General features: G+C 49.1%; 121 protein-coding genes, 1 tRNA gene and 7 pseudogenes (1 of these 129 running past the window's edge). 59 read left to right on the plus strand and 70 right to left on the minus strand.

Annotation, left to right across the window (positions count from 1 at the left end; all coding sequences use genetic code 11):
• The 5 genes and pseudogenes from GKO28_RS09475 to GKO28_RS09500 form a co-directional block, all read left to right on the plus strand.
• Nucleotides 1-64, plus strand: the final stretch of a protein-coding gene (locus GKO28_RS09475; RefSeq protein ID WP_182076092.1) for a hypothetical protein. It extends 311 nt beyond the left edge of the window; the window shows 64 of its 375 coding nt (coding positions 312-375); its start codon lies beyond the left edge, outside the window; its stop codon occupies nt 62-64.
• A 94-nt stretch (nt 65-158) separates the two neighbouring features.
• Nucleotides 159-446 (plus strand): PepSY domain-containing protein, encoded by a 288-nt coding sequence (locus GKO28_RS21400; RefSeq protein WP_203564069.1) that lies wholly within the window; start codon nt 159-161, stop codon nt 444-446.
• 28 nt (nt 447-474) lie between these two features.
• A pseudogene (locus GKO28_RS19725) lies at nt 475-1,498 on the plus strand (PepSY-associated TM helix domain-containing protein).
• Nucleotides 1,499-1,633: 135 nt separating this feature from the next.
• A complete protein-coding gene (locus GKO28_RS09495; protein ID WP_203564072.1) occupies nt 1,634-1,921 on the plus strand; it encodes a DUF1269 domain-containing protein in 288 nt (95 codons plus the stop codon).
• Nucleotides 1,848-2,138 carry a DUF1269 domain-containing protein gene (locus tag GKO28_RS09500; protein WP_203564073.1) on the plus strand — a complete coding sequence of 97 codons (291 nt, stop codon included), beginning with the start codon at nt 1,848-1,850 and terminating at the stop codon, nt 2,136-2,138. The genes GKO28_RS09495 and GKO28_RS09500 overlap by 74 nt, the downstream gene beginning before the upstream one ends.
• 125 nt (nt 2,139-2,263) lie before the next feature.
• Here GKO28_RS09500 and GKO28_RS21405 read toward each other — a convergent pair whose 3' ends face one another.
• Nucleotides 2,264-4,288 carry a methyl-accepting chemotaxis protein gene (locus tag GKO28_RS21405; protein ID WP_182076093.1) on the minus strand — a complete coding sequence of 675 codons (2,025 nt, stop codon included), beginning with the start codon at nt 4,286-4,288 and terminating at the stop codon, nt 2,264-2,266.
• Nucleotides 4,200-4,664 carry an MCP four helix bundle domain-containing protein gene (locus GKO28_RS09510; protein WP_182076094.1) on the minus strand — a complete coding sequence of 155 codons (465 nt, stop codon included), beginning with the start codon at nt 4,662-4,664 and terminating at the stop codon, nt 4,200-4,202. Before GKO28_RS09510 ends, GKO28_RS21405 begins: the two co-directional genes overlap by 89 nt.
• A gap of 194 nt (nt 4,665-4,858) precedes the next feature.
• Between GKO28_RS09510 and GKO28_RS09515 the strand changes: the two genes are divergently transcribed.
• Nucleotides 4,859-5,224 (plus strand): nucleotide pyrophosphohydrolase, encoded by a 366-nt coding sequence (locus GKO28_RS09515; protein ID WP_182076095.1) that lies wholly within the window; start codon nt 4,859-4,861, stop codon nt 5,222-5,224.
• A gap of 2 nt (nt 5,225-5,226) precedes the next feature.
• On the opposite strand, the gene GKO28_RS09520 is transcribed toward GKO28_RS09515, so the two are convergent.
• From GKO28_RS09520 to GKO28_RS21415, 3 genes are all read right to left on the minus strand, one after another.
• Nucleotides 5,227-5,640 (minus strand): hypothetical protein, encoded by a 414-nt coding sequence (locus GKO28_RS09520; protein ID WP_182076096.1) that lies wholly within the window; start codon nt 5,638-5,640, stop codon nt 5,227-5,229.
• Between the two features lie 360 nt (nt 5,641-6,000).
• On the minus strand, nt 6,001-6,309 hold the full coding sequence (locus GKO28_RS21410) for a LysR substrate-binding domain-containing protein (RefSeq protein WP_282099266.1): 309 nt from the start codon (nt 6,307-6,309) through the stop codon (nt 6,001-6,003).
• Nucleotides 6,284-6,892 carry a LysR family transcriptional regulator gene (locus GKO28_RS21415; RefSeq protein ID WP_282099267.1) on the minus strand — a complete coding sequence of 203 codons (609 nt, stop codon included), beginning with the start codon at nt 6,890-6,892 and terminating at the stop codon, nt 6,284-6,286. The genes GKO28_RS21410 and GKO28_RS21415 overlap by 26 nt, the downstream gene beginning before the upstream one ends.
• Nucleotides 6,893-7,012: 120 nt before the next feature.
• Here GKO28_RS21415 and GKO28_RS09530 point away from each other — a divergent pair, with 120 nt between their 5' ends.
• The 3 genes from GKO28_RS09530 to GKO28_RS09540 all read left to right on the plus strand — a co-directional run bounded on the left by GKO28_RS09530 (nt 7,013) and on the right by GKO28_RS09540 (nt 9,099).
• Nucleotides 7,013-7,891, plus strand: coding sequence for an MBL fold metallo-hydrolase (locus tag GKO28_RS09530; RefSeq protein ID WP_182076097.1), 879 nt, complete (start codon nt 7,013-7,015; stop codon nt 7,889-7,891).
• Entirely contained in the window at nt 7,885-8,577 is a 693-nt protein-coding gene (locus GKO28_RS09535) for a DsbA family protein (protein ID WP_182076098.1), read from the plus strand. The genes GKO28_RS09530 and GKO28_RS09535 overlap by 7 nt, the downstream gene beginning before the upstream one ends.
• 117 nt (nt 8,578-8,694) lie before the next feature.
• The gene (locus GKO28_RS09540) at nt 8,695-9,099 is read left to right on the plus strand and encodes a hypothetical protein (protein ID WP_182076099.1); all 405 of its coding nucleotides are present in this window, start codon (nt 8,695-8,697) and stop codon (nt 9,097-9,099) included.
• 37 nt (nt 9,100-9,136) lie between these two features.
• Here the strand turns inward: GKO28_RS09540 and GKO28_RS09545 are convergent, their stop codons facing one another.
• The 10 genes from GKO28_RS09545 to GKO28_RS09590 all read right to left on the minus strand — a co-directional run bounded on the left by GKO28_RS09545 (nt 9,137) and on the right by GKO28_RS09590 (nt 16,509).
• Nucleotides 9,137-10,435, minus strand: a complete 1,299-nt coding sequence (locus GKO28_RS09545) for a histidine-type phosphatase (RefSeq protein WP_182076100.1) — start codon at nt 10,433-10,435, stop codon at nt 9,137-9,139.
• 56 nt (nt 10,436-10,491) lie between these two features.
• On the minus strand, nt 10,492-10,650 hold the full coding sequence (locus GKO28_RS09550; protein ID WP_182076101.1) for a hypothetical protein: 159 nt from the start codon (nt 10,648-10,650) through the stop codon (nt 10,492-10,494).
• A gap of 151 nt (nt 10,651-10,801) precedes the next feature.
• Nucleotides 10,802-11,080, minus strand: coding sequence for a nucleotidyltransferase family protein (locus GKO28_RS09555; RefSeq protein WP_182077447.1), 279 nt, complete (start codon nt 11,078-11,080; stop codon nt 10,802-10,804).
• A gap of 38 nt (nt 11,081-11,118) precedes the next feature.
• On the minus strand, nt 11,119-11,382 hold the full coding sequence (locus GKO28_RS09560) for a nucleotidyltransferase substrate binding protein (RefSeq protein WP_182076102.1): 264 nt from the start codon (nt 11,380-11,382) through the stop codon (nt 11,119-11,121).
• A gap of 14 nt (nt 11,383-11,396) precedes the next feature.
• On the minus strand, nt 11,397-11,540 hold the full coding sequence (locus tag GKO28_RS09565) for a hypothetical protein (RefSeq protein WP_182076103.1): 144 nt from the start codon (nt 11,538-11,540) through the stop codon (nt 11,397-11,399).
• A gap of 2 nt (nt 11,541-11,542) precedes the next feature.
• The gene (locus tag GKO28_RS09570) at nt 11,543-12,646 is read right to left on the minus strand and encodes a hypothetical protein (RefSeq protein WP_182076104.1); all 1,104 of its coding nucleotides are present in this window, start codon (nt 12,644-12,646) and stop codon (nt 11,543-11,545) included.
• A gap of 118 nt (nt 12,647-12,764) precedes the next feature.
• Nucleotides 12,765-13,148, minus strand: coding sequence for a hypothetical protein (locus tag GKO28_RS09575; protein WP_182076105.1), 384 nt, complete (start codon nt 13,146-13,148; stop codon nt 12,765-12,767).
• An 82-nt stretch (nt 13,149-13,230) separates the two neighbouring features.
• Nucleotides 13,231-14,874, minus strand: coding sequence for an NAD(P)/FAD-dependent oxidoreductase (locus GKO28_RS09580; protein WP_182076106.1), 1,644 nt, complete (start codon nt 14,872-14,874; stop codon nt 13,231-13,233).
• A 146-nt stretch (nt 14,875-15,020) separates the two neighbouring features.
• Entirely contained in the window at nt 15,021-15,668 is a 648-nt protein-coding gene (locus GKO28_RS09585; protein WP_203564074.1) for a thiol:disulfide interchange protein DsbA/DsbL, read from the minus strand.
• A gap of 118 nt (nt 15,669-15,786) precedes the next feature.
• A complete protein-coding gene (locus tag GKO28_RS09590) occupies nt 15,787-16,509 on the minus strand; it encodes an SPOR domain-containing protein (RefSeq protein ID WP_203564075.1) in 723 nt (240 codons plus the stop codon).
• 280 nt (nt 16,510-16,789) lie between these two features.
• On the opposite strand from GKO28_RS09590, the gene GKO28_RS09595 reads away from it, so the two are divergent.
• The 4 genes from GKO28_RS09595 (at nt 16,790) to GKO28_RS09610 (ending at nt 20,816) form a co-directional block, all read left to right on the plus strand.
• On the plus strand, nt 16,790-17,254 hold the full coding sequence (locus GKO28_RS09595) for a DUF1456 family protein (protein ID WP_182076108.1): 465 nt from the start codon (nt 16,790-16,792) through the stop codon (nt 17,252-17,254).
• A 150-nt stretch (nt 17,255-17,404) separates the two neighbouring features.
• Nucleotides 17,405-18,814: an argininosuccinate lyase gene (gene argH, locus GKO28_RS09600; protein WP_182076109.1), complete on the plus strand. Its 1,410-nt coding sequence runs from the start codon at nt 17,405-17,407 to the stop codon at nt 18,812-18,814.
• A gap of 183 nt (nt 18,815-18,997) precedes the next feature.
• A complete protein-coding gene (locus GKO28_RS09605; protein WP_182076110.1) occupies nt 18,998-19,465 on the plus strand; it encodes a GNAT family N-acetyltransferase in 468 nt (155 codons plus the stop codon).
• 322 nt (nt 19,466-19,787) lie between these two features.
• Nucleotides 19,788-20,816, plus strand: coding sequence for an oxidoreductase (locus GKO28_RS09610; RefSeq protein WP_247646457.1), 1,029 nt, complete (start codon nt 19,788-19,790; stop codon nt 20,814-20,816).
• Here GKO28_RS09610 and GKO28_RS09615 read toward each other — a convergent pair.
• The 4 genes from GKO28_RS09615 to GKO28_RS09630 form a co-directional block, all read right to left on the minus strand.
• Complete coding sequence (locus tag GKO28_RS09615) at nt 20,769-21,158, minus strand: hypothetical protein (RefSeq protein WP_203564076.1); 390 nt, start codon at nt 21,156-21,158, stop codon at nt 20,769-20,771. The genes GKO28_RS09610 and GKO28_RS09615 overlap by 48 nt on opposite strands.
• Before the next feature lie 94 nt (nt 21,159-21,252).
• Nucleotides 21,253-21,948: a patatin-like phospholipase family protein gene (locus tag GKO28_RS09620; RefSeq protein ID WP_203564077.1), complete on the minus strand. Its 696-nt coding sequence runs from the start codon at nt 21,946-21,948 to the stop codon at nt 21,253-21,255.
• A gap of 87 nt (nt 21,949-22,035) precedes the next feature.
• Nucleotides 22,036-22,821 carry a 3-hydroxybutyrate dehydrogenase gene (locus tag GKO28_RS09625; protein WP_182076112.1) on the minus strand — a complete coding sequence of 262 codons (786 nt, stop codon included), beginning with the start codon at nt 22,819-22,821 and terminating at the stop codon, nt 22,036-22,038.
• A 94-nt stretch (nt 22,822-22,915) separates the two neighbouring features.
• Nucleotides 22,916-23,722 (minus strand): copper homeostasis protein CutC, encoded by an 807-nt coding sequence (locus GKO28_RS09630; RefSeq protein ID WP_247646458.1) that lies wholly within the window; start codon nt 23,720-23,722, stop codon nt 22,916-22,918.
• A 253-nt stretch (nt 23,723-23,975) separates the two neighbouring features.
• On the opposite strand from GKO28_RS09630, the gene GKO28_RS09635 reads away from it, so the two are divergent.
• The 6 genes from GKO28_RS09635 to GKO28_RS09660 all read left to right on the plus strand — a co-directional run bounded on the left by GKO28_RS09635 (nt 23,976) and on the right by GKO28_RS09660 (nt 29,834).
• On the plus strand, nt 23,976-25,268 hold the full coding sequence (locus tag GKO28_RS09635; protein WP_203564310.1) for a tryptophan--tRNA ligase: 1,293 nt from the start codon (nt 23,976-23,978) through the stop codon (nt 25,266-25,268).
• Between the two features lie 273 nt (nt 25,269-25,541).
• Complete coding sequence (locus tag GKO28_RS09640) at nt 25,542-26,333, plus strand: hypothetical protein (RefSeq protein WP_182076115.1); 792 nt, start codon at nt 25,542-25,544, stop codon at nt 26,331-26,333.
• 953 nt (nt 26,334-27,286) lie between these two features.
• Nucleotides 27,287-27,469, plus strand: coding sequence for a hypothetical protein (locus tag GKO28_RS09645; RefSeq protein ID WP_182076116.1), 183 nt, complete (start codon nt 27,287-27,289; stop codon nt 27,467-27,469).
• 62 nt (nt 27,470-27,531) lie between these two features.
• Nucleotides 27,532-27,969: a hypothetical protein gene (locus GKO28_RS09650; RefSeq protein ID WP_203564078.1), complete on the plus strand. Its 438-nt coding sequence runs from the start codon at nt 27,532-27,534 to the stop codon at nt 27,967-27,969.
• Nucleotides 27,923-28,702, plus strand: a complete 780-nt coding sequence (locus GKO28_RS09655; protein WP_203564079.1) for a hypothetical protein — start codon at nt 27,923-27,925, stop codon at nt 28,700-28,702. The genes GKO28_RS09650 and GKO28_RS09655 overlap by 47 nt, the downstream gene beginning before the upstream one ends.
• A 19-nt stretch (nt 28,703-28,721) precedes the next feature.
• A complete protein-coding gene (locus tag GKO28_RS09660; protein ID WP_182076117.1) occupies nt 28,722-29,834 on the plus strand; it encodes an FUSC family protein in 1,113 nt (370 codons plus the stop codon).
• Nucleotides 29,835-29,893: 59 nt separating this feature from the next.
• Here the strand turns inward: GKO28_RS09660 and GKO28_RS09665 are convergent, their stop codons facing one another.
• The 6 genes from GKO28_RS09665 to mutM all read right to left on the minus strand — a co-directional run bounded on the left by GKO28_RS09665 (nt 29,894) and on the right by mutM (nt 34,614).
• Complete coding sequence (locus GKO28_RS09665) at nt 29,894-30,412, minus strand: hypothetical protein (RefSeq protein WP_182076118.1); 519 nt, start codon at nt 30,410-30,412, stop codon at nt 29,894-29,896.
• A 388-nt stretch (nt 30,413-30,800) separates the two neighbouring features.
• On the minus strand, nt 30,801-31,379 hold the full coding sequence (locus tag GKO28_RS09670; protein WP_182076119.1) for a hypothetical protein: 579 nt from the start codon (nt 31,377-31,379) through the stop codon (nt 30,801-30,803).
• Nucleotides 31,380-31,714: 335 nt separating this feature from the next.
• Nucleotides 31,715-32,431: a hypothetical protein gene (locus GKO28_RS19740; protein WP_247646459.1), complete on the minus strand. Its 717-nt coding sequence runs from the start codon at nt 32,429-32,431 to the stop codon at nt 31,715-31,717.
• Nucleotides 32,431-32,769: a hypothetical protein gene (locus tag GKO28_RS19745; RefSeq protein ID WP_247646460.1), complete on the minus strand. Its 339-nt coding sequence runs from the start codon at nt 32,767-32,769 to the stop codon at nt 32,431-32,433. The genes GKO28_RS19740 and GKO28_RS19745 overlap by 1 nt, the downstream gene beginning before the upstream one ends.
• Nucleotides 32,770-32,771: 2 nt before the next feature.
• Nucleotides 32,772-33,710, minus strand: coding sequence for a dynamin family protein (locus GKO28_RS19750; protein WP_247646461.1), 939 nt, complete (start codon nt 33,708-33,710; stop codon nt 32,772-32,774).
• Between the two features lie 88 nt (nt 33,711-33,798).
• Nucleotides 33,799-34,614 carry a bifunctional DNA-formamidopyrimidine glycosylase/DNA-(apurinic or apyrimidinic site) lyase gene (gene mutM / locus GKO28_RS09680; RefSeq protein ID WP_182076120.1) on the minus strand — a complete coding sequence of 272 codons (816 nt, stop codon included), beginning with the start codon at nt 34,612-34,614 and terminating at the stop codon, nt 33,799-33,801.
• A 158-nt stretch (nt 34,615-34,772) separates the two neighbouring features.
• On the opposite strand from mutM, the gene GKO28_RS09685 reads away from it, so the two are divergent.
• The 10 genes and pseudogenes from GKO28_RS09685 to GKO28_RS09725 all read left to right on the plus strand — a co-directional run bounded on the left by GKO28_RS09685 (nt 34,773) and on the right by GKO28_RS09725 (nt 41,608).
• Complete coding sequence (locus tag GKO28_RS09685) at nt 34,773-36,224, plus strand: tetratricopeptide repeat protein (protein ID WP_182076121.1); 1,452 nt, start codon at nt 34,773-34,775, stop codon at nt 36,222-36,224.
• Nucleotides 36,178-36,492: a M48 family metallopeptidase gene (locus GKO28_RS09690; RefSeq protein ID WP_182076122.1), complete on the plus strand. Its 315-nt coding sequence runs from the start codon at nt 36,178-36,180 to the stop codon at nt 36,490-36,492. Before GKO28_RS09685 ends, GKO28_RS09690 begins: the two co-directional genes overlap by 47 nt.
• The gene (lolB, locus tag GKO28_RS09695; RefSeq protein WP_182076123.1) at nt 36,493-37,068 is read left to right on the plus strand and encodes a lipoprotein insertase outer membrane protein LolB; all 576 of its coding nucleotides are present in this window, start codon (nt 36,493-36,495) and stop codon (nt 37,066-37,068) included.
• A complete protein-coding gene (gene ispE / locus GKO28_RS09700) occupies nt 37,065-37,925 on the plus strand; it encodes a 4-(cytidine 5'-diphospho)-2-C-methyl-D-erythritol kinase (RefSeq protein WP_247646462.1) in 861 nt (286 codons plus the stop codon). Before lolB ends, ispE begins: the two co-directional genes overlap by 4 nt.
• A gap of 20 nt (nt 37,926-37,945) precedes the next feature.
• Nucleotides 37,946-38,022, plus strand: a tRNA-Gln gene (locus GKO28_RS09705).
• Nucleotides 38,023-38,085: 63 nt separating this feature from the next.
• Nucleotides 38,086-39,037 (plus strand): annotated as a pseudogene (locus GKO28_RS09710) (ribose-phosphate pyrophosphokinase).
• Nucleotides 39,038-39,152: 115 nt separating this feature from the next.
• On the plus strand, nt 39,153-39,356 hold the full coding sequence (locus GKO28_RS21420) for a hypothetical protein (RefSeq protein WP_282099268.1): 204 nt from the start codon (nt 39,153-39,155) through the stop codon (nt 39,354-39,356).
• Nucleotides 39,295-39,732: a 50S ribosomal protein L25 gene (locus GKO28_RS09715; RefSeq protein WP_247646754.1), complete on the plus strand. Its 438-nt coding sequence runs from the start codon at nt 39,295-39,297 to the stop codon at nt 39,730-39,732. Before GKO28_RS21420 ends, GKO28_RS09715 begins: the two co-directional genes overlap by 62 nt.
• Before the next feature lie 122 nt (nt 39,733-39,854).
• Nucleotides 39,855-40,471, plus strand: a pseudogene (gene pth / locus GKO28_RS09720) (aminoacyl-tRNA hydrolase).
• Nucleotides 40,472-40,531: 60 nt separating this feature from the next.
• A complete protein-coding gene (locus GKO28_RS09725; protein ID WP_182076124.1) occupies nt 40,532-41,608 on the plus strand; it encodes a GTP-binding protein in 1,077 nt (358 codons plus the stop codon).
• Here GKO28_RS09725 and GKO28_RS09730 read toward each other — a convergent pair.
• From GKO28_RS09730 to GKO28_RS09750, 6 genes and pseudogenes are all read right to left on the minus strand, one after another.
• Nucleotides 41,586-42,119, minus strand: coding sequence for a hypothetical protein (locus GKO28_RS09730; RefSeq protein WP_182076125.1), 534 nt, complete (start codon nt 42,117-42,119; stop codon nt 41,586-41,588). The genes GKO28_RS09725 and GKO28_RS09730 overlap by 23 nt on opposite strands.
• 342 nt (nt 42,120-42,461) lie before the next feature.
• Nucleotides 42,462-42,680 (minus strand): hypothetical protein, encoded by a 219-nt coding sequence (locus tag GKO28_RS09735; protein ID WP_182076126.1) that lies wholly within the window; start codon nt 42,678-42,680, stop codon nt 42,462-42,464.
• A gap of 100 nt (nt 42,681-42,780) precedes the next feature.
• Nucleotides 42,781-43,909, minus strand: a pseudogene (gene ccsB / locus GKO28_RS09740) (c-type cytochrome biogenesis protein CcsB).
• A gap of 10 nt (nt 43,910-43,919) precedes the next feature.
• Entirely contained in the window at nt 43,920-45,725 is a 1,806-nt protein-coding gene (locus GKO28_RS09745) for a cytochrome c biogenesis protein ResB (protein ID WP_247646463.1), read from the minus strand.
• A complete protein-coding gene (locus GKO28_RS19755) occupies nt 45,719-45,952 on the minus strand; it encodes a cytochrome c biogenesis protein ResB (RefSeq protein ID WP_307838976.1) in 234 nt (77 codons plus the stop codon). Before GKO28_RS19755 ends, GKO28_RS09745 begins: the two co-directional genes overlap by 7 nt.
• Nucleotides 45,953-46,018: 66 nt before the next feature.
• Nucleotides 46,019-46,633 carry a cytochrome c gene (locus tag GKO28_RS09750; protein ID WP_182076127.1) on the minus strand — a complete coding sequence of 205 codons (615 nt, stop codon included), beginning with the start codon at nt 46,631-46,633 and terminating at the stop codon, nt 46,019-46,021.
• Between the two features lie 108 nt (nt 46,634-46,741).
• On the opposite strand from GKO28_RS09750, the gene yihA reads away from it, so the two are divergent.
• The 10 genes and pseudogenes from yihA to GKO28_RS09795 all read left to right on the plus strand — a co-directional run bounded on the left by yihA (nt 46,742) and on the right by GKO28_RS09795 (nt 56,947).
• Nucleotides 46,742-47,380: a ribosome biogenesis GTP-binding protein YihA/YsxC gene (gene yihA / locus GKO28_RS09755; RefSeq protein ID WP_182076128.1), complete on the plus strand. Its 639-nt coding sequence runs from the start codon at nt 46,742-46,744 to the stop codon at nt 47,378-47,380.
• Nucleotides 47,381-47,711: 331 nt separating this feature from the next.
• The gene (gene pilG / locus GKO28_RS09760; protein WP_173532918.1) at nt 47,712-48,095 is read left to right on the plus strand and encodes a twitching motility response regulator PilG; all 384 of its coding nucleotides are present in this window, start codon (nt 47,712-47,714) and stop codon (nt 48,093-48,095) included.
• A gap of 25 nt (nt 48,096-48,120) precedes the next feature.
• Nucleotides 48,121-48,483, plus strand: coding sequence for a PleD family two-component system response regulator (locus tag GKO28_RS09765; RefSeq protein WP_173532919.1), 363 nt, complete (start codon nt 48,121-48,123; stop codon nt 48,481-48,483).
• A 23-nt stretch (nt 48,484-48,506) separates the two neighbouring features.
• Nucleotides 48,507-49,034, plus strand: coding sequence for a chemotaxis protein CheW (locus tag GKO28_RS09770; RefSeq protein WP_182076129.1), 528 nt, complete (start codon nt 48,507-48,509; stop codon nt 49,032-49,034).
• A 38-nt stretch (nt 49,035-49,072) separates the two neighbouring features.
• Nucleotides 49,073-50,209 carry a type IV pili methyl-accepting chemotaxis transducer N-terminal domain-containing protein gene (locus GKO28_RS09775; RefSeq protein WP_182076130.1) on the plus strand — a complete coding sequence of 379 codons (1,137 nt, stop codon included), beginning with the start codon at nt 49,073-49,075 and terminating at the stop codon, nt 50,207-50,209.
• A gap of 83 nt (nt 50,210-50,292) precedes the next feature.
• On the plus strand, nt 50,293-51,258 hold the full coding sequence (locus GKO28_RS09780) for a methyl-accepting chemotaxis protein (RefSeq protein WP_247646465.1): 966 nt from the start codon (nt 50,293-50,295) through the stop codon (nt 51,256-51,258).
• Between the two features lie 46 nt (nt 51,259-51,304).
• Nucleotides 51,305-51,784, plus strand: a complete 480-nt coding sequence (locus tag GKO28_RS09785; RefSeq protein WP_182076131.1) for a hypothetical protein — start codon at nt 51,305-51,307, stop codon at nt 51,782-51,784.
• Nucleotides 51,781-54,018 carry an Hpt domain-containing protein gene (locus tag GKO28_RS09790; RefSeq protein ID WP_182076132.1) on the plus strand — a complete coding sequence of 746 codons (2,238 nt, stop codon included), beginning with the start codon at nt 51,781-51,783 and terminating at the stop codon, nt 54,016-54,018. The genes GKO28_RS09785 and GKO28_RS09790 overlap by 4 nt, the downstream gene beginning before the upstream one ends.
• Before the next feature lie 396 nt (nt 54,019-54,414).
• Nucleotides 54,415-54,531, plus strand: a pseudogene (locus GKO28_RS22780) (hypothetical protein); the annotation flags it as partial.
• Between the two features lie 133 nt (nt 54,532-54,664).
• Nucleotides 54,665-56,947, plus strand: coding sequence for a response regulator (locus GKO28_RS09795; RefSeq protein ID WP_374220762.1), 2,283 nt, complete (start codon nt 54,665-54,667; stop codon nt 56,945-56,947).
• Nucleotides 56,948-57,032: 85 nt separating this feature from the next.
• Here GKO28_RS09795 and GKO28_RS09800 read toward each other — a convergent pair whose 3' ends face one another.
• The 8 genes from GKO28_RS09800 to GKO28_RS09830 form a co-directional block, all read right to left on the minus strand.
• Nucleotides 57,033-57,806: a DUF4239 domain-containing protein gene (locus GKO28_RS09800; RefSeq protein WP_182076134.1), complete on the minus strand. Its 774-nt coding sequence runs from the start codon at nt 57,804-57,806 to the stop codon at nt 57,033-57,035.
• A gap of 72 nt (nt 57,807-57,878) precedes the next feature.
• Nucleotides 57,879-58,145 (minus strand): hypothetical protein, encoded by a 267-nt coding sequence (locus tag GKO28_RS09805; RefSeq protein WP_182076135.1) that lies wholly within the window; start codon nt 58,143-58,145, stop codon nt 57,879-57,881.
• Between the two features lie 23 nt (nt 58,146-58,168).
• The gene (locus GKO28_RS22785) at nt 58,169-58,261 is read right to left on the minus strand and encodes a hypothetical protein (RefSeq protein WP_374220721.1); all 93 of its coding nucleotides are present in this window, start codon (nt 58,259-58,261) and stop codon (nt 58,169-58,171) included.
• The gene (locus tag GKO28_RS19760; protein WP_247646466.1) at nt 58,251-59,279 is read right to left on the minus strand and encodes an adenosylcobinamide-GDP ribazoletransferase; all 1,029 of its coding nucleotides are present in this window, start codon (nt 59,277-59,279) and stop codon (nt 58,251-58,253) included. The genes GKO28_RS22785 and GKO28_RS19760 overlap by 11 nt, the downstream gene beginning before the upstream one ends.
• A complete protein-coding gene (locus GKO28_RS09820; protein WP_182076136.1) occupies nt 59,227-59,526 on the minus strand; it encodes a histidine phosphatase family protein in 300 nt (99 codons plus the stop codon). The genes GKO28_RS19760 and GKO28_RS09820 overlap by 53 nt, the downstream gene beginning before the upstream one ends.
• Nucleotides 59,526-60,200, minus strand: coding sequence for a nicotinate-nucleotide--dimethylbenzimidazole phosphoribosyltransferase (locus GKO28_RS21425; protein ID WP_307838977.1), 675 nt, complete (start codon nt 60,198-60,200; stop codon nt 59,526-59,528). Before GKO28_RS21425 ends, GKO28_RS09820 begins: the two co-directional genes overlap by 1 nt.
• A complete protein-coding gene (locus tag GKO28_RS21430; RefSeq protein ID WP_282099269.1) occupies nt 60,158-60,574 on the minus strand; it encodes a nicotinate-nucleotide--dimethylbenzimidazole phosphoribosyltransferase in 417 nt (138 codons plus the stop codon). Before GKO28_RS21430 ends, GKO28_RS21425 begins: the two co-directional genes overlap by 43 nt.
• A gap of 149 nt (nt 60,575-60,723) precedes the next feature.
• Nucleotides 60,724-61,341: a GGDEF domain-containing protein gene (locus GKO28_RS09830; RefSeq protein WP_182076137.1), complete on the minus strand. Its 618-nt coding sequence runs from the start codon at nt 61,339-61,341 to the stop codon at nt 60,724-60,726.
• A 219-nt stretch (nt 61,342-61,560) separates the two neighbouring features.
• On the opposite strand from GKO28_RS09830, the gene waaC reads away from it, so the two are divergent.
• From waaC to GKO28_RS09855, 5 genes are all read left to right on the plus strand, one after another.
• The gene (gene waaC / locus GKO28_RS09835) at nt 61,561-62,508 is read left to right on the plus strand and encodes a lipopolysaccharide heptosyltransferase I (protein WP_307839095.1); all 948 of its coding nucleotides are present in this window, start codon (nt 61,561-61,563) and stop codon (nt 62,506-62,508) included.
• Entirely contained in the window at nt 62,508-63,626 is a 1,119-nt protein-coding gene (locus GKO28_RS09840) for a 3-deoxy-D-manno-octulosonic acid transferase (protein ID WP_247646755.1), read from the plus strand. Before waaC ends, GKO28_RS09840 begins: the two co-directional genes overlap by 1 nt.
• A 29-nt stretch (nt 63,627-63,655) precedes the next feature.
• Complete coding sequence (locus GKO28_RS09845; protein ID WP_203564081.1) at nt 63,656-63,814, plus strand: hypothetical protein; 159 nt, start codon at nt 63,656-63,658, stop codon at nt 63,812-63,814.
• Between the two features lie 87 nt (nt 63,815-63,901).
• Entirely contained in the window at nt 63,902-64,606 is a 705-nt protein-coding gene (locus tag GKO28_RS09850; protein ID WP_182076139.1) for a disulfide bond formation protein B, read from the plus strand.
• Between the two features lie 13 nt (nt 64,607-64,619).
• Nucleotides 64,620-65,012 (plus strand): thioredoxin domain-containing protein, encoded by a 393-nt coding sequence (locus GKO28_RS09855; RefSeq protein ID WP_307839096.1) that lies wholly within the window; start codon nt 64,620-64,622, stop codon nt 65,010-65,012.
• 59 nt (nt 65,013-65,071) lie between these two features.
• Here GKO28_RS09855 and GKO28_RS09860 read toward each other — a convergent pair whose 3' ends face one another.
• The 4 genes from GKO28_RS09860 to hemB form a co-directional block, all read right to left on the minus strand.
• Nucleotides 65,072-65,509 carry a PliI family lysozyme inhibitor of I-type lysozyme gene (locus GKO28_RS09860; protein ID WP_182076140.1) on the minus strand — a complete coding sequence of 146 codons (438 nt, stop codon included), beginning with the start codon at nt 65,507-65,509 and terminating at the stop codon, nt 65,072-65,074.
• Nucleotides 65,510-65,549: 40 nt separating this feature from the next.
• Nucleotides 65,550-66,347: a sulfite exporter TauE/SafE family protein gene (locus GKO28_RS09865; RefSeq protein WP_182076141.1), complete on the minus strand. Its 798-nt coding sequence runs from the start codon at nt 66,345-66,347 to the stop codon at nt 65,550-65,552.
• Nucleotides 66,348-66,420: 73 nt separating this feature from the next.
• Nucleotides 66,421-67,365 (minus strand): ankyrin repeat domain-containing protein, encoded by a 945-nt coding sequence (locus GKO28_RS09870; protein ID WP_182076142.1) that lies wholly within the window; start codon nt 67,363-67,365, stop codon nt 66,421-66,423.
• Between the two features lie 103 nt (nt 67,366-67,468).
• Nucleotides 67,469-68,473: a porphobilinogen synthase gene (gene hemB / locus GKO28_RS09875; RefSeq protein WP_182076143.1), complete on the minus strand. Its 1,005-nt coding sequence runs from the start codon at nt 68,471-68,473 to the stop codon at nt 67,469-67,471.
• A gap of 1,328 nt (nt 68,474-69,801) precedes the next feature.
• Here hemB and GKO28_RS22790 point away from each other — a divergent pair.
• Together GKO28_RS22790 and GKO28_RS22795 are read left to right on the plus strand one after the other, a co-directional pair.
• Nucleotides 69,802-69,939, plus strand: a pseudogene (locus tag GKO28_RS22790) (mechanosensitive ion channel domain-containing protein); the annotation flags it as partial.
• Between the two features lie 78 nt (nt 69,940-70,017).
• On the plus strand, nt 70,018-70,362 hold the full coding sequence (locus tag GKO28_RS22795) for a hypothetical protein (RefSeq protein ID WP_374220763.1): 345 nt from the start codon (nt 70,018-70,020) through the stop codon (nt 70,360-70,362).
• An 86-nt stretch (nt 70,363-70,448) separates the two neighbouring features.
• Here GKO28_RS22795 and GKO28_RS09885 read toward each other — a convergent pair whose 3' ends face one another.
• Together GKO28_RS09885 and GKO28_RS09890 are read right to left on the minus strand one after the other, a co-directional pair.
• Nucleotides 70,449-72,242, minus strand: a complete 1,794-nt coding sequence (locus GKO28_RS09885; RefSeq protein WP_182076145.1) for an ATP-binding protein — start codon at nt 72,240-72,242, stop codon at nt 70,449-70,451.
• A 4-nt stretch (nt 72,243-72,246) separates the two neighbouring features.
• Nucleotides 72,247-72,741, minus strand: coding sequence for a molybdopterin-binding protein (locus tag GKO28_RS09890; RefSeq protein WP_182076146.1), 495 nt, complete (start codon nt 72,739-72,741; stop codon nt 72,247-72,249).
• Nucleotides 72,742-72,962: 221 nt separating this feature from the next.
• Between GKO28_RS09890 and GKO28_RS09895 the strand changes: the two genes are divergently transcribed.
• From GKO28_RS09895 to GKO28_RS09920, 6 genes are all read left to right on the plus strand, one after another.
• Nucleotides 72,963-73,550: a hypothetical protein gene (locus GKO28_RS09895; RefSeq protein WP_182076147.1), complete on the plus strand. Its 588-nt coding sequence runs from the start codon at nt 72,963-72,965 to the stop codon at nt 73,548-73,550.
• Nucleotides 73,551-73,561: 11 nt separating this feature from the next.
• Nucleotides 73,562-74,296: an MBL fold metallo-hydrolase gene (locus tag GKO28_RS09900; protein WP_182076148.1), complete on the plus strand. Its 735-nt coding sequence runs from the start codon at nt 73,562-73,564 to the stop codon at nt 74,294-74,296.
• Between the two features lie 111 nt (nt 74,297-74,407).
• Nucleotides 74,408-75,139, plus strand: coding sequence for a peptidylprolyl isomerase (locus tag GKO28_RS09905; RefSeq protein WP_173532939.1), 732 nt, complete (start codon nt 74,408-74,410; stop codon nt 75,137-75,139).
• A gap of 126 nt (nt 75,140-75,265) precedes the next feature.
• The gene (locus tag GKO28_RS09910) at nt 75,266-75,949 is read left to right on the plus strand and encodes a Crp/Fnr family transcriptional regulator (RefSeq protein WP_182076149.1); all 684 of its coding nucleotides are present in this window, start codon (nt 75,266-75,268) and stop codon (nt 75,947-75,949) included.
• Between the two features lie 317 nt (nt 75,950-76,266).
• Entirely contained in the window at nt 76,267-76,617 is a 351-nt protein-coding gene (locus tag GKO28_RS09915) for a YMGG-like glycine zipper-containing protein (protein ID WP_182076150.1), read from the plus strand.
• Nucleotides 76,618-76,642: 25 nt separating this feature from the next.
• Nucleotides 76,643-76,996 carry a hypothetical protein gene (locus GKO28_RS09920; protein WP_173532942.1) on the plus strand — a complete coding sequence of 118 codons (354 nt, stop codon included), beginning with the start codon at nt 76,643-76,645 and terminating at the stop codon, nt 76,994-76,996.
• 67 nt (nt 76,997-77,063) lie between these two features.
• Here GKO28_RS09920 and GKO28_RS19765 read toward each other — a convergent pair whose 3' ends face one another.
• Entirely contained in the window at nt 77,064-78,149 is a 1,086-nt protein-coding gene (locus GKO28_RS19765; protein ID WP_203564082.1) for a site-2 protease family protein, read from the minus strand.
• A gap of 320 nt (nt 78,150-78,469) precedes the next feature.
• On the opposite strand from GKO28_RS19765, the gene GKO28_RS09930 reads away from it, so the two are divergent.
• Nucleotides 78,470-79,777 (plus strand): erythromycin esterase family protein, encoded by a 1,308-nt coding sequence (locus GKO28_RS09930; protein WP_182076151.1) that lies wholly within the window; start codon nt 78,470-78,472, stop codon nt 79,775-79,777.
• Nucleotides 79,778-79,833: 56 nt separating this feature from the next.
• Here the strand turns inward: GKO28_RS09930 and GKO28_RS09935 are convergent, their stop codons facing one another.
• The 7 genes from GKO28_RS09935 to GKO28_RS09960 form a co-directional block, all read right to left on the minus strand.
• Nucleotides 79,834-80,322: an HAD family hydrolase gene (locus GKO28_RS09935; protein ID WP_182076152.1), complete on the minus strand. Its 489-nt coding sequence runs from the start codon at nt 80,320-80,322 to the stop codon at nt 79,834-79,836.
• 86 nt (nt 80,323-80,408) lie between these two features.
• Nucleotides 80,409-81,209 (minus strand): DUF4080 domain-containing protein, encoded by an 801-nt coding sequence (locus tag GKO28_RS19770; protein WP_247646467.1) that lies wholly within the window; start codon nt 81,207-81,209, stop codon nt 80,409-80,411.
• Nucleotides 81,210-81,258: 49 nt separating this feature from the next.
• Nucleotides 81,259-81,891: a radical SAM protein gene (locus GKO28_RS19775; protein WP_247646468.1), complete on the minus strand. Its 633-nt coding sequence runs from the start codon at nt 81,889-81,891 to the stop codon at nt 81,259-81,261.
• Between the two features lie 103 nt (nt 81,892-81,994).
• Nucleotides 81,995-82,831, minus strand: a complete 837-nt coding sequence (locus GKO28_RS22230) for an ATP-binding protein (RefSeq protein ID WP_307838978.1) — start codon at nt 82,829-82,831, stop codon at nt 81,995-81,997.
• 29 nt (nt 82,832-82,860) lie between these two features.
• Nucleotides 82,861-83,595 (minus strand): HAMP domain-containing sensor histidine kinase, encoded by a 735-nt coding sequence (locus GKO28_RS09950; protein WP_182076154.1) that lies wholly within the window; start codon nt 83,593-83,595, stop codon nt 82,861-82,863.
• Between the two features lie 346 nt (nt 83,596-83,941).
• Nucleotides 83,942-85,024 carry a cobalamin-independent methionine synthase II family protein gene (locus tag GKO28_RS09955; RefSeq protein ID WP_203564083.1) on the minus strand — a complete coding sequence of 361 codons (1,083 nt, stop codon included), beginning with the start codon at nt 85,022-85,024 and terminating at the stop codon, nt 83,942-83,944.
• Between the two features lie 167 nt (nt 85,025-85,191).
• The gene (locus GKO28_RS09960) at nt 85,192-86,085 is read right to left on the minus strand and encodes a LysR substrate-binding domain-containing protein (RefSeq protein WP_182076156.1); all 894 of its coding nucleotides are present in this window, start codon (nt 86,083-86,085) and stop codon (nt 85,192-85,194) included.
• 132 nt (nt 86,086-86,217) lie between these two features.
• Here GKO28_RS09960 and GKO28_RS09965 point away from each other — a divergent pair, with 132 nt between their 5' ends.
• Both GKO28_RS09965 and GKO28_RS09970 read left to right on the plus strand, forming a co-directional pair.
• Nucleotides 86,218-86,505 (plus strand): DUF2917 domain-containing protein, encoded by a 288-nt coding sequence (locus GKO28_RS09965; protein WP_182076157.1) that lies wholly within the window; start codon nt 86,218-86,220, stop codon nt 86,503-86,505.
• A gap of 160 nt (nt 86,506-86,665) precedes the next feature.
• A complete protein-coding gene (locus tag GKO28_RS09970) occupies nt 86,666-86,812 on the plus strand; it encodes a hypothetical protein (protein WP_182076158.1) in 147 nt (48 codons plus the stop codon).
• Here GKO28_RS09970 and GKO28_RS09975 read toward each other — a convergent pair.
• The 4 genes and pseudogenes from GKO28_RS09975 to GKO28_RS09990 form a co-directional block, all read right to left on the minus strand.
• Nucleotides 86,809-87,033: an RNA-binding S4 domain-containing protein gene (locus GKO28_RS09975; RefSeq protein WP_182076159.1), complete on the minus strand. Its 225-nt coding sequence runs from the start codon at nt 87,031-87,033 to the stop codon at nt 86,809-86,811. The genes GKO28_RS09970 and GKO28_RS09975 overlap by 4 nt on opposite strands.
• Nucleotides 87,034-87,176: 143 nt before the next feature.
• Nucleotides 87,177-87,962 carry a Maf family protein gene (locus GKO28_RS09980; protein ID WP_307838979.1) on the minus strand — a complete coding sequence of 262 codons (786 nt, stop codon included), beginning with the start codon at nt 87,960-87,962 and terminating at the stop codon, nt 87,177-87,179.
• 44 nt (nt 87,963-88,006) lie between these two features.
• Nucleotides 88,007-88,478 (minus strand): annotated as a pseudogene (gene rlmH / locus GKO28_RS09985) (23S rRNA (pseudouridine(1915)-N(3))-methyltransferase RlmH).
• Between the two features lie 102 nt (nt 88,479-88,580).
• A complete protein-coding gene (locus GKO28_RS09990) occupies nt 88,581-90,392 on the minus strand; it encodes a TolC family outer membrane protein (RefSeq protein ID WP_182076160.1) in 1,812 nt (603 codons plus the stop codon).
• A gap of 137 nt (nt 90,393-90,529) precedes the next feature.
• Here GKO28_RS09990 and GKO28_RS09995 point away from each other — a divergent pair, with 137 nt between their 5' ends.
• The 3 genes from GKO28_RS09995 (at nt 90,530) to GKO28_RS21445 (ending at nt 93,137) form a co-directional block, all read left to right on the plus strand.
• The gene (locus GKO28_RS09995; RefSeq protein ID WP_247646469.1) at nt 90,530-91,216 is read left to right on the plus strand and encodes a transglutaminase-like cysteine peptidase; all 687 of its coding nucleotides are present in this window, start codon (nt 90,530-90,532) and stop codon (nt 91,214-91,216) included.
• A gap of 63 nt (nt 91,217-91,279) precedes the next feature.
• Entirely contained in the window at nt 91,280-92,911 is a 1,632-nt protein-coding gene (locus GKO28_RS10000) for a LapD/MoxY N-terminal periplasmic domain-containing protein (RefSeq protein ID WP_182076161.1), read from the plus strand.
• Nucleotides 92,912-92,918: 7 nt separating this feature from the next.
• Complete coding sequence (locus tag GKO28_RS21445) at nt 92,919-93,137, plus strand: EAL domain-containing protein (RefSeq protein ID WP_182076162.1); 219 nt, start codon at nt 92,919-92,921, stop codon at nt 93,135-93,137.
• 234 nt (nt 93,138-93,371) lie between these two features.
• Here GKO28_RS21445 and GKO28_RS10010 read toward each other — a convergent pair whose 3' ends face one another.
• The gene (locus GKO28_RS10010; RefSeq protein ID WP_203564333.1) at nt 93,372-93,782 is read right to left on the minus strand and encodes a hypothetical protein; all 411 of its coding nucleotides are present in this window, start codon (nt 93,780-93,782) and stop codon (nt 93,372-93,374) included.
• Nucleotides 93,745-94,656, minus strand: coding sequence for a PLP-dependent aminotransferase family protein (locus tag GKO28_RS10015; RefSeq protein ID WP_203564084.1), 912 nt, complete (start codon nt 94,654-94,656; stop codon nt 93,745-93,747). Before GKO28_RS10015 ends, GKO28_RS10010 begins: the two co-directional genes overlap by 38 nt.
• Before the next feature lie 289 nt (nt 94,657-94,945).
• On the opposite strand from GKO28_RS10015, the gene GKO28_RS10020 reads away from it, so the two are divergent.
• Nucleotides 94,946-95,146 (plus strand): hypothetical protein, encoded by a 201-nt coding sequence (locus GKO28_RS10020; protein WP_182076163.1) that lies wholly within the window; start codon nt 94,946-94,948, stop codon nt 95,144-95,146.
• Between the two features lie 103 nt (nt 95,147-95,249).
• Here the strand turns inward: GKO28_RS10020 and GKO28_RS10025 are convergent, their stop codons facing one another.
• The 11 genes from GKO28_RS10025 to GKO28_RS19780 form a co-directional block, all read right to left on the minus strand.
• A complete protein-coding gene (locus tag GKO28_RS10025; protein WP_182076164.1) occupies nt 95,250-96,746 on the minus strand; it encodes a type I secretion C-terminal target domain-containing protein in 1,497 nt (498 codons plus the stop codon).
• Nucleotides 96,743-100,288, minus strand: a complete 3,546-nt coding sequence (locus tag GKO28_RS10030; RefSeq protein ID WP_182076165.1) for a tandem-95 repeat protein — start codon at nt 100,286-100,288, stop codon at nt 96,743-96,745. The genes GKO28_RS10025 and GKO28_RS10030 overlap by 4 nt, the downstream gene beginning before the upstream one ends.
• On the minus strand, nt 100,227-101,264 hold the full coding sequence (locus tag GKO28_RS10035; RefSeq protein ID WP_182076166.1) for a Calx-beta domain-containing protein: 1,038 nt from the start codon (nt 101,262-101,264) through the stop codon (nt 100,227-100,229). The genes GKO28_RS10030 and GKO28_RS10035 overlap by 62 nt, the downstream gene beginning before the upstream one ends.
• Entirely contained in the window at nt 101,257-101,505 is a 249-nt protein-coding gene (locus tag GKO28_RS10040) for a hypothetical protein (protein WP_203564085.1), read from the minus strand. The genes GKO28_RS10035 and GKO28_RS10040 overlap by 8 nt, the downstream gene beginning before the upstream one ends.
• Nucleotides 101,465-102,250 carry a Calx-beta domain-containing protein gene (locus GKO28_RS10045; protein ID WP_182076168.1) on the minus strand — a complete coding sequence of 262 codons (786 nt, stop codon included), beginning with the start codon at nt 102,248-102,250 and terminating at the stop codon, nt 101,465-101,467. The genes GKO28_RS10040 and GKO28_RS10045 overlap by 41 nt, the downstream gene beginning before the upstream one ends.
• Nucleotides 102,251-102,272: 22 nt before the next feature.
• Nucleotides 102,273-107,258, minus strand: a complete 4,986-nt coding sequence (locus tag GKO28_RS10050) for a Calx-beta domain-containing protein (protein ID WP_182076169.1) — start codon at nt 107,256-107,258, stop codon at nt 102,273-102,275.
• Nucleotides 107,144-109,078 (minus strand): retention module-containing protein, encoded by a 1,935-nt coding sequence (locus tag GKO28_RS10055; RefSeq protein WP_182076170.1) that lies wholly within the window; start codon nt 109,076-109,078, stop codon nt 107,144-107,146. Before GKO28_RS10055 ends, GKO28_RS10050 begins: the two co-directional genes overlap by 115 nt.
• 86 nt (nt 109,079-109,164) lie before the next feature.
• Nucleotides 109,165-109,755 carry a response regulator transcription factor gene (locus GKO28_RS10060; protein WP_182076171.1) on the minus strand — a complete coding sequence of 197 codons (591 nt, stop codon included), beginning with the start codon at nt 109,753-109,755 and terminating at the stop codon, nt 109,165-109,167.
• Between the two features lie 21 nt (nt 109,756-109,776).
• Nucleotides 109,777-111,165: an HlyD family type I secretion periplasmic adaptor subunit gene (locus GKO28_RS10065; RefSeq protein ID WP_247646470.1), complete on the minus strand. Its 1,389-nt coding sequence runs from the start codon at nt 111,163-111,165 to the stop codon at nt 109,777-109,779.
• Nucleotides 111,165-112,931, minus strand: coding sequence for a type I secretion system permease/ATPase (locus GKO28_RS10070; protein WP_247646471.1), 1,767 nt, complete (start codon nt 112,929-112,931; stop codon nt 111,165-111,167). Before GKO28_RS10070 ends, GKO28_RS10065 begins: the two co-directional genes overlap by 1 nt.
• Nucleotides 112,906-113,352, minus strand: coding sequence for a cysteine peptidase family C39 domain-containing protein (locus GKO28_RS19780; protein ID WP_247646472.1), 447 nt, complete (start codon nt 113,350-113,352; stop codon nt 112,906-112,908). Before GKO28_RS19780 ends, GKO28_RS10070 begins: the two co-directional genes overlap by 26 nt.
• Nucleotides 113,353-113,559 lie beyond the last annotated feature (207 nt).

Consider the following 113,559-nt stretch of genomic DNA (forward strand, 5'->3'; position numbering starts at 1 on the left):
CGTCGTTTCAGTTGATTTTTTACGCCCGCCAAGTCACGCCCCGCCGTCTGTTCTCTCGATTTAAAAACACACATTGATTTTAAATTTAGGCCGCTAGTGCGGTTGATTGGCCGTGCTCGCCGCACGTCCAATCAACCGCTCGCGGTCGGAGACTTGGTATGTCGAAAACAAAACCCTCACATTTTTATGCGGTAGTTTGGCGCTGGCATTTTTACGCCGGTTTATTGGTGATTCCGGTACTCATGCTGCTGGCGGTGACTGGCGCAATTTATCTGTTTAAACCGCAGCTTGATCCATTGTTATATCCGCAATTATTACGGCTTAGCCCGGCCAAACAAGCGGTGACGGCCGATGCCATGGTGGTGACGCTCACGCACAACTATCCGGCGATGCAGGTAACGAAATACACGCCGGCCGAACAAATCGATCGTAGCGCGCAAATTTAAAATTCAATTGGCCGATGGCGCTGAGCGCTTGGTATTTATTGACCCGTATCGCAATCAAATTTTAGGCGAACAAGATTTTGCTTGGACTTTACAAGGCATTGCGCTGCGTTTGCATGGTGAATTATTGATCGGGCCGTGGGGCGATGCGCTGATTGAGTTGGCCGCCAGTTGGAGTATTTTGCTGGTGCTGTCGGGCTGGTATTTATGGTGGCCGAGCAAGGCGGGGGTGTGTGGGGATTTTTTTACCTCGGCTTGGCGCTGGCAAGCGAGTTTTTTGGCGAGACTTACATGCGGTCGGCGGATTTTGGTGCTCGGGCGTACTGCTGTTTTTGCTGGTCACGGGTTTGCCGTGGACCGGGATTTGGGGTGAAAAATTTGCCGATGTTTGGCAGCGCTACCCCAGTGCCTTGTGGAATCAATTGCCAGAATCGACGCCGCTCACTCGCAGTTTAAATTCAACGGTGGATAAAGCCGTCCCTTGGGCGGTAGAGGCCGCACCCTTGCCGCATAGTGAGCACGCGGCGCATCAGTCGCAGCCATTGGCGACGACGGCATTGTCCTTAACGCAAATCCAAGGCATTGCCGGTAAGCTAAACATGCAAGCAGGTTTATCGATCAGCCCGCCCAAAGATGCCAAGGGCGTTTATACGCTGTCATTAGCGGTGGATGATCCAGTGCAGCAAAGAACGCTGCATTTAGATCAATACAGCGGCAAAGTGTTGGCGGACATTCGATTTGCTGACTATGGCTGGGTGCCCAAGGCGGTTGAATATGGGATTGCGATTCATGAAGGCAAGTATTTTGGCCTGCCGAACCAATTATTAATGCTGTCGGCCTGCGTGTTACTCCTCTTGATCTCACTCAGTGGCGTGGTGATGTGGTTAAAGCGTCGCCCTGTTGGTCAATTGGCTGCGCCCAAAACCCTGCAGAGCCTACTACACTGGAAAACTGGCAGTTTGATCTTGCTGGTGTTGGCTTTGTTATTGCCAATGGTATTTATCAGTGTTTTGCTGGTATTGACACTGGATTTTTTGCTGCTGCGCCGAGCGTAAAAAATACCAAACTAGGCTATTTCATTGGTTTGCGCATGGCTTTATCTTAATGGATTGAAAGTACTGTGCAATAATCAACAAAGTAAACTCTTAGTTTTATTGAAATTTAATTTTAATTTTCTGAAAGGAATTGAGATGAGTTCATTAGTGGTCGTGGGTTATGACAATATGTATAAAGCCGAAGAAGTTCGTTTGGCTTTGCGTAAATTACAAACTGAATATCTGATTGATTTAGAAGACGCCGTCGTCGCCACTAAAGACGCTGCTGGCAAAGTCAAATTGCATCAAAGCGCTAAATCTGACGGCCACAGGCGCAGTCAGCGGTGGTTTTTGGGGCGCTTTGATTGGCATGATTTTTTTAATGCCGATCGTTGGTATGGCGATTGGTGCATCAACCGGCGCTTTATCGGGTGCTTTAACTGATTTAGGGATTGACGATCAGTTTATGAAAGATCTGGCGGCCAATATGCAGCCAGAAAGCTCAACGCTGTTTGTTTTAGTGCGCAGCATGACGCCAGATAAAGTGCTCGAGCAATTGCGCGGCACCGGCGGGACTTTGCTGCAAACTTCCTTATCGCATGAAGATGAAGCCAAACTCCAAGCGGCACTCAGTGCTGCCAAGGTTGATCAAAGCGCCTAATTAGCGCACCGATTAGCCCAAGGCCGATGCGATGCATCGGCTTTTTTATGCGCGCAATTTATATGGCACGCGGTGACGACGTTTGGATTTGGCGCGAACAATATTCCAAGGAGGTAAACCAAACATCAATAGACCTTAGATGCGGATAGCACGGGTCGTGGTGTCAACGGATTAAGTTTAAAGACGCCGACCAATTGCGCCAGTTGATCAGCTTGTTCTTGTAATGCGGTGGCCGCGGCTGCGGCTTGTTCGACGAGGGCAGCATTTTGCTGAGTGACTTCGTCCATGTGGCCAACCGCTTGATTGACCTGACCGATACCGTCACTTTGTTCTTTGGATGCGATGGCGATGTCATGCATCAGGCGTGTGACGTGCTGAATACTGCGCTCGATTTCGGCCATGGTACTGCCTGCGGAGCTGACAATTTGGCTACCACGTTCGACTTCATTGACACTGCCGCTAATGAGTACTTTGATTTCTTTCGCCGCAATCGCCGAGCGTTGTGCCAGATGGCGCACCTCGGTGGCAACGACAGCAAAACCACGCCCTTGTTCGCCGGCTCGGGCGGCTTCTACTGCGGCGTTGAGTGCCAAAATATTGGTTTGAAACGCAATGCCATCAATCACGCTAATAATGTCGACAATTTTGCCGGATGAGGTATTGATCGATGCCATGCTACTGACGATCGATTGCACTAAGCCGCTGCCGGTTTTGGCAATCTGTTCCGCATTTTGTGCCAATTGCCTTGCGGTGATCGCATTGTCGGCATTTTGTTTGACCGTACTGGCAAGCTCTTCACTACTGGATGCGGTTTCTTCTAGGCTGGCTGCCTGTGCTTCAGTACGGCGCGATAAATCTTGATTGCCTTGTGCGATTTCTGTGGCGGCAACGTGAATCGTGTTGCCCGCTTGTTGAATTTCTCCGACCAGTTGCTGCAATTTATACACGGTGGCATTCATGCCTTCTTTGGTTTCGCCAAATAAGCCTGGGTAGTCTGTACGAATCGTTTGGCTTAAATCACCCTGCGCTAGCGCGCTGGCGACGTGCATGACATCACGCAAACCCATTTCGGTGACTGCAGACAGGCGATTGAGCAACTGGGCGATGCGAGCGCTAAAGCCGGTTTTATCTTCAACATCGAGCCGTAAACTAAAATTGCCTTGCTCGGCAGCAGCAGTCACCATGCTTTCAATCTCGGCAACGATATTACTCAGCGCAAATACCGTGTGATTTACGCCGTCTTTGGCTTTGCCAAATAAGCCTGGATATTCCTTTTGGATCGTTTGACTTAAATCGCCAATCGACAGCGCATTGGCGACGCGTAAAATATCGTTAAAACCAATGTCGCAGGTATTCATTAAGCGATTTAAATCTTCAATCATGGCCTTAAATTTAAATTGATAGCGCTGGGCATCGCCACGCACGGCAAAGTCGCCGGCAGCGCCGGCCTCGACCAAGGTTTTAATTTCATTACTGATATTGAGTAAAGCTTGTTTGACTTGATCGATCGCTTGGGTAATTTGCGCTTGATCGCCATTTAAACGCGGCATCGCCACTTCAAAATTACCTTGGGCATATTGCGTAATCACTTGTACGGTTTGCTCGGTGACCAGAATATGTGAATGCACCAGCTGATTGGTTTCTTGCGCCATCTCGCCAAATGTACCGGGAAATACCGTCGGATCCATACGGTGGCTAGTCCAGCCGGCGCGGTGTTGTTTTGCCATTTCGGTTTGTGAATGGACAAACCCTTGAATGGTTAATTGCATATTTTGCATCGATTGCAACAAGCGTCCGGTCTCGTCTTGTGAATGAATCACAATGGTATTATCCAGCTGACCTTGAGCGATATTTTCGGCAATCCCTACCGCACGAGAAAGTGGGATTGAAATCGCCCGAATTAGTAAAAAGCACGATACAGCGGCCAAGCATAAGCCAAATAAAATTAAGCCGGTCGTAAGTATTTTGACCTGCTGGTAACTGGTTTGCGCTTGCAAGTATTCGGCCTTGGCAACGTCAAGCTGTAGATTCATGAGTTCGCCAATGATTTCGCCAACAGGATCAATCGCTGGATATAAAATGCCGATCAGCTCGGTGAGTTGGCCTTGGATCGGGCCTTGCTGTTGGGCTAAAAATTGCTTTAAAAGCATAAATTTTTTGATTGGCAGCAGCAAAGCGCTGCTCGGCCGTTTGCGCTAAACGCGATTCGTCAGCGGTAAGGCTGGTCGCCTTATAGGCCAGCCATTGTTGATCGATCATTTGCTGCGCAGCTGCGACTTGTTGGGCGGTATTTTCTGCGCTGACCAGCCCAACTTGCGCTTTATTGGCGGCATCAATGATATTGACGGCGTAAGCGTCGGCAATGATTTTGAGCTGTTTGAGTGGCACCACCCGGTCTTCATAGACGGTTTTAAGCGACTGATTGACCTGTTGCAGGTTGTACAGACCCATACCGCCTAAGGTCATGAGCATTAAAGACAAGAATAAGACGGTATAAATTAACCGTTGTTGGATTGAAATTTGCATTGGTTTGCTCCGCGACAGTGAATCGCAGCAAGGATGAGGTGGTATTACCGATGAAGCCTATGTGGTTATTCTTGGAGAGTTCTATTGAATGTCAAGTAAATACGCTTGAGTCAACGGCTGTGCGTTTTTATAAGCTATTGATGATATTGGTGTTTTTTATGCTAGTGCGTGTGAATCGCACAAATGGAGAGTAAATGGGGCAGATCAAGCAGGGTGATTCATTGCAGCAGTTGACTGAACAAGTGAATCAATTTGCGCTCGAGCGCGATTGGCGGCAGTTTCATAGCCCTAAGAATTTAACCATGGCGCTATCGGTTGAAGCCGCCGAATTACTGGAGATTTTTCAATGGGAAGAATCGAGCACAACCACGCTATTAAATGCCACACAGCGCCAAGCGTGTGAGCATGAAGTGGCGGATATTTTGTTGTATTTACTGCAATTTTGCCAAGTAACTCAAATTGATTTAATTGCTGCCGCCCAAGCCAAATTGCAGCTCAATGCCGAAAAATACCCCGTCGCTTTAGCGAAGGGGCGCTCGGCGCGATCAACTGATTTGTAAATTTAACTGTGGAAATCGTCGTTCACGCTGTGCACTGGGAGCTCGCTCCAGCGTTGCAATTGTCGTGGCTCGGCGATTTTTAGCGTGGTTTGGGATGTCAGCCAGTCGGTCAAACCTTCGCGCATGAAGTTGAGTTCTTCAATACTAAAGCCATATAAATCGCGCAATAGTGCGCCGTGTTGAATATTGATTTCGCCGTCAAAAATAGTCGCGGTGGCAAGGTAATATTCATCGTGGATGAGGGCTACCCAATACACTCGATCTTGCGCTTCAAGTAGCGCCAAAGTGCCTTTGGGCATGGCGGCAAGCTCTTGCGCTGCCAATTGGCCAACGGCGTGCAGCCATTGCCAGCTTTGCTCAGTTAAATCATCCACGCCATACGCGGGAATGTCGGTATTGATGTTGGGTGTGAGCACGATAATTCCATTTCTTATGGGTATATTAATGCAGGCCATTTAAAAAGCTGCATGCATTAATATACCTTGATGAGTTGTGATTCAAATTCTGCATTGATACCGCGCCAATGGCTGGCGCGAGAGCAGTGCATTCTAATTATGCCTGAGTGATGGATCTCTGCGGGCTAACGGTAGTGATTCTTACAAAGTTGGGGTATGCCCGGTTGTTAGCGGCTTAAATCCAGATTTAAGCGCCTGTTGCTCGTTGTTTGGCTCGCCGCGTTGCTGCGGATTTTGGCCTGAGGTAGGACGCAAATCACTGAGTCATTCCACGTCGGCGCTTTGTAACGCAGCAGATTAAACGTCTACAGCGCCTAATGTTCACCACGGCGCCGGATTAAAGCGCGCAACCAAAAAATCGAGCAAGGCACGCACGGCAGGGGATAAATGCCGCCGTGATGGATACAGCGCATAAATCGTCATCGTCGGGGCTTGCCAGTCGGGCAAGACGATGTGTAAATCGCCACTGGTCAGCAAGGGATTGACCAAATAACTCGGCTGCAAGGCAATCCCGCTGCCGGCCAAGGCCGCATGCAGTAAAACGGTGGCTTCATTGGCACTAAAGCGGCTACGAACGGCGACGGTGCGCTGCTCTTGGCCACGGTTAAAATTGCCAAATGCTTTTGCCAAAATTAGCGTAGCTTAAACAATCATGCAGGGTAAGTGCCTCTGGGTCATTGGGAATACCGTTTTGCGCTAGATACCTAGGCGAGGCCACCAGTACTGATTCACACGCCGCCAAAGGGCGTGCAATCAATAAAGCATCGGGCTCAAGGCTAATGCGAATCGCTAAATCAATTCGGGATTCAACTAAATTCACCGCCATATCGTTGACGTTTAAATCGATTTTTAGCGCCGGATGCTGCGCTAAAAAGTCGCCAATTGCCGCTGCTAAATGCGCATGGCCAAACGACATGCTGCACGTTAAGCGTAATTGCCCGCGCAGCTCGCCAGCATGTTGTGTGCTTTCTTCTTCAATATCTTGCATCAACGCCAACATTTGCTGGCTGCGCCGCAGGCAGTTTTCGCCAGCATCAGTGAGGGTCACGCTACGCGTTGTTCTTTGCAGTAGCCGCGCGCCCAGCCATTGCTCTAGCTCGGCGATATAGCGCGTTACCATCGCCCGCGACATGTCGAGCTGATCGGCCGTGGCGCTAAAACTGCCGGTGCTGGCGACGCTGCTAAACACCTGCATGGCTTTTAGTCTATCCATCGTCGACTTCCTTTATTTGATCGAATTTTGCAACAATCATGACCATGATAGCGCATTTATCTGGCTGTTTAACGCAACTACACTGGCTTCAGTTCAATCAAACCACCCAAGGAAGACATCATGTTGCGTACCACATTACTCGCCAGCACTTTAGCTTTAAGCTTTAACGTCGCTCAAGCCCAAGATAGCGTCAAAGCGCCGTTGCAACTCAAAGTTTACAACGCCGACGCCACCAGCTTTCATGTCAATTCGGTGTTGATTAGCGGAGAAAAAGAGGCCGTATTGATCGACAGTGGTTTTACGCGTGCCGATGCTTTGCGCATTGGGGCCAATGTGCTCGACAGTGGCAAGCAATTAACCACGATTTTGATTAGCCAAGCTGATCCTGATTATTATTATTTTGGCGTTGAAGTGTTAAAAAATATGTTCCCGCAAGCGCAAGTCGTGGCGACGCCAGCAGTTCTGGCCAAAATCAGCAGCAAACTAGCCGGGAAAGTCGCATTTTGGGGACCAAAAATGGGCGCCAATGCGCCGAAAAACCCAGTTTTGCCACAGCCTTTGCAAGGCAATACTTTAATGCTTGAAGGGGAAACCATTGAAATTCGTGGCAATACCGGCATCTTGGCGCACCGCCCATATGTGTGGATTCCATCGATTAAAACCATTGCTGGCAATATTGGCGTATTTGGCGGACTACACGTTTGGACTGCCGACACCCAAACCGCTGCCGAGCGTAGTGCATGGCAGGCACAGCTCAATGAAATGGCGGCATTGCAAGCGGTAACGGTGATTCCGGGGCATATGCAAGCGGGTAGTTTGCTCGATGCCAGCCAGATTAAATATACCCAACAGTATTTGCAGCGCTTTGAAACCAATGCGGCCAGTGCCAAAAATAGCGGCGAGCTGATTCGCAGTATGCAAAGCGCTTACCCGCAAGCCGGTATGGGCATGGCGCTAGAGATTGGTGCCAAAGTGAATCAAGGCGAAATGAAATGGTAAAACGTTTAGATTATTATTTTGATCCACTGTGCGGCTGGTGCTACGCCGCAGCGCCTTTATTGCAGGCGCTGGCAGAACAATGTCCTGAGATTCAAATCGTGCTCCACGCTGGCGGCATGATGAGTGGCGAGCGCCGTCAGTACGTGACAGCGGCATTGCGCGATTATGTGATGCCGCACGATCAGCGCATCGCTGCTTTAAGCGGGCAAGTTTTTTCGCCAGCGTATTTCGACGGTTTGCTGCGTAATCCGCAAGCGGTGTTTGATTCCACACCGCCGACCTTGGCGATTTTTGCCGCTGCAGCGCTAGGAGGATCGGGCTTGCAAATGCTAAAAAAAATCCAGCAAGCGCATTATCAGCAAGGGCGGCAAATTGCGGATTTCGCGGTATTGTTGGATCTGGCGGCGGAACTCGGTTTCACTCGCGCAGCATTTGAGCAAGCGATGCAGCATGAAGCCACAACGATCGCCGCGCATTTTGCCCAAAGCCAGCAAGACATGGCGCAGTACGATTTACGTGGTTTTCCATCTTTGCGTTTTGCGGAAGGGGCCGCCATTAATTTAGGTCCATTTTTAGGTCAACCCGATGCTTTTGTGGCTTGGATTCAGCAGCAAACGCCTGTCTCTTTGCCCACAGATGGCGCTGCGTTTTGTAGTCCGCAAGGTTGTGAATCAACAAGGCTTTAGGGCGATGTTTGGATTGAATGCTGTGCTGTAGGCATTTAAATCGCAGATTGCGGTGGGGTGATGACCGCGATCTGCCGCCTTCTGTTATCCTCGATTTTTTTGTCGGTTGAGGATGAAATGCCATTTCCTTTGCAAGATCAGGAGGCGCAATTGACGCCAGTTGAAGAATTACGCCAGCAAATCGCCGAAATTAAAACCGCACAGGCCGCGCTCGATCGCAATGGCACTCAATACATTGTGATGATGGGCGATGTGGCTTTTAAGTTTGTAATGCAAGAAAAAACTGCCACGCAAGCCAGCGCCGTTGCCGCGCAATGGGCCACGCGCTTTACTGAGAGCGACGCCAAAATGATTGCGCGGGCGATTAAAAACGCCAAGGGCGAAACCGCACAAGCCATGCCTTTAGCTGCGGCGCTCAATATGTCCTTAGCGAAAAAAAATCTGAGTTTACAGCGGCTAGAGCAAGCCATCAGCGTGATTCAATGGCTGCCAGCAGTGCGTCGCGATTCAGCGAGCGAATAATCCTTAATCTTATGACTTCGTCTACCGCCATGCCGGCTTATGGCTGATATTGGCAGGCTTTGACTTGCCGGCTGCGGCTCAATTTGGCAAAACGGCTTGGGGTGCAGGCCGCACCCGTGCATTGCGGCAGAGTGAGCTCAATGATGCCCGGCTGTTCGCCGTGCAGGCTCAGCGGCGTCATGGCGCGCATTTGTGGCAAGGTTTGATAAACCAATTTGATTTTGATTTGCTCTCGTTGGCTGCGCGGATGTTGCCAGCGCTCGAAAATCATCGCTAACCCTGGCGCGGTGTTGTCGGGTTGCTCGGTGAGCTGCCAATTGAGGCCGAGCGCACCGGCGACATTGGCAATATTGGTGTCATGGCCAATTAGCCAAACCATCTTGGCGCTCGCTGCTTGCTGGGCCAAAGTGCCCCCGTTGGCGGGGGCGCGATCTTGCAGCGCATCGCTAATGACCTGCAATAAGGGCGTGGCATTGGCGCTGGCAATAAGTGGGGTTTTTTGGGTCAGCGCAAAATTGCCATTATGCGCAGTAAAGAGTTGCTGCCACTGCGCGGGCTGCGCAATGCGTCCCCAGCCGACCTGTGAATCAGGCATTCCCTCGGCGTATTGCAATAAAAAAATCTCGCTTAATGTGGAAGCTAAACCCAGTGCGCCCTTAAAATGCGCACCGTGGTGATCGACATGCAAACGGCTGGGCAACAATTGTGGCAGGCGGCAATCGCCTTGCTGCTGGGCCGAGCACAGCGGCGCGGCGTTCAAATTGAGCGTTGTCGCCAGTTGCTGATACGCGCTGGCAAACTGCTGATCGACCGGCTCAGTGCCCAGTTGCTGCTGAATCGAGCGGCGTACTGCCTTGGGGTTGAGCTGACAAATGCCCATTTTGAGCGGATGAAATAGCGGGTCAACTTGGCTGGCGTCCGCTTGGCTTTGCAGCGCGACGCCGCAATTGGGCGCAACGGCGTCGATGAACGCTTGACCGGTGGCGCGGGTTCTTTGCTCGCTATCGGCCCAAACCAGCATGCGGCCAGTTTCTGGGCAGCCTTGAGCGGGTAACAGTCCATTTTTTTGCCATGCGGTTTGATAATAGTGGCCAAGCAGCTGGAGTAATTGTCCTCCTCGTGGCGTGAGCTCTCCCAGTGCCACTGGCCACGCAGGCCAGCGATCGGGCGTCACTTGCTGCATCAGTGCTGTGTCTTTGGTGGGAGAACGAACCCCATGCCGATTGAGAATCACTACTTTGCTGATTTGCCACTCGTCGTCGGTGCTGGGCTGGGCGGTCCAGCCATTACTACTGGCGACAAGCAAAACACTGAGTACATGAGTAAGGATGCGCATGGCTGGTCTGTCGTCGTGGAGGGGTGGCTTGATTATAGTGAGTCGTGCTTGTGATGTTACGCAATTGATTTGTTGGCTAAGCGCTGCGTGCCTTGCCTTAGGCTAAAATCCACACTAACGCGGTTGGCAAACCCAACGTCAACCGAGCCTAGGCTTGAATCGGCAGCAAAAAAATGGGCAGGATATACCTGCCCATTGTATTTTTCTGTAGCCATTTTTAATCAATGGCGATATGGATATACCCTTATTTCAACATATCCAGCGCCAATGCTTCCGCCACTTTAATCCCATCCACCCCAGCCGATAAAATCCCTCCAGCGTAGCCTGCGCCTTCGCCTGCGGGGTAGAGACCGCGCTAGGCATGATTTAGTGTTGCTGTGGTGTTTGGATCAATCGATGAGTTGCACTAATTTCAGTTTGAAACTGGCTAGGCAGTTTGGCCCAATCGTGTATTTGCACCACATAAGGAATCGGGCTATCGGATAACGCTTGTTTTAGTGCGGATAAATCCGTGGCTTGCTGCTGACTTGCTGGGTGGCGAACAACCAAATCAATATCACTGGCATCCCAGTGCGTGCCTTTAACACGGCTACCAAATGCCCAGACCTCGGCTTGCGGCAGATAGAGTTGTAACAGCCGACACAGTGTCGCTCAGTGTTGCGATGGTAAGAATAACTGATCTTTCATTGCGGCAAGACCTTGAGTCGTCGCAGCAATGTTTGTGCATCTAAATGAAACTGCACAATGATGGTCAAAACGTGCTCTGCCAATTGTTCGCCATCATCATGTGCGGTTTGATTGCGGCTATCGCGATAAGTAAACCAGCGCTCGACTTCATCGACTGTCAGCAGCCCATATTGCGCTGCAGTACGCAAAACATCTTCGTAATTGAGCGTGGCAATTTTTCGCGGATCGCTGACAAACTCCAGCAAGGATTTGCGTAGCAAGTTGCCGCTGGTTTCTAGACAAAGCTCGAAGCCCCTTTAATCACCGCATTGCGAAAAACCTCGTATTGCACGCTGCCCAGTTCGCTGTCGTGCAGATATTGCAGTGACTGGTCCAGCGTTTGAATACGGCGTTCAAGGTGATCAAAATTTAGGGACATAACTAAGCCTTATTTTTAGTGTTCGCCCAGCTATAGCGTACTGGATCTGTTTTCAGTAGATGCGTTCGTAAAGCTTCTTTTTGTATTTTGTCAGCCCGCTTGAATATTTGTTTCAACTCTTCATCGACTGATTTTTCAGTATATCCACGCTCTACCGCTTTGGCGTACCACGACTGGCCGAGATCATAGTTCCCTATTTCCATATTGACTGCGCCCAGTAAAGTACATGGGCGGAAATTGTGAGGGGTGAGCTGATGAGCTTTGTCGCCCAAGGTGAGCGCCTCAGTCTGTAATCGCAAATCGCGCTTTACGCCGCCGTGGGTGGTGCAGAATGCCGATTTAAGTTTGGTATCTTTTTTCGTATCGATATCAATAGTGCTTAAAAGTGTATTTGCTGCGCGAGATTGATCTGATTTCCGATAATGCGCACTGGCATTCACCGCTGACCATGGATCTTTAGTGGTACTAAATTCATCGTGATGGAACTTAGCTTCTATACGGTGATAGGCTTTGCGTAATTCAAATGTGAAATATTGTTTAGCCGTTGTTTCAAGCCACACGATATCTTCATCGGTAAGTCGCGTATCTGCATCGACCTTATTCAGGATGTCGATGAGTTTCTTGAAGTAATCCTTTTCAATAAAACCCGAAATGCCATATTTATTTTTAAGTTTTTCTTGTTTGGCTTTGGCAATGTTGATTGGATCATTGTCGTGCCTTATTTTTTCTGCAAGAATGCGATCATGCTCAATTCTCATTAAGACAGCTCGCTGCTCTTGCTGTAATTTTAATTCAATATATACGTTTTCACGTTCAATTCTAATGCGCTCGCGCTCAGTAATTGTATCTATTGTTCGCTTATCTTGTTCAAGTAAAGATTGAGTAGTGAAATCCTCAAAATTTATTTCGCGGGATGCAAATTTTTGCAATGCAAAAAACTCATTTATTATTAAATAATTAGCGTCGTCTGCATTAAATGATAGATTTTCTGATTCTAATTTTCTCAAAATACTATGTAAGCGAGTGCCAAATATTTTATTTTCGTCAAGGTCAGAAAACCCATATTTCGAAATTAACTTGCTATATGTCTGTTTTTCTTCCGCCAACCGCTGAACACGCTGCTGTTCTTTTAGGCGATCCGTAGCGACTCTTAGCTCGATGGCTCTTTTCTCGATAGCGCGTTTTATCTCATTGGCTTTTCTTTCTTCTGCACGTCTTAGTTCATCAGCTTTGTAGTTTTTCGCTGTGTTGTCTTGCTAATTTTTTGCGCTGTAATACGTCTATTTCACATTGGAGTACTTTGTGTTCTTCTATAAAACGTTCGGCCAAAGCCTGTTTTTTATTACTAGTTCTGTTTGAAATTGCAATTGTAAATTCGTCGTTGTTTATTTTTCCAAAAGAAAAATCAGCAATTGCAAGTAGATCATATCGATTTAGATATGGTTCATCCAGTGGATTAAGCTTTCCTTCGTTTTCTAAACGCAGAATAATGCGTGCCAACTGGCCCCCTTCGGGGATTTCAGTAAGATCTGCTACACAGAATTTCTGGGTGAGCTTTAGGTGTTGATGGGCAGCTAGCGTATGTTCAGAATTTAGCTTTTCTTGCATATAAACCTAGAATAATTCAAAGATCTAAATAGGCAGTATGGCCTTGTAGTCATTATTATATAATGCCTACAAGGCCATACCCTTATTTCAAAATATCCAGCGCCAATGCTTCCGCTACTTTAATCCCATCCACCCCAGCCGATAAAATCCCACCGGCGTAGCCTGCGCCTTCGCCTGCGGGGTAGAGACCGCGCACGTTGAGCGATTGGCAATCGTCACCACGGGTGATACGCAGTGGTGAGGAGGTGCGGGTTTCAACGCCAGTCAGCACCGCATCGTGCATATCGTAGCCACGGATTTTTTTGCCGAAGGCGGGGAGTGCTTCGCGCATGGCAGTAATGGCGTAATCGGGCAGCGCTGCGGCCAGATCAGTCCAGTTCACGCCGGGTTTATACGATGGCTCGACTGCGCCGACGCTGTTTGAGGCGCGGCCAGCGAGGAAATCGCCGACCAGTTGCGCTGGCGCGTTGTAGTTCTCACCACCCAGAACATAGGCTTGGCTTTCGAGCTGGCGTTGAAATTCAATCCCCGCCATTGCGCCGCCGGGGTAGTCACTTGGATTGATGCTGACCACCATGCCGGAATTGGCATTGCGCTCGTTACGCGAATATTGGCTCATGCCATTGGTGACGACGCGGCCAACTTCAGAAGTTGCGGCAACAACGGTGCCACCCGGGCACATACAGAAGCTATACACTGCGCGGCCATTGGCGGCGTGGTGCACCAGTTTGTAATCGGCGGCGCCGAGCACGGGGTGACCGGCATATTTGCCCCAGCGTGCTTGGTCGATCAAAGATTGCGGGTGTTCGATTCGAAAGCCGACCGAGAATGGCTTGGCTTCCATAAAGACGCCGCGATGGTGCATCATTTCAAAACTATCGCGCGCACTGTGGCCCAGCGCGATGACCACGTGCTCGCTGAGAATTTCATTACTTGGTTGGCCTTCGACGCCGATTTCGGTGACGCGAACCCCGCGGATTTGCTTATTGCCATCGGGGGTGTCTTCAAGGATGAGGTCGTCAACACGCTGCTGAAAGCGAATCTCGCCACCGAGTGATTCAATCTCGGCGCGCATTTTTTCGACCATGCCAACCAGTTTAAAGGTACCAATATGCGGCTTGGCAATATATAAAATCTCATCCGGGGCACCGGCTTTAACAAATTCATTGAGTACTTTGCGACCGAGATGGCGCGGATCTTTAATTTGGCTGTAGAGCTTACCGTCAGAAAACGTGCCAGCGCCGCCTTCACCAAATTGCACATTCGACTCCGGATTGAGCGTACTTTTGCGCCACAGGCCCCATGTGTCTTGCGTGCGCTCACGTACCTTTTTACCGCGCTCGAGCACAATCGGTTTAAAGCCCATTTGCGCCAAAATCAGCGCCGCAAAAATCCCACATGGGCCAAAACCCACAACGATAGGGCGCTGCGCGCTGTTTGTGAAGGTGGCAGGTGCTTGGCCAACAAAGTGGTAGCGCGTGTCTGGCGTTGCTAGCACGTGCACATTGTTTTTAAATTGCGCCAGCAGTTTGCTTTCTAGTGCGCCGACGTCCAAATCGATGATATAGGCCAGTAGCATATGGCCTTTCCGCGCGTCAAAGCTGCGTTTAAACACGCTAAAGTGATTGATGTCGGCTTCGGCAATGCTCAAATAAGCGGCGATAGCGGTTTTGAGTTCGGCTTCAGTATGGTCCAGCGGCAGTTTGAGTTCGGTAATGCGGAGCATGTTGTCCTTCCGGGTTGAGGTTTATTCAACAGAGTATTGATTGCTAGCCCAAGGTAGATAAAGGCTAGCTGGATATACGTTGATTCAATAAAAAATACGCCACGCTACTTCTTGGCAGCGTGGCGTATTTTATCAGGATTAAAGGCTTATTTCTTTTTTGGTGCTTTACGATCTTTGGCGATCAGCTCATCGACCATTTTGGTAATGGTCGCATCTTCCGCGCCGACCATCGCTGGGCTAGTTACCCATTTGCCGTTAACCACAAACATCGGTACGCCATCCACTTGATAGTCTTGCGTGATTTTGGTGAGGTTTTTCAACTGCATTTGCGTTGAGAAGCCATTGTAATTGGCTTTAAATTTGGCAACATCAATACCTTGTTTTTTAACCCATTCTAGCAATTTGGCTTCGTTGCGTAATTCGATACGGTCTGTTTGCACGGCCTTCATTACGGCTTGCTGGTATTTAGCATCTAAACCCATGCCTTGTAATGCGAGGAAGATCTTGGCGTGGCCTTCCATATCATTGCGGCCATCCCACATCACGTGCACCCGGCGCAAATTAACGTCTTTTGGCAGTTTTGCTGCCCAAGCATCCACATAAGGTTCGATGGCAAAGCAGTGTGGGCAGCCATACCAGAAGAACTCGATCACTTCGGCCTTGCCCGGTACTGCAACGGGCATCGGTTTGGCCATGGCTTTGTAATCTTTACCTTCGGTAAAAGCAAAAGCCGCGGTGGCGCTCATTAATGACGCGGCGACGACGATGGTTTTAATCCAGTGCTTTAACATCATTTTTCCTTAGACAAGAGAGGGTATGGGAGATTGAGGCTTCACGCTGGGACTGGGGATGGGGCAGATTTGCCCGATCCCGACTTGCTGCTTGCCCCTACTTATTCGCGCTGCAGTTTGTTTAATTGGCTTTCACCATGGCACTATCAATGCCATTGGCTTTGAGCTGGCCGCGAACTTTATCTAGATCAGCAGTCGTATTAAAAGGGCCAACGCGAACTCGGTGCCAAATGCCTTTGTCAGGAATATCTGAGGTGAGAATGCGCGATTCAATGCCCAATAGCGCCAACTTGGCTTTTAGGTTATCGGCATCGCCTTCGTCTTTAAAGGCACCGACTTGTAACCAAGCATTTTTATTGGCATCCGCCTTGGGTGTGGCAGCGGGCGCAGCGGTTGGGCTGGCGCTGGTTTTTGGGCTGGCGGTTTTTACCGGTGCTGGCGTGCTGGCTACGGCCGACTCTTCGTTGAGCTCAGGCAATACTTTATAAAAATCAAAACGCTCGCCACTGGCGTTGGCACTTGCTGGTTTACTAGCGGCCGTGCTGGCTGGGACGGGGTTGAGCGCGACTTCTTTGCCATTGCCTGGCAACAAGACTTCTGGTGGCGCGACGGCGGTTTCTGGCGCAGAGCTCACGGCGTCCGCTGGGGTGGTATTGCCGTTTTTAAACGGATTACCACTGCGATTTAAATACAGCGCCACGGCGACTGCAATGGCAATACCGACAAATAAACCCAGTAGCAAACCGGTAATTAATGAGCTGCCGCCACTTTTACGTTGGCTATTGGCGCGGCTGCTGCTGGCATTGCGGTTACTACTGCGGATGGGTTTCATATCACGGCTCATGGCTTACTCTGTTCTCCGGCGGATAAGGCCTTTTTATCGCACAGCAGGGTATTGAGCACTGTGCGAAATTGATTCTACGAATCGCGTGATTCTACCGCGCTTTGCAAGTTCCAGCAGCGCATTATCAACACAACGCCGATAAGGCTAGCCGCATCGGCAGAAAAAACGACAGCACAAGCTGCCGTTTTGGCGTTGCCGAGCGTATGGCGCGGTGATTGCCCACGGCGAAGCGCAGCGCAACAGGTACAATGGAGTCACTCTGAATGAAAGGATTGCAAACATGTTAAATAACGACGTACTACGTAGCATTCGCTATATGCTCGATTTGAGCGATGCCAAATTAGTCGATGTACTGCAATTGGCTGGGCAAACTTTAGATAAAACCACGATGGTGGCGTTCTTAAAAAAAGAAGAAGAGCTCGAATATCAAGAATGTGATGATGTAACAATGGCCAATTTTCTCGATGGTTTGGTGTATTACCGCCGTGGCAAAGACGAAAGCCGTCCGGCAATGCCGATTGAATTGCCAGTGACCAATAACTTGGTGCTTAAAAAATTACGCGTCGCTTTTGAACTCAAAGACGATGATATTTATGCAATGTTGGCCGAAGCCGGATTTGAAGTATCCAAGCCAGAGCTATCGGCGTTATTCCGTAAAAAAGATCACAAGCATTTTCGCCCTTGCGGCGATCAGTTCTTACGCAACTTCCTTAAAGGCTTAACGCTGCGCGTTCGCGGTCGATAAGTGGCTGCTGATGGTGTTGGGTGTCTCTTTGTCGTCGTAATGCGCGCTTAAAGTGCGCTGTTTCTGGCGCGTGTAGCAAGTCGCGTGCAGGTTTGGCTCGGCTATCGTTATAATCGCTTTTATTGTTCCAACTATTTCTGGATTTTTCGCATGTCCGAATCTGCAAACAAAGCTTGGTCTGGTCGCTTTAATGAACCAGTGAGTGAATTGGTAAAGCGGTATACCGCATCGGTATTTTTTGATAACCGCATGGCGGAAGTCGATATTCAAGGCTCACTCGCGCACGCTGGGATGCTCAATCAAGTGGGTGTTTTATCGGATGAAGATTTGCGTTCGATTCAAAGCGGTATGGCCGATATTTTGGATGATATCCGCGCTGGCCGTTTTGAATGGAGTTTGGATCTCGAAGACGTGCATATGAATATCGAGCGCCGTTTGACCGATAAAATCGGTGATGCGGGCAAGCGTTTGCACACCGGTCGTTCACGCAATGACCAAGTGGCAACCGATATTCGTTTGTATTTGCGCGAAGCGATTGATGTTTTGCTGCGCTTGGTGCGCGAACTGCAAAAATCCTTGCTCGATTTGGCCGAAAGCAACGCCAGCACCGTCATGCCCGGCTTTACTCATTTGCAAGTGGCGCAACCGGTGACTTTTGGTCATCACATGTTGGCGTATGTTGAAATGCTCGGCCGCGACGCTGAGCGTTTGGTCGATACCCGTAAACGGGTCAATCGCATGCCTTTGGGCTCTGCGGCATTGGCCGGAACGACATTCCCGATCAATCGCTCAATCACTGCGAAGTTATTGGGTTTTGAAGGCATTTGCGAAAATTCACTCGACGCCGTGTCAGATCGTGATTTTGCGATTGAGTTTACTGCCGCTGGCGCTTTGATCATGACGCATTTGTCGCGTCTTTCTGAAGAACTGATTTTGTGGATGAGCCCGCGCTTTGGCTTTATTGATATTGCCGATCGTTTTTGTACTGGCTCGTCGATCATGCCGCAAAAGAAAAACCCCGACGTACCTGAACTGGTGCGCGGTAAAACTGGCCGGGTGAATGGTAGCTTGATTTCATTGCTGACTTTAATGAAAGGCCAACCATTGGCCTACAACAAAGACAATCAAGAAGACAAAGAGCCGCTATTTGATACTGTAGATACGCTCACCGACACTTTGCGGATTTATGCCGATATGATGCGCGGTATTACCGTGAAGCCTGATGCGATGGAGCGTGCTGCCAAGCAAGGCTTTGCCACCGCCACCGATTTGGCTGATTATTTGGTCAAGCGCGGCTTGCCGTTCCGTGACGCGCATGAGGCCGTGGCTTTGGCGGTACGTTACGCCGAGCAAAAACGCCAAGACTTGTCGGATTTAACCTTGGTTGAGTTGCAAAGTTTTTCTTCTTTAATCGAAGAAGACGTTTGCCATGTACTGACATTGCAAGGCAGTTTAGAAGCCCGCAATCACGTTGGTGGCACGGCACCTTTCCAAGTGTTAGTGCAAGTGGCGAAATGGCGTGAACGTTTTAGCCTGCTAATACTGTTTTACCTGCATTAAAAAGCATCATTCATCCTTATTGATTAAGGAAAATGGTGCTTTTTTATTCTGCAGCGGTCTTTATTGCTGGCGGAATGCGATTACTCGCGGCAAAAACAGTACTTTATTTTTATGTTTTGAAATCTATGCGAATGATTCCAGTCAGAATGATTGGCGTTTAATTGATTTATTTTGAGTTGAATTATGGATATCGTTTGGCGCTGGCATACTTTTAATACATTTGATACCGCAACATTGTTTGAATATTTACGGCTAAGACAGCAAGTATTTATTGTTGAGCAAGCCTGTGCTTATGCCGATATCGATGATTTGGATTTAGTTTCAACACATTTATTGGCGTATTGCGATGATCGTTTAGTGGCGTGCTTACGCTTGGTGCCGCCGGGCTTAAAGTACACCGAGCCTTCTTTGGGACGCGTGATTATATCGGCAGATTTCCGTGGCACAGGTCTTGGGTATCAGCTCATTAGTCAGGGGTTAAAAGGGGCTGTAGCGCAATACCCAGAGCAGGATAATAAAATTGGCGCTCAAGCGCATTTGCAAAATTTTTATGCAAAAAGCGGCTTTGTGACCGTCTCTGCGCCTTATCTTGAGGACGATATTTCTCACGTTGATATGCTATGGCATTATTCACCAGATGCCGCTTGTTAAACCTTCTCGATTAAAAATAATATCCATTGTTTTTAAAAACGGTACTAAAAAACAAAGTCTTGAATTCATTGCTGAATTAATACTGAGAATCTAAAGTTTTTGTCAGCAATAATGAGTCATCAACCATGAATCTGCCTGCGGAATTAACTTAGCGACAAGGTTTTTTTTTTTACGTTATAAGCATACTCAGAGATTCATATTAAAGACGTTGTCGACCGCTTTGTTTTCATCGCTTACCTAGTTTGATTGGCGGAAATGCTGGTGGCGATGACGTTTTGCCATAAAACTTTTGCACGAGTACTTATGCCAAAGACCAAAATTTTTGCGCGTAGGCCTGATTGGTTATGGCTACGCGGGTAAAACTTTTCATGCGCCACTGATTAATGCTACGCCAGGACTCAGTCTGGTCGCCATTGCCAGCTCGCGCCCAGCGGATGTGTTGGCCGATTGGCCGGATATTGTGGTGAAAACCGAGCCGGATCGTTTATTGGCGCATCCCGGTTTAGATTTAGTGGTTATCGCGGCACCGAATGACGCACATTATCCCTTGGCTCGCGCTGCAATTGCCGCCGGCAAACATGTGGTGATTGATAAGCCTTTTACTTTGAATGTGCGTGAAGCAGAAGATTTGTCCGTGCGCGCCGAGCAAGCGGGTTTATTGCTTTCGGTGTTTCATAATCGGCGCTGGGACAATGATTTTATCGCTTTGAATGAGATGCTACAAAGTGGCGTTTTAGGCAATGTGGTTGAATTTACCTCCCGTTTTGATCGCTATCGTCCCGAGGTTAAAGCGCGTTGGCGTGAAGCCAATGTGGCTGGTGCTGGGCTGTGGTATGACTTAGGGCCACATTTAATTGACCAAACATTGCAGTTATTTGGCATGCCTAATGCCGTAACAGCCGATTTGGCATTGCGGCGCAGTGGCGCGCTGGCAGTGGACGATTTTCATGTGATTTTGCACTACCCAAAAATGCGGGCGATTTTGGCGGCCAGCACTTTGGTGAGCGGCGGCACCGCCCGCTTTTTGGTGCAAGGTACTGAAGGCGCATGGTCGGTGAATGGGCTGGATGCGCAAGAGACTTGGTTAAAGGCTGGATTATTGCCTGAGCATGCTGCTTGGGGTGATGACCCTCGGCAGGCGCAGCATTTTCAAAGTCAAAATGATCAAATTTCTGCCAAAGCCTTGCCTTTACCCGCTGGCAATTATGCGGCGTATTACGCTGGGATTCGCGATGCCTTGCTGGGCTTGGGAGAAAGTCCAGTGACGGCGGCACAGGCGCGCAATGTCATGCGGATTATTGACCTAGCCATTCAAAGCGACGCGCAAGGTTGCCGAGTGATGGTGCTTTAAAATAGGCCCGCGGTAAGCTGGCCTTGCCGCGAGCGGCTTTAAGCCGCAGCCAGTCGTTCTGCCAAGAAATGGCGAGCTTGTTGCTCGCCATCTTGCATTAATTTCTGGATGTTTTTTTGGGCTGCGATCGAGCTTACTTTCATAATCTAAGGTGTTTTGCAGCGCCTCAGACATCTCAATAAATGGAATATGGTAGGGGCGAATATCGTCACTGCTAAGGCAACGCGGTAGCTTAATCGGTGCTTTAACACCGGTTTTGGCTAAAAACTCGGGCGTAAAGGCCTGATTGAGCAGTAATTCATTCAGGGTGCGAATGCTGGTCAGTTGCTGAAATAACGACATATTGCCGATCATTTCATTGCGGCGATCAGAAATCGCCTCTGGGGACTTGGGTACGGTTTTGCAGCCCGTTGGATTGATTTTGATTACCCAAATCTCATCCGGTAGATTGTTTTCGCCAACATAAATTTGGCTTGATCACTTCATCAACTGGCGGGTTGTCAGAAAACAAACCATCCCAATACGCGTGACCATCAAATTCAACCGCCTCAAAAATATTCGGCACCGCGCACGACGATAAAATATGCTCGGCGCGAATCGCCTCGGTGCGCGAATTAAATTTCGCCAATTGCCCAGTTAACACTTCAGCCGCACCCAAAATCAGCGCGGGCATTTCGGTATTGGCACCCATGGCTTTAAGTTCAGCAAAATCGATATGCGATTCGAGCAAGGAACGAAAGTCGGTAAAGTTTGGTCGAAATTGCTTGCCCGTCATGCTGCTCATCATTTGCATTAAGGGCGAGTAGGGGCTGATATTAAATTGCGGCATTTGCCCGCTATTCACCTTACGCATCGCGTCCACTAAGTAATTATTGAATCTTAATTCGGCATCCGATTGCGCGGTATTATCGGCCCATAAATCCAGCATTCGCTGCGGAATGTAAGCGTCTTTTTTTAGTATGGCGTACCAAATCAGCGTGGCGCACAGCGCACCGCCCGAAGTGCCGGTAATGCTGACCAGCTCGTAATGCTCGGCAAAACCATTGTCGTATAAGGCTTTGAGTGCGCCAGCGGTAAAAGCGGTTTGGCTGCCGCCGCCTTGGCAGGTGATCGCGATTTTCTTTTTGCTCATGATTGATCCTCGGTGTTATTCGCCCGCTATGCCCGCGTTTTCAGTGGCTGGAAATCTCGGCGTATTGGGTGCGGTCCTTAATGATGATTAATGCGCCGTCCAGCCGCCATCAACTGGCAGCGCGGTACCGGTAATCGAACGCGCACCATCGCTGCATAAGAAACTGGCTAAAGCGCCCAACTCATTGACTTCAACAAAGCGTTTGGTTGGCTGTGCGGCGAGCAACACGTCGCGAATCACTGCTGCTTCGCTAATGCCACGCGCTTTGGCGGTATCGGGGATTTGTTGCTGTACCAGCGGTGTCATCACATAACCGGGGCAAATGGCGTTGGCGGTAATGCCGTGTTCGGCCAGTTCCAGCGCCACGGTTTTGGTGAGTCCTAAAATGGCGTGTTTTGACGCCACATACGCCGATTTAAACGGCGAGGCGACTAAGGCATGCGCCGAGGCGATATTGATAATGCGTCCCCAGCCGCGTGCTTTCATGCCGGGAACGGCAAGGCGGATGGTGTGAAACGCGGCCGATAAATTCAGCGCGATAATTAAATCGTATTTTTCGGGCGGGAAGTCTTCGATCGGGCTAACAAACTGCATGCCAGCATTGTTGACCAAAATATCCACGCGGCCACATAGTGCGTCGATTTGCTGCATTAAGTCTTCAACCGCCGCAGTTTTACTCAGATCGGCGGCGATGAAATGCACTGGGGTGGCAAATTCGACGGCTAAATTGGCGCGGATGATTTCGATTTGCCCCGGATCGCCCAAACCATTGAGAATAATCGTCGCGCCTTGCTGGGCTAAAGCGCGCGCAATGCCCAGACCAATACCGCTGGTTGAGCCCGTAATCAAAGCAACTTTATCTTGGAGTGACATGATTCATCCTGCGCGAGTTGGCATACATAACAACATACAGCAAATGCGCCGGATAACCAGATAGAGTCGAAAGTTTTAAGTCAAACTGTAGACATTAATTGCGTAGCGCTGCGGCATTTTGCGCATTGCTGAGTAACTCGCGCACCAATTGCGGATCGGTCTCCACCACGCTGTATTCATCTTGCCCCGGCGCGCCCATTTTGACGTTGGGATTACGGTAAACCATGCCACTAGGGAACGGCGCGCGGCCTGAGCTATGAAACTCATTACAGCCAGTAGCCGCCACCAGCTCAGCGATATTGTGGCCACGAACGCCCGCACCCGGCATAACAATTAAGCGATCGCCCGCTTGCGCTTGCAGTGCTTTAAGTAACGCCGCGCCTTCGAGTGCGCTCGCCGCTTGCCCGCTGGAAAGCAATCGCACACAGCCGGCGCTAATGATGTCTTCTAGTGCTTGCACCGGATCGCAAGCCACATCAAAGGCCCGATGAAACGTTACTGGTATCGGTGCCGCCAGTTCAACCAAGCGTTTAGTGCGGGGTATATCAACGCGGCCATCGCTGGTTAATAGGCCGATGACAATACCGTCAACGCCTAACCTTTTACACGCCAATACATCGCGCTCCATCACTTCAAATTCTAAATCGCTATACAAAAAATCGCCGCCGCGTGGGCGAATGATCACGTGCAACGTAATCCATAAGCGATCGCGCGCTGCCGCCAGTTGGCCATACGACGGCGTGGTGCCGCCTTCGAGCAAGTTGTCGCAAAACTCAACGCGCTGCGCGCCGCCTTCTTGTGCTGCAAGGCAGGACGTCACCGAGCCGGCGCAAATTTCGAGGGTGATGGCAGAGTGAGTAGTGGCGTTCATCGTCGTGAGTCCAATTGAAATGAGTGCCATGATTATCGGCGACTTAGCGCGCTTTGTGCTCAATATGCTGCGCTGAAATGACCAAAATTCGTCATCGCATCAACAAAATCTGCGCTAAAGCAAGCCCAAGCCCGATAACGGTTGACGGTAATGGCCCGCTCAAGTTGTTGCATCCGCTCGCTGCGTCTTGGCATAAAGCAGCGGCAAGCGCACAGACGCTATGGTTTTGCTGCGCCGCCTGCTAGACTTGCCGCCATTGTATTGCGTGATGATTAAAGGATTTGTGATGAGTTTGCGTGTTTTAACGGGCATTACCACGACGGGTACACCGCATTTGGGCAATTATGTGGGCGCGATTCGCCCGGCGATTGTCGCCAGTCAACAGCCCGATAGCGACTGCTTCTTTTTTATGGCGGATTACCACGCGCTGATTAAATGCGACGACCCTGCGCGCATTGAGCGCTCGCGCCTTGAAATCGCCGCCACTTGGTTGGCTGCGGGGCTCGACCCAGAACGCGTCACGTTCTATCGCCAGTCTGACGTACCGGAAGTAACCGAACTCAACTGGTTGCTCACTTGCGTTACCGCCAAAGGGCAAATGAACCGCGCCCACGCCTACAAAGGCGCAACCGATGCCAACGAAGCTGTCGGTGAAGACCCCGATGCGGGTATCACCATGGGCTTGTTCTGCTACCCCATTTTGATGGCCGCCGATATTTTGCTGTTTAACCCGCATAAAGTCCCCGTTGGCCGCGATCAAATTCAGCATATCGAAATGACCCGCGACGTTGCCGCGCGTTTTAATCACTTATTTGGCCAAGGCAAGGATTTCTTCGTGTTGCCAGAAGCGCATATTGAAGAACAAGTCGCCACGCTACCGGGGCTTGATGGCCGCAAAATGAGTAAATCGTACGACAACACCATTCCGCTGTTTGAAGGCGGCGCCAAAGCCCTCAAAGACGCCGTGGCCAAGATTGTTACTAACAGCCTATTGCCGGGCGAACCGAAAGACCCAGAATGCCATTTGGTCACCATTTACGAAGCGTTCGCGACGCCTGAGCAAGCCGCAGCCTTCCGCGCGCAACTCGTTGCGGGTCTGGGCTGGGGCGATGCGAAAAAGCAATTGGTAGAACTCATCGACGCGCACATCGGCCCAATGCGCGACAAATACCAAGCCTTGATGGCGCACCCTGAGCAAATCGAAGAATTGCTCCAAATCGGCGCCGCCAAAGCCCGCGCCGTTGCCGCGCCGCTACTCAAGCAAGTGCGCGAAGCGGTCGGCCTGCGCCGCATGAACGCGCTACCGGCGGTGAAAGAAAAAGCCGTCAAAATCGCCTTGCCAACGTTCAAGCAATTCCGCCTTGAAGACGGTCAGTTCTACTTCAACTTCAGCGACGCTGCGGGGCGTTTGCTATTGACCAGTTCCGGCTTTGCCTCGGGTAAAGACGCGGGGCAGTGGGTTGGGCGTTTGAAGAAAGACGGCGCCGCCGCGTTGACTGACGCACCTGTGGCGTTGGCGGACGGCGTGAGTGCCGATGATGTCGCTGCGGCGCTGGTGGCGTTGACGGTGGAGTGATGAAGGTGGGGCGCAATGCTGTGGCGTTGCGCCGTATTCCATGAGTCGGCGAAATAAAGTGTAGGGTGCGAAAGCTGCGCGCATTCCACTGTTTGTTGGTAGTTCGCAAATCGGTGGAATGCCTTTCAGTTATTCTATCCTACGCGCTGATGTAAACAGCTCGGCTTCATTAGGCTCATGTGCGCACCATCCTACGATTGCTATGTGTAGTTGGAGTTTTTGGAAAATTCATTGTTATGAGTCATGATTCAATGAAAATATAGAGAATAAAAAATGAAGCTGCAAAATGCATTTGTATGTTATTTAGATTTGTTGGGAGTAAAGAATAAGACGGGAAGAGGCACTTTAAAAGAGCTAAATGCGCAAGTGGAGCTACTTGGTTCTTTTATGAGGGAAATTCAACGAAGGCAAACAGGATATGCACGAAATATTTCTATGGGGGAGTGTAATAGTTACATCAAAGTTTTTAGTGATAATATCGTACTTGTTATGCCGCTAAAAATAAAAGATAAAGTAGATTCCGCACATAGATTTAGTATTTTATTAAAAAGTATTGAAGAAGTTCTCAGTGAGGCTAGTTTTGCAGGGCTGCTTATTCGTGGCGGAATATCTTATGGTAAAGCGATATGCAATGATTTTATGGTGGCGGGTGATGCATTAATTAAAGCATACAATATTGAGTCAAAGATATCAAAATATCCACGAGTAGTTATTGATCGAAGTATTGGTGAACTAATAGAGGAGGTTCCATACAAAGTTGCTAAAGATCTCGATGGCGAGTTGTTCTTTCATTATCTATATGACGCATCAGAGTCTTATTTAGGGTTCAATAAACGTCATGTTGAAAACTGTATAAAAAATACTGGGCAAGACATATTTAAGTATATTGAAAAATATCGCTGGTTGATCGATTATCACAACGCTTGTTGTAAAGAAAAAGATAGCCTCTTAATGATTGATCCATCAATAATTGGAACTATTGAGCTACAAACAAAAATCAGCACCGTAGGTTGGGCTAAGCTTGCGCAGCCCAACGTTTACTGCGACAAACAACCGCCCGATTAACCCCGGCGGTTTTGTTTTTTATGCGGCTGCGCCGCGTGGTTTTTGGTGCGCGTTCCGCCGCGCGGGCAGGAAGGGGGATTTGCTTCTGCAAACCCCCCTTCACCCCAAAGCAGCCCCGAGCGCGCATCGGTCCCCGATGCCCTCGATTGTCGCGAGCCAAACGATAAAACCGTTCGTCTCACTCCGCACTCGGTGCGCTTAGACGGGATCTCAAGCCCCAGACCCACGATCAAGATGATATTAAGATGTATTGCCAGCAAAGCATTGCTGTTCAAAGGCTAGACGCAAATACATCACTGATGTAACTGCGTACGTCGCAATGCTTTTGTAGGGCGTCAATGAGCGCAGCGAATTGCGCCGTATGCATGCCGCATGCATGCCGTATCAAACAACCGCCCGATTCATTCCAGCGGTTTTTATTTTTTATGCGGCTACGCCGCGTGATTTTTGGTGCGCGTTCCGCCGCGCGGGCAGGAAGGGGGATTTGCCCCACACCCCACAAAGTTTGCAACTTTGCGGGGGCCCCGTCATCTGCAAAGCCCCCTTCACCCCAAAGCAGCCCCCGGTATCTGCGCCGACTTCGTCGGTGCCCTCGCTGCGGACAATCGAGGCGGTTGCGCTCAAAACTCGGCCTGCGGCCTCAAACAATGAGCGCAAAAACCCCGCCCCGCTTGTTCCTCGCTCGGCTTGGTACAGGGGATGACCAGCCCCAGACTCACGATCAAGATGATATTTAGATGTATTGCCAGCAATGCATTGCTGTTGAAAGGCTAGACGCAAATACATCACTGATGTCACTGCGTACGTCGCAATGCTTTTGTAGGGCGACAATAAGCGAAGCGCATTGCGCCGCGCGGAGGGTGTATTGTTAGCTAGACCTTGTTTTTAAATGACTGTATTTAAATACCTAGGTAGGGTGTGCAAATCTTTGATTTGCGCACGCGGATTCGGTGTTGATTGGTTTTCGCGATGCTGAATTCATCGCATTAGGTGCGCAAATCCCTGCGGAATTTTCACACCCTACGGATGTCGATGTATCAAATAACCGCCCGATTAATTCCGGAGGTTTTTTACTGCGCGGCTTGTTATCGCATCATGAGGCTGGTGCTGATGGGCTGGTGCGGTGCTGGAATTGATGTATTTTATCGTGGCGATTGATTGATCATGCTTAGGGGGCTATACCCCTTTATGGTGGGTGGTGGCGTGGTGGCTGCTGTGGGATGGTCGGGCTTGGTTTGGCGTGAAGGAGTTTTGGGTGGCGGCGACACTTAAATCACAATTTGGTTTGGATATTGCGAAGCAGATTGCTCAGCATATTTCGGCGGTGTGGGGCGAGTTTGATGCTCGGGCTTTTTGTGCTGAGGTGGCACAAGGCTATGAGGAGTTAGCGTTGATGCCGCGGGCGCGGCGGGTGGCTAAGGTGTTGGCGCACTATTTGCCTGCGGCGTATCCAAAGGCGTTGGCGATTGTTTTGGCGTCGATTCAGGTGGCTAAACCCGAGGCCAAGGCGCAGGGGATGGCGGGTTTTTTTTATTTGCCACATACCTGTTTTTGTTGCACAACATGGTTTAGCGCATTTTGCCGAGTCGATGCAGGCGCAATATATTTTGACGCAGTATTTCAGCGCCGAATTTAGTATTCGCCCATTTATTGTGCGTTATCCCGAGCCGGCGCTGGCGCTGCTGGCTAAGTGGGCGAGTGATGAGAATGAGCATGTACGCCGCTTGGTGTCAGAAGGCACTCGGCCTCGCTTGCCGTGGGGGAGTCGATTGGCGGCGTTTCAGCGCGATCCTCGCCCAGTATTGGCTTTGTTAGAGTTGCTCAAAGATGATCCGGCGTTGTATGTGCGCCGCTCAGTTGCGAATAATCTTAACGACATTGGCAAAGATAATCCGCAGGCTTTATACGCGACGGCAAGTGCATGGCTGCGCGGGGCCAGTGCCGAGCGGGCATGGATTGTGCAGCATGCTTTGCGCTCGGCGATTAAGCGTGGTGAAGCAGGGGCATTGGCGGTGCTGGGGGTGTCACCGGCGGCGCAGTTGCAGCTGGTGACGGCGAGTGTCGGGCCGGCGCAGGCTCAGTTGGGTGAGGTATTACGCGTGGCGCTGCAGTTGGAAAATCGCGATAACACGCGGCAAAAATTCGTCATTGATTGCCAAATTCATTATGTGAAAGCCAACGGCCAAACTCGCGCCAAAGTGTTTAAGCTCAAAACCCTCCACTTGGCTGCCGGTGAGCGCGTGGCGCTGAGTAAAAGCATTTCGCTGGCGAATATGAGTACGCGGCAACATTATGCGGGCCGACATCAAGTCGATGTGTTGGTGAATGGGGTGGCGCAGCCGGTGGGGGTGTTTGAATTGCGCTGCTAATGCGGACAAAGGAAACACCATGCAATTTTCATTTTTAAATCAATCCAAGGCGATACACACCGATTTAAAGCAGGCTTGGCTGAATATCATCAAAAATAATGAGATTTCAGTCTTGGATGTGGCCGCGTCGGTGTGTTCGGTGGCGTTGGCGATTTTTATCGCGCATCAACTGCATTTTGAATATTCGATGTGGGCGGCGTTTAGCGCCTATGTGGTGATGCGGCCGTTTTTTAATCAGACCTTAACGCGGGGTGTCTTAAGAATCGTTGGCACTTTGCTCGGTGGTGCGGCTGGAGTGGCTTTGGCGCTGTTTTTTCCGCGGGAACTCAATTTATTCAGCGTGTGTGCGATCTTTTTTATCGTCAGTAGCGTAACGGCGTATTACGCCAACGTCGTTTCTGATCAATACAATTATGCGGTGCTGTTTTTTGGTTTAACGTTCAGTTTAATTGTCGGCTACGCCTTTGCTTATCCGCAGCAAGATATTGTGCATATTGGTTGGATGCGGGCGGCCGATGTGATGGTTGGCTCTTTATCGACGATTTTTGTGTCGGCTGTTTTGCAATTCATCGTCAAAAAACCAGCCACTTCGCCGCCAGCCAAAGCCCGCACGTCGCCACCGGCTCAACAAGATCAGCAATATTTGCCCTTTGCGCTCTTGGCGGGTTTATCGACTGGATTAACGCCACTCTTGGTGATTTGGGGTGGGCAAATGATTTTTATTCAAGCGACAGTGACTATTTTGGCGGTATCTAATCAACCACGGGTGGCGTCGATTAATTTGCCGGCGGCATCGATGAAAAAACTGATGTACCGCGCCATCGGTTGTTTTGCGGGCGCTTTGCTTGGCATGGCCTTTAATTTTATCTGCGTGTTTTTCTCGTCCTACGCGCTCTTGATGCTGCTGACTTTGCTGGGTACGGCGGTGGGCAAAATTTTGCAAGATAGCAACGCCGAGTCGTCGTATATGGGCGCGCAATTTGCCGTGGGTTTATTGATGGTGAGTGTGCACGATTCGGTGGCCTTGCTCAATGATCGCTTCGGTGTGCATCGATTTTTGGGGGTGATGGTGGGCTTGGCCCTTTTGGCCGGGATGCTGGCGCTATTTGCGCCTCGGCAAAAACCAAACTAACGGGGTATATCTATGTGGCTATTAATTAATAATATCTAGATAGACATACCCTGCAAAAATTATTTTAGCTTGGCGTCGTTTGCAAATTGGGCGAGCAGATTTTGTACTGCAGGCATAAAGGCTTGTGCTGTTTGATTGCAGGCGGTTTCGCCGTAAAAACTGGTGGTGTATTTATAGAGTTCTTGCTTGGTGGCCGAGTTGCCGTTGCTTGACGACATGGTGAGCGACAAAGTCCATAGGCCAGCCATTGAATCAAATTTTACTTCATCAAGTACGCCGCTCAGTACCAGGGGTGATTGTGCGTCATACGCGCCAGCAAGTTTTAATTCGTCTTTGACTGCGCCGCTCACATAGTCAGCAAAAGTTTGATTGTCTGGCGTTTTAATTGGGCCTACACCACGGCACATGATTTCGGTTTGCGCAGCTTGTTTGGCGCTAAATGGCGCTACGTTGAATTTTTTTTGGCTATCGCGGTAAGCAACCACATTGTCAGCTTTGACTGAATAGCGTTGCACGGTATAGGTTGAGCAGCCGCTCATTAAAACGACCAAGCCCAGTAATGACAAATTGCGTAACATAATTGAAAAATTCTGCTGTTTTTTGTAAGGGTGTGAATTATGCAAATGCAGAGCATAAATCGCAATATTTATTTGTCATGTGTTGGCAAACTTCGCAACCTAAATCAATGCCCCCTGTTTAGACTTTGCGCTTGGCGGTGTGATGAATAAAAGCCGAACTCGGGATGATTATTCGCGGCGGTTGATGCGGGTGGTGCAGTTGTTGTGGCAAGAGCCGACGCGCAATTATTCGCTGGAGTACGTGCGATTAGCGCCGCTTAATTGCACGTATGCAATTATTGCAATCAATGTGAGAGGGTAGCGGGGAGGCATCCGATTTCGCTATCCTCTATCGGGATTACCACGCAGTCTGTGTGCGCAAATAGAGCCTTGCGCATGTAACTCGGCTTTATTTTTTAAAAAGACCATCTTTTTGCATAGATTCAACTATCCTTTTGGCGAAAAGAGGGGCGGAATAAACTTTTATAATTTCATCTTTTCGTAATTTATCATTTGGTCTTGTCGTTTCATAGGTGTTCAATGAGTATGAAGTACTCGACCAAATAAGTTGTTGGTTAGTTATATCGGTAAGTTTTAATGAATAGTCGACGCGTACCCAGCATTTAGGACTGCAGTTGGCAACCAGTTCATTGATAGGGGTAATTTCAAGGTTGTATTTTGATTCTGAGTTAAGGTTTGATTCGAATAATTTTAATTCGGTATCGATATTTTCAGGGAATTCTTTTCTAAGTTCTTCCAAATGCTCTTTGAGCATATAGGCTACATATATTTTGTCGTTTTGCGTAATTTGTGGCGTATAGCCTTTGGCTGATTTTGTTATGTTAATCGGAAGTTTAGTTTTTGTTTCAAGTGTAATATTTAAAGAGTTAATCTGCGCTTTATATGCGGGATTAATATAGTTTGGCTGTTTCGAGGCACACCCAATTAGTGCCAATAAGGATAATGTCACACAGATTGTTGTTTTCATAATTTCAGGTTGGTAGTTTAATGGGTTGCAAAATTTGAAACCAATAATACAAATATACAAAACAAAAATACAAGTTATTTCTTATTTATTAACCATTTTGCAGTATCAATCGGAAGAGGCATCAAAATCGCATCCGCATCTGCACCGGTGTGAGTGTTGTGGAGGTGACTGACAGCCGCGTTCCGCGCACTTAAAACGATGAATACGTCATCTGAATAGCTCCGTCATCATTGGGTATAGGTGTCTAGGCTTTTAGTAATTTGCCTTAGCGAGCAATACCTAGCGACAATAAAAAACGCAGCCTTTGGGCTGCGTTTTGCTTGGGCGTGAAAAGCTTAAGCTGCTTTGGCGAACACCTGCATTTCGGCTTGTAGTGCGCCGTAGACTTGGCGCAATTTGCCGTTCAGCTCGGTGATTTGTTCGGTGAGCTGGCGGTTCATTTCTTCCAATTCTTGGATGCGGTCTTCTAGCGTGGTGGTGGCGTTGTGAATGCGTTTAATGCTTTCAAGGCGGCGGCGCAGTTGCAATTGATGTTCGCGCACTTGCGTTTCCATGGGCGCCATCACCGCTTTGAGCCAGTTTTCAACGTCGCGGTTGGCGACTTCAAATACGTAGACCACGCGGCTGGCGACGGTTTCAAAGAATTTGCGCGTTAAACGCCCTTGGCTGGTGGTGAGTAATTTGCCAATGGTATTGAAATGCTCGCGGAATGATTTTTCTAAACGGGCGAGTTCTTTGTGGTATTTCAGCGTTGAAAACGGCGGGGGCGTCACTTGGCCCAGACCGTGCTCTTCGCTAAATTTTTTGTACATCGCCGCCATCATCGCTTGGATTTCGGCGACTTGTTCGGCCGATTTGGCAATCGAGCTGTTCACGTCAATAAAGAAATTATCCATTGTTGAGCGTAAACCGCCTTCGCCAAACGAGAACAAGCTACGGTCCATTTGGTCGCGGATGCGTTCGATTTCAGCTTTGAGCGCTTCTTTACCCAGTAGCGAAAATAGCTTATTGGTTTGCTGGCTAAAGACCGAGCGTAGCGCTTGAAAGCGCACTAAACCTTGTTCAAAGTGTGTTTTTTGTCTTCGCTGACTTTGACCATCATTTGTGCAATGACGTCTTGGTTTTTGCCGCGTAAGCCGGTTAATTCGGCCAGTTGCTCTTGGACGCCGTCTTGACGCGCTTGCAAAATAGAGCGAATGGCCGAGACCAGGTCTTCGACTTCGGTTTGGGTGGCATCGCGAACGATGTCTTGCTTGCCGGGCAGTAGATCGTCCGATAGCGCGCGCTCAAGCACGCTTAAGCAAGATTTTTGTAGCAGTACATCGTCGTTTTGTACTTTGGCCAGCAAGGCTTTTTGTGCCGAAACCGGGTAAACCTGACTGCTTGGCATCGCTAATAATTCAGCGGGGTTTTAACTTGTTTGGCAATTTCAGCATCGATTTCGGCGCTGGTGCGTAAATCATCCCACAGGCCGTCGATTTTATTGAGCACGACTAAGCGGCCACGTTTGCCGCTTTGATTGCGAACGATGTGATTGCGCCAAACTTCGATGTCAGATTTAGTCACGCCGGTGTCGGCGGCCAAAATAAATAAAATCGCGTGTGCGTTCGGTAGCAAATTGAGCGTGAGTTCGGGCTCGGTACCGATGGCGTTTAAGCCCGGCGTATCCAGAATCACCAAGCCTTGTTCTAGCAAGGGATGCGGGAAGTTAATCATGGCATGGCGCCAGCATGGGATTTCGACTTCGCCATGCACGTCCAGCGCCACTACTTGATCGGGATCGCCTTCGTCGTAAAGTCCAAAGCGCTTAGCGGTTTCCACACTAACGCGCTGGGTGCGGCCGATTTCTTTAAAAGCGTCTTGCATCGAATCGGCGTCGTCAATATCGAGGGCAATGCTATGCCATTCCTCGGGGTAGCGACGATATTCTACCGTGGTGACGTTATTGCCGCGCGTTTCGATCGGCAGCAGTTGCAAGCTCGGTACGCGGCCAGCGTCAAATAACAGTTCAGTCGGGCACATGGTGGTGCGCCCAGCAGATGAGGGCAAAATCCGCTTGCCATAGTGGGCAAAAAAGATGGCGTTGATGAGCTCAGATTTACCGCGTGAGAATTCAGCAACAAAGGCAATATTGAGTTTGTCTTCTTTTAAGCGGTCGAGCAGTCCTTGAATTCGCAGTGTGGTTTGTGAATCATTGAGGTCTTGCTCGTTTAACCAGCGCGATAATTGCGCAATGGATTGGCTTAAATGACCACGCCAAGCACTATAGGCTTGAAAGTCAGCGACTAAATGGTCGTTGGCAGCTACAGGCTGTAGATCGTCGGTACTCATACTGTCCCCTTGCGTGAAAACGCGTGCTCAGCGGGTTGATCCCGCTTTAATATATTAGAATTGCTGGGTCTGACTTACCAGAGATTTATTAAAGCTGGCAGTTGTTGCAATAAAACGTAGCGCGTTGGCCTTGGCGCAGGGTGTTGATCAAATTGCCGCAAACTCGACACGGCTCACCAGTTCGACCATATACATAACTATTGAGCATGAAATAGCCATGATTACCCTCACTATCGACATAATCCTTTAAAGTGCTGCCGCCTGCAGCAATCGCTGCATGGAGTGTTTCTTTTATGGCAGCGACTAAGCGCAATCGTTCTTGCGCGCTTAAGCTTTGCCCGGGGCGCGTAGGATGGATTTTGGCGCGAAATAGCGATTCGGAAGCATAGATATTGCCAACGCCAACGACGACATGATTGTCCATGATCAGTTGCTTGATGGCGGTGCGGCGTTGACCGATTTTTTGCTGTAAAGCCAGCGCGTCAAAGGCGTCAGACAACGGCTCTGGGCCGAGTGATTTGAGTAATGAATGCTCATCTATTGGGGTATCGCACCACAACCAAGAACCAAAGCGACGTGGATCGTGATACCTTAGTCTTTTGCCGTTATCTAAAATCAGATCGATGTGATCGTGTTTTTCTGCTGGATAGGCTTCGGTGAGAATACGTAAGCTACCTGACATGCCCAAATGAATAATCAGCGTGCCATGCTTAAATCCCAGTAGCAAATATTTGGCACGGCGGCCTATGCTGTTAATAGTCTGGCCACCAATCAGGCTGGCTAAATCAGCGGGAACAGGCCAGCGTAAACGGCCATTGCGAACGATAAGCTCGCTGACTTTGGCATTGATTAAATGATCATGAATGCCACGGCGAGTGGTTTCTACTTCGGGTAATTCTGGCATGGTGTGGGCTCGATTAAAGCGAATCTATGCGGTATAGCGGTGTGCTGTACTTGCGAGTTTGGACTTTCGCCCCCAGTTTACCTAATATCGCGTCTTAAACTTTCAAATCTTGGAACTGACTATGTCCTTGCGCTCTTATTCATTGATTGCGGTTTTCCTTGCCGGCTTGTTCAGGATGCGCGGCGCTGACGTCTTCAAACCAGCTGGCAGATGCCAGTCGCACCGCCGCAACGGCGGAGTCTGCTTCTGAGGTGGAAAAATTAGACGGCTTTGATCCGAGTATTTTGCCAAAGATTGAGCTCAGCGACGAATTAATGATGCGCTTTTTAGTTGGCGATATCGCTGCTCAGCGCGGTAATTCGGCGTTGGCAGCACAAGCTTGGCTGGATTTGGCACAGCGTACGCAAGACCCGCGCACAGCCCAGCGTGCAACGCAATTGGCTTTGTCAGCCGGGCAACTGGTGGTGGCACAAGAGGCTGCACTATTGTGGGTGGCTGGCGCGCCCTATTCGATACAGGCACGACAAATTTTGGTGAGTTTATTGATTCGCAGTAAACGAATCGATCAAGTTGAGCCGCATTTACGTGTGCTGCTCAATGCCAAATCATCGGAAATGGCACCGTTTTTTATGCAAATGCACCAGTTGTGGGATAAAAACAGCGATCGCGCCGCCGTGGTGACGGTGACCGAGCAATTGAGCGACGGATTTTTAACCATGCCTGAGGCGCGTTTTGCGCGTGCGGTGGCGTATAGCAATGCGGCGGATGATGCTCGTGCTTTGGCCGAGCTGGATGTGGCATTGAGCTTACGCGCTTCGTGGGAACCCGCGATTTTGTATAAGGCGCAATTGCTATCCGGTAAGAAAGACCCCGCGCTGACTAAATTATTACAAGACGCAGCTAAAGCCAACCCGATGTCGACGGCGATTACTTTGGCGCAGGCGCGCAATATGGCCGAAGAACAAAATTATCCTGCCGCGCAGCAGCAATATGAGGCGGTTTTAAATCGTGATCCGCAACAAATTGAGGCTTTGATTGGTGCGGGTTTGATTGCGCTTGAGCTACATGATTTAGCGCGAGCGCAGCGTTATCTTGAGCAAGCGGTGGCGTTAAACTCCAAAATTGCGCCGCAATTGGCGATGTATTTAGGGCAAATTGCCGAGCAGCAACGCCGAGATCGTGATGCGGTGCAGTGGTATTTGCAAGTGAACGACACGCAAGCCGAGCGCGCGCAGGCGCGTTTACCACGGTTGTACGCGCGACAGGGTGAACAAAAATCGGCTGATGCGGCGTTGGCGGCGTTACCCGTTGAGTCGTTGAATCAACAAATTAATAAAGCGCAAATCGAAGCGCAAGTTTGGCGTGAACGCAAAAATCTAACGCAAGCGGTTGCGGTGATGACTGCGGCGATTAAACGTCATCCTAGTTCGGCCGAGCTCTATTATGACCGTTCTTTATATTTGGATTTGATTGGGGATATTCCTGCCGCAGAGGCCGACTTACGCCAGTATCTACAGCTAAGCCCTGGGCATGTGCATGGCCTTAATGCCCTTGGGTATATTCTTGCCAACCGCACTGATCGTTATTTCAGAAGCCAATACCTACCTTGAGCAAGCCATGGCTAAAGAGCCCAATAATCCGGTGGTGCTCGATAGCATGGGTTGGCTGCGCTTTAAGCAAGGTCGCTTGAATGAGGCGGCGGAATTATTAAAACGCGCTTTTGCGCAGTTGCCTGATCCGGAAATTGCCGCGCATTATGCCGAAGTGTTGTGGCAAAAAGGCGATAAAAAACAAGCCATCAGCGTGCTTAATGCGGCGATTTTGCTGGAGCCAGATGATGAAAACTTGCTCGCATTACGTCAAAAGATGGGCTTATAAGTGCTGGCGGTTGTGCGTAAACGCTTGACGTTGGCGGTGCATTTTCGCTCGCTTGCTAGCTTATTTTTGCTGGCGTTGTTGTCCGCCTGTGTGCAAGCGCCATTAAAACCGCCTAGCGAGGGCTTTGCTGCGCAGGGTCGCGTTAATATTCGCAGTCAAAATCAAGCCAATACTGCAGCGTTTCATTGGGTCGCCAGCCCGCAGCAAGATGTGTTGTCACTGTCGTCGCCACTGGGCAATATCTTGGCCCAATTAACGATTCAGTATCAGGCTGGCGAGATTGTTAGCGCACAACTGCAGCATGGCGCAACAATTGATATTGCCGATCAGCCAGAGGCGCTGTTGGCGCAAGTCACTGGATTGGTGTTACCTGTTGCTGGAATGCGCTGGTGGTTGCGTGGCCAACCCGATCCTAAACAGCCTTTTACGCGTGGTAGCAATGATTTTGAGCAGTCGGGCTGGATGATTCGCGCCAGTGATTATCGCGATGGAAAATTACCGTATCGCGTTGAGCTAAGTCGTGAAGATTTGCGTGTTTTAGTTTTAATTAATGAATGGAGTCATGCTACCCCATGAGTTTTACCCCTATGGTTGATGAGCAGGGCTTTGCGGCCTTTCCTGCTCCGGCTAAATTAAATTTATTTTTACATATCGTTGGCCGCCGTCAGGATGGCTATCATTTACTGCAGTCGGTGTTTCAGCTGATTGATATGCACGATACGATCTGGCTACGACTACGCCAAGATGGACAAATTGTTCACCATAATCCTTTGCCAGGTGTGCCTGCTGAATTAGATTTAACAGTACGTGCCGCGCGTTTATTGCAGCCCAAAGACTCAGACTTGGGGGTCGATATTCGGGTGGATAAGCGTCTGCCTATGGGCGGTGGCGTCGGCGGCGGTAGTTCGGATGCGGCAACGGTATTCTTGGCTTTAAATCAGTTGTGGCAACTGCAGCATTCGCGTGCCGATTTGATGGCGCTCGGTTTGAGCTTGGGGGCGGATGTACCGTTTTTTATTTTTGGGCATAATGCCTTTGTCGAAGGCATTGGCGAAATCATGACGGCGATTGAAACGCCGCAACGTTATTACGTGGTTTTGCATCCTCAGGTGCATGTTTCTACCCCCGAAATTTTTAAAGACCCTCTCTTGACAAGAAACAGCCCCTCTATTAAAGTTGGCGACCTTGAAGACGCAGTCACACGTAATGATTTGCAAGCGTGTGCAGTGCGAAAATATCCCGAAATCGCTGAACAGCTCAATCTATTACAGCAGTTTGGTGATGCCAGAATGACCGGATCGGGTAGCTGTATATTTGTAGAAATGCCTTCACAAGCTGCTGCAAATACTGTATTATGCGGCCTTCTTGAAAGTATCAACGGATTTGCAGTGCAGACGTTAAATCGTCATCCGTTATACGAGTACGCTAAGTAGTCAATTAGCAAAAAATCGCTAGGGGAGTCGCCAAGTTGGTTAAGGCACTGGATTTTGATTCCAGCATGCGAAGGTTCGAATCCTTCTTCCCCTGCCACCTATAAAAAGAAAGCGTGTAATTATATCAATTACACGCTTTTCGTTTTTTCAGGATTTGGAAATGGCTTACGACAGCCTCATGGTATTTACCGGCAACGCTAACCCTCGCCTTGCTGAACGTGTAGTAAATCATCTAGACATCTCATTGGGACGCGCCACCGTTGGCCGTTTCTCTGATGGTGAAGTCACAGTTGAGCTACTCGAAAACGTTCGCGGTCGTGATGTTTTTGTTTTGCAATCAACTTGCGTACCGACTAACGATAACATCATGGAAATGATGTTGATGGTGGATGCGCTAAAACGTGCTTCAGCAGGTCGGATTACAGCAGCGATTCCGTACTTTGGTTATGCTCGCCAAGATCGTCGTCCACGCTCTGCGCGGGTACCGATTTCGGCTAAAGTGATTGCCAATATGTTGCAAGTCGCTGGTGTTGATCGCGTATTGACTGTTGATGTCCATGCCGACCAAATTCAAGGCTTTTTTGATATCCCTGTGGATAATATTTATTCCACTCCGGTATTGTTGGCCGATATCCGCGCTAAAAATTACGAAAACCTGATGATTGTATCGCCCGACGTTGGCGGTGTATTGCGCGCTCGTGCAATGGCCAAACAACTTGGTGTTGATATGGCGATTATCGATAAGCGTCGTCCAAAAGCCAATGTGGCCGAAGTGATGCACATCATCGGTGATGTAAAAGGCCGTGATTGCGTGATTATTGACGACATGATCGATACCGCCAATACGCTGTGTAAAGCCCGCTGAAGCATTGAAAAAATTCGGCGCAAATCGTGTCATGGCATATGCCACGCATGCGGTGTTCTCTGGTGCTGCAGTCGATCGCATCATGCAATCTGAATTGGATGAAGTGGTTGTTACTGACACGATTCCAGTGAGCGAATTGGGCCAAGCAAGTGGCCGTGTTCGTGTGGTTTCGATTGCTGGTTTGCTGGCTGAAACGATGCGCCGTATCAATAACGAAGAATCGGTTTCTAGTTTATTCGTTGATTGATGCACAACCGGGTTTACCTTGGTAAACCCGTAAGAATTCAGAGGGGTTTTCCCTCGAATCATCAGCTTCTCTGGTCGCGGGGGGCTGATGTTTTTATCTGTACTGGAGTATGACAATGACTTTTGAATTAAAAGCTACAAGCCGCGCAAAGCAGGGCACTGGTGCGAGCCGCCGCCTGCGTAAAGCCGGTCAATTGCCAGGTATCGTTTACGGTGGTTCTGCTGAAGCCGTTGCGATCAACTTGGATTCACAACAGCATGTACTACACGCTGCAAGACGAAAAATTCCACACTGCATTGATCCAATTGTCGATCGATGACGGTGCTGCGGAACAAGTTTTGGTTCGTGCTGTTCAATACCATCCGTTCAAACAACAAGTTCAACATATCGACTTCCAACGCGTTAGCGCTGAGTCTGTTGTTGAATTGCGTGTACCATTGCACTTCGTTGATGGCGATGCTTGCCTCGGCGTTAAGATGCAAGGCGGCGCGATCAGCAATGTATTGAAAGAAGTTATGGTTCGTTGCGTTGCTTCGAAACTGCCAGAATTCATTACTGTTGACCAATCTAAATTGGCGGTTGGTAACTTGTCAGTTCACTTATCTGACATCGCATTGCCAGAAGGCGTTCAATTAGTATCGTTACTTCGCGGTGCTGACTTGGCCGTTTCTATGTTGAACGGCGCTAAAGGTTAATTTAACCTTCGCAGTTCATCAAACCCGCTGATTCAGCGGGTTTTTTTATGTCTACTCAAGATTGATTTGTGCGATGTAGTGAGTCTGGTGGCGATTGTGTACTCGAGACTGAGGAAAATAAGATGGCGATTAAGTTAATCGTAGGTTTGGGTAATCCAGGTGGTGAATACGCCGCAACGCGGCATAATGCCGGCTTTTGGTTGCTGGATCTGCTAGCACGTGATGGACAGATTTTTTTTACGCCATGACAGTAAATTTCATGGCTTATGCGGCAAAGTTAAAATTGCTAACCACGATGTTTGGTTATTGCAGCCGCAAACTTTTATGAATCGCAGCGGTTTGGCGGTAGTGGCATTGGGCGCAATTTTATAAAATCATGCCCGATGAAATTCTAGTCGTCCACGATGAACTCGACATCGCGCCTGGCGTAGTGAAGCTTAAAAAAGGCGGTGGTAATGGCGGGCATAATGGCTTAAAAGACATTCAGTCGCATTTATCGACTGCTGATTTTTGGCGTTTGCGCTTAGGGATCGGTCACCCGGGTAATAAAAATGAAGTGGCCAATTTTGTGCTCAAGCCACCACGGCGTGAAGAGCAAGACTTGATCGATGATGCCATCAATAAATCTTTGCTGGTGATCCCTAAGATTGTGATTGGCGAAACCGGCGCTGCAATGAGCATCTTGCATACTGACGATTCAAAAAAGCGTGAACATAAACCTGAGCCGAAAAAAGACTAGGTATTTGTTTTTGAATCATGTAAGTAGTGCCTCTTAGCTATATACCCATGGATGATTTGTATGACAGCAAGCGTGATCCCCGTTAATTTAATTACTGGCTTTTTAGGCGTTGGTAAAACCACGGCATTGATGAATTTGCTGGCACAAAAGCCTGCTGATGAATATTGGGCGATTGTCGTGAATGAGTTTGGTGAGGTGGGGATTGATGGCGCGACCTTGTCGAGCGTGGGTGATGGCTTGCAAGTGGCTGAAGTACCTGGTGGCTGTATTTGCTGCACCACCAGCCCGATGCTGCGGGTGACATTGGGTAAGTTGGCGCGAGGTGTCCGTCCAGATCGCTTATTGATTGAGCCCTCTGGCTTGGGACATCCAGCGGGTATTATTGATTTACTGCGTGATCCAATGCTAGCCAGCGCCTTTGAAGTACGAGCAGTGGTCAGCTTACTAGATCCTCGGCAAATGGAAGACTCGCGTTATTACTCGCATGAAACATGGCGTGATCAGCTGCAATTGGCTGATGTCTTGGTAATTAATAAGTGCGATGTGGCCGATGAAGAGCAAATTTTACGGGCCGAAGCGATGGGGGCGGCTTTTTTTCCGCCTAAATTGGCCATTACCCGGGCAATTAATGGGCAATTTGCTTTAAGTTTGCTCGATTTAGAGCTGCATCCTGAGCGTTGGCCTGCACTTAACCACAGTGCTAATGTGCAATTGGGCGCGTATTCTCCGAGCCGACAAGTGCATTCTTCACTCGCTAGCAAATCGAGCGATGTCGCTGCCGAAGTGAGTAGCTGGCCTATTTGTAAAATGCAGTCGAGTTTAGGCTCGCATAGCTGTGGCTGGATTTTCCCACCTGAAGTGGTTTTTAGCAGTAGCCAGGTTGCTGATTTATTGACGGCATTGTCGCAAAACAGCGATTTAAACTTGCAGGGACTGACTCGCGCTAAAGGGATTTTTCATACGGAGCGCGATTGGTATCGCTTTGACTGGGTCGACAGTATGACTAGCGCTGCGCCAGCAGCCTATCGGCGAGACAGCCGTTTTGAGTTGATCGTACAAAGCGATCAAGCACCTGACTGGCAGCCTTTGCAGCAGGCTTTACTGGCGACACTGATTAGCTCGCCATCACCGCTTTAACTTGATACAAATAGGCATCGGCCATATCGCTGTGGCCGGCCTCTTTGAGCGCTTTTTGCCAGCGGTCAATACAGAACTGCAGCTCGTCGTAGCTGGTCATGGCATCAAATACATCACTCAACATAAATTCGAGCTTATTCGATAAATAAGCTTGGTCGGTCATGTGAATGATGCGCCGGATTTTTTGGCGAGAATTGGCACTAGGTAGCACGCGCTGATGTTGTGCTGGTGCTGCCGCCGCCGTAATCGGTTTGATTGCGATGGGTGGGGGTAGTGATGCCGCGCTGTTGGCATAGCCGGTTTGCTCAACAATCAATTGTAAATCCATTAATTGCTGTAATTGTTTATTTAACTCATTCATATCGGGCTGTAATGCGAGTAGTTCTGCTACGCATTTTTGACCGTCAATCATAATTAATAATTGTCGCAAACGAATTGGAAAGCCCGAGCTGCGAGTTTTGACTTCGCTTAAGCCAGCGTCTGTTTTGCTGAAAATTGAGTTGTGATTCATTACTACCCCTGCATGCCTTTTCGCCAGCTTACATATAATTAGATCCTAATGGTATCGGGGATAAGCCCTGTTGATTGTAAATATATGTTGCAGATTGCCGCAGTTGGCATCGTTGTAAGTGCTTGATTTGGGTTGCTGATGGCTTGAATTGGTTTAATTAAACGGCTTTGAGCCTCATTGTTAAACGCGATTTTTTATCGTTTGTAACGAAATCCAAATTGATTTTGCTTGAATTTACGCCGAATAAGTGTTGTAAAATAGCAACTTCTTATTGGCTAAATATCTTGTTGTAAGATACCTTCGTTACTGTGTAAAGATTTTACTATCGATGCGTTGGTTTTTTCAGGATGGGCTGTCGACAGTGTAATCATTCCTGCCATTTGTAGTTTTTTCTAGCCGGAGTAACAAATCGGGCAATGGCATGAGCTGAGTGAGTGCCGCAACGCTAATCTTGCCATCAATTAAAATAAGCAGTTGCCGCTCTTTAAAATTAAGCTGCTGGCTGCGGGTACTGATTTCACTAATGCCAGCGGCGGTTTTTTCGTAAAAGGTGCTTTCCATGATGACCTCGCAGAATGTTTCTTCATTCAAGACCTTGTCATGGTTGCAGTGCAATAAAAAAAGCCGCTCATAAGATGAGCGGCTTTTAATCTGTCGTTATTTAGAGTCCGCCGTAAGAGTGCAGTCCGGATAAAAACATATTAACGCCGATAAAGGCAAAGGTAGTAACAAAAAGCCCAATAACCGCCCACCACGCCAAAATGTCGCCACGCCAGCCTTTGATTAATCGTACGTGTAACCATGCGGCATAATTAAGCCAAACGATCAGCGCCCAAGTCTCCTTGGGGTCCCAGCTCCAATATCCGCCCCATGCATCAGCGGCCCACATTGCACCGAGTACGGTTGCAATGGTAAAAAACAAAAATCCGACGGCAATCGCTTTGTACATCACTTCGCCCAGTGTGTCGTAACTGGGTAGCTTGTTAGTGAGAATGCCACGAGCAGAGAGCAATTGCGCGATACCCAGCATTGAGGCAATCGCAAAACTGCCATAGCCGACAAAGTTGGCAGGGACGTGGATTTTCATCCACCACGATTGCAAAGCAGGAATCAGTGGTTGAATTTCATGGGCTTGACGGTCTAATGAGTACCAAATAATAAAAGCAACCGCCGCAGAAATAACTAAGAGCACAAAAGCGCCCATGGTTTTGGCGGCAAATTTCGCTTCGTAATACAGGTACATCAAAGCCGTCATTAAGCAAAATAGGATGAAGACTTCATACAAATTAGAAACGGGGATATGTCCAACATCGGCACCGATTAAATAGCTTTCGTACCAACGAACCAGCTTTGAAATCATGGCTGCGCCAGCTGCCGCCCATGTTAAGCCTGACGCAATGCTAAGTGCGGTAGCCGATTGGCGTAATAAACCAATCCAATACAGGATGGTGGCCAGGAAAAAACAGCACGCACATCCACATCACCGCCGATTGACTCGAGAGGAGATACTTCAGCCAAAACTCGGTTTGCCCACGGCTTAAGTCGCCGGCATAGAGTTCAATAGCACCGAGCGCAATGATGCCGCAAACGGGAAAGAACACCCGCATCGCTGGCCAAAACCAGCCAAACCAGCAAAGACCAGCGACTGAGCCAATTAAAATGCCCTGCTCATAATAATCGAGAAAACTGTGGTATTTCTGCCACGAAACCAAGGCTGTTACCACGATAAACAGCGTAAACAGCACATCAGCAGTATTAAAACGTCGATTTTTCAAACTTAGCGAATTCATACAAAGGCTCTCAAAGTGGGGCTTGTTGCTGGTTTGGTGCAAGGTGCTCAATATGAGCGGCAAACTCACGATCTAAATCGTCGGTTTTGCGATTACTACTCATGGCGATTAAGGTTGAATGCGGACTAATTCTGATCCATAGACGATTTTCTCGAATATAAAACATGCAGAAAATACCGATGATTAATAATAAAGAGCCTAAATAAACCACGTTTTTACCGGGCGAGCGGGTGAGTTGAAAACCGCTCGATTTCACTTCGTTAAAGCCAGTGAGTTGTAAAACAGCCGGTGAGCCGTAATCGAACAAACTGCTGGTGGCCACCAAACTATCCATTAAAAATCGATACTGCATATTATCGGTTGGCGTCACTGGCAGGCCAGCTTGCGTTTGGGCTAATTCCATCGCATCGATGGCCGCACTTTGCAGTACTTTAAGGTAGGTTTGCGCGACCACTTGCCGCTCAGCTTGCGGTACTTTTTTCTCTAAGAAGCGCTCAATAGCAGGAAAGCCGCCTTGGCTAAACTGAAATAACACGCCCTCGGTAATTTCAGCAAATTGCGCCTCACCATCGGCAGACACACCGCCAGCTTTTAAGGCTTTAGCCGCGGTTCTTTTCGCAATGTCAGCATGTAATTTGGCATTTAAGATCGTCGATCTAAAGCGCATAAACGCATCAAGCTGCATATCTTGATCTAGTGGTATACGTGTAAATGCAAATGGTGATGCTACTTCGCGGCGCATACCGGTAATGAAATAGCTGCTGTCATTTTCTACAAATGGCTGCATATAGTTCTGGTATTCAACCGCTTGCCCACGATCATCGCGGACTTTAAATTGAATGGTTGGCCCTAAATTACGCACGTTTCGATCGCCATGCACCGATTGCGCCGATGCCAATGCCGTTTGCAGCGGCGAAACAGCCACCGTTGAGGTATTGCCCTCGACCATTTTATCTAGGTTTTCAATATTAAAGGGACGTAGATCGCCAATTTCGAGGCGGTAATTGGCTTGACCTGCGGTGAGTGCCAGTTCGGATTGCGATTGTGCCGCCAATTTTGATTTGGCATTGCTCAATAAGTCCCATCGCACAAACTCAAGTCCTGAACCACCATCGCCAAAACTGGCTTGATAAATGGCAACACCATTCACAATTAATGGATGATTGACTTTAATTGTGCCGCTTTGGATTAGCTTGCCTTGCATATCAAACACATCAATATCACTGGCAAATAGCTTTGGCATGCCAGTTGAATAATGCTCAATATGAAATTTATTCAGTTTTAAAATAAATGGTAATTCTTGAACAAAATAGCCATTGCCGGAGTTGAGAAAAACTACGCTGGCAGAGCTGCCCTCACTTAAATTGACATTGCCACGAAACGATAAATTATTAGACGCGAGGCGAGACATTGCCGGAATTTGGCTTTGTGGCACATTGCGCGTTTCTGCCGTTTTAATATCCAGCATTTCCATGACTTTTAATGGCAAATTACCGTCCATTAATCCGCCAATACAAATAACCACAATTGCCGAATGGGTAAATAAATAACCCAGGCGCTGCCAACTGCCTTTTTTAGCCGCAATTAATGTGGCATCACCATCGGCTCGCAAACGATAGCGATAGCCATATTCAGTGAGGTGCTGAGTAACTGCTGGTTGTTCGAGTGGCTGATTGATTTCATGATGATGCGACATTAAGCGCAAAGAATTGGCGGTGGCTTTTTCACGATAACTACGCACTTCGCGAATAACGCCGGGGAAATGTCGCCAAATACACAAGCAAGTCGAACCGACCAAAAATGCCAAAATCAGCAAAAACCAAATCGAATGATAAACATCAAATAAGCCGAGTGGTTCAAAAATGCTAAACCAAAAAAATCACCAAACTCAACACGATAATTAACATAAGGCTCATTTTGCTTGAGCACGGTACCAATAATTGAGGCAATCGCAAGTAGCGTTAATAAACTAATTGCAAAACGCATCGATGATAATAAATCAAAGAGGGCGCGGCGGAAGGAGTGTGTATTTGAGGTCATCATAAAATCAAAAAAGGGGCGAATCGCCCCCTTTAGTACGCGTAAATCGAAATGAGTTCCAATTAACGCTTAGTGAATCGATTGAATATATTCAGCAACGGCTTTGATTTCAGCATCGGAGAGTTTGCCCGCGATTTCCATCATTGGCACATTATTGGTACGCTGACCATCACGGAAGGCTTTAAGCTGGGCTGCGGTATAGGCAGCATGCTGGCTGCTTACAAGTGGATACTGTACTGGAATCCCTGCGCCTGAAGGTCCATGGCAAGCCATACAGGCCGGAACATTTTTAGCCGCAATGCCACCGCGATAAATTTTTTGCCCGGCATCCACTAAGGCTTTGTCTGATGCGCCAATTGCTTTCGGCGTTTGCTTGCTATAGTAAGCAGCAACATTGGCCATATCTGCATCAGTTAGCGGGGTTGCCATGCCTAGCATAATGGCATTTTTACGCTTTTGACTTTTAAATTCTTGCAACTGTTTAATGATATATTCTGGGTGTTGTCCAGCTAAGTTTGGATTTGCGCTCGCTACGCTATTTCCATCTACGCCGTGACAGGCCGCGCAGACTTGGTCAACGATGACTTTGCCTTTGCTTGGATCGCCCTTAACAATCGCCGACATAGCGGCGGGTGATAACATCAAAAGTGCTGCAATGCTCACTGCAACAGACATGCTGCGCATAAATCCGCTCCCGTGTTGGAGTACGTCAGTCTAAGGTGCCGACGATAATCGTTCAAATACTGGTATTCTATAGCAAGACTCCGATACAAACCACAATGGCACCCACAGATGTCCCTATTTCAAGGCTTGCAGTTCCTAACTACTGTAAATGATTTAAAAACTTTACCTCATGAAGGGGTAGAAGTTGCTTTCGCTGGTCGTTCAAACGCGGGTAAATCTAGCGCAATTAATACACTCGCTAACATTACTCGCCTAGCTTATGTGTCGAAAACTCCCGGGCGTACTCAGCATATTAATTATTTTGATTTTGGTAACGAACGACGTTTAGTCGATTTACCAGGTTATGGTTATGCTGAAGTTCCTGAGCGGATTCGTAAACATTGGCAAGGTTTATTGGCGCAATATTTATCACACCGTGATAATTTAATTGGCTTAGTGCTAATTATGGATAGCCGTCGACCACTTACTGATTTAGATCGCAATATGCTGAGTTGGTTTCGCCCTACAGGAAAACCGATTCATTGCATTCTGACCAAATCAGATAAGTTAAATAACCAAGAAAAAGCATTAGTGCTGCGTAAAGTGAAAGCTGAATTTGCTGATGACGCAATGATTACTGTACAGCTATTTTCTAGCCTTAAAAAACAAGGTGTGGATGAAGTTGAGCAGGTAGTTGGGAGTTGGTTTGCTGCTGCATTAGAGCTTAGAAATGAGCTTGATCCGACCAGTGGTGAAGCAAATTCTTGATATTTGCGATTGAGAAGCTATCTTAGTTACAGGTGCGCCCCTGCACCTCCCGCTTTTCCTCCCTGAGCGGGGCTTCGTTGATTCGAAGCATATATATGGCCCCGATCAGGTTTTATTTAGGTCGGGGTTTCTTTTTTTGTCAGTTTCATCCTGAATATGGCTGCAAATGCCAACACCTCACGTTATTAGCCTTGTCTAATATCAGTCACACCCTTATGATTTTCCTCTACGTATAAACTGTTTATCAGTTCACCTGCTCATCGGTGTACTATTTGTTCGCGCTGAGTCTGACACGAATTTTTCGTTGTGAGCCAGTCATGAGGATTCACGAATGTCTAGTCTTGCTGGTATTAAGGTCATGGTTATCGATGACAGCAATACGATTCGACGCAGTGCTGAAATCTTTTTGGGGCAAGCAGGTTGCACTGTTATTTTGGCTGAAGATGGCTTTGATGCCTTAGCAAAAATTACAGACAACAATCCAGACGTCATCTTTGTTGACGTCATGATGCCACGCTTAGATGGTTATCAAACTTGCGCCTTAATTAAAAAAAATCCGCGTTTTAAATCAACCCCTGTCGTGATGCTGTCGTCAAAAGATGGTTTATTTGATCGAGCGCGCGGCCGCATGGTGGGATCTGATGAGTATTTAACCAAGCCATTTACCAAAGACAGCCTATTGGCTGCTGTAGGTACTTACTCAAGCGCAACTTAATTGAAACTAACGGACTTAATTTATTATGACGATCAAAAAGATTCTGATTGTTGATGACTCGCCAACCGAGCGTCATTTTCTAGGTGAGCTACTCACTAAAAATGGATTTCAAATTATTACTTTGGAATCCGGCGAAGAAGCGGTGAGCCGTACTAAAGAAATCATGCCAGATTTGATTTTGATGGATGTGGTGATGCCAGGAATGAATGGTTTTCAAGCGACCCGTACCATTTCACGCGATGAGCCAACAAAAAATATTCCAATTATTATGTGCACGTCAAAAAATCAAGAAACCGATATGGTGTGGGCAAAGCGCCAAGGTGCAACAGAATACGTGGTTAAACCGGTTGATCCACAAGAGTTACTCAATAAAATCGCCGCCCTATAAGGCTTAATCACTGAGGGCGTACGATGGCAAAAAGAAAAAGCGAAAGAGTGAGCTTGCGTGACTACCAGCAAGGGGTGATGCAGCGCTTACAGAGCGCCACGACCGTGGCGCAGGTCGATGTACGATTAGGTTTGCAAATTGGCAATGACCATTGGCTAGTTGATTTGGGTGATGTGTCAGAAGTGATGCCAGTACCGATAATTGCGGGCGTGCCATTGGCGCATTCATGGTTTAAAGGCGTGGCCAATATTCGTGGTAATTTAGTGAGTGTTGTTGATTTGCCCGCTTTTTTCGGTCAATCCCATCAAGGTTTTACTCAGCTTGCACGCTTAGTTCTCTTGCCATCGCGCCATCTGCCGCACGCCTCTGTCTTGGTCAATAAAATGCTAGGTTTAAAGCATTTGTCTGATTTAGAGGCTTTGCCCTTAGATGCTAGCGCCGCAGCATGGGAAGGGGGGCGATACAAAGATGCTACTGGTCAGGTTTGGCGAGTGTTGGATGTCGTGAAATTAGTCAATGAAGCTGCATTCTTGCAGACAGGTATTGCATAAAAAATCAAAAGTCACTCAGGGGTGGCGTGGGAGGTATCATGGCAGTGATGGAGCGCATCAGGGGCTTGTTTTCAGGTAGCGATACCGCAGGTAAATCGCAACAAAGCGAAAACAAAAAAGCATTCGATCCATCTAGAACCACTTGGTTTCTAGATAAAATTCGTTTACCCGAAGGTGATGATCTTAAAGCGCTGAAGCCAACGCCACTGATTGGTCATTTACCTGCTCGGCAGCAAATGGCTATTTTCTTGCTGACCATGGTTTTGGCCATTATTTTATTTGCAGTCACGGCATTTTTGTCATTTCGTTCAAGCAGCATTAATGCCAGTAACCAAGCCACTGCAACTGAAATGCAAATGTTGTCGCAAAGGATTGCTCGTGCATCGACCCAAGCCATTCGCGGCGATGCGGACGCGTTTAAAGTGTTGGATGAATCCTACAATAACTTTAATGATGATTTAAATAAGCTAATGAATGCACGCAATCCTTGGAACTTTTTTCAAGTTTCAGGTGCTGAACAATTAGCTCAAATTGATACCGTTTGGAATACCTCATTTCGGCCAAATCCAAGTCGACCTACCGTTGACACGATTTTGAAACAAAAAACGGCACTCATGTCAATTGGTCGAAGTGTAGAAGGGATTAATAGTAATGATGCAAAATTGTTAGAATTAACCCAACAATTTGCTTCTTTACTTGCGGATGGCGGCGGTACTTTACGTGAATTAGACTACGCCAATCAATTAGCGATGTTGTCGCAAAGAACCTCAAAAAATGCCAATGCAATGTTGGCGAGTGAGCTGATTAATCCAGAAGTGGTATTTTTGCTTGGCAAAGACGTTTCTACATTTAATGAAATTGTTAAATCGTTTCTCGATGGTAATCCAGACTTAAATATTCGCCCAGTTTCCACTACGGCGATGGTCGATAAGCTTGAACAAATCTCAGTCTTATTTAAAGACTTTCAAGTGGTGGTAAGTGCATTTTCTAAAAACATGCAGCCCTTGGTAAATACCCGTTTGGCCAATCAAGCGATTGTTCGCGACTCAGAAAAATTACTCACTGATAGTAAAGCATTGGCTGAGCAATATCACAATTCAGTCGGTGGCATGATTGTGGCTGCAGTTGAGGTGGCGTTAATTTTTATTGCACTCGCCTCACTCTCTTATTATTAGTTCGGGTCTTTAATCAAGAATCAGTAAAACGTCGTTTAGCTTCAGAGGCTGAAAACCGTAAAAATCAGGATGCCATTTTACGCTTGCTCAATGAGATGGGTGATTTGGCTGACGGTGACTTAACGATTCGTGCTTCGGTGACTGAAGATTTAACAGGAGCAATTGCCGATTCGATTAACTTTACGATTGAAGAATTGCGTAATCTGATTACCGGTATTAACCGAGCGACAGAGAAAGTAAATGCTTCATCGGCTGAGGCGCAAAGTATTTCCACCGAATTATTGTCTGCTGCAGAACGCCAGTCGAAAGAAATTGAAACCACAAATTACAACGTGGCGCAGATTGTTAACTCAATTCAAGGTGTATCAAGTACCGCTGCTGAATCGGCAACGGTGGCGCAATCGTCACTGGCTGCTGCAGAGTCTGGCGCCGAAGCGGTAAATAACCAAATTCAAGGGATGGGTGAGATTCGCGAGCAAATTCAAGAAACCGCCAAACGAATTAAACGCTTGGGTGAATCATCACAAGAAATTGGTGAAATTGTTGAATTGATTTCCGATATTACTGAGCAAACCAACGTCTTGGCATTGAATGCGGCAATTCAGGCTGCAGCAGCCGGTGAGGCTGGTCGTGGCTTCTCGGTGGTGGCTGAAGAGGTTCAGCGTTTGGCTGAACGTTCGGGCGAGGCCACCAAGCAAATTGGTGCAATTGTAAAAACCATTCAAGCGGATACGCACGATGCCGTGGCCGCGATGGAATTGTCTACTCAAGGTGTGGTTGAAGGGGCTAAGTTGTCGGATGCTGCAGGTAGTGCGTTGTCAGAGATCGGTAAAGTTTCGCGTGAACTGGCCCGCTTGATTAGTTCAATTGCGCATGAAACCGAAGATCAAACACTGTTGGCGAGCAAAGTGAGTAACACGATGCGCGACATCTTGTCGATTACTGAACAAACCACCGCAGGTACTCAGCAATCGGCGATTGCAGTGGGGCAGTTAACTGGCCTAGCCGCAGAGCTAAAAGCATCGGTTTCTGGTTTCAAACTGTCTTAATTAATCTCCAGACCGGCCTGGCCGGTCTTCTTCATGGAGCCCCGCCATGAGTGTGCATACTGAATTTGATAAGGGCTCTTTGTTGTGGGTCAAAGCTGAAATTGACAGCACTTTGGCTCGTGCCAGTGATGCACTTGAGCAATACCGCAGCAACAAAGATACCGCTGTATTAAAACACGCAAAAACGCATTTGCATCAAGCCTATGGTGCGCTCGATTTGGTCGAGTTAACTGGTTTGGCACGTTTTTGTGATGAAGTTGAACAAGTGCTGCTGGTGCTTGAGCAAGGTGAGCATGATGAGATCGGCTTGCCTTTGGTATTGCGGGCGATTGAAGAAATTGGCCAATATCTAAATCGTTTAACGATCGGGATGCCCAATATCCCCTTAGCCTTATTGCCGACCTTTCGTGAGTTAGCGCAATTGCGTGGCGCCTGTGCATCCGGTGCCGAGCTGTTTTTCCCGCAATTTGTTTTAAGCATGCCACCTGGCTTGCCGCGCAAAAGCACGCCACTGCCATTGAAATGAGTAGTATTGTGAAGCAGCAACGCAGTCGTTATGAGCGTGCACTACTGCGGTGGGTGAAAGGACAAAAAGAAGTCGGCCCCGTGATGGCCGCTAGTTTGGCTGAGCTGGCTAAATATCAAACCAGTACCTTACCGCGACATTTCTGGTGGGCCGCCGCTGCCGTAGTTGACGGTTTAAGCAGCAATCGTGCTGAGCTTGATCTTGATCCGCAGCAAGTCGTTTTGCGGCTTAATTTACAAATTCGTCGTTTGGCCGAAGGCTCAAGTAAAGTTGCTGAACGGCTATTTCGCGATATTTTATATCTATTGCCACAACTCGATTGTGATAGCGCCTTGGCGCATCGCTTGGCGCAATCATTTGCATTGGCTGATTTATTTCCCAATGCACAAACAATTATGTCGCCAGAAAGCATGGCTGCAGAGCAATTGGCTCGCACTTTGCGTGATGACTTAACCATCGTCAAAGAATCTTGGTCGCGAGTTGCCGCCGGGCAATTAGATAAAGCCAGTACGGTTAAAAACCTGCTGCAACAATTGGCACAAAAATCCAGTCAGTTACAAATCCATGGCTTAGATGCCTTATGGCAAGGTTTATTGCTTGCGGTGATGCAAGCGCAATTAAGCCAAGATTTAGCCCTTGAAATCGCCACTGGTTTATTACTTGCTGACAATGCGCTGGCGATTTACCCGAGTCAGGCTGATGATTTTATTGAGCAAGTCGATGCTTTATTGCTGCGTTTAATTGATCCAAGTGCCGTTAATGAATTGCCGCATTTAGATGAAATTAGCCGTGAAGCGCAAGATCGTTTGTTGTTGTCGCATTTAGCCATTGAAATGCACAGCAATTTGCAAGGCATTGAAGACATCTTGGATGGGTTTTTCCGCGATCCAAGCGAGCGGCAAACACTCAAGAATATTGAGCCGATGCTCCGTCAGGTGCAAGGCGCGCTGATGATGTTGGATCGGCAAACTGCGGTTGAATTAAGCCATGAATGCTTACAAAGAATTATTCAGCACGCGAATCACGATGCCAACCCAGAGTTACATCAACTTGAAGAGCTGGCTGAAGCCTTATCAGCGTTGGGTTTTTATGTGGATGATTTGGCTCAGGAGCGTGATGATGAGGCCGCACTGCTGCCGTTATTATTGCGTTTAACAGGGCGCACTGCAGCCCCGGCCGAGGTCGATGAGCGCATTGCATTGGAAGCTGAACCCGAGCTCGCGACACCCGAGTTGGCTTTACCAACGGCTGCGCCAGCGCCAATTGAAGTGGCATTGCCAACGTCTGAAGCGGCAATGGACGCTGAGTTACTCGAGGTTTACCTCGAAGAAGCGATTGAGGTGCTGGCGGCAATTGAAATCCAGCAAGCCTTATTGCATCACAACCCGCATGACCGCGAAGCGTTCACGACGATACGTCGCAGTTTTCACACGCTCAAAGGTAGTGGCCGCATGGTCGGCTTGTATCAACTTGGCGAAGTGGCATGGTCGATTGAGCAATTACTCAATAAATGGCTGCAATTGGATAAGCCGGCTTCGCAGCGTTTATTATCTTTGCTCGACTTCACGCACCAAGCTTTTGTCGATTGGGTGGATCAATTACAGAAAACGGGAGTGGTTGCCGTTGAATCCGCAGCAATTGAGGCCGAAGCACTCGCGCTGCGTCATGAGGCAGATCTGCCTGAGAAAGGCCATGAGTCATTGCCTGAAACGGCAATTGAAGTGGATATTGCCCCCGCTGCCGATATTCAAATTGGTCAGGTATCCGTCTCTGCCACCTTGTTTGCGATTTTCTGTGAAGAGGCGCGTAAATATTTAGTGGCTTTATCGCGCGGCGTAGAAGTGCTCGCCGAATCGGGAGAGGTCGAATCACAATTTGTACTCGCTGCCCATACCCTGGGGGGGATTGCCTCTACAGCAGGCTTTAGACCTCAAGGTGAGCTGGCATACGCCTTAGAGCATGCCTTGCAAAATGGCGCGCAAATTAATCGCGAGCAAGTGCCGTTATTTGCCGATGCAGTGCAAATGCTCGATCGCATGATGCAGGATATTTTTGCTGAGCAAGCACCATGTACCGCTGCGGACTTAATTGCGCGCTTAGTGGCCTTGCATGCAATGGCCGATGAAATCGAGCTCAGTGATGATGGCGAAACGCTAGAGCTGGATGCCATTGGCGATGAAATTTCATTCGCGTTAGATACCACGACCGAGCCAGTTGCGGCGCCGCAGTTTTGATGCCTTGCTGAGTGATATGGCGGTGGCGAGCACAGCAGCACCGCTACTCGATCTACCGGAACTTGAATTAACTTGGGATGCCGAGCTGCTCGAACAGCCAACCACGCTGGAACGAATTGATGAGCCAGTAACGCTAGATTTGCCAGAGCTCGCCGATGATTCGGTTGAACCGGCATTGCTCGACTTGGCGCCGGCAGCCGCCAATTTGGCTGTGACCACAGTGGGTGATACGGTTGATTCGCTGTTGTTGGGTACTGATTTTGTGGCGGATTTGTCGACTGAATTAATCGACTCAGATTTACCCTTGCTTGATTTAATCTTGGCCGAAGATACTCTGCCGGAAACGGAAACGGAAACGGAAACGGAAACGGAAACGGAAACGGAAACGGAAACGGAAACGGAAACGGAAACGGAAACGGAAACGGAAACGGAAACGGAAACGGAAACGGAAACGGAAACGGAAACGGAAGCCGAAGCCGAAGCCGAAGCCGTCAGCCTTGCGCCAACGGATGAGGTTATCGAACCTGAGTTGGATGTATTAACGCAATTAATGAGCGTGCCCGAGGCCTTTGTCGCTACGGATTTATTGGATAATTTGGCGCAAGCCATTGATGCCGATGAGCCGCATACCCCGCTGGCGCAGTTGATGTCTGCCGATGATGCACTCAATGCAGCGCGTGCTGAACTAGACGCGATCTTAGTCGATGAAATCGACGAGCAATTGTTGCCGATTTTCATTGAAGAAGGCGAAGAGCTGCTACCGCAATTAAGTAATGCGCTGCGTTTACTCAATACGGCTGAAAATACGCCAGCCACCTTGCAGCAATTAAAACGTACTTTGCACACCATTAAGGGCAGCGCCCGGATGAGTGGCGCAATGCGGATGGGTGAGGCGGCGCATCGGATGGAGTCGCGTCTGGTTGAAGCGGCCACAGTGAATGCCGAATTGCTGGCGCGATTAGACAGTGATTACGATCTGATTCAAGCGCTATTTGCTGAGCTTTCACAACCGGCGAAGCGAGAAGAAGAAGGGGTTGTCGTCTCAACTGGCGCGGTAGCAACCATCCCGAAATTGTTAGCCGCAGCTGAAACCGATAATAAAACGGTGATTCGCGTTAAATCCGAATTGATTGATCAATTGGTCAATCAAGCCGGTGAAGTGGCGATTTCGCGTACGCGGATTGAAGCTGAAATGTTGATGTTTAAGAGCTCCTTGCTCGATTTAACTGAAAACGTGATGCGCTTACGCACTCAGTTGCGCGAGCTTGAAATTCAAGCTGAAACGCAAATGCAAGCGCGGGAAAAAGAAGTGCAAGAAATGCACGCCAGCTTTGATCCTTTAGAGTTTGACCGCTTTAGTCGCTTGCAAGAACTCACCCGTTTTATGGCCGAAAGCGTCAATGACGTGGGAACGGTACAACAAAGTTTATTAAAAAATCTAGACGAATCATCCGCTGCCTTGCTGGCGCAATCGCGAATGACCAAAGAGTTGCAGCAAAGCTTGATGCGGGTGCGCATGGTGCCGTTTGCTAGCGTATCGGATCGTTTGTATCGCTTAACCCGGCAAGCCGGTAAAGACGTCGCTAAAAAGGTCAACTTGGAATTAAGCGGTGGTCGCGTTGAAATCGACCGCGGCGTACTCGATAAAATGATTTCGCCTTTTGAGCACATGCTGCGTAATGCGATTGGTCATGGCTTAGAGTCAACGGACGAGCGTTTGGCGCTAGGTAAGAGTGAGTTTGGCGAGATTAATATTGAGGTTCGCCAAGAAGGCAATGAACTAGTTCTGGTGCTCAAAGACGATGGTCGTGGTTTAGACTTGGTTCGCATCCAGCAAAAAGCCATTGCTTTAGGTTTGATCAGTGCCGATCAAGTGGTCTCTGAAAATGATCTCTGCCAGCTGATTTTTGAGCCCGGTTTTTCCACTGCGGCTACTGTGACGGCGATTTCAGGCCGAGGCATTGGCATGGACGTGGTCAAAAATGAAGTCAGTAATTTGGGCGGCAAGATTGATGTGTCAACCCAAGCTGGCCAAGGCACGACTTTTGTCATTCACTTGCCATTAACCTTAGCGGTGGCGCAAGTGCTGTTGGTGAAAGCGGGTGAGCGCTTGATTGCGATTCCATCGGTGATGGTGGAGCAAGTACAAGAATTGAAAGCCGAAGCATTGGCGCGGATTTACGATAATCGTGAACAAGAATGGATGGGGCAGCGTTATCGCTTTGCCTATTTACCGCGATTATTAGGCGACAGTAAAGCAATCCCAGAGCAAAAACGCTATTCGACCGTGGTGTTATTGCGCTCAGGCGCCGAGCGCATTGCCATCCACGTGGATCAATTGGTTAAAAACCAAGAGGTGGTGGTCAAACCGATTGGGCCGCAATTGGCGCGGATTCCGGGCGTAGTGGGGGCGACAGTGCTCGGTACCGGTGAAATTGTGATGATTATGAATCCGCTGGCCTTGCAGGCTCAGGCGGCGCATATTCAGGCGCAACAAGTGACCGAGAGCTTGCAGCATCAAGCGCAGCCAACCATGCCCGAGCAGCTGTCGACTGCGCCGGTGGTGATGGTGGTCGATGATTCGCTCACCGTGCGTAAAATCACCGGGCGCTTATTGTCGCGTGAAGGCTTCCAAGTGGTGACGGCCAAAGACGGCGTGGATGCCTTGCAGCAATTGCACGATGTGAAGCCGGCGGTGATGTTGGTGGATATTGAAATGCCAAGAATGGATGGCTTTGAGTTAACGCGCAATGTACGCGTGGCTGACGATACCAAGCATATCCCAATCATTATGATTACCTCGCGTACCGCTGAAAAGCATAAAAAATATGCGTTTGAACTGGGGGTCAATGCCTATCTTGGCAAGCCGTATCAAGAAGATGAATTGCTGGGTTTGATTCGTAATTTTGTCAGTGCCGCAGCGCAATAAACTGCATCGTGACTGCCAATTAAAAAAGCCCTTCGGGGCTTTTTTAATTGACTTTAAATGCTTGCGCTTTGAGCGTGTTTGGCGATTACATGCTACTGCGTAAATCAATTAATACTTGATCAGCAGCGTTAATGCGGATTAAGCCAAGGCGTGGATATTCCAAATCAATAATGACGTAAACCGTTAATGACATCACGGCAGCAAAAGACACAATATGTAACCAGCGGCGATGTTTATTGCTCGACATATCAAAGCCCACCAGTAATGCACTCACCAGCGCTAATAGCGGCAGCAGCAGAAAAACAATCAGCGGGGGATGATTGTCAAGGGCCACCGCTCGAGTGGTGGTGATGTCAAACATGGCGTTCAGTGCATCGGGCAAAATTAAATCTAAATTGGGTCGTGCATCCACTAAGTCATAGCTGGCTGTGGCGCTTTGCCAGATTTGTTGTTGCAAAGCCGCCGTTTGGGCGTGGGCTTGCTGCGTTGCAATGTGATCTTCGTTGCGGCTATGGCTTAAAATTCGTACGTCGAGATAGTGTTTAAACAGCGATTTGAGCTCAATTTGCGCGCGACTGGGCAGTAAATCAAGACGTAAATAAGCTGTGCCAATGGCATTGGCTTCGGCGGCAATCAGCTGACGATGTGCTTCAAAACGCGTGGCGGCACCCGAAAATGAAAACGCCAAAATCAAACCCAATAGGGCAAAAATGGCGCTTTCCGAAGCGCCAAATCCCTTGGGCATGCCAGGCTCTTTGCGTAATTGCGCGACCCCCATTCGCCGACCGATCTCAACACAGAGCAGCATTCCCAAAAATAAACTCAAGGCCAAAGCACTTGCGATCCATTGTAGATACATGCTGAATCTCCATCAGTTTTAATGGGTATATTGCCATATACTATGTTGGGTTTTGTTTAGCGTTATATACCCTTATTGATAATCGGGTAGGCCATAAGCGGTGAGGATGAAATCAAAGCGGTTGCTGTCCATCGACTCTGCAACAAAAGCTTGGATTTTTTCGATTCTGGGTGCATCGAGCAGATACGATAATTTCATTTCTGGGGTCGGCTGATCTTGCTCGGCGGCAAATAGCTCAAATAAAAATGCAACAGGTACGGTTTCGGCGATGGCCAAATGGCCAATAAATGCGCCTTCCATGCCTTTTTCCCACACTTCGATGGCACGAACTAGTTTCATAATATGCTCTGTAAGTAATCGAATCAGAGGCCGATTATACCTGCGCCCAGTACGGCGATGAGGAGTAATCCGCTTTCACAAATTTCAATGCCTGCGCCCAAACAATCACCCGTCACGCCGCCTAATTTGGCTTTCAGCCCATTGCCGATAGGCGAGCAACACCAAGGGCGCAATCAGCAGTGCGGGGCTCAATAGCGCCGTCGCCAGCAGTAGCGCCAACCACCAACATAGCGCGAGTAAACGCTGGTTTTGCCACGCAAATTGCTCGGCCATACCGGGGGCTAAAGCGGGGAGGGTTTGCCAGCAAAATACCCCACTGCGCGCCCAAGTTGGAATCAAAATCAGCGCCGCCCATTGTTGCTGGCGGATCAATAGCATTAGCAAGATGAGTTTCAGCAAACATTGCATGATCAGCGAGAGCACGCCAAAGCTACCCAGATGCGGATCTTTGAGTACCGCTAAAAATCGCGCCGGATCACGATGCGCCGCACCTAAACCATCGGCCATATCGGCTAGACCATCCAGATGCAAGCCACCGGTAATCCACACCCAGATCAGCAAACCGCAGATGGCCGCCAACCACGGGTCAAGCAGCGCGGTGAAATACACTGCGGTCAATAAATGCGCGCCAATCAGCGCGCCAACGGCAGGAAACCAAGCGACGGCTTGTGCTAAGAGTTTGGGATCAAAATTGGGGATGGTTGGCGTTGGGATTCGGCTTAAAAATTGTACCGCTAAGGCCGGAATTCGCCAGTCAAAGCGTCCCATTAGCGCGCGTCCGGTAAATGATTTTGGATGCCTAAAATCATCGGCGGCCAGTCTTGATCCCACCACAGCGTGATGCAGCCCGCTGGGGGCCAGCCAAAATTGGCCATGCCTTGCGGCAGGTAAACCCAGTGCGTTGAGTAAAATCGCTTTGATTGTGCCTTGATGGGCAATCAAAACCCGGTGCTCAGCGTCGCCACTGGCAATCCACTTTTCGAGCGCCGTTTGCACCCGCAGGTTAAACGCATCCCACGTCTCGCCATCGGGTAAAGGGTGGGCGGCGGGATCGTGTTGCCAAGCATCCCAAGCGGCGTGTTCAGTAGCGCTCCAATCGGCTTTGGCTTTGCCGTCGATGCTGCCCAGATTCATTTCGTTCAAAACCACGCTCTAAATGCAGCGCAATACCGAGTGACATCGCGGCATCGAGAGCAAAATCAGCCGCGCGCGCCAAGGTTGAGCTAGCAATCGCATCGACCGGATGGGCGGACAGCTCAGTCCAACGGGCAGCTAATTGTTCGCGCCCTAAGATCGAAAGCGCTGGATTGCTGTGGCCAAAAATAGCCTGCTCAGCCCCTTGGGCCACGCCATGACGGATCAGCGTGAGGCGAAAGGCCATTACATTGCTCCTGCGGCGACACCGGCCTCAGTAAAGGTGGCCATTTCGCGGTGTAGAGTGAGCGCCGACTGCAGGATGGGTAGGGCTAAAGCCGCACCACTGCCTTCGCCTAAACGCAGACCCAGATCGAGTAGCGGTGTTAAGTTCAGTGCCGCCAGTGCGGCGCGGTGGCCTTGCTCTTGCGAGACATGGCTGGCTAGCAGCCAATCGGCGACTTCGGGCTTGGCTTTGACGGCGACTAAAGCCGCTGCGGTGGTGGTGATAAAACCATCGAGTAAAATCGGAATTCCGGCTTCAGCGGCGGCGGTGTAATAACCGGCGAGTGCGGCGATTTCTAAACCACCGACTTCACGCAACCAATCGAGTGGGCTGTGGGCGCCTGCCGCTTTGGCGCGGGCCAATGCGTCGTTAACGACTTGGATTTTATGCTGGCGTGCGGCAAGCTCAATGCCGGTGCCAAGGCCGACAATCTCATCTGCGGCGTGATCGGTGAGTGCGCAAATCAAGGCGGCGGCGGCGGTGGTATTGGCAATGCCCATTTCGCCACCGATTAATAAATTTTTGCCATTTTCAATCGCATGCAGGGCACTGCCAGCGCCGATTTGCCAGGCTTTTTGGCACTGCGCTTCAGTCATCGCTGCCGTGACGCGTAAATTGGCCGTGCCAGCACACACACCGGGCTGCGAAACAGCTTGCCTTGGCTATTGATCGGATTGGGGTAGTCATGTTTGACACCCACATCAATCACATTGAGCGAGGCTTGGTTTTCTCGTGCCAAAACGCTAATGGCAGCGCCACCATGCATAAAATTGACCACCATTTGTGCTGTCACTTCGGCTGGAAAAGCCGAAACACCTTCGATTGCCACACCATGATCGGCAGCAAAAATGCAAATTGCAGGTTGGAGGCGTTTAGGAATGCTTTGTGCTGTGCGGCCAGCAAACCAGATGGCGATATCTTCTAAGCGACCTAAGCTACCGAGTGGTTTAGTGAGTTGGTTTTGTCTGGCTTGTGCAGCGAGGGCGATGTCGTTGGCGATGGCTTTCATTGCGTGATCCAATACAAGATCGCCTGACTTTAACGGCTCGTTCAAGACTGAGCAAGTTTGTTGATTGAGGTTTCAGTGCTTTTGCTTGCAGGTGGCGTAGCAAAGTGCGGATCAATGCTTAAAAACTGCCTCAATCAAAGAGGTCTGAATTAGGCTTTGGGGATCACCGGGAGCGAGGCTGGGAATACTTCAATCCGATCAACGCCCATTTTTTTTGCGGTTTGCAGCGCCGAATCGGCCGCAACTAAAATGTCTTCGAAGGTTTCGGTTTCCATATCCAGTGCGGCGAGCCCAATGGTAATCGAAATATAAAATTCGGCTTGATTCGGTAGCGTGATCGGGATTTGTTTGACGTTGCTACGTAATCGTTCGGCCACCACCATCGCGCCTTTGTAATCGGTATCGGGCAGCACTAAAGCGATTTCTTCGCCAGAATAGCGGCCGACTAAATCAAAGTCACGTACCGATTTGAGCGCGCATTCGGCCAAGCGTTTTAGCGCCAAATCACCAGCGTGTAAGCCGTGGTTGGCATTGATTTCTGCGCAATGATCCATGTCGGCGATTAAAACGGCCATTTTGCTTTGGCTACGTTGGGCGCGATTGACTTCACGCGCTGATAGCGTAAATAAATGGGGGCGTTGATATAATCCGGTCAATGCATCGCGTAATTGTTGTTCTGAAAGTCGTTGGCGCAATTGGCGAACTTTATTGGCCTGGAGTAATAGACCGACCGCCAATCCGGTACATAAGGCAATTAAAAGAGACATGGCATTACACCTTAAGTCGGTAAGCAAAAAGGGTCAAATTGTGACGTCGCGTCTCGCGCTTGTGTTTTGTTGATTTATTACCCAATAAACATGTTAATCCTTATGACACGCTGACGTTTCTTGATATTAGACCTTTTTAGATGAAGGGCTAGTGTTGCTTTGTTCACAAAGCTGGATTTGTCCGTCCCTGTTAGAATATAACAATGCAAAAAAATACTCATTGTTCGCCTTTCGTCGATGGGCGACGTAATTCATCAATTGCCAGCGATGACCGACTTGCTGCGTGCCTACCCCGATGCCGTGATCGATTGGGTGGTCGAAGAAGGCTTTGCCGAACTGCCACGGTTACATCCAGCGATTCGGCGGGTGATTCCGGTGGCGCTACGGCGTTGGCGTAAATCACCGATGGCCGCGGCAACGCGAGCCGAATGGGCGCAATTTAAAACTGAAATCCATGCTTGTCGCTACGACTTGGTGCTGGACGCGCAAGGCTTAATTAAAAGCGCCGCCATTGCGCGTTTAGCCTGCGGTCCGGTGGCGGGTTTTGATCGACATTCTTGCCGTGAGCCTTGGGCGAGTTTGGCCTATCAGCGCCGTTATTCGGTTCCTAAAAATCTACATGCGATTGAACGTAATCGGCGCTTAACCGCCGCTGCGAATGGTTATGCCTTGCAAGGTGAGCTTGATTACGGCTTAAAAGTGCCGTTGCAAGATTTGCCATGGCTAGGGCGCTCACCGTACGCGGTGCTGCTGACGGCAACCAGCCGCGAAGATAAAGAATGGCCAGAAAGCCATTGGATTGCGCTGGCGCAGCGCTGTATTGCTGCGGGCTTGCGGCCCGTTTTTCCTTGGGGCAGTGCTCGAGAAAAACAGCGGGCCGAGCGTTTAGCTGCGGCTTTGCCGCTGGCGTTGGTGCCGCCTAAGCTCAGTTTAACCGATGCCGCGGTCATGCTAGCGGGCAGCAGAGTGGTGGTGGGGGTTGATACCGGCTTAGCGCATCTGGCGGCGGCGGTGGCTGTGCCGGTGGTGGCGATCTTTTGCGCTTCAGAGCCGGCGTTAACTGGCGTAAAGGCGGCGACATTTGCGCTCAATTTAGGTGGCAATGGCACACCACCAACGGTTGATCAGGTGTGGGAAGCCACGTCGGCCGGTGGGCGTTTGCCGTGATGGTGCGCTGGGCGTATCGCATCTTACTGTGGCTGGGTTTCCCGCTGATTTGGCTGTATCTGCTCAAACGCAGCAAAAAGCAGCCGGCTTACCGGCAGTTTTGGGCTGAGCGTTTAGGGTATTACGCTGTAGATCTTACCAAAAAAGGTCTGCAGGACGATACCCAAAAGCCGATTTGGTTGCACGCGGTGTCGGTGGGTGAAATGCGTGCTTGTGCGCCGATTATTCAGGCGCTGCGTATTGCAGCACCGCATCGCCCTTTGTTGTTGACGTGTATGACCCCAACCGGACGAGAAACCGCGCAGGCTTTATTTGGCAACTTTGCCACCATTGTGTATTTACCTTACGATTATCCGGCAGCGATTCGACGGTTTTTACAGCGCTTTCGACCGCAATGCGGCGTGGTGATGGAGACCGAAATCTGGCCGAATTTGCTGCATGAATCGGCCGCCGCCAAGGTCCCGCTGGTGCTGGCCAATGCGCGGCTTTCTGCGTCCTCTTTTCGGGCTTATCAGCGGATTTTGGCATTGATTGCGCCAGCGATGGCCAAGTGGTCGCTGGTATTAGCGCAAGCACCAGCCGATGCCGAACGACTTGCCGCTTTGGGTGCGCCAGCCCCCAAGGTGATGGGCTCAGTTAAATTTGATCATAGCAACGATGCGGCTATCGTCGCGCGCGGGCAGGCTTGGCGCGCAGCGTTACTTCAGCAAGCCAACCGTCCATTAGTGCTATTGGCGTCGAGTCGTGAAGGCGAAGAGGCGGCGTTTTTAGCGCAATGGCAAAGCGTGTATGGTCAAACGGCGGCAGCGCCGTTGTTGATTATTGTGCCGCGTCATCCACAGCGCTTTGATGCCGTGGCCGATTTAATTCGCAGCCATGGCTTGGCGCTACAGCGACGCAGTCAGTGGCAACAAGACATCGTTGCGGCGGATGTGATTTTGGGCGATAGCATGGGTGAAATGGCGGCCTGGTTTGCCGCGAGTGATGTTTGTATTATGGGTGGCTCGCTGCTTCCCTTTGGTAGCCAGAATTTTATCGAAGCTTGCGCTCAGGGTTGTCCGGTATTGCTTGGGCCACACACCTTTAATTTTTTGCTGCGGCAACGGAAGCGGCCTTAGCTGAGGGGGCTGCTTGGCAAGGGCAAAGCTTGTTTGAGATCATGGATCAAATGCAGCAATTGCTGCTGGACCAAACCGCGCGGCAACAGATGAGCGCGGCCGGAGTTCAGTTTGCTAACGCGCATCGCGGTGCAACGGCAAAGTTGGTGCGTGAGCTGCGCGATTTATCTTTAGGTTTTGGTAAATAAATCATAGATATGTCCAGCATGGTTTTTGTATCATGCCATCCGATTACTCACTTTTACTGAGTCACGCCAATCGGCGAAGGGATTATTTTGTCGCAAAGCACCGATGTATCGTCAGATTCTGCCAATAACGGCGCCTGGTATTGTTTATTTATTTGTTGGCTGATTGCGGCTACTTCCACCTTTGGTAGCTTGTTTTTTAGCGAAGTGATGCATATTCCGCCGTGTGTGTTGTGCTGGTATCAGCGGATTCCGATGTATGCGATGTTGGTGATTTTTAGTGTGGCGCTATTTCCTTTAGATCGTAAGGTGACGCGTTATGCTTTGCCGCTGGCGGTGATCGGGTGGTTATTCGCTTTTTATCATTTATTGATTTACAGCGGGGTGATTCCAGAAGGGATGCAGCCGTGTACGGCCGAAGTGTCATGCGCAAAGATTGATTTGGAACTGATTGGCTTTATCACGATCCCACTGATGTCGGTGGTGGCGTTTTCGTTGATGATCGGCTTGCTATTAATGATTTCTAAAAGGGTTCAAAAAATGAAACGTTCACTGATTGTGATCACTAGCGTGGTCGCGATGGCGGCTTTGTTTATTATTGGTGCCGTGGTGTATTCCAATAAAAGCGCCGATCAATCGCAAAGTTTGGCAGTAGAAAACAGCGCCGCGTTAAATCGCTTTTCATCAATTACCTATGGCCCAGCGGACGCCAAAGTGCATATTGTTGAATTTATGGACCCCGCTTGCGAAGCGTGCAGTCAGTTTTATCCCTTTGTAAAAAAATATCATCAATAGCCATCCGGGCAAAATTAAGCTGACCGTTCGTTATGCTAATTTCCATCAAGGCTCGGATTATGTGGCGCAAGTTTTGGAAGCCGCACGTGCACAAGGCAAATTTTGGCCAGCTTTAGAGGCTTTGTTTGTGACGCAAGAGCAGTGGGCCAGCCATCATGCACCAGCGCCAGAAACGGTTTGGCAGTACTTGGGGCATTTAGGCCTCGATTTTGATCAAATGCGTAAAGACATGAATGAGCCGAAAGTGATGGCGGTGATTGAACAAGATCGCGCTGATGTGAAGGCATTACAAATTACTAAAACGCCAAGTTTTTACGTCAACAACAAGCCGTTGACGAAGTTTGGTCATGAGCAATTACAGCAATTAATTAATAGCGAACTCGCTATTGCCTACCCTGGGCAATAAATAGTCAACGAAAAAAAACGGCTACGGCCGTTTTTTTTTGCTTGTCAAAATGAGTTGTTTTACTTTTTGTGTTGAGCAAAAGCTTGAATCAGCTCGGCATTGGGCGCTAAGTCTTTGACAGCAGCAAGCCATTGAAGTTGATTATTTTGCCAGCTAAAGGCATCGACGCTTAAATAACCACCACTGCCGGCTGAGCGAAACACCACCATCACCTCATCAATGCCATCGCCATTGATATCGGCATTGATGACGCGCTCAAGGCTGCCATCACGGGGTTTAATTTGTCCGCTGAGAAACACATCAAATGGAAACTCGCTATTACCAGCCGCATAAAGTCGAATGGCGTAGCTGCCGATGCTGCGCGGCTCAAGCTCACCTTCGTTGACGACAATATGCTGTTGATTGGGTAGCTGTAGCTGAATTGATCTAGATGGTATCTCAGCATAAGCCATAGACATCAAAGCGTAGGTGAGTATACCTAATAGTTTTTTCTGCATTATGATGTCCTTTGATTCGATCAATATGGCGCTTTAACACTTAAAGCAAACTGATTAGCATTTTGCTCGCCAAGACGATTAAAAGGGCAGCAAAGCATTTTTTGAGCACCGGCACTGGCAAGCGATGCGCCGCTGCTGCGCCGACTTTGGCCATTGGAAAGCTGGCTAAAACAATCCCCAATAGCGCCGGTAAATAGACAAAACCCAAGCTACCTGACGGCAGTTGCTGCGCCGACCAACCGCTAACGATAAAACCCAGCGCCCCAGCAATCGCAATTGGAATCCCAATCGCTGACGAAGTACCAATCGCCGTTTTAACCGGCACATTGCACGCCGTCATAAAAGGCACCGATAAAGAGCCGCCGCCAATCCCCACCCAGCTCGACAACAGGCCAATACCGCTGCCCACCAGATTCATGCCCAACACATTGGGCAATTGCCGAGTGGGCTTGGGTTTGAGGTCCAGCAGCATTTGCGCGGCAATTACATAGGCAAAAATAATAAATAGCCACTTTAAATGGACCGCCGAAATCCAAGCGGCAATTTGCGCGCCAATAAACGTACCGAGCACAATGCCCAGGCTGATCTGCCGCACAATATCCCAACGCACTGCGCCTTTTTGCGCATGCGCTCGTACACTGGCGGCGCCGGTAAAAATGATGGTCGCTAATGAAGTGCCAATGGCTAAGTGCTGCTGATGCTCGGGGGCGACACCAACCCAGTGAAAGACCCACAATAAAGCCGGAACAATCACCAAACCGCCGCCTACGCCTAATAAACCGGCTAAAAATCCAGCAACAACTCCAACAGCAAGGCAGGCAAGAATGGCTTCAAGCATGGATAGAGCATCTCATCTGGCAGAGTAAGTCAGGAATAATATTTTATATTTCGCTGATTATGCCGTTTTTTATTTAGCCTAGCTGCCATTCACCTTGAATATTTTGCCGATCTGCGTATTCATTTAGCAAATCATACAGGCGTAATTGATTTAGTTTGAGTGCCAAAGCGCAGGCTGAATCACCTTGTTGATTACGCAGATGTGGATTAGCGCCATGCTGTACTAGCCAAATAGCTGCATTAAATTTTTGATTTGCCGTTGCTTTATGCAGCGCAGTCCAGCCTTCCTGACTTTGACGATTGATACCCAGCGTACCACTGTGATGAATGATGAATTGCATAACGGCAAGATGGCCACCGGCAGCGGCTTGCATTAATGGCGTAATGCCTTTGTCACTCGCTTGTTGCACATTCAGTTGGTGGCCAATTAAGAGTTTCACCAGCTCGGCATTGCCATTGAGTGCCGCCCAATGCAGTAGGGTATAACCATGCTGATCTTTGGCGTGTAGATTGGCTTTGAGGGCAGTTAATTGCACCACAATATCCAGTTTTCCGGCAAAGCAGGCGTGCATAATTGGCGTCCAGCCCGCTTCATCTTGTTGCTCGATGGGCATTCCAGCGCGGATAAACACTGGTAATAAATGATAATGCCGCTGCTCTATGGCTTGATGTAGGCCTTTTTGACTCACACTATGGCCGTGTTGCGTCAAGATGGCTTTGGCATCGGGGTCCATTTTGATGGGGGGAATATGCCCCCATAGATCGGCAGTTTGTGCGGGCAGGGCATCGAGTGCCACTTGTAGGCGAAAAATCTCGGTGGCTATCGCTTTGGGAAAGCCATCTTGTTTTTGCTGACCTTGGATTAGTAAATCATTAAAGCAAGCATCGAGCTGGTTTTGCTCCCAGCTTTGCATAATGCGCGCCAAGACCTTGGGGTAGCTCGCCTCGAGTTGACTAGGAAATTGATTCGGCCCGAGATGTTGCCGCAGGTGATCGATAAGAATTTGGACGTGAAGCATAACGCTGCCCATTTATGGAATCAGGACAGCGTCATTGAATCATTGAGTGCGGCGATGTCGCGCCGAAACAATACCTAAAATTGTGGCCAAAAATACCTTGACCTTACTTTTGCGTCAGCCAACGCGCGGCATCGAGTGCGTAGTAAGTCAAAATCGCATCCGCGCCCGCGCGTTTAAACGCCAAAAGACTCTCTAGCACCACACTTTGCTCATCCAGCCAGCCATTTTGGCTGGCTGCTTTGAGCATGGCGTATTCACCGGAAACTTGATACACAAAGGTTGGCACTTTAAATTCATCTTTCACGCGGCGAACGATGTCGAGATACGGCATGCCGGGTTTGACCATCACCATATCAGCGCCTTCGGCCAAATCGAGTGCCACTTCATGCAAGGCTTCATTGCTATTGGCGGGGTCCATTTGATAGGTATATTTATTACCCTTTCCTAAATTACCCGATGAGCCGACCGCATCACGGAACGGGCCGTAAAACGCTGAGGCGTATTTGGCAGAGTACGCCAAAATCCGCGTGTGGATATGGTCTTCACGATCTAAAGCGGCACGAATCGCGCCAATGCGGCCATCCATCATATCGGAAGGTGCCACCATGTCGGCACCGGCTGCGGCATGGCATAAAGCTTGGCGTATCAGCGCATTCACGGTTTCGTCATTTAACACATAACCATGCTCATCAATAATGCCGTCTTGCCCGTGAATGGTATACGGATCAAGCGCAATATCGGTAATTAAGCCTAGATCAGGAAAGCGAAGTTTCAGTTCTTCGAGCGCCCGTGGCACCAAGCCACGGCGATTCCACGCTTCGGCAGCATCGAGTGATTTAAGCTGCGGCTCAATCACTGGAAATAAAGCTAAAGCGGGAATACCCAGTTTTACGGCTGCTTCCGCGGTGTAATACAGTTTATCGAGGCTTTGCCGCGTGACGCCGGGCATAGAGGTGATGGCTTCTTCGCGATTTTTTCCATCTAACACAAATACCGGCAAAATAAAGTCATTGGCGCTTAAGCTGTTTTCACGCATTAAACGCCGTGAAAAGTCATCGCGGCGCATGCGGCGCAAGCGAGTGTGTGGAAAGGGGCGATTGCTGTGCATGCGATTCTCCTGATGATTTAGCCAGCAATTTTATCTGAGTCGGCAACAAAATACTGTTGTGATTATTGCTAGTGGATTTATTTCGCCGTGCTAGGCAATGGCCATTTCCTAGCTTGATTTCTACGACAACAATAAACAAGTAAGGTTGTTGATGGGAGAATGATGCAAACGACGTATTTTTAGCCAGCAAATCGGCGATATACCGATACAATCGGTGAAGGTCTTTGTCGCGGTGTGATCAATCAATAGGTGGATATGATGAGAAAAATAGTCGGCTTAATCTGCATCTTGCTGCTGGTATGGACGAGTTTGGCTTACGCTGCTGAGGGTAACTCTATACTTGCCAACGCCGAGACCAGCCAAAGTGAAGACAATGAGGCACTACCTTTAACGGTGGACAACCGCACTTTGGCGGTATTTCGCGTCGGCATTTCTTCATATACGCAAAGAGATCGCGTTGAGGCGGCTAAATTACGCCTAGCGCGCATTATCAAAACCAAAGGTTTAGGCAAAGTCAGCTCAATGCCGGTGATTCCACCCGGGGTTGGAATGGCGATTTTGCTCGATGGACAAATGGTGTTTACGATTCAGCCGGGAGATATCAATGAGTTGGCTGGCGAAACGATGCCCTCAGCGGTTGAGCGGGCGACTGAACAGCTCAGCTTGCTGATTAATGATCGTCGTGAATTGAATAACCCGAAGCAACTGGTATTTGCCGGACTACATACCCTCGTAGCATCGGTCGTGTTGTTTTTGGGCTTGTGGATTTTAAGTCGCGCTCGGCCGCGAATGCTGAAATTGGGGCATCGCTATTTAGCGCAGCCGATTGCCAGAGTCGCAAAAAACACTGTCGGTGTGACCATTGCATCTTTAAATCAGTCTTTGCAATGGGTGGTGCGGATTTTCTTGGGGCTGCTGATTTTGTCCTTGCTGTATAGCTGGGCAAGTTATGTGTTTTTGCAGTTTCCGCTCACTCGCGCTTGGAGTGAGAACCTCAACGTCACGATTTTTGGCTTTTTGGGTAAAGCTGGTTTGGCGGTGCTCGATGCGATCCCCGGCTTGTTGGTGGTGGCGTTTATTGTGGTGTGTACCCGTTATTTATCCATGTTGATGGCGTTCTTTTTTAATCGCATTGAGCGTGGCGAGCTGAGCTTTGCTTGGTTTGATCGAGATACTGCCGGTACGACACGGCGCATTTTATCGGTACTGATTTGGCTGTTGGCCCTGGCGATGATTTACCCGTATTTGCCGGGTGCAAACACCGAGGCATTTAAAGGCTTGTCGGTGATTGTTGGTTTAATGGTGTCGCTCGGTGTGCTTCAAGCGTGGTGGGGCAATTTGCCAGCGGCTTTATTTTGGTTTACTCCAAATCGCTCAAGCAGGGTGAATTTGTGCAAATTGGCAATACCGAAGGCACTGTGGCGCATATTGGTTTGTTTGCCACCAAAATTCATACCAATTTACGTGAAGAAATTAGCATTCCTAATTCGGTGTTATTTGGGCAAAACGTCGTTAATTACTCACGCTTGGCTACCAATGGCGGGGTGATTTCACAGATTGTCGTGACCATTGGTTATGACGTGGCGTGGCGGCAGGTTGAAGCCATGCTATTGATGGCCGCGCAGCAAACAGCCGGCGTTCGCACTGACCCGCCACCAAGGGTATTTCAAACCGGCTTGCTGGATTTTTATGTGGAATATCATTTGCGCGTGGCGCTCGATGAGCCGCAGCGGCGGATGGAAATCTTGCACGATTTAAATGGCAAGGTTCAAGACGTATTTAATACCTATGGCATTCAAATTATGTCGCCAAATTATCGCGCTGACCCCGAGCAAGAAAAACTCGTTCCTGTTGAGCAATGGTATCGGGCACCGGCGAAAAAGGAATAAAAAGCTTTATTTGTTAGATGTGGGTATGTCTTTCAAGGCTATTTACTATATTGGCTTTACCGATATACCCATTGAGAATGAGTGACTTAAGTATGGCGATTTTTGTTAATGGTTTGTTCTAGTGTCTTGAGTAAAACGGGTTTGGCCAAAAAGTCATTCATACCAGCGGCGATAAATTCAGAGCGAGATTCCGCCAGTGCATCAGCCGAGAGGGCGATAATCGGAATCTTGGCATAATCGCCACCTAATTGACGAATTTGTCGGGCGGCTTCAAGTCCATCCATAATTGGCATATGGCCATCCATCAGTATCATGTCATAGTGTTTTTGCTGAATCATGGCCAGTGCTTCAGCGCCATCGCTGGCATAGTCGACTTGATGGCCTAAATTGGCCAGCATTGCGCCCACGACTTTTAAATTGATGGGATTGTCATCGGCAGCAAGGATGGACAAACTGGCACCGGATTTTTCGGTCTTTATGGCGGGTACGGTGATTTCGGGTGCTGCGCAATCATGTCGAGGTAATAGCACGGTAAATTGGCTGCCTACGTCTAATTTGCTTTGCACATCAATGTGCCCCTGCATTAATTCAGTCAGCGTCAGCGATATTTCTAGTCCTAGACCTGTGCCGCCATAGCGGCGAGCGGTGCTTTTTTCGGCTTGTTGAAAGCGCTTAAATAATCGAGACAAGCCTTCGGGTGTCATGCCGATCCCAGTGTCAATAATGATAAATATAATGTCTTTTTGATTGCAGGAAACGCAGAGACCGACTTCGCCTTCTTCGGTGAATTTAATGGCGTTACCGAGCAAATTGAGCAGGATTTGTCGTACCCGAACAATATCGCCAAGCTGCCATTCTGGGGTATTTTCGGTTAATGCTAATGTGAGATTGATTTTCTTTTCATTGGCGCGCACTCGCATTAAGCGCATGCATTCGCGAAGTAATTGATGCAGAGAATAGGGAATCGCTTCAAGCTCGATTTTGCCTGACTCAAGGCGCGATAAATCCAAAATATCATTCAGTAGCGCTAATAAATGCTGCGCTGAACTGCGTGCGGTAACGACGTAGTCTTTTTGTTGCTCACTGAGTTCCATAGTCGATAAAACGTCGAGCATCCCTAAAATTCCGTTCATGGGGGTGCGGATTTCATGACTCATATTGGCCAAAAAAACACTTTTGCTTTGGCTAGCTTGTTCGGCACGAGATGTGGCACAGGCAAGGGCATTATTGAGGGTTTCTAAATCTTTGCTGCGTTTGTGCTCTAAGCCATATTGCCGATAAAGTAATAATGAAAATGCAATGGTAAGTCCAAGCTGCAATAAAATCATGCCGGAAATGACGGCAGATTGTTCTTTCAATGTGTTGGAGTAATTTTCTGCGTTATGCAGCGTGTTGTCTTTGGCAATTTGAATCATATCTAAAATAATGTCTTGCAATTGACTCAGGTCATTTCTAAGTTCGATTATTTTTTCGCGGTTATATTTAAGTGGAACATTTGGCCCGAGATATTGATCTGTTTTTTTAATAAATGCGTGTAATGTTTTTAAATTATTTCGAATCATGGTGCTTTCGTCATTTCCAACGTACGACGCATTGGCAATGACATCGACGCGACTGACAAAAATATCGTAGCGCATTTGCAGGGCGCTAATTTGCTCTGCATCGTGCTCGCCCAATTGGTGTTCGACTTGGTCGGTGAGGCGAAAATATTCATAGCCTAATTGGGCGTAGGCCCACACATCATTATCCGCCTCGATGCGGGATGATTTTTGTAGTACTTCATATTGCCTGTTCAGCATGAGCATCGTGCTGACAATGATGAGTAGCACCACAATCGCAATAACTGAAAGTGGGCCTTTACTCAGAGGCTTTAGCCGCATGGTTTTATTCAGCCTTTATGGAAACCAGCTGCCATATCGAGCGAGAGAAGTAAGTTCTATTTTGTAGCTCTTTATTATTATCGAAAGGATAGATAAGAAATAGTGGACCTTTATCTCGAACGCTAAACGCTTTGCCGTCGATGGTTCTGGCGATAATTGGCCCAAGATCAGCATCACTGCTGGGAATGACGATGGTGTAATCGTTAATGGCTTTTAATTTAAGCTGTTTGCCTTTGCTGCCCGCGAGGGCAAGTACATCTTTTAGTGAAGGCCCGCTAAAAGTATGGATCTTGTTATACCAAGGTGAGCTGGTTTGAATGCTTTTCTGTGGTAGTTGATTAAGTATTGCGTCATCCAGCAAGAAGCTATTGCCTTGATTGTGTTGGCTGATATTGCCGCTTAAGGTTAATACAACTTTGCCTGTAGGGGCATCGATTGCATTGGCACACCATGCACTGATTAATAAAAGGCTGGCAAGGCATAAGCTTTTTATTTTCATGACTATTCTCCATGCTATTTAAGTAGCAATATTTCGTTATGGCTTTCATTACCCACTATAGATCAGCGAGGAATCAAGGTTGCCGCTGTTTTTTGCTTACGAAAAATGTTTTATTTTTGTATTTTAATTTGTGGATTCATTGTATTTTTTGAAAGGATATTTTGCGCTACTGCTAAGGCTGCAGCTATAAAGAAGCTACCCTTAAATAGTGAGGCGCCCTTATGGATCCACATATCAGTGGCGTGAGTGCATTACAACAGTCGGTTTTAATTCATGAAGAAGTAAAAGTGGTGGTCGTCAGCTGTTTTGAAATCAATCTAATGGGCTTAAATGCCATTATTTTGGCCAAGAAAGCGGGAGTGCATGCCAGGGGTTTTGGTGTTATCTCGGGGGAGTTGCGCTCTTTAAGTTTGGCGCTTCAGGCAGAAATGCATCGACTTGGTTTACTGGCGCAAGAATTACTCAATTCAGCAACCACTCGTTTGCAAGCAGAAAGACGATTGGCGCGCTTAACTGATGCTGCCGCATTTTCAGCAGAAGTGGCTGATTTACTCGCCCCAGCCATGGAAAAAACCCGCAATAAAATGGTGGTATTTAAAGGTGGGGGCAAATTTGGCGAATGCCTTGATGATGCGTATCAAACTTGTACTTTTGGCTTGGTTTTAGCCCGATCGGCTCGCATTGAGTCCGCGTATAGCGGTGAATTACGCACCATTTTGGCGGAGTTATCCGAAGAATTTGCTCAAAAAATAACCACGGTCTTGCCGCGTCTGGATGCGTTACGCCAAATTACCCAAAACCTTGCCTGAGATCTTGTCGAATGAAAAAAGCTCTATTGATTGCCAGTGTTGCTGATCATCGTTGGTTCGCCATCTCGCGTGACCCAGCCCGCCCAAATTATTTGATTGATACCAATGAATATGTGGTGACTAATGGCAACGACAGTATTCTTTGTGATCCTGGTGGCTCTGAGGTTTTTCCGGCGGTTTTTGCTGCGTTATCCGAAGTCGTTGATCCGCGCACGATTCAACGGATTTTTTCTTCGCACCAAGACCCTGATGTGATCTCTTCATTGGGTCTGTGGCATGATTTTAATCCTCAGATTAAATGTCATGTCTCTGGCTTATGGAGTGGTTTTATTCCGCACTTTGGTGGAGAAGACAACACGATTGTTGGCATTCCTGACGAAGGCGGCACATTGATGCTAGGCGAAGCGCCATTAACAATGGTACCGGCGCATTATTTACATTCATCAGGTAATTTCCATCTATACGATCCAGCGTGCAAATTATTATTCTGTGGCGACATTGGCGCAGCGCTATTGCCTGATGTGCATGCGTCGTTGTTTGTTGAAGATTTTGATCATCATATTCGTTATGCCGAAGGGTTTCATCGTCGCTGGATGGGTAGTAATACGGCTAAAAAACGCTGGATTGCGAAAGTACGCGAACTGGATATTGAGTTGTTGTGTCCTCAGCATGGGGCGATTTATCGTGGTGCTGATGTGAAGCGATTTATTGATTGGTTTGATGCGTTAAAAGTTGGCCTCGATTAGGACTTGATATTCGGCATATTCACCCATAACTAATACGGGTAAGCTATTGAGCAATTATTTTATAACCCAGCTTGAAGCTGGGTTTTTTATACCCAAAGATAGGATTTAATCATGGCGATTATCGTAAACGGCGTTGAAATCAGCGAAGCAAGTATCGAAAGCGAATTGGCGCAGCACGCCGAAGCAGAAAGCCCGCGCGATGCGGCAATCCAAGAATTGATTTTGCGTGAATTATTATTGCAAACGGCCAAAAAAGAAGGCATCACCGCACCAACAACTGAAGAAATCATCGGCACTTTGCTAGAAAAAGCCATTCCTGTTGAAGAAGCAGACGAAGCCGCTTGTCTTGATTTTTACAATAGCAATCCAGAAAGCTTTACCCGTGGCGAAATGGCTTCAGCCAACCACATCTTGTTCCCATTGGGCGAAGGCTTGACTGCTGGCATCGCTAAAGCAAAAGCGGAAGGCGTGTTGGCCGATGTCTTGGCCAATCCAAGCAAATTTGCTGATTTGGCTCGCGAACATTCAACTTGCCCATCTAGCGCACAAGGCGGTAGTTTGGGTCAATTTGGTCGTGGTCAAATGGTGCCAGAATTTGAAGAAGCGATTTTCTCGACTGAAGCGGGTGTGATTGTACCTACCTTGGTAGAAACCCAATTTGGTTACCACATCATTGAAGTGACTGCGCGTAGCGAAGGCGAAAGCGTTTCATTTGAAGAAGTGAAAGAACGCCTACAAGCCTTCTTAACTGATATGGCTGGCCGAAAAGCAATGCATGATTACCTCGGCAAATTAGTAACTAGCGCCAAAATCGAAGGTTATTCATTACCTGCAATGGCTTAATGCTGATTGCGTAACTGAATGGCGGTAAATGCAAAAAGCCAGATCGTCGATCTGGCTTTTTGTTTGGTGCCACCGTTATTTGTATTTAAAGTGAATCATCAATTTGTGTGAATGAATGTGAGTGATATGAGCGAATCTGTTGCAGCACCACCGTTTTTGCCGTTTTTGTTTCCATTACTGAATGAATTTCCAACTGAAATTCGGCAGCGTTTGGTGCAAGGCGGAATTGAGCGGCATGTGAAGGCAGATACTGTGATTTGCACTGAGGGTGCTAAAAGCGAACATATTTTGTTTTTATCCAGCGGTATTTTATCCATTACAGCGAACGAGGATCTGGGCAAACGCGCTTTTTTATATGGCTATATGCCGGCGGGATCAATTGCTGGATTGCAAATGTTATTTAATGAGCGCGTAAATACCTACTGTTTGACCAGTGCGGTTGATAGCCATTATTTGCTGATTGGCATCGACGATTTGCTTCAGGCTTTGCGCGAATATCCTTTGGCTTGGCAAGCTTGCGCCAAGGAGCTCGCTACGGGGGTTAAATTTTTGCTCAATTTTGTAAATTTATTATCCCATGCCAGTGGCTATCAAAAATTACGTACTTTTTTGGGCTGGTTGGAGCGAAATGCACAAGCGAGTCCTAATCAAGTGGGTTTGGATTTAAGCCAGCAAGAGATTGCAGCCCGGATTGGTTTATCCCGAGAAATGGTCAATCGGATGCTGGCTGAGCTGAAAAAAGGCGGCTATATCGAGCAAGATGAGCGCGGCCGTTTTCATATTTTGAAGCCCTTACCCAAAAAATTCTAAGTGAATTAGATTTGTCATTGCGGTGTGCGAAATGTCACTGCGGCTTGTTTTTGTGCTTTCATCCACCTAAGATCAGCCGATCTAAAGTATTCACCTCGATGCTATTCAAGTCGTAGATCTCGTCGTTAACCAAATAATCTTAAATTGCTGATCCAATCGCCTAATTCCTGCCGTTGGAGCTAACTGCATTTTTGGGATTTTATTTTCGTACTAAACTCAATCGATCTGCACGCTGATCTTTGGTGCCATATTTGGCATTTGGTCAAATTGAATGCGGCATCAGGATGAATTTCAAATAATTTAAATTGGAGCTAGTCATGCAAAAGAAAGTTTTAGTTCGTTGCCTGTTGGCCTTGCCTTTGGTGTTGGCTTTATCTCAGCCGGTGCAGGCGCGTAATGACAATCGTTTAACTAAGGGCGCTGTGATTGGCGGAGTGCTTGGCTTAGCGGCGGGGAATGGCCTTAAAGGTGCTTTAGGCGGCGCTGCAATTGGTGGTGGTTTGGCAGCAGTGAGCAGCGATGGTTATCGTGGCCGTCGTGCACAGCGCGGCGCTAAAAAAGGTGCGGTAGTTGGGGCTGTAATTGGCGGAATCGCCGGTAATGGTTTACGTGGTGCCTTAAAAGGCGCAATCGCAGGTGGTGCTGCCGGCGCCATTATTAATCATTAATTCATTATTTTTTGGAGCTTTTACCATGAAATTGATCGCACTTACTTTGAGTCTGGCGCTATTGTCACCTTTTGCTGCAGCAAAAGACGCTAAACCGGCTACTTTGCCAAGCTTGCAAGACGTAGCACACTTGAGCTGTACCGAAATGTGGTTAGAATCGGGCAAATCAGTGGATAAATTTTTCCATGCAGTTGAAACCATGGCCGGCTATTTATTGCAAAGCCGTGATGAGACTTTTCCTGATCAACTTGAAGCCGGTAAGCAATTTGGTGAGCGCATCGATGTAGCGTGTCGTAAAGCGCCAGATCAGTTGCTCATCTCTGCTGTTGATATCGCCTTGCGTGAGACTTTGGCAACCATCAAAACGCCAGCGAAGTAATTCGCAACTGCCTGAATAGTAAAAAGCCAGATCAACGATGATCTGGCTTTTTTTATGCGAAATACCATCAGTTTTGTAAGATTTTCAGCGGCATACGCAGCATATCGTCACCTAAACCAGCAAAATACCAAATAATGCCAATGAGCGCCGCCACAGTGAGCAAATACCAAACCAAAGAAAAAATCTGCCCATAGCGATCTAGCGGCAATAAATGGCTTTGATGTCGAGCCCGCCATTCAAAAACGATCTCTAAACTACCAATAAATAATAAAAATCCAAGTAAGGCGAGACCAAAATGGTAGCTCACCCACACCCCCAATAGCGCGCCAACAATACAAGCAAGTAAACCGAGCACGCTATTCATTGAAAAACTAATGCTCTTTAAAATATGCCCGCCATCGAGAGGCAAGATCGGCAATAAATTAAATAAATTAAGTAGTGCGTTAAAGGTGGCCAAACCGGCAAAAAAGATATTGCCAGTCAGCCAATACGCCACGCAAGACGCCAGCGATAATAGTAAGCCAAAGCTCGGCCCCATAATGGCAATGACCACATCTTGCCAGCGGGTGTTGATTTTTTCATCCGACAGCGCCAAGCCACCTAAGAATGGAATGAGGTAAATCCCTTTGGTTTTCATTCCAAAATATTTCATAGCGCGAATATGGCCGTATTCATGAAAAACCAAGCACGCCAATAAAGCCAGCGCAAATTGGAAGGAAAACAACCAAGAATAAGCCGCAACACTCGCGCCAGCCAGCGCCACTTTAATCAGTTTGGCGCTTTTAAATAGTTTTAACGCTAAAACTCCCAGACCCAGCAAGCTGAGCTTATTGGTCGTTTGATGCGGAACGACTGGACTTTGTCGCTCCATATCCTGAGTATTACGAGACCCCTTGGCAACAAGCGTTTGATCAATCAATAAGCGATAGTCCAAAACAAAAGGCTGCCATTGCAAATGGGTTTCAAGGCGAATCTGTTGTTCGCCAGACATGGGGTCATTCAGCGTAAATTGCAGTGCGCTGGCGCCTTCACGATCCGCTGAGGCGGCTTTTTCTGCGACCAGTGTGTTGTTCCAAAATAGCTGTTGCCAACCCGCCAAGCTGCCTTCGAGTCGCAATGGCTTGCCTAGGCAGTCAATATTTAATAATTCCACGGTATTTCCAATTCTTCCATCAATAAAAGTTAAGTCGTTGACGACGTTATCGTTGGTATTTGATCTTGGGCCACATTTTGAAGCAAATTCGCGCGCTTGAGTTTGTATTGTGATTGAACATGCAGTTTTTCATGCTCAAACAGAGCCCGCATTGCTGACTGTATTAATCAATTGAATGATCTGGCTGGGTTTATTTGAAATCAAAGACGTTTATTGATTGCACAGGTATAACCATGAGCTTGTGCTGTATGACAGCATATATGCGCTATGATTTGCCCCTTTTTGAAATTGGTGTTGATTGAATGCAACAAGGAAAACAAATGCGTCACCTCATTATTCTTACCGCAATGAGTCTTGCTTTAGCCGCTTGTGGAGAAAAACCCGCCGCAGTGGACACCACTGCGCCGGTAATCAATGCCGAAACAGAAAAAAACTTACAACACTGGTTCAGCCAAACAATGCAGCCTTTGCAGACCTTAGATGCCGCTCAAGCCACTGATCAGCAAGACTTGGCCACTTTTGGTGCCGCCGTGGGGGATGCGCGTTTAGTGGTGCTCAATGAAGACAGTTACGCCGACAAAAATGCCTATGAATTGATGAATCGCTTGGTGCAATACCTGCATCAGAACAAAGATTTTGAGGTGTTATTGATTGAAAGCGCGATGTTTGACGTCGAAGGCATCTGGCGTAGCGCCACCGAGAAAGACGCCAGTGTGGTCGAATTAGCGCCGGGCCGGGTGTTTTATATGTATTCACAAACCGATGCCAGTCGCAAAGCCTTGGCGTATATCGATCAAGCACGCCGCAGCGAGCGGCCACTGACCTTGGCTGGTTTTGATCTTCCGCTTGCCGGGTCGACGTCGATTAACGAATTATTGCCGACGATGACGCAATATCTGCAGCAAACAGGCTCAAGCATTCCGGTGCAAGCCAATTGGCCTGAATATCGTCAAGTGGCTAAACGAGCGATTGAGCTCAATAGCCAGGGCATGGATTTAACGCAATTTAAGCAAGTGAACGCCCAGCTCAAAGCCGAGCTGTGTCAAAACGCCGCCACTGGGCAAACGCCATTGCGTGAATCGGCCGGTTGGTGGTGCCAGCAAGTCAAATCGATCGAGGCCAGCGTTGGCCGCCAGCAGCATACCGATGACGTGAATTATGATTTGCGCAATCCAGTATTAGCCGACAATGTGCAATGGCTACTTGAGCAACCGTTTGCTGGTAAAAAGGTCATTGTTTGGACCAATTCATCGCATGGTTTGCCACAAGTGAGTGGCGTAGATCCAGCGACGCAACAGCCAATTTACAGCATGGGCTGGCATTTAAAACAGCGTTTTGGCGAGCAAGTTTATATTGCGAGATTGGCTGCGCTGGGCGGGAAAACCAATAAGTATTGGGATACAGGCGTTAAAGATGTTGTGCTAGCGCCAAATACCCTAGAGGCGCTATTAAAACAATCCAATTTGAAAGCTGGCTTTATTCACGCGCCAACAGATCCGACTTTGCGCGCGCAGTTAGCGCAATTTAAATCGCCAGCGAAGTTTGCGACCGATTACCAAGGTCTCTTTTTCTACCCACAAGCCGAACCCGCACTGCAAGGCGCACACGCCATTGTGCCTTTACCTTAAGCGAGTTGGCGCTTAAAAAAAAGCCAGTTCATGGTGAACTGGCTTTTTTATTGAGTTTATTTCTCAAGTGCTGATAAATGATGAATCGTGCCGTGTAATGGCGCGGATCGTACGTCCTTGCTTTGTCGATTGAGCCAGATCGCAGGGATGCTTGCGGCATTGGCTGCCAAAATATCATTGTCGAAATGATCACCAATCATCAGCACGTCAGACGGCGCAAGCGACAAATCATTGAGAATAAACTGGTAAAAGGCGCTTGATTTGGAGTGGCCCACATTGGCTTGGCAATAAATTCGTTCAATATATTGGGCTAAGCCAACGCGCTGGAGTGCCGCACGAATTTGCGCCTCATTGGACGCTGCCGCACTCGTTGCCAGCATAATGCGTGAGGTTTGACGCAGCTTTGCCAATAGGGGCAATGCGCCATCCATTGCCGCCACCTGTTCCCATTCGACCATCGGCAAGGTTTGCGTGGGATCGTCGCGCATCAAGGTGTCGCCCCAATCAAAGAGGTAAACCAAGGGCGATTTGGCTGGCAGGTGCATTCTGATAGGCTTTGGGATTTTAATAGCTGGGTATATTGTCGTAGATATTGCTTAGTAATTGCTACAGCAATATACCCAGTGTTGTTTTAGGCGTGTAGATGTTGCGCTTGCCGTGATGGGGCAACGGTTTCAGTGGCGGCTTTGGGTTTGTGTTGTTTGCCAGCGTAATCGCTTTCCAGTAAAGCGCCTGCCGCGACGGCTGACATACCTTGCGTTTGCAACCACAGCGCGACCATTTTCGCCAAACGATCGAGCGCGATGCGATGTGTGGCATCGGTGCTGGCGTAGAGCCAGTCGGCAAACGCCATAAAGTTAGCAAATGGCGCGTCGCCCAATAGCACTGGCAGCGTATTGGCAAAGCGCCCCGAATTGGCGACCAAATCCCAGTAACGCGCAAAGCGCACCAAGCGCTGCATCGTCGTGAAGTCGATGTCGCGATTGGCCAAGATGGTGTACGGCGGGAACGGGTCGTACACCATGGCAAATTCGGTGGTATGGCGAATAATTGGCGTGCCGCGCAGGCGTTTTAAAATCCCAAATTGAATTTCATGTGGCTTGAGTGCATACAGTTGATCAAAGCCAGTGCCAAAACTTGCCACCGTTTCTCCGGGCAAGCCAGCGATTAAATCCACATGCATATGCGCGTGTGAATGCTCGACTAACCAGCGGATATTCTCGGCCGCTTTTTCATTGTTTTGCTTGCGGCTGACCAAGGTTTGTACCTCGGGATTAAAGCTTTGAATGCCGATTTCAAACTGCAGACTGCCTGCCGGGAATGCTTTAATGCCGTCTTTAAGCGCTTCGGGTAGATGATCGGGCACCACCTCAAAATGCGCGAACACCGGATCATCCGGATGCGCGGCAATTTTATCGAGGAAGAACTGCATAATCCGCAGGCTGGTTTTGATATTTAGATTAAACGTGCGATCGACAAATTTAAATAGCCGCGCGCCGCGCTGAATACAGCGTTTCCATCTCGGCCAAAAAGCGCTCTAGCTCAAACGGCCACGCGGTTTTATCTAGCGCCGAAAGGCAAAATTCACACTTAAATGGACAACCCCGTGAAGCCTCAACATAGAGCGTGCGGTTTTTGATGTCATCATCGGTGTAGAGAGAATACGGTAGTTGTAAGTCATCCAGCTTGGCTTGCACACCGACGTGGATTTTCATCAAGGGCTGTGGGCCATTGAGAATCTGGCGACATAAATCCGGTAGTGTGATTTCGCCCCAGCCGGTGATGACAAAATCAGCGTCTTTAACAATCGCTTGCTCTGCGGTCTCAAAAGAGACTTCCGGACCGCCGAGGATGATTTTGATGTGCGGCGCAACGCGCTTAATCAGCGCCACTAAGCGGGCAGTTTCTTCGACGTTCCAAATGTAAACGCCAAAGCCGATGATCTGCGGATTTTTGGCCAACAGGCGCTCAGCAAATTCCGTGGTTTTACCGCCAATCACAAACTCCATGATTTCAGTTTGCGACTGCAGATCGCCCATATTGGCCTGCAAATAACGTAATCCTAGCGAGGCGTGCGTGTAACGGGCGTTGAGCGTGGACAAGATGATGGTCATGGCGGCGAAATCTAAGGCGAAAACGCTATTTTACGGGTTTATAGCCGGCAAGGTAGCAAGATTGTCTAATCGGTATTTGAGCTGCCGTAGTGAGCAGTGTGATTTAGTGGGTGACAACGAATTGGTCAAATTTCGCCATGAGCAGGTTAAAATCAAGCGGTTTCACCAGTACATCGTCCATCCCTGCGTTGATGCAGTGTTGGCGATCTTCTGCGAACGCGCCAGCGGTCAGTGCGATAATCCGTTGATGTGGTAGCGAATGGTCGAGTTCATTTTTACGAATTTGCTGTGTTGCGCATAAGCCATCCATGACCGGCATTTGACAATCCATCAGTACTAAATACGGCGGAGAATGGCGGTGCGCTTGTAGAATATCTAGCGCTTCTTGCCCATTGTCGGCGGTGAGGCTATTTATTTTCAGCTGATTGAGCATCGCCTGAGCCACTTTTTGATTCGTTAGCGAGTCATCGACGATCAGCACCCATATCGGCTCTGGTCCTTTAATGTTTACGCTAACTTGCCGTGCCCTTTTTCGCCGTTCACTGCTTGCTGGACACCGCGCCAATTGGATTTGAAACCAAAATCGCGACCCTTGCCCCACAACGCTGCTCGCACCGACGTGACCATTCATGTGCTCGGCCAAGAGTCGAATAATCGATAAGCCCAAACCTGTTCCGCCAAAGCGGCGTGTCGTTGAATGATCTGCCTGCACAAACGGTTGAAAGAGGGTGTTAAGACTTTCTTGCTCGATACCAATGCCAGTGTCGCTCACTGAGAATTCTAAAATAACTTTGTTATCGGCATTGGTAGTATGGTCGGGTATTTCCTGTAAATGCAGTGAAATAGTGCCTTTTTCGGTGAATTTGATCGCATTGTTGACCAAGTTGCTGATCATTTGGCGGATTCGTACTGAGTCGCCCGATATAACGCAGCGGTCCACAATCGGATTGAACCTCGATGTTTAAACCTTTATGACGAAATGATTCGCCAAAACAAAGTAGCAATTTCAGTGATCAGTGTGGAAGGATCAAAAGGCTCCGGGTTGAGGTCTAGTTTGCCTGCTTCAATTTTGGAAAGATCTAAAATATCGTTCAAAATCGTCAGCAAAGAACGGCCTGAGCCAAGGATAATGCGAGCAAATTCTTTACGCTCCTCATTGCTCACGTCATCCATCAATAATAATTGCGCCATTCCCAAGATACCGTTCATTGGCGTGCGAATTTCGTGTGACATCGTAGCCAAAAAGTGGCTTTTGGCTTGATTGGCCGCATCAGCAGCGGCGCGCGCGTTGCGTAATTCGGCTTCTTCTTGCGTGCGTCGTGCTAGCACCGAGCTGGCCATTTGCAAGGCACTTGAGCGCAGCAATTCGGTAGCTGGGTCTGGTTGGTTCGTGTCGGTAGATACATCTTGCTGTGAATCTGCCTGCCGCACGATATTGCCCGCTGGGGTGCGTTCAAGCGTGACAGAAACAAATCGGCGCTGGTTGATATAGTGGAAATTAAGTTTGAGGCCGGTGAAATGAGCTAAATCGAGCGCTCGTTCAGACAGAAGACAGCCATCGCGAATGTCATCTGCGCTAATCCCGGCGCGCAGTAGGTGGGCTGCATCAGTGAATTCTTCACTGAAGCCCTGATTCCAATCAATCAGAAGTCCTTGCGCATCAAAAAGCGCAAAACTATTAGAAAACTTATTGGATTCATCCATGATTTAGTTTCATCGTATTTATGTTTTCTTTTGCTTGCATTCAGATTCAAGTCAATTTTATACAGTATAGATCAGAAAATAAAAGTATCATTATTTGATATGAATGTTGACAATCTGCAAGGTGTTTTTAGATTATTAGGATGGGTATTTAAATCTATACCATTAAAATAATTGTCTGTATGAATATCCCCCATTGTATTTTATCAAGCGTTTTAGGATGGAATATAACTGTTTAGTCGAGCTACACTCTACATGAGTTGTGTTATTCCAAAATGCGATTGCCCGCCAATTTCATGCGACAACAGTGCTAGAAATTGGTTTTGGGCTTCTTGCTTAGCAAAACCGCTTAAGCATGTGCGCTTTCATTGAGTATGCTGGCCGCCATGGCGGTGCCTTGCACTCGTGCTCGGATTTTGGCGAAGGCGGTTTCACGGGTGGTCGAAACATCGTCGCAAAAAGGCGAATAGCCGCAATCGTCACATGTTCCCAATTGCGCTAACGGAATATATTTGGCGGCCTCAAGGATGCGCTGACAGACTTCTTCGGGTGTTTCGATGTAATTGCTATTCACGTCAATCACGCCGATAAAGGCGCGTTGATTGGGTTTGATATACCGTGCGATGATTTTAAGCACGCGAACGCGGTCTTTTTCACACGCCATGGCGATATAAAAACTCCCTGCTTTGAGCTCAAACAAGCTCGGCAGTAGCTCGGCATAATCAACGTCAGCACTGTGTGTTGAATCATGATCAGCCCCCGGGCACGTGTGAACGCCAATGCGCTGCCGCTCTTCGGGGGCAAAGCGTGAAAGCACCATATTATTTAAATCTATAAAGCTGCTGAGAATCCCGCCTGTTGGATCGAGCTTGATCGACAGGCGACCTTCGGTGAAGTCGATTTGTACTTTCTCAGCGCCAGCGGCAAAGCAGCCGCGAATTTCTTTTTCTTGCTCGTTGAGTAGATCGTCGATAAATGCATCACGTGGATAATCGGCAATGCCTTGGGGTGGATAAAACAAACTCATCGCCGACACCGAAATAATGGCCTGTTTCATCGGTAAGTGCGCGTAGGGTTTGGCCAGCGCGAGACTTTCATACGCGTAGCGGGCAAAGCGAAATGGCCCTGCGGTTAAGCGCGGCAATTGCCGAATATGGCCATCTTGAAATGGAATTACGATGCCGTCGGGGGAAAAATTAGCGTGGTTGTCGACTGAATACGTTGCAAAACTATGTGCTTTGCGTTGTTCACCATCGCTAATGATGGTTGAGCCCGTTGCTTCAAGCGCCGCAATGGTATCGCGAACTGCCTCGTCAAAAAAAGGCTCCATCTGCGCGGCATTCAGTTGGCCCGCATCGAATCGATGTTGCGCGGCCATCAGCGTGTTGCTGCGCGGAATACTGCCGATGGCTTCGGTAGGAATAGTGAACACTGAATTCTCCATAGGAACGAATGACGTTGCTAGAAGTATAGGTCAGTATTTAGAAAGTATATGTCAGTATATTGTGGGCAAGTGCTGCAGTTTGGCTTAGTGCGATGCAGTGTTGTGTTGCACTTCGCGACACCAGGCCGGTGTATGTTGATCGGTGAGATTTGTAGTTAGCTGGCTTGATTCGTTGCTAAATAGCGGCGTGCTTGCTCGACAATCCACGCTGAAAAATCGGCAATTTTTTGGCTGGTGCTGCTCCGGTCTGGCCAAACCAGCCAATAAGGATATTGATAAGGTACACGCACGTCGGTAATAGGAATCAGCGTGCCATTGGCAAAATGCGCTTCAACCAGTGAGCTGCGCGCCAACATCACCCCATGGCCAAGGCGGGCGGCTTCGAGTTCTAAATTGCTGTCGTTGTACGAATAGCTCGGCGTTGGCCGCCAATCGGCCAGCCCCGCCGCTTGGCACCAAGTTGCCCAAGGGATTGCCGGATTTTGGATGATGGTCGCAGTTTTTAGTGCATTAGCCGATGTTGGCCGAGGTTGATAGCTGGGCGATGCGACGACTAATAGTTGTTCGTCCATTAAGTGGATTTGTTTCATCCCATCCCAGCCGCCTGCACCCATGCGGATCGCCATATCCAATAAGCCATTATTCATTTCCTCAAACCCCAAACCGGCACGCAGGCTGACGGTGTATTGCGGAAACTTAGCTTTGAAATCGGGCAGGCGTGGTACCAGCCAATTGAGCGCAAACGACGGGACCACACCGATAGTAATGTCGTTCGGCTTGGGGCGGGTGAGCACACGTTGCGTGGCTTCGCTCATATCCGCTAGCGCGCCGCGAATCCGTAGCGCATAAATGCGGCCTTCTTCGGTGAGTTGCAGGCGCTTACCTTCGCGTAAAAACAAAGACACACCGAGAAAATCTTCAATCGTTCGCAGTTGATGACTAATGGCGCTGTGCGTCACATTGAGCGATTCGGCGGCTTTAACGACGCTACCTAAGCGCGCCACCGCTTCAAATGCCCGCAGTGCCGCCAGAGGTGGTAGTTGGCTCATTCTTTGTTCCTGCTGCAAAAGTATGTAATTGGTGTTATGTGAATTTTATTCACATAAAGGCCAAAAAATCATCAGCGATCAGCTTTATTTTATTGGATATAGTGAACCCATTATGCCAAATGGATGGTAATCATGGTCACCTATCTACGATTGAATGTAGTAAAAAATGAATTATTGGTGGTTGAGCTGAGCCACCCTGCGCAGTTGTGGTGTGAAGAGGGTGGTGTTTGGTTGACGCACGATCAGTCAACGGAAGATGTTGAGTTGTATCGCGGCGAGCATCGAGAATTGGCTGTCGGAAAAGTGCTGATCGAAGGTAGTGGGCGATTGTGTTTTTGTGGGGAAAATCTACAGCTCAGCCCTCAAAGTCAAGGCAATGCACTGGATTTAACTGGCGGTTTGCTCGCCGCAGTGGCTTGAGTGAGAGTTTGTAAGCAGCGTCATGCTATCGTCATTTGCTTACGGTATAAATCGCCTTCCTCTTTTTGCTGCGGATGTGGTTTATGTTGCAACGTCGTTCTAGCGTACAGTGGGTACTGCACCGCTTGCGTCAATTTTTGCTGAGCTTGGCTGGTTTTTTTTGTTGCAGTATCTGCTGTTTATTTTGCCGCAAAAACTCGGCAACAATTTAACGCTCACTGGCGCGATGTTGCCGATTCTGCTGTTGATCTTGTTCGCGTATGCCGCTTCAGCGTTGCTGGTGATTCGTAATGTCTGGCGCGGTTAAGCGTCACTGGCGACAACGTGGATTTCTTCGCCTAAAACTTTAACCACCATGCCTGGGCGGATTTTGGCGGTTTTACGGCTTTCGAGTACGCCATCGACTTCGACCAAGCCTTCAGCGACCATCAATTTGGGCGCGCCGCCTGAGTGTGAAATACCCAGGTTTTTAATCAAATCGCACAGCGCGATGTATTCGTTACGTAGTTCAAAAGTTTGGATTGCCATTGTGTCTGTCCTTATGGGTATTTGCTTGCAGGTCTTTTTAAGCAAAGTCTGCAGCTCAATACATCTAAAAAATAAGTGCTTGTCGCTGTGGGCTATCATTTAAACGGCCTGCGGCGCAGCATTAATGCGTGTTATCAGTAACGCTATTGCGCCAAAATGCCTAAGCCATGTTCCGCCAATAATGCCGCAGTATCGTGCAAGGGTAAACCCATGACACCGGTAAAACTGCCGTCCAGATGCGCGACAAATACGCCTCCCAAGCCTTGAATACCATACGCGCCGGCTTTGTCCATTGGCTCGCCGCTGGCTACATAAGTGGCGATTTGTGCTTCGCTCAGTTGGGCAAAGGTGACGCGGCTGACGCTTAATCGGGTTTGCACGCCATGTTCGTCGCGCAGTGCCAAGCTAGTCAGTACTTCGTGCGTATTACCAGAGAGTTTACGTAGCATCGCCGCAGCGTCGGCGGCATCCAGCGGCTTGCCTAAAATCTCATCGGCGAACACCACCGAAGTGTCGGATGCAAGCACGGGTTTGAGCGTCAAACCCAAGGCGATTAAATGTTGCCAGCCGGATTCAGCTTTTTCTACCGCCATACGAATCACATAATCACGTGGATTTTCCGCCACTTGCGGGGTTTCATCGATGGGGGCAGCGATGCGTTCAAACATCACGCCGGTTTGCGCGAGCAATTCTTTACGGCGTGGACTGCCAGAGGCAAGGTAGAGTTGGGTCATAGTGAAGATTAAAGCCTGAGCAAAAAAGAAGGTAGAAATTAACCAGCAGCCAAGCGTGACGGCGTTAAACGGCAGTGCTTGCTTGCGCCAAGCGTGTCGCAGGCCAAATCCGATGATGTACGCAATCACCAGCAAGCCATAGAGTAGCAAAGCCCCCATGCCACGCTCGCCAATATCGGCAAATAGGGCTAGCACGCAAAAACAGGATGATGGGAAGCAAGTAGCCCATGATGCCAGCCTTATTCTCGATGATAGGGATGGTTATTAATAATCGACACCGCGCGATACAGTTGCTCGGCGAGCAATACGCGCACCATGCCGTGGGGCATCGTCATGGCTGATAGCTGCAATAATTGGTCGGCGCGTTGCTTAATACGTGGATCAAGACCATCGGTGCCGCCGATAATAAACACCGTTTCGCGGCCGTCGATTTGCCAGTTTTTCATGTTTTCGGCGAGTTTCATCGTCGTCCAATTGGCACCGCGCTCATCGAGTGCCAATACGCGTGCGCCCATCGGGAATCGCCGCTAAAATGCGATCAGCTTCTTCGCTCATCACTTGCTGCGGCGTGCGCGCGCTGATGCGTTTATCGGGCTTAAGTTCAGTCAGCGTTAGCGCAAAATCACGTGGCATGCGTTTGGCGTATTCGGTAAAGCCTTCAGTAATCCAGTTCGGCATTTTGTGGCCGACAGCAATCAGTTGCAGTTTCATATTAATTTTTTACGGTAGTGACACGCCCGATGGTAACAGATGCGTCAGGCAAAAATAAAAACAGCCCGTCGATTAACGGGCTGTTGGTTTGCGGGTATGAGTTTATTCGCTACGCCCACTGGTGACTTGTTCGCGTTTGATTTTCCATTTACCACCTTCGGAAACGAGATCAAGGGTTTTCTCAACGTTGTCTTGATAGTTGCTTGAGTTGTAGCTTTGTTTAAAGGTGACCTTGGCTTGATCTTTGCTGACATTGCTGCAGCTTAAGTTGTCAAATTTCAAGGTGATCGGGCCTTCTTTACTTAAGCGGCTACGGCGTTTATTTTCCCAGTCGGCGCGAGTTCGTTTGCCTGAGGCTTCAAATTGGCTAGCGTATTGTGCTAAATACGCATCAACCTTTTTCTCGGCCCATTGGCTGCGCCAGCTTTCTACCATCTCGGTAATCGATTTATCGCAGCTATTATTGTTAGTTGGCGTTTCTGGTGTAGTGGGAACCACCGGTGTGGCAATACGTGGTGGTCGACCAGCCAGTGCAGCCTCACGATCAAGTGGCACGGCTGGAATCAAAGCGCCCAAGCAGTTGGCTTTATCATCTTCTGCTTCGCTACCGCCAAGGTCGTCGTCAGGCGCAATATTTTCCAGGGGCGCGATTTGTAGTGCGGCGAGTAGTTCATGCGCTTGAGTCAGTACACGAGCATACGCGAGTTGATTATCAAATTCAGCACGTACCAGCGCTCGTTTGGCTTCAAATAGCTCGTTTTCAGTGTCTAATAAGTCGAGTAATGAACGTTGGCCAATATCAAATTGACGGCGGAATGCATCACGCGCTTTTTCGGTTGAGAGTACGTGCTGGTCTAGGTATTTACGTTGCTCAGTGAGGCGATAAGTATCATTCCACGCAATTTGAGTAGTTTGGCGTAAATCGCGGCAGACTTTATCACGCAATTCATAGGTGATATTGAGCTGCTCTGCGTATTGGCTAGCTAAAGCGATATCGCTGCCACCACGGAAAATATTGTAATCAACAATCAGCTGCGCTTTGCTATCGCGATAATTGCCGTCGATATTGTCGCGATTTTTATCGTAGCCATGCGCGGCGCGGAAATAGAGTTGCGGATAAAAGCCGCTCTTTTTAGCAGTGGCAGCGGCACGAGCACTGCGAATATTGTAGATCGATGCCAAAAAGCTTGGATTATTACGTAGCGCATCTTTAAGATTATTTAAATCTTTTGGGCTAAATGCGCCTAAGTCAGGTACGTCATTCATGCTCGCATCTGGCGCTACCCCAGTCAGGCGTTCATAGCGGGCAGAAACATCGAGTAAATTCGATGATTCGGTCAGCCAATTCGATTCAGCTAATGCTAAACGCCCGGTTGCCATTTCTAAATCAACTCGGCGACCAACACCGGCTTCGACGCGCTCGACAATTTGATTGTAGGTTTCTTTATGAATCGCATAATTGTCGCTGGCTAGTTCGACTAATTTTCGATAGCGTAATACATCTAAATAAGCATTGGTGGTTTCAAGTGCGGCGGCATCACTGGCGGCTAATAAATCATAATAGCGAGTGAGGCTGCCATAACCGAGGCGGCGAACTTCTTCAGAAGTCGCAAAACCATCAAATAGCATTTGGCGAAATTCAATATTGTAGCTAGGGTGATTGAAATTACCGGTTTTGCTTTTTGGTTCTTGCAGGTTTTCTGTACTTGCAATACCTTGAATATTGATTTGTGGGTAGTATCCACCGCGCGCAACATCTTGCTCTTTTCCTGACGCACGAAATTCTAGCCATTTAGCCCGAATTTCTGGATTACGTAATACAGTTTGTTCGACTGCGTCGCGTAATGTTGAGGCAGCAAAGCTGGTGGCACTGCTAAGAGTTAGCAATACAATTGCAATTGTTTTTAGCTTCATATCTCTCAATGTCCAATTTAGTTTGATGTATTAATGTTATAAGCGAGCTGATTGTTGCCTAGTTTACCTAAATGATTTCAATAGTGCTCTAGTATTAACAATTACTACTATAGCCAAATCGTCGAGAAAAGATCGAAATGTTCAATTTGCAGCGTCCTGATTGTGGATGGATTTGCAGCTTACTGTTGCTCACCATGCTTTGGGCTTTCCCCGTCTTTTCAGCATGGGATTTTGATCGTTTGCTTAAGTTGGCGCAGCAGCGTTATGCTGCAAATACAGTTAAAACTGTGGCAGAAATGCAGCAATTATTGTTAAGTAGCAAAGCATTGCCGGAGTCTGACAAGCTTAAACGAATTAATGAGTATATCAATCGTAGATTTCAGTTTGTTGAAGATCAAGTATTGTGGAACCAAGCTGATTATTGGGCGACGCCACTAGAAATGATAGGAAAATCAGCAGGGGATTGTGAAGATTTTGCAATTATTAAATATATGACACTAAAAGAAGCTGGGGTTTCTACTGACAAATTAAGGCTGAGCTATGTAAAAGCCAAAATAGGTGGCACTAATAGTACAATTAGTCAGGCGCATATGGTATTGACTTATTATAGCGATCCGGATGCAGAACCCTTAGTTTTAGATAATTTAATTAGTGAAATTCGCCCAGCAAGTCGCCGTCCTGATTTAACTCCCGTATTTAGCTTTAATCATGAAGGTGTGTTTGCAGGTAGTGGTAAACAGCCATCGGCATCGATTGATCGTTTGTCGCGTTGGAAAGATGTTTTATTGCGTATGCAAGCCGATGGTATTGACAATAAGGAATGACCACGTGTCTTTAATTCGCCAAGTATTATTACTAATAATAATCTCAACGTTGCTTGCTTTTATATGGTGAGCTTAATTGTGAGTACATTGAGTGCACGAGATTATTTGCAGCAACAATTATTTACACAAAGTAGTGATAATGCATCGTCTTTGGCTTTGTCTTTGTCACAACAGGCTGAAGATCCAGCAATGATTGAGTTAATGACATCGGCCTTGTTTGATTCTGGGCATTTTGAGTTGATTCGATTTCGTGATCCGCATAAAAAAATAATCATTGAACTCAAAAATAAAGAGCTACCTAGCCATGTGCCAACTTGGTTTATGCAGCTATTTCCGATTGATGTGGCATCAGGGCAGGCTTTGGTGAGTAAGGGCTGGCAGCAGGCTGGTGCTGTAGAGGTACGAGCGCATAGCAAATTTGCTTACGAATCGCTATGGAGTGGTGTGGTTAAATTATTCTTTTGGATTATTGGCGGTGGGGTCTTGGTGGCCTTATTGGTTTGGGCGCTATTTAATCGCGTGCGCCAGCCGATTCAACAGATGATTGCGCAGGCCGAGGCGATTAGCGAGCGTCGCTTTATTACGATTGCCGAGCCGCCATATATTGAATTACGCCGAGTCGTTGGCGCAATGAATAGTATGGTGGTGCGAATCAAGCAAATGTTTGATGAGCAATCTGAGCGCATTGATCAGCTGCATCAAGATGTGAATCGAGACAAAGTAACCGGCTTAGTCAATCGGGCTTTTTTTATGGGGCGATTATCAGGTTTACTCAATGATGAAGATCGCAGTGGGCATGGTTTTTTACTCATGCTGCGGTTAAAAGATTTGGCTGAGATTAATCAAAACCTAGGTCGACAAGCAACGGACCAATTGCTGAGCCAGATTGCAACGTGCTTGGCACGCTGGGATGATCAAGGTGAGGAGTGGGTGGCGGCTCGGCTAAATGGGTGTGATTTTGCTTTAACGACGCCGGCATTAGAGCAACCGGCAGAGTTTGTCGCCCAATTACTGGCGTCCTTGGCTGAGTTAAGCAGTATGGAAGACTTCATCCATATCGGTTATAGCGAGTTCAATCAAGGTGAATCAGTTGGTGCTTTGCTGGCTAGAACCGATGCAGCATTGGCGCAGGCTGAGAATCAAGGGGTGATCAGTGCTGTAGCTGCCGAGGTGAATGTGGCGCTGGTGAGCCATCCAAATACCTACTGGCGTACTTGCTTACAGCAAGCAGTTCAATCGCAACAGTTTGTGGCTGCACAATATCCAGTTCTCGATTGGCAAGGGAGGGTGATTCATCAAGAGTTAATGCTGCGCCTTCCTGAGGCTGGCAGCGATCGCTTATTGAGCGCAGGCGTCTTTATGCCTTTTGCTAAGCGTTTTGGTTTAACTGCGGAGCTTGATTTAGCGGCAATTCGCTTAGCGGTGAAAGAATTGCAGCTGCACTCGGCAAATTATGCGGTGAATTTAGATATTGAATCATTGAGTCATCTGCCATTTCGCGCCGAGCTCGTCAAAATTTTGCAAGGCTTGAGTTCAGAGATTCGCGCTCGTCTGTGGTTTGATATTAATGGTAATAGTTTTACGCAAGAGTTTGAAACGCTGGCCACCTTTGCCGCAGAAATGAATCAATTTAATGTCAAAGTGGGGATTGAGCATTTTGGCCGCGCGGTGAGTAGTATGCTGCGCTTTATATGATTTACCGTTGGCGTATTTAAAAATTGATGGCAGCTATATCCTCGATATTGATCAACATACTGGCAATCAACGCTTATTAAAAGAGGTCGTTCGTATGGCCGATAGCCTTGGCATATTGACGATTGCAGAACAAGTTCGCACCGAAGCTGAATGGCTGAAATTACAAGAGCTGGGACTAGGTGGTGTAACGGGACTGATTACCAAAGATAAAATTAGCAAGATTTGATCTTCACCTTTGATGATGTGCTGGCATGGGTTTTAATGTTCTGGATAGCTCCTTCACGATGACTTATGCCTTAGCACTGAGTAATTTAAGCGGGCTGAGTGTGGCTTACGGCTCGAATCAAGGCACCTAATTGTTGTAATGCCAGATCAATTTCTGGGCTAAACGGCCAGCCACAGTTAATGCGGATAAAGTGCTCAAAGCGGTTTGAATTAGAAAACATCAGCCCGGGAGCAATTAAAATCCTTGTTTGAGCGCAGCCTCAAATACTCGCTTGGATGACAGTTGCTCAGGTAATTCCACCCATAAAGCCAGCCCGCCATTGGGCACATTGAGCCGTGTGCCTGCTGGAAAATAGCGAGCAATCGCTTCGGCAGTGCGCTCGCGCTGTGTTTTAAGCGTGCTGCGTAGCCGACGCAAATGCCGGTCATAGGCGCTAGAAGCCATATATTCGGCGGCTGCGATTTGCGACCATGCTTCGTTATCGCGGGTTTGGGCATATTTCAGCATCTCGATTCGCGCCTGCCAGCGCCCGCCATTCATCCAGCCTAATCGCATACCCGGGGCTAAGATCTTATGCAAAGAGGCGCAATAGACCACATTGCCGGTTTTATCCCGCGCTTTCAGGGCGCGAAGCGGGGATCTCATCGTTGATAAGCTCGCTATAGGTATCGTCCTCGATTAGTGCAATGCCCTGTGCCTCGCACAGCGCCACCAGTCGGTCTTTATGCGCCTCAGGCATGATGCTACCCAGTGGATTTTGTAAATGTGGCACCACGACTACGGCCTTGATCTCTTCGTAAGTCTGGCAGGCCAGCTCCAAAGCTTCGATCGATATGCCGGTTTGTGGGCTGCTGGGGATTTCGATGGCACGTAGACCGAGGCTTTCTAAAATTTGCAGCAGGCCGTAAAAAGTGGGTGACTCAACGGCAATGGTGTCGCCGGGCTGAGCCACGGCTCGCAGCGCCAGATTGAGCGCTTCGATACAACCGTGGGTGATCAGTACTTCATCAGGCGACATCAGCACACCCATGCGCATTGCCCGTTTGGCCAGTATGGCTCTGAATGCCGGATAGCCTCTATTCGGAACGGCGCTCACCAAGAGATCCGGTGATTGTTTTAAGGCACGAATGGCCGCGTTTTTAAGCGCTTCGCTGGGGTATAACTCGGGAGCGCAGCGGGCGACCGAGAAATTATGCTTAATCGGCTGCTGCCTGCCTCGGGCAATAAAATCAGAAACGCGGGCGTGAATACCCACATATTGCGCCGGATCGATATTGAGCCGTGGCTCTGCCACCGGCTTGATGCGCATTCTTTGCCGGACAAAATAGCCAGAGCGCGGTCTTGCCTCCAGATAACCATCGGTTTCCAGCTGGCGGCACAGTTGCAAGGCCGTAGAGAGGCTGATGCCATGCAGGCGCATGAGTTCGCGCAAAGAAGGCATGCGCTCGCCCACTTTTAGCGTGCCTGAAACAATGGCACTGAGATAATGCGCTGCCCAGCGCTGATAAAGAAAATCCATAGTTGCCGTTCCCCAGTTTTTGCCATCATGCTTTAAAGCTTGCTCAGGCCATAGATATAGATGGCATAAAATCACAGCATAACAGCATCGGATTTTTCTTTCTGTTGCGAAGCAGATGCTTTGTTCTTGTCACTGTTTTTGGGGTTCTTGTTTGCTTAAGATGGCGCTTAAAGGAGCATCGCCATGCAGCAAATACGCAAAGGACAGCGCCTCGATACTTATTTGACCGCGCAAAGCAAGATTGTCGTGCGGCAAGGTCAGGTCGAGCTGGAATGTATAGTGTATCTAGGTGAACAATCGTGGCGGCAAAAAAAACTTACTCACAGAAGGGGAGTATGAGCTGCAGCAATCGGGTTGGGTGAGCTTGAGTGGCGAAGCCGAGGTGTTTTTTATTGACGTGCCAACTTGCTCGATCTGGTGTTGGCTAAAGCAAGTATTTACTCATTTGCGGATTAAAATATCGTACGTCGCAGAGAGGAATATGAATTAAAGCGCTATGTAGCTACTTTTTTAGCGCAGTTCGCAATGGCGGTAAGCAAATAATAGATATAAAAAAAGGCCAGATGGTGAGTCTGGCCTTTTTGTTATTCTGCTTAATCAGTAATCAATCGTCCTTTGCTGAGTAGGTCATTGATGATGGCTTGATCACTACCTGATGTGGTGAGATCAACACCTTGCAGCGTGATGACTTGGTCTTCTTTCGCGGTCCAATTGCCGTTGCTAAATTCACCTTTGCTACTCACGTGAATAATGGTGTCTGAACCAGATTTCTCAAAGTGCAGATACTGCGTGAGGCTGCCAGTGTTTTCGCCTTGTAGTAAGTCACGTAGATCGAGTTTATCCACATCGCCCGCAGCATTGCCTGATTTGGCGTTGTTGAAGTCCATCACCACATCACGGGCAGGTGCGCCAGCAGTGCCTTGGTCACCCAGCGTCCACTTAAAGGTGTCAGATCCCGCATCGCCGCGCAGAATATCGTTACCCGAGCCGCCAGCAAGTAAGTCATTGCCCGCGCCACCACGCAAGGCATCAATTCCTGCTCCACCAAACAGCTTGTCGTTACCTGCATTGCCATACAGAGCGTCTGAGCCATTTTCACCAAACACAGTGTCATTGCCGCTACCGGCGTTAACTAAGTCGGCGACGGGCTGCATTTCATTCACAATGCTTTGAACTAGCTTGTCGTTATTGGCCACCGTTGACAAGGTACCATCGGCATCATTCATGAGTTTGCTATTTAGGAAGAAATTCTCATCTTTTAAGGCGACAGAATTATTAATATCCTGTGTTTCACCGGTGTAGATTAAATCATTGCCGGCACCGGCTTCAACGTGGTCATTACTACCGCCAGTGAGGATGACTTGATCGGTGCTCGTAGCATTGCTGAAATAGGTTACACCTCCGACTTGGCCAAACCCTGCTGATGACACATAAATCTGAGTTCCTGCGCCAGATTCAGGGCCTTGTACAAAGTATGAGCCAACGCCACCTTCATTTGAACCATCTAGGATATTGCTTTCAGGCACGACTTTGACCGTCCAAATCGCACTAGATGTACCACCAAAACCGTCGCTGACGGTGTAGCGGATGGTGGCTTCACCAATAAAGTCGGCGCTTGGTGTAAAGACTGGTAAGCCCGTTTTAGGATCAATGGTGACCACACCTTGTCCAGAAAGGAGTGTTGGCGTGCCAGTCAGCGTTAATTTATCGCCTTGCAAGTCTTTATCATTGGCTAGCACATCAAGTGAAATCGCTTGATTGGCTTTGGTAAAGCTAAAGTCATCGACTAGTACCGGCGCGCTGTTATAGCGCGGTGGAATGACATTGATCGTCAATTTGCTATTCGATTTATCCAAGTCGCCATCATTATCGATCAAGGTGAAGCCAATATTCTCGCTGGTATTGCTTTGTAAGTTAACTGGCGGCGTGTAGGTGTATTTACCATCATCCATATCAATGATGAATTGCCCACCCAATGTCGTAGTGACTTTTAATGTATGGGTCACAGGATCAAATGAATAGGTGCTGCCATTGGCGGTGGTGGTGATGCTATTGCCCGCAGTGTTAAAGGTGTATTTCACCCCATTCACAGTGATGTCGTTGATATGGCCACCATCGGCACACCAAAACCTGAGACAGTCGATCCAACCAGCCCACCAGTGATATTGCCTGCTGTTGGCGTAAGGATGGTATCGCGCAGAATCGGCGGCAATTGCGCCAAATCAGTGACGATAATCGAGTTGGCTTCGGTGCCTGATCCTGTACCGTTATAAGCTAGAGGATCGAGATTAGTTCCAGCCACGCCAGTGCCTAAGCCAATCGCCAGTGAATTAATGTCTTTGTTATTTAAGAAATCAGTCCATGCTTTGGTTTCGGTAGTATCTAAACCTAGGCCTGTATTTGGTGCGCCATCAGAGAAGAAATACCCCACGTTTTGTCCTCCGACGAGTTTGCCTGGCTTGTCAAAGTTTTGCATGACCTGCCCAGCTGCAGCGTCGTAATTCGTTCCGCCACTGGCAGTAAAGTTAGCCAATATGGCTTTTGCTTCAGTAGCGGTGAGCCAGGTATTGCCATTAAAGAGTTGTGTCGTTGCCGATGAGCTAAAGCCAACCAACATAACTTTAACGTCACCCACATTATCGTAATCATTGATGAGTTGAGTTAACGCTTCTTTGGCTACTTGTAAGCGGGTTTTGCCTGCAATTCCGCTTGGATCGCCCATACTGCCCGAGGTATCCAAAGTCAGAATTAAATTGGTGCTGATATACGGCATTTGCACAGTCGTAGTGGTGTTTTGTCCTACCGGTGCATCATCTTCAATATTGATCGTAACTTGACCTGAACTTGATAACTTACCATCTGATGCACTCACCGTCACATTGAACGATTTTAGATCTTCAGTGGTTTTGTCGGCATGATCAACTGGGCCCGATAATGTCACGGTGTATTTGCCAGTACCATCAATCGAAATCGTGACAATCGTTTGATTGCCCACCGTGCCGACGAGCGTATCACTGCCATTGCCGCTCCAAACAATCGCCTGACCACCCGAGGTCAAACCTGCTTGCGCAGGCCCAGGAGCAGGTGCAGTTAGTGTATAGGTGAGCGAAGAATTATCCACGTCACTGAAAGTAACGTTTCCTGTGGTTATCTTGGTATCGGTGGAATCGGTTGTTCCTGCGGTATCTGCAATACCGCCTGTCAAACCTTCTTCAGACACTGTCGCTGATGTGCCGGATACAAAAGTTGGCGCATCATTGACCGGTGTGACGCTGATTGTGCCTGTCGCAGGTGTTGGATCAACAACGCCATAAACATCTTTTGCGGCATATTGGAACGTTGTGTCGCCATTCCAATTTGCATTGGGCTTGAAGTAAATCGTTGCACCATTGGCTGTCGCGGCAATCACCGTCGCTGCTGTGATGGCAACTGTACCAGCGGCATCGCTATAGAAAGTGCCGGTGCTTGGTAAGGTCGTCAGGTTAAAACTGCGCACCGAGCCATCCACATCACTGCCGCTGAGATTAACGGCAATTAAGGTATCTTCAGCGCCACTGGCCGTAATATTCGCGGTATCTGGTGCGTCGTTAACTGCTGTGACATGGAGTGAAACAGTCGCCGTGTCCGTGCCGCCTTTACCATCGCTAATGGTATAGGTAAAGCTTGCTGGGCCGGTGTAGTTCGGTGCCGGAGTGAACACCACATTGCCATTAACGAGCGTCACGCTACCGTTAGTCGCACCTTGGACGGATGTAATCGTCAAAATATCGCCATCGGGGTCTTTATCGTTAGCGAGTAAAGCCGCGCCAGAGATATTCAGTGGGGTATCTTCTGCTGTTGAGTAAGGTACAGGGCTAGTTAGGATGAAGTTGCCTAATGACTGATAAGCATCAGATCCTTGGCGTAGTTCTGGTTTGAATACGGCTTGGCCACCCTGATCCCAATATAAAATCTCAATGGTGTGATTGCCTCCCGTCGCGATGGTAAATGAAGCATGCTCTGTGCCCGTTGGTGACTGAATCCGATCAACCTCAGCCACTTTTTTGCCATCAACATAAATCACATAACCATCATCGGCGAGCACTTTAAAGTTATAAGTGCCTGCTGCTAAGGTGATATTTCCAGTCATGCGAATAATGGCATCCGATGAGTTCTCTGGATCTGTACTCAGAGATGCAGCATCACTACCAAGGAAGGTTTGTAGATTGTTGTTCGCGCCCAGATCACCATTGCCAAGATTGTAATTAAAGGTCTTAGCAGTAAAGACCGCAGAAGCACTGTGGCTAGCAATAAAATCGTTCACCATCGCGAGTGAAGTTAAATTACTACCATCAAGATTGCTGCCTTCGTGGTACACGAAGTATTCAGATTTAAGACCGGTTGTTGTCGCAGGATCATCAATAGCATCTGGCGCATCATTCACGGCATTAACGGTGATTTTGCCATTGGCCGGTGTGGCATCAGTCAAGCCGGTATTGTCCGTCGCAGTGTATTGGAATGTCGTATCGCCATTCCAATTGGCATCCGGTTTGAAGTAGATGGTTGCACCATTATTGGTTGCCGTAATCACACTATCCGCTGTGATCGCAATGGTACCGGCCGCATCGCTGTAGAACGTGCCGTTTGCTGGCAAGGTCGTTACGGAGAAGTTGGCCACTGTGCCATCAGTATCGCTACCGTTGAGGTTAACTGCGATGAGGGTGTCTTCGTCACCGGTCGCAGTTGTGGCGTTGGTTTCTGGCGCGTCGTTCACCGCATTGACTGTGATTTTGCCATTGGCCGGAGTGGCATCCGCCAAACCAGAATTATCCGTAGCGGCGTATTGGAATGTCGTATCGCCATTCCAGTTGGCATTCGGTTTGAAGTAGATGGTTGCGCCATTGTTGGTTGCCGTAATCACACTTGCGGTCGTGATCTCAACAGTTCCCGCCGCATCGCTGTAGAACTTGCCGTTCGCTGGCAAGCTCGTCACTTTGAAGTTGGCCACAGTGCCATCAACATCACTACCGTTGAGGTTGACTGCGATGAGGGTATCTTCGTCACCGGTCGCGGTTGTGGCGTTGGTTTCTGGATTAATGTCGTTGTCGAGAATCGTGCCGGTGCCGGTTTGACCTGCGCCAGCGGCCGGTTCGAATTCGCTCTTCGCCGTCAGCGTAATGGTTTCATTGCCTTCCACGATGTTGTCGTTGACGGTGGCCACTTGCACTTTGATGCTGGTGGTACCGGCTGGCACGCTAACCTGTCCGCCGGTGACATTGACATACGTCACCCCATTATCAAAACTCACTTTAAAGCTGTTGGTATCGGTGCCGACGATGCCGCTGCCGTTGGCGAGATTTAGATTCACGGTCGTCGCGGTGGTGCTGCTGTGGTCGAGTTGGACGTCGAACACCAGATTGCCACCCTCAGTCACACTTGGGCTGCTGACGCTAGCGACTTTAGGTTGATCGTTATCTGGCGTACCCGGTTGTTCTGGCGGAATGGTGCCGGTGCCATCATCAATGATGCTACCTTGACCCGACACGGTGTTGCCGTTGACAGTGGCGTCGAGGGTGAAGTTCTCTTTGCCTTCATACACCCCATCTTGCACGGTCGGTACACGGACGATGACTTCGGTTTGACCCCGCAGCAATCGTCACTTGGCCATTGGCTGGGACATTGACCCAGTTGCCAGTGCTGTCTTTGTATTGCAAACCGGCGACGTCAGCGGCGGATGCATTGCCGGTTGCGCCATCGGTGATGAGTTTCAACGTCACTTGGGTGTCGGTGGCCGATGGATTGCTCAATTTAACGGTGAAGTCCGCAGCGCTGCCTTCAGACACGCTGACATTGTTCAGCGCCGGCGTGACGCTCAGCGTGCTGCTGTCGTTGTCGAGAATCGTGCCGGTACCGGTTTGGCCTGCGCCAGCGGCGGGTTCGAATTCGCTCTTCGCCGTCAGCGTAATGGTTTCATTGCCTTCCACGATGTTGTCGTTGACGGTGGCCACTTGCACTTTGATGCTGGTGGTACCGGCTGGCACGCTAACCTGTCCGCCGGTGACATTGACATACGTCACCCCATTATCAAAACTCACTTTAAAGCTGTTGGTATCGGTGCCGACGATGCCGCTGCCGTTCGCGAGATTTAGATTCACGGTCGTCGCGGTGGTGCTGCTGTGGTCGAGTTGGACGTCGAACACCAGATTGCCACCCTCAGTCACACTTGGGCTGCTGACGCTGGCGACTTTAGGTTGATCGTTATCTGGCGTACCGGGTTGTTCTGGCGGAATGGTGCCGGTGCCATCATCAATGATGCTACCTTGACCCGACACAGTGTTGCCGTTGACGGTGGCGTTGAGGGTGAAGTTCTCTTTACCTTCATACACCCCATCTTGCACGGTCGGTACACGGACGATGACTTCGGTTTGACCGGCCGCAATCGTGACTTGGCCGTTGGCTGGGACATTGACCCAGCTGCCATTGCTGTCTTTGTATTGCAAACCGGCGACGTCAGTGGCCGATGCATTGCCATTGGTGCCGGTGGTGATGAGATTCAACGTCACTTGGGTATCAGTGGCCGATGGATTGCTCAATTTAACGGTGAAGTCCGCAGCGCTGCCTTCAGACACGCTGACATTGTCGAGGGGCTGGCGTGACGCTCAGCGTGCTGCTGTCGTTGTCGAGAATCGTGCCGGTACCGGTTTGGCCTGCGCCAGCGGCGGGTTCGAATTCGCTCTTCGCCGTCAGCGTAATGGTTTCATTGCCTTCCACGATGTTGTCGTTGACGGTGGCCACTTGCACTTTGATGCTGGTGGTACCGGCTGGCACGCTAACCTGTCCGCCGGTGACATTGACATACGTCACCCCCATTATCAAAACTCACTTTAAAGCTGTTGGTATCGGTGCCGACGATGCCGCTGCCGTTCGCGAGATTTAGATTCACGGTCGTCGCGGTGGTGCTGCTGTGGTCGAGTTGGACGTCGAACACCAGATTGCCACCCTCAGTCACACTTGGGCTGCTGACGCTGGCGACTTTAGGTTGATCGTTATCTGGCGTACCCGGTTGTTCTGGCGGAATGGTGCCGGTGCCATCATCAATGATGCTACCTTGACCCGACACGGTGTTGCCGTTGACAGTGGCGTCGAGGGTGAAGTTCTCTTTGCCTTCATACACCCCATCTTGCACGGTCGGTACACGGACGATGACTTCGGTTTGACCCGCAGCAATCGTCACTTGGCCATTGGCTGGGACATTGACCCAGTTGCCAGTGCTGTCTTTGTATTGCAAACCGGCGACGTCAGCGGCGGATGCATTGCCGGTTGCGCCATCGGTGATGAGTTTCAACGTCACTTGGGTGTCGGTGGCCGATGGATTGCTCAATTTAACGGTGAAGTCCGCAGCGCTGCCTTCAGACACGCTGACATTGTTCAGCGCCGGCGTGACGCTCAGCGTGCTGCTGTCGTTGTCGAGAATCGTGCCGGTACCGGTTTGGCCTGCGCCAGCGGCGGGTTCGAATTCGCTCTTCGCGGTCAGCGTAATGGTTTCATTGCCTTCCACGATGTTGTCGTTGACGGTGGCCACTTGCACTTTGATGCTGGTGGTACCGGCTGGCACGCTAACCTGTCCGCCGGTGACATCAACATACCGTCACCCCATTATCAAAACTCACTTTAAAGCTGCTGGTGTCGGTACCGACAATACCGCTGCCGTTGGCGAGATTCAGATTGACCTTCGTCGCGGTGGTGCTGCTGTGGTCGAGTTGGACGTCGAACACCAAGTTACCGCCTTCAGTCACACTTGGGCTGCTGACGCTGGCGACTTTAGGTTGATCGTTATCTGGCGTACCCGGTTGTTCTGGCGGAATGGTGCCGGTGCCATCATCAATGATGCTACCTTGACCCGACACGGTGTTGCCGTTGACAGTGGCGTCGAGGGTGAAGTTCTCTTTGCCTTCATACACCCCATCTTGCACGGTCGGTACACGGACGATGACTTCGGTTTGACCCGCAGCAATCGTCACTTGGCCATTGGCTGGGACATTGACCCAGTTGCCAGTGCTGTCTTTGTATTGCAAACCGGCGACGTCAGCGGCGGATGCATTGCCGGTTGCGCCATCGGTGATGAGTTTCAACGTCACTTGGGTGTCGGTGGCCGATGGATTGCTCAATTTAACGGTGAAGTCCGCAGCGCTGCCTTCAGACACGCTGACATTGTTCAGCGCCGGCGTGACGCTCAGCGTGCTGCTGTCGTTGTCGAGAATCGTGCCGGTACCGGTTTGGCCTGCGCCAGCGGCGGGTTCGAATTCGCTCTTCGCCGTCAGCGTAATGGTTTCATTGCCTTCCACGATGTTGTCGTTGACGGTGGCCACTTGCACTTTGATGCTGGTGGTACCGGCTGGCACGCTAACCTGTCCGCCGGTGACATTGACATACGTCACCCCATTATCAAAACTCACTTTAAAGCTGTTGGTATCGGTGCCGACGATGCCGCTGCCGTTCGCGAGATTTAGATTCACGGTCGTCGCGGTGGTGCTGCTGTGGTCGAGTTGGACGTCGAACACCAGATTGCCACCCTCAGTCACACTTGGGCTGCTGACGCTGGCGACTTTAGGTTGATCGTTATCTGGCGTACCGGGTTGTTCTGGCGGAATGGTGCCGGTGCCATCATCAATGATGCTACCTTGACCCGACACAGTGTTGCCGTTGACGGTGGCGTTGAGGGTGAAGTTCTCTTTACCTTCATACACCCCATCTTGCACGGTCGGTACACGGACGATGACTTCGGTTTGACCGGCCGCAATCGTGACTTGGCCGTTGGCTGGGACATTGACCCAGCTGCCATTGCTGTCTTTGTATTGCAAACCGGCGACGTCAGTGGCCGATGCATTGCCATTGGTGCCGGTGGTGATGAGATTCAACGTCACTTGGGTATCAGTGGCCGATGGATTGCTCAATTTAACGGTGAAGTCCGCAGCGCTGCCTTCAGACACGCTGACATTGTCGAGGGCTGGCGTGACGCTCAGCGTGCTGCTGTCGTTGTCGAGAATCGTGCCGGTACCGGTTTGGCCTGCGCCAGCGGCGGGTTCGAATTCGCTCTTCGCCGTCAGCGTAATGGTTTCATTGCCTTCCACGATGTTGTCGTTGACGGTGGCCACTTGCACTTTGATGCTGGTGGTACCGGCTGGCACGCTAACCTGTCCGCCGGTGACATTGACATACGTCACCCCATTATCAAAACTCACTTTAAAGCTGTTGGTATCGGTGCCGACGATGCCGCTGCCGTTCGCGAGATTTAGATTCACGGTCGTCGCGGTGGTGCTGCTGTGGTCGAGTTGGACGTCGAACACCAGATTGCCACCCTCAGTCACACTTGGGCTGCTGACGCTGGCGACTTTAGGTTGATCGTTATCTGGCGTACCGGGTTGTTCTGGCGGAATGGTGCCGGTGCCATCATCAATGATGCTACCTTGACCCGACACAGTGTTGCCGTTGACGGTGGCGTTGAGGGTGAAGTTCTCTTTACCTTCATACACCCCATCTTGCACGGTCGGTACACGGACGATGACTTCGGTTTGACCCGCAGCAATCGTCACTTGGCCATTGGCTGGGACATTGACCCAGTTGCCAGTGCTGTCTTTGTATTGCAAACCGGCGACGTCAGCGGCGGATGCATTGCCGGTTGCGCCATCGGTGATGAGTTTCAACGTCACTTGGGTGTCGGTGGCCGATGGATTGCTCAATTTAACGGTGAAGTCCGCAGCGCTGCCTTCAGACACGCTGACATTGTTCAGCGCCGGCGTGACGCTCAGCGTGCTGCTGTCGTTGTCGAGAATCGTGCCGGTACCGGTTTGGCCTGCGCCAGCGGCGGGTTCGAATTCGCTCTTCGCGGTCAGCGTAATGGTTTCATTGCCTTCCACGATGTTGTCGTTGACGGTGGCCACTTGCACTTTGATGCTGGTGGTACCGGCTGGCACGCTAACCTGTCCGCCGGTGACATCAACATACGTCACCCCATTATCAAAACTCACTTTAAAGCTGCTGGTGTCGGTACCGACAATACCGCTGCCGTTGGCGAGATTCAGATTGACCTTCGTCGCGGTGGTGCTGCTGTGGTCGAGTTGGACGTCGAACACCAAGTTACCGCCTTCAGTCACACTTGGGCTGCTGACGCTGGCGACTTTAGGTTGATCGTTATCTGGCGTACCCGGTTGTTCTGGCGGAATGGTGCCGGTGCCATCATCAATGATGCTACCTTGACCCGACACGGTGTTGCCGTTGACGGTGGCGTTGAGGGTGAAGTTCTCTTTACCTTCATACACCCCATCTTGCACAGTCGGTACACGGACGATGACTTCGGTTTGACCGGCCGCAATCGTGACTTGGCCGTTAGCTGGGACATTGACCCAGCTGCCATTGCTGTCTTTGTATTGCAAACCGGCGACGTCAGTGGCCGATGCATTGCCGGTTGCGCCATCGGTGATGAGTTTCAACGTCACTTGGGTGTCGGTGGCCGATGGATTGCTCAATTTAACGGTGAAGTCCGCAGCGCTGCCTTCAGACACGCTGACATTGTTCAGCGCCGGCGTGACGCTCAGCGTGCTGCTGTCGTTGTCGAGAATCGTGCCGGTACCGGTTTGGCCTGCGCCAGCGGCGGGTTCGAATTCGCTCTTCGCCGTCAGCGTAATGGTTTCATTGCCTTCCACGATGTTGTCGTTGACGGTGGCCACTTGCACTTTGATGCTGGTGGTACCGGCTGGCACGCTAACCTGTCCGCCGGTGACATCAACATACGTCACCCCATTATCAAAACTCACTTTAAAGCTGTTGGTATCGGTGCCGACGATGCCGCTGCCGTTCGCGAGATTTAGATTCACGGTCGTCGCGGTGGTGCTGCTGTGGTCGAGTTGGACGTCGAACACCAGATTGCCACCCTCAGTCACACTTGGGCTGCTGACGCTGGCGACTTTAGGTTGATCGTTATCTGGCGTACCGGGTTGTTCTGGCGGAATGGTGCCGGTGCCATCATCAATGATGCTACCTTGACCCGACACAGTGTTGCCGTTGACGGTGGCGTTGAGGGTGAAGTTCTCTTTACCTTCATACACCCCATCTTGCACGGTCGGTACACGGACGATGACTTCGGTTTGACCGGCCGCAATCGTGACTTGGCCGTTGGCTGGGACATTGACCCAGCTGCCATTGCTGTCTTTGTATTGCAAACCGGCGACGTCAGTGGCCGATGCATTGCCATTGGTGCCGGTGGTGATGAGATTCAACGTCACTTGGGTATCAGTGGCCGATGGATTGCTCAATTTAACGGTGAAGTCCGCAGCGCTGCCTTCAGACACGCTGACATTGTCGAGGGCTGGCGTGACGCTCAGCGTGCTGCTGTCGTTGTCGAGAATCGTGCCGGTACCGGTTTGGCCTGCGCCAGCGGCGGGTTCGAATTCGCTCTTCGCCGTCAGCGTAATGGTTTCATTGCCTTCCACGATGTTGTCGTTGACGGTGGCCACTTGCACTTTGATGCTGGTGGTACCGGCTGGCACGCTAACCTGTCCGCCGGTGACATTGACATACGTCACCCCATTATCAAAACTCACTTTAAAGCTGTTGGTATCGGTGCCGACGATGCCGCTGCCGTTCGCGAGATTTAGATTCACGGTCGTCGCGGTGGTGCTGCTGTGGTCGAGTTGGACGTCGAACACCAGATTGCCACCCTCAGTCACACTTGGGCTGCTGACGCTGGCGACTTTAGGTTGATCGTTATCTGGCGTACCCGGTTGTTCTGGCGGAATGGTGCCGGTGCCATCATCAATGATGCTACCTTGACCCGACACGGTGTTGCCGTTGACAGTGGCGTCGAGGGTGAAGTTCTCTTTGCCTTCATACACCCCATCTTGCACGGTCGGTACACGGACGATGACTTCGGTTTGACCCGCAGCAATCGTCACTTGGCCATTGGCTGGGACATTGACCCAGTTGCCAGTGCTGTCTTTGTATTGCAAACCGGCGACGTCAGCGGCGGATGCATTGCCGGTTGCGCCATCGGTGATGAGTTTCAACGTCACTTGGGTGTCGGTGGCCGATGGATTGCTCAATTTAACGGTGAAGTCCGCAGCGCTGCCTTCAGACACGCTGACATTGTTCAGCGCCGGCGTGACGCTCAGCGTGCTGCTGTCGTTGTCGAGAATCGTGCCGGTACCGGTTTGGCCTGCGCCAGCGGCGGGTTCGAATTCGCTCTTCGCGGTCAGCGTAATGGTTTCATTGCCTTCCACGATGTTGTCGTTGACGGTGGCCACTTGCACTTTGATGCTGGTGGTACCGGCTGGCACGCTAACCTGTCCGCCGGTGACATCAACATACGTCACCCCATTATCAAAACTCACTTTAAAGCTGCTGGTGTCGGTACCGACAATACCGCTGCCGTTGGCGAGATTCAGATTGACCTTCGTCGCGGTGGTGCTGCTGTGGTCGAGTTGGACGTCGAACACCAAGTTACCGCCTTCAGTCACACTTGGGCTGCTGACGCTGGCGACTTTAGGTTGATCGTTATCTGGCGTACCCGGTTGTTCTGGCGGAATGGTGCCGGTGCCATCATCAATGATGCTACCTTGACCCGACACGGTGTTGCCGTTGACGGTGGCGTTGAGGGTGAAAAGTTCTCTTTACCTTCATACACCCCATCTTGCACAGTCGGTACACGGACGATGACTTCGGTTTGACCGGCCGCAATCGTGACTTGGCCGTTAGCTGGGACATTGACCCAGCTGCCATTGCTGTCTTTGTATTGCAAACCGGCGACGTCAGCGGCGGATGCATTGCCATTGGTGCCGGTGGTGATGAGATTCAACGTCACTTGGGTATCAGTGGCCGATGGATTGCTCAATTTAACGGTGAAGTCCGCAGCGCTGCCTTCAGACACGCTGACATTGTCGAGGGCTGGCGTGACGCTCAGCGTGCTGCTGTCGTTGTCGAGAATCGTGCCGGTAGCCGTTTGGCCACCAATATTCAGCAGAACGGTTTCGCTGCCTTCAACAAGATTGTCATCCACGGTGGGTAGTGTGACGCTAAAGCTATTGACGCCTGCGGGTACAGTTATTTTTCCAGTGCTGGCATCGTAAGTGACACCATTGCTAAAGCTGGCTGTACCGTAATCGATCGTACTGGCCGTGCCGTTTCCAAGATTGAAGCTATAGCTTTCTGCTTTAGGGCTGGCTGCGCTAAGTGTTACGTTGAAAACCAGTTGATTGCCTTCAATCACGCTGTCATCTTGAAGACCGGGTTGACCGACTTCAATTTTTTGAATTGGCGGGGTGCTTACGTCACCAACATTGATGGTCAGTTGCGCGGTGTCAGTGCCGCCTTTACCGTCACTAATGCTGTAGTTAATGACGACAGGCCCAAGGACATTGTTGGCAGGAATGAAGTTGATTGTGCCATCTGGGTTGATGCTCACTGTGCCTTTGCTTGGGTCTTGAGCTTGTGCGCTGGTAATCGTTAGCGTGTCACCATCAATATCTTTGTCGTTGGCTAATACGTTGATATTCAGAATTGGCGTGTTGATGACGGTGCTAGCGCTATCGTTTGAAGCAACTGGCGCGTCATTGACCGGTGTCACACCCACATTCACTGTAAGGGTATCGGTGCCGCCTTTGCCATCATCGCTGACTTGAACTTGGAAGCTATCTGGACCGGTGTAATCTTTGTTGGGGATGTAGGTGTACGCGCCATTGGCATTGACCACGACGGTACCATGGCTTGGGTCGCTGGTTTTGCTAAAGATGAGTACATCGCCATTGTCGTCTTTGGCAACGAGTTGGCCGCTAACAGGTGTGTCTTCTGGTGTGGTGGTGGTTTGGTCGGTGCCAAGCGGGATGTTATTAGTATCTACAAATTCTGGATTTTTGTTGTCGGCAATAATTTCGGCAGCAATGGCATCGGCAAAGTTGGCTGTAGGCGGTGGCTCGAAGGTGTCGAGCGCGGTTGCAAAATTAAAGCTGAGTGGGTCAACGCCTTCGGCGATGCGCATTAAACGCACAAAACCACTGCCTTCACCACCTCCGGCACCGGCACTGAGACCCGCGGCGGTCGCTTCTAAATCGGTAGAGAGATCTTTCCCTTCATTGAGGGCATTGATGATTTGGTCGGCGCTGTCATTGGTTTTGGCGACTGCGGCTTCTGTGCTGTCGGTGGGGGCCGTACCGAGTAGGTCACCGTCGATCAATAAAGATCGATCCGCGCCCAGCTCGATGATTTGTCCATTTGGGAGCAGTATGGTGAGGTGGCCTTGGGCATCGGTGACGATGACTTGGCCTTCAAGCAATACATCGCCGGCTTTAATCGCTTGCAGCTGACCGCGAGCATCTTTAATAAATGCTTCGCCTTGAACGACGACGATTTGTTGTTTTGCGCCACTGTTTGCGGCAATGATTTGCTCGGCCATGATCAGACTCCAAATAGATTGTTCTATTTTGAAGTCTACGCACAGCTTATGACAAATGCGATTGTACTGAAGTACAACTTGCGTGATTAATTGATACCGTTGACTCTGAGTGTCAGTTGAACTCGGTCATTGACGCTCAGCTTTTCGAAACAAGCACTCAAATGCGCTTTAACCGTGCGTTCGGTGATATTGAGCGCGCGGGCGATTTCTTTATTGCTTTGACCCCGGGCAGCAGCATGCGCGACTTCTCGTTCACGATCAGACAGCACTAAGAGTGGGTCGGGTTTTGCCGGAAGTCGATTGACTGCATTTAGTAAGCGCAACACCAAACTGCGACCGGCCCAGATTTCGCCAGAAACAACCGCGCTAATGACTTGTTGTAATAATTCTTTCGGTGCAGCGGCATGGCAATACGCCGCAGCACCCGCCAAAAGCACTGCATAACCTTCTTCATCGTTCGGGCAGGTATTGACGACGATGACGTACTGATGCTGCATCCGTTGTTGCCAAATCGGTTCGTTCCATGCGGGCAGCATGGGGTATTGGCTGTCGATGACCGCAATACTACCTGCAGCATGTGCCCATTCTTGCTGTGGCAATTCAACGCCATCAAAGCTGGCTTGCCAATGCCGTAATAGGCCACTGTCTTGAGTATAAAAATAAATGGCAGGGGTCATCGTTCGGTCAATGCAGAAGATTTAGCCCGTAGTACTGGCTTGATTAAATAAGAAAGAATCGTTTTTTTTACCGGTCAAAATATCCACTTCAGCCATCATCCCTGGAATAATTGGTAAACGTTTACCGTCTTTTTCTAAAAAGCTATTTTTGGTTTTGACTCGAACCAAATAAAACGCATTGCCTTTCTCGTCTTTGACAGTATCAGCACTGATATTGACAACTTCAGCATCTAATCCACCATAGACCGAAAAGTCATACGCTGAGAATTTAACTAAAGCCGGTTGTGCGGAGCGTAAAAAAGCAATGTCTTTGGGTAAGACTTTAGCTTCTAAAAGTAAGCTTTCGCCTGCTGGTACGATTTCAATAATGTCTTTACCGGGCTGAACAACACCGCCTACGGTATTGGCAAAGAGTTGTTTCACTGTGCCATCCATCGGGGAGCGAATATCCGATTGTTTAACACGGTCGGCTAGGCCTAAATTGCCTTGGCTGATGCTGCTCAGTTTGCCCGAAGTGTCGGCCAGCTCGGTACGTGCTTGGTTGCGAAACATCAAATCGACTTCTTGCGATTTTCGACTGGCTTCGGCGATAGAGGACTGAATACGGGGTATCTGCGCTGAAGCCCCGTCCATTTCGCCCTTGTAGCGAGATACATCTCGTTCTAAGCGTAAAATTTCAACATCCGAGACGGCACCACTTTTTAATAATGGTCGAGTGGCATCGAGCTCTCGCTTGGTCAGATCGTAGCCTTGAATCGCTTGCTCACGTTTGGTGCGCACCTCATTGAGCTCTTGCGTTCTTTGATTCAGTTGCTGTTTAGCAATGCCCATACTGGCATCGAGCTCGGCCATTTTGGATTGATAGAGTAGCTTTTCTTGTGCGGCCAGATCGGGCGCTTCTTTTTCAACCTCCTCAGGAATAAGGAGTGCTTTGCCATTGGCAATAGCGTCAAGGCGGGCGGCTTTGGCTTTGAGTGACAAATATTGCGCACGACCTTCATTGAGCGACGAGGCAAAACGGGTTGAGTCAATTTTGATCAGCAAATCGCCTTTTTTTACCGCTTGGCCTTCATGTACCAAAATTTGTTTGACGATCCCGCCGTCCAAACTTTGAATCACTTGCAATTCACTCGATGGAATGACACGGCCATCGCCCTTGGTGACTTCATCGATTTTGGCGCAACCGGCCCAGAGTAAGAGTACTGCGACGGCCAGCGCAGCAGTACGAATCAGAACGCGAGCGCCGCGTGGGCTTTGCTCCATAATGACATTGTCCGCATCAGCGATGAAATCTCTGTCGTCGATTAAGTCGCTTTTATCGGTACTAAATAAATAGCGATCAAACGTGACGTCACTCCAATGTTGCACGCGCGCCCATATGGATTTGAGGCTTTGCAGTAGTCGCTGCATTATGTACTGCTCCCTGCTTTGCCAATTCGACCTTGTTGCAAGGCTTCAACGACTTGGGCTTTAGGCCCATCGGCCATGATTTGTCCTTGGTCGATCACGATCAGTCGATCAACTAACTCCAGTAATGAGGTGCGGTGGGTGACTAAAATCATCGTTTTACCGGCGAGATAAGTACGCAAGCGGCCCTTTAGACGCTCTTCACTTTGGTGATCCATCGCGCTGCTGGGCTCGTCGAGCATAAAAATCGGCGGGTCATTGAGCGCCGCACGGGCGATTGAAATCGCTTGACGTTGGCCGCCAGAAAGCGATTCGCCGCGCTCACTAATTGGCATTTCAAAGCCACGCGGATGGGCGTTAACAAACTCGGCAATCCCTGCTAAATCGGCAGCGGCAATAATGTGGCCATCTTCGGTGTAAGGGGCACCCATGGCGATATTTTGGCGCAATGAGCCAAAAAATAGTAAAGGATCTTGCGGCACATAGCCGATAGCACGGCGTAACTCTGCCGGGTCAATTTGGCGGGTATCGATCCCATCAATAAGTACCGCACCCTCTGTAGGCTGATACAGCCCTAAAATTAGTTTTTCAATGGTTGATTTACCCGAGCCAATTCGACCAATAATGGCGATTTTTTCTCCGGCATTCATTTTAAAACTGACGTTTTTTAAGGCGATATCGTCATTGTTCGGATATTTGAACGTCACATTGCGAAACTCAATCTCGCCACGGAAGGATTCTCGATGCAAAAAGTTACTGTCGGCAGGTCGCTCAATCGGCATTTGCATATGCGACTCAACAGCGCCAAGCGATGTTTTGGCGTTTTGATATTGCATCAATAAACCCGCTACTTGCCCGAGTGGCGCCATCGCGCGGCCAGCTAGCATCGATGCGGCAATAATGCCCCCCATTGAGAGCTGGCCTTCAATCAGTAAATACACGCCAACAATCACAATCACGACGGACACCAATTGCGTAACCGCTTGTGCGAAATTGACCGTGGTGGTCGACATGAGTTTTAAACGACCGCCAATTTGCGCTAAAAATTGCGTGGCACGCTCCCAGCGACGTTGCATTTCGCTTTCGGCCCCCATGATTTTGATGGTTTCAAGTCCAACCATGCTTTCGACCAAGGTGGCATTGCGTTGTGCAGATGCGCGTTGAGTGAGCTCAACCAGTTGATTCATTTTGGCTTGAGCCAGCCAAGCAAAAGCAATAATTAAAATCGCGCCAACCAAGGGGGGTAAAACCAGCCATGGTGAAATCCAAACTAAAACCAAAAAGAAAATCAATACAAACGGTAAATCAACCAAGGTGGTAATCGAAGCCGAAGCAATAAAATCGCGAACCGACTCAAACGCCCGCAAATTGGCAGTGAACGAGCCCACAGAAGCGGGGCGCGAGCTCATTTGAATACCTAAAACGCGCTCCATAATCAACGCCGATAAAGTCACGTCGATGCGTTTTGAGGCGACATCTAAAATATAGCCGCGTGCAGTTCGCAGGACGAAATCAAAACCCAAGACGAGGATCGCGCCCAGCGCGAGCACCCATAGTGTTTCCATCGCATGGTTGGGCACTACCCGATCGTAAACATTCATGGAATACAAGGGCATGGCTAAGGCAAAAATATTAATCAGCAATGCCGCAATTAAGGCATCACGGTAAATTCGCCAATTATCAAACACGACTCCCCAAAACCAATGCCGTTCACGAATTTTTCCCATTTCTGGGGTGCGTAAATCAAAGCGAAAAACGCGGGCGAACAATCAGCACAATGCCGCTGTACAGCTCAGCTAATTCGGCTTCGCTTAAGATTTCAACCGATTCTGCGCCTTCGGGAAAGCGCACTTTATATTGACCATCGGCTTGGCGTTCAAGTAATAAACAAGCGCGCTGATCATTGAGCAATAAAACGGCCGGCAGTAAGCGATCGGGGATTTCATTGAGGTTGCGGCGCAATACGCGTGCTGATAGGCCCGCGCGTTTGGCGGCGCGTGGCAATAAAGACGGCGTGAGCCGGTTTTCAACTAAAGGCAAGCCGGCAGCCAGAGCTTCATGCGTCCAAGGTGAACCATGAATTCGCGTGAGCTCGACTAAGCAATCGAGTAGGGGATCGAAATGTGCTTGATTTTCGCTAAAATGCCAATCGAATGCGTGTTTGGCAGAGCTGCTTGTAGAACTATCCATAGCGACTCATTTTATAATGGGTATTGTGTTGTTTCTTGGTGTGCAAGCATACAGCAAGCGCAGGTATGGCAAATAGATATAATAATCTAAAAATAGTGTTTTTATTACGATGTGCTATGGCGTAAAGCAAAAATTTTCTTACTTATCGCTTTTACCTTCTCGTGTTGCTTACGATTTTTGCTTCTAGCGAGGGAAATTTTTTATGAA

Origin of the sequence: Deefgea sp. CFH1-16, assembly GCF_016881365.1 — a bacterium.
GTDB lineage: Bacteria > Pseudomonadota > Gammaproteobacteria > Burkholderiales > Chitinibacteraceae > Deefgea.

Bases quoted from the DNA above. Each gene is read 5' to 3' on its own strand.
- GKO28_RS21400 (WP_203564069.1), top strand. From the start codon at position 159: ATGTCGAAAACAAAACCCTCACATTTTTATGCGGTAGTTTGGCGCTGG.
- GKO28_RS09495 (WP_203564072.1), top strand. From the start codon at position 1,634: ATGAGTTCATTAGTGGTCGTGGGTTATGACAATATGTATAAAGCCGAA.
- GKO28_RS09500 (WP_203564073.1), top strand. From the start codon at position 1,848: ATGATTTTTTTAATGCCGATCGTTGGTATGGCGATTGGTGCATCAACC.
- GKO28_RS21405 (WP_182076093.1), bottom strand. From the start codon at position 4,288: ATGCTTTTAAAGCAATTTTTAGCCCAACAGCAAGGCCCGATCCAAGGC.
- GKO28_RS09510 (WP_182076094.1), bottom strand. From the start codon at position 4,664: ATGCAAATTTCAATCCAACAACGGTTAATTTATACCGTCTTATTCTTG.
- GKO28_RS09515 (WP_182076095.1), top strand. From the start codon at position 4,859: ATGGGGCAGATCAAGCAGGGTGATTCATTGCAGCAGTTGACTGAACAA.
- GKO28_RS21415 (WP_282099267.1), bottom strand. From the start codon at position 6,892: ATGGATAGACTAAAAGCCATGCAGGTGTTTAGCAGCGTCGCCAGCACC.
- GKO28_RS09530 (WP_182076097.1), top strand. From the start codon at position 7,013: ATGTTGCGTACCACATTACTCGCCAGCACTTTAGCTTTAAGCTTTAAC.
- GKO28_RS09535 (WP_182076098.1), top strand. From the start codon at position 7,885: ATGGTAAAACGTTTAGATTATTATTTTGATCCACTGTGCGGCTGGTGC.
- GKO28_RS09540 (WP_182076099.1), top strand. From the start codon at position 8,695: ATGCCATTTCCTTTGCAAGATCAGGAGGCGCAATTGACGCCAGTTGAA.
- GKO28_RS09545 (WP_182076100.1), bottom strand. From the start codon at position 10,435: ATGCGCATCCTTACTCATGTACTCAGTGTTTTGCTTGTCGCCAGTAGT.
- GKO28_RS09550 (WP_182076101.1), bottom strand. From the start codon at position 10,650: ATGGCTACAGAAAAATACAATGGGCAGGTATATCCTGCCCATTTTTTT.
- GKO28_RS09565 (WP_182076103.1), bottom strand. From the start codon at position 11,540: ATGTCCCTAAATTTTGATCACCTTGAACGCCGTATTCAAACGCTGGAC.
- GKO28_RS09575 (WP_182076105.1), bottom strand. From the start codon at position 13,148: ATGCAAGAAAAGCTAAATTCTGAACATACGCTAGCTGCCCATCAACAC.
- GKO28_RS09580 (WP_182076106.1), bottom strand. From the start codon at position 14,874: ATGCTCCGCATTACCGAACTCAAACTGCCGCTGGACCATACTGAAGCC.
- GKO28_RS09585 (WP_203564074.1), bottom strand. From the start codon at position 15,668: ATGATGTTAAAGCACTGGATTAAAACCATCGTCGTCGCCGCGTCATTA.
- GKO28_RS09590 (WP_203564075.1), bottom strand. From the start codon at position 16,509: ATGAGCCGTGATATGAAACCCATCCGCAGTAGTAACCGCAATGCCAGC.
- GKO28_RS09595 (WP_182076108.1), top strand. From the start codon at position 16,790: ATGTTAAATAACGACGTACTACGTAGCATTCGCTATATGCTCGATTTG.
- argH (WP_182076109.1), top strand. From the start codon at position 17,405: ATGTCCGAATCTGCAAACAAAGCTTGGTCTGGTCGCTTTAATGAACCA.
- GKO28_RS09605 (WP_182076110.1), top strand. From the start codon at position 18,998: ATGGATATCGTTTGGCGCTGGCATACTTTTAATACATTTGATACCGCA.
- GKO28_RS09615 (WP_203564076.1), bottom strand. From the start codon at position 21,158: ATGTCGTTATTTCAGCAACTGACCAGCATTCGCACCCTGAATGAATTA.
- GKO28_RS09620 (WP_203564077.1), bottom strand. From the start codon at position 21,948: ATGAGCAAAAAGAAAATCGCGATCACCTGCCAAGGCGGCGGCAGCCAA.
- GKO28_RS09625 (WP_182076112.1), bottom strand. From the start codon at position 22,821: ATGTCACTCCAAGATAAAGTTGCTTTGATTACGGGCTCAACCAGCGGT.
- GKO28_RS09630 (WP_247646458.1), bottom strand. From the start codon at position 23,722: ATGGCACTCATTTCAATTGGACTCACGACGATGAACGCCACTACTCAC.
- GKO28_RS09640 (WP_182076115.1), top strand. From the start codon at position 25,542: ATGAAGCTGCAAAATGCATTTGTATGTTATTTAGATTTGTTGGGAGTA.
- GKO28_RS09655 (WP_203564079.1), top strand. From the start codon at position 27,923: ATGCAGGCGCAATATATTTTGACGCAGTATTTCAGCGCCGAATTTAGT.
- GKO28_RS09660 (WP_182076117.1), top strand. From the start codon at position 28,722: ATGCAATTTTCATTTTTAAATCAATCCAAGGCGATACACACCGATTTA.
- GKO28_RS09665 (WP_182076118.1), bottom strand. From the start codon at position 30,412: ATGTTACGCAATTTGTCATTACTGGGCTTGGTCGTTTTAATGAGCGGC.
- GKO28_RS09670 (WP_182076119.1), bottom strand. From the start codon at position 31,379: ATGAAAACAACAATCTGTGTGACATTATCCTTATTGGCACTAATTGGG.
- GKO28_RS19745 (WP_247646460.1), bottom strand. From the start codon at position 32,769: ATGCCAAGCAGTCAGGTTTACCCGGTTTCGGCACAAAAAGCCTTGCTG.
- GKO28_RS19750 (WP_247646461.1), bottom strand. From the start codon at position 33,710: ATGAGTACCGACGATCTACAGCCTGTAGCTGCCAACGACCATTTAGTC.
- mutM (WP_182076120.1), bottom strand. From the start codon at position 34,614: ATGCCAGAATTACCCGAAGTAGAAACCACTCGCCGTGGCATTCATGAT.
- ispE (WP_247646462.1), top strand. From the start codon at position 37,065: ATGAGTTTTACCCCTATGGTTGATGAGCAGGGCTTTGCGGCCTTTCCT.
- GKO28_RS21420 (WP_282099268.1), top strand. From the start codon at position 39,153: ATGACTTTTGAATTAAAAGCTACAAGCCGCGCAAAGCAGGGCACTGGT.
- GKO28_RS09715 (WP_247646754.1), top strand. From the start codon at position 39,295: ATGTACTACACGCTGCAAGACGAAAAATTCCACACTGCATTGATCCAA.
- GKO28_RS09725 (WP_182076124.1), top strand. From the start codon at position 40,532: ATGACAGCAAGCGTGATCCCCGTTAATTTAATTACTGGCTTTTTAGGC.
- GKO28_RS09730 (WP_182076125.1), bottom strand. From the start codon at position 42,119: ATGAATCACAACTCAATTTTCAGCAAAACAGACGCTGGCTTAAGCGAA.
- GKO28_RS09735 (WP_182076126.1), bottom strand. From the start codon at position 42,680: ATGGAAAGCACCTTTTACGAAAAAACCGCCGCTGGCATTAGTGAAATC.
- GKO28_RS19755 (WP_307838976.1), bottom strand. From the start codon at position 45,952: ATGATGACCTCAAATACACACTCCTTCCGCCGCGCCCTCTTTGATTTA.
- GKO28_RS09750 (WP_182076127.1), bottom strand. From the start codon at position 46,633: ATGCGCAGCATGTCTGTTGCAGTGAGCATTGCAGCACTTTTGATGTTA.
- yihA (WP_182076128.1), top strand. From the start codon at position 46,742: ATGTCCCTATTTCAAGGCTTGCAGTTCCTAACTACTGTAAATGATTTA.
- pilG (WP_173532918.1), top strand. From the start codon at position 47,712: ATGTCTAGTCTTGCTGGTATTAAGGTCATGGTTATCGATGACAGCAAT.
- GKO28_RS09765 (WP_173532919.1), top strand. From the start codon at position 48,121: ATGACGATCAAAAAGATTCTGATTGTTGATGACTCGCCAACCGAGCGT.
- GKO28_RS09770 (WP_182076129.1), top strand. From the start codon at position 48,507: ATGGCAAAAAGAAAAAGCGAAAGAGTGAGCTTGCGTGACTACCAGCAA.
- GKO28_RS09775 (WP_182076130.1), top strand. From the start codon at position 49,073: ATGGCAGTGATGGAGCGCATCAGGGGCTTGTTTTCAGGTAGCGATACC.
- GKO28_RS09785 (WP_182076131.1), top strand. From the start codon at position 51,305: ATGAGTGTGCATACTGAATTTGATAAGGGCTCTTTGTTGTGGGTCAAA.
- GKO28_RS09790 (WP_182076132.1), top strand. From the start codon at position 51,781: ATGAGTAGTATTGTGAAGCAGCAACGCAGTCGTTATGAGCGTGCACTA.
- GKO28_RS09795 (WP_374220762.1), top strand. From the start codon at position 54,665: ATGTCTGCCGATGATGCACTCAATGCAGCGCGTGCTGAACTAGACGCG.
- GKO28_RS09800 (WP_182076134.1), bottom strand. From the start codon at position 57,806: ATGTATCTACAATGGATCGCAAGTGCTTTGGCCTTGAGTTTATTTTTG.
- GKO28_RS09805 (WP_182076135.1), bottom strand. From the start codon at position 58,145: ATGAAACTAGTTCGTGCCATCGAAGTGTGGGAAAAAGGCATGGAAGGC.
- GKO28_RS19760 (WP_247646466.1), bottom strand. From the start codon at position 59,279: ATGAATCTGGGCAGCATCGACGGCAAAGCCAAAGCCGATTGGAGCGCT.
- GKO28_RS09820 (WP_182076136.1), bottom strand. From the start codon at position 59,526: ATGGCCTTTCGCCTCACGCTGATCCGTCATGGCGTGGCCCAAGGGGCT.
- GKO28_RS21430 (WP_282099269.1), bottom strand. From the start codon at position 60,574: ATGAAAGCCATCGCCAACGACATCGCCCTCGCTGCACAAGCCAGACAA.
- GKO28_RS09830 (WP_182076137.1), bottom strand. From the start codon at position 61,341: ATGTCTCTTTTAATTGCCTTATGTACCGGATTGGCGGTCGGTCTATTA.
- GKO28_RS09840 (WP_247646755.1), top strand. From the start codon at position 62,508: ATGGTGCGCTGGGCGTATCGCATCTTACTGTGGCTGGGTTTCCCGCTG.
- GKO28_RS09860 (WP_182076140.1), bottom strand. From the start codon at position 65,509: ATGCAGAAAAAACTATTAGGTATACTCACCTACGCTTTGATGTCTATG.
- GKO28_RS09865 (WP_182076141.1), bottom strand. From the start codon at position 66,347: ATGCTTGAAGCCATTCTTGCCTGCCTTGCTGTTGGAGTTGTTGCTGGA.
- GKO28_RS09870 (WP_182076142.1), bottom strand. From the start codon at position 67,365: ATGCTTCACGTCCAAATTCTTATCGATCACCTGCGGCAACATCTCGGG.
- hemB (WP_182076143.1), bottom strand. From the start codon at position 68,473: ATGCACAGCAATCGCCCCTTTCCACACACTCGCTTGCGCCGCATGCGC.
- GKO28_RS09885 (WP_182076145.1), bottom strand. From the start codon at position 72,242: ATGCGGCTAAAGCCTCTGAGTAAAGGCCCACTTTCAGTTATTGCGATT.
- GKO28_RS09890 (WP_182076146.1), bottom strand. From the start codon at position 72,741: ATGAAAATAAAAAGCTTATGCCTTGCCAGCCTTTTATTAATCAGTGCA.
- GKO28_RS09895 (WP_182076147.1), top strand. From the start codon at position 72,963: ATGGATCCACATATCAGTGGCGTGAGTGCATTACAACAGTCGGTTTTA.
- GKO28_RS09900 (WP_182076148.1), top strand. From the start codon at position 73,562: ATGAAAAAAGCTCTATTGATTGCCAGTGTTGCTGATCATCGTTGGTTC.
- GKO28_RS09905 (WP_173532939.1), top strand. From the start codon at position 74,408: ATGGCGATTATCGTAAACGGCGTTGAAATCAGCGAAGCAAGTATCGAA.
- GKO28_RS09910 (WP_182076149.1), top strand. From the start codon at position 75,266: ATGAGCGAATCTGTTGCAGCACCACCGTTTTTGCCGTTTTTGTTTCCA.
- GKO28_RS09915 (WP_182076150.1), top strand. From the start codon at position 76,267: ATGCAAAAGAAAGTTTTAGTTCGTTGCCTGTTGGCCTTGCCTTTGGTG.
- GKO28_RS09920 (WP_173532942.1), top strand. From the start codon at position 76,643: ATGAAATTGATCGCACTTACTTTGAGTCTGGCGCTATTGTCACCTTTT.
- GKO28_RS09930 (WP_182076151.1), top strand. From the start codon at position 78,470: ATGCGTCACCTCATTATTCTTACCGCAATGAGTCTTGCTTTAGCCGCT.
- GKO28_RS09935 (WP_182076152.1), bottom strand. From the start codon at position 80,322: ATGCACCTGCCAGCCAAATCGCCCTTGGTTTACCTCTTTGATTGGGGC.
- GKO28_RS19770 (WP_247646467.1), bottom strand. From the start codon at position 81,209: ATGCAGTTCTTCCTCGATAAAATTGCCGCGCATCCGGATGATCCGGTG.
- GKO28_RS19775 (WP_247646468.1), bottom strand. From the start codon at position 81,891: ATGACCATCATCTTGTCCACGCTCAACGCCCGTTACACGCACGCCTCG.
- GKO28_RS09950 (WP_182076154.1), bottom strand. From the start codon at position 83,595: ATGGATGAATCCAATAAGTTTTCTAATAGTTTTGCGCTTTTTGATGCG.
- GKO28_RS09960 (WP_182076156.1), bottom strand. From the start codon at position 86,085: ATGAGCCAACTACCACCTCTGGCGGCACTGCGGGCATTTGAAGCGGTG.
- GKO28_RS09965 (WP_182076157.1), top strand. From the start codon at position 86,218: ATGGTCACCTATCTACGATTGAATGTAGTAAAAAATGAATTATTGGTG.
- GKO28_RS09975 (WP_182076159.1), bottom strand. From the start codon at position 87,033: ATGGCAATCCAAACTTTTGAACTACGTAACGAATACATCGCGCTGTGC.
- GKO28_RS09990 (WP_182076160.1), bottom strand. From the start codon at position 90,392: ATGAAGCTAAAAACAATTGCAATTGTATTGCTAACTCTTAGCAGTGCC.
- GKO28_RS09995 (WP_247646469.1), top strand. From the start codon at position 90,530: ATGTTCAATTTGCAGCGTCCTGATTGTGGATGGATTTGCAGCTTACTG.
- GKO28_RS10000 (WP_182076161.1), top strand. From the start codon at position 91,280: ATGGTGAGCTTAATTGTGAGTACATTGAGTGCACGAGATTATTTGCAG.
- GKO28_RS10010 (WP_203564333.1), bottom strand. From the start codon at position 93,782: ATGAGATCCCCGCTTCGCGCCCTGAAAGCGCGGGATAAAACCGGCAAT.
- GKO28_RS10015 (WP_203564084.1), bottom strand. From the start codon at position 94,656: ATGGATTTTCTTTATCAGCGCTGGGCAGCGCATTATCTCAGTGCCATT.
- GKO28_RS10040 (WP_203564085.1), bottom strand. From the start codon at position 101,505: ATGGGGGTGACGTATGTCAATGTCACCGGCGGACAGGTTAGCGTGCCA.
- GKO28_RS10055 (WP_182076170.1), bottom strand. From the start codon at position 109,078: ATGGCCGAGCAAATCATTGCCGCAAACAGTGGCGCAAAACAACAAATC.
- GKO28_RS10060 (WP_182076171.1), bottom strand. From the start codon at position 109,755: ATGACCCCTGCCATTTATTTTTATACTCAAGACAGTGGCCTATTACGG.
- GKO28_RS10065 (WP_247646470.1), bottom strand. From the start codon at position 111,165: ATGCAGCGACTACTGCAAAGCCTCAAATCCATATGGGCGCGCGTGCAA.
- GKO28_RS19780 (WP_247646472.1), bottom strand. From the start codon at position 113,352: ATGGATAGTTCTACAAGCAGCTCTGCCAAACACGCATTCGATTGGCAT.